The 85,069-nt window shown below is 46.6% G+C and carries 80 protein-coding genes and 1 pseudogene; 46 read left to right on the plus strand and 35 right to left on the minus strand.

Features of this window, described 5'->3' with window-relative positions; translation table 11 throughout:
- Nucleotides 1-140 precede the first annotated feature (140 nt).
- Nucleotides 141-599 carry a hypothetical protein gene (locus Q4A89_RS00490; protein WP_303182875.1) on the plus strand — a complete coding sequence of 153 codons (459 nt, stop codon included), beginning with the start codon at nucleotides 141-143 and terminating at the stop codon, nucleotides 597-599.
- Nucleotides 600-684: 85 nt separating this feature from the next.
- Here the strand turns inward: Q4A89_RS00490 and Q4A89_RS00495 are convergent, their stop codons facing one another.
- The 11 genes from Q4A89_RS00495 to Q4A89_RS00540 all read right to left on the minus strand — a co-directional run bounded on the left by Q4A89_RS00495 (nucleotide 685) and on the right by Q4A89_RS00540 (nucleotide 10,359).
- Nucleotides 685-3,003 (minus strand): carboxypeptidase-like regulatory domain-containing protein, encoded by a 2,319-nt coding sequence (locus Q4A89_RS00495; RefSeq protein WP_303182877.1) that lies wholly within the window; start codon nucleotides 3,001-3,003, stop codon nucleotides 685-687.
- Nucleotides 3,004-3,085: 82 nt separating this feature from the next.
- On the minus strand, nucleotides 3,086-3,256 hold the full coding sequence (locus Q4A89_RS00500; protein WP_303182879.1) for a class IIb bacteriocin, lactobin A/cerein 7B family: 171 nt from the start codon (nucleotides 3,254-3,256) through the stop codon (nucleotides 3,086-3,088).
- Between the two features lie 70 nt (nucleotides 3,257-3,326).
- Nucleotides 3,327-3,683 (minus strand): helix-turn-helix domain-containing protein, encoded by a 357-nt coding sequence (locus tag Q4A89_RS00505; RefSeq protein WP_303182881.1) that lies wholly within the window; start codon nucleotides 3,681-3,683, stop codon nucleotides 3,327-3,329.
- A 5-nt stretch (nucleotides 3,684-3,688) separates the two neighbouring features.
- Complete coding sequence (locus Q4A89_RS00510; protein ID WP_303182882.1) at nucleotides 3,689-4,996, minus strand: TolC family protein; 1,308 nt, start codon at nucleotides 4,994-4,996, stop codon at nucleotides 3,689-3,691.
- A complete protein-coding gene (locus Q4A89_RS00515; RefSeq protein WP_303182883.1) occupies nucleotides 4,993-7,152 on the minus strand; it encodes a peptidase domain-containing ABC transporter in 2,160 nt (719 codons plus the stop codon). The genes Q4A89_RS00510 and Q4A89_RS00515 overlap by 4 nt, the downstream gene beginning before the upstream one ends.
- 12 nt (nucleotides 7,153-7,164) lie before the next feature.
- The gene (locus tag Q4A89_RS00520; RefSeq protein ID WP_303182885.1) at nucleotides 7,165-8,322 is read right to left on the minus strand and encodes an HlyD family secretion protein; all 1,158 of its coding nucleotides are present in this window, start codon (nucleotides 8,320-8,322) and stop codon (nucleotides 7,165-7,167) included.
- Between the two features lie 336 nt (nucleotides 8,323-8,658).
- Nucleotides 8,659-8,790, minus strand: a complete 132-nt coding sequence (locus Q4A89_RS00525; protein WP_303182886.1) for a hypothetical protein — start codon at nucleotides 8,788-8,790, stop codon at nucleotides 8,659-8,661.
- A 68-nt stretch (nucleotides 8,791-8,858) separates the two neighbouring features.
- Nucleotides 8,859-9,068 carry a PLDc N-terminal domain-containing protein gene (locus Q4A89_RS11690; RefSeq protein ID WP_368389485.1) on the minus strand — a complete coding sequence of 70 codons (210 nt, stop codon included), beginning with the start codon at nucleotides 9,066-9,068 and terminating at the stop codon, nucleotides 8,859-8,861.
- An 84-nt stretch (nucleotides 9,069-9,152) separates the two neighbouring features.
- Complete coding sequence (locus tag Q4A89_RS00530; protein ID WP_303182888.1) at nucleotides 9,153-9,284, minus strand: hypothetical protein; 132 nt, start codon at nucleotides 9,282-9,284, stop codon at nucleotides 9,153-9,155.
- Between the two features lie 518 nt (nucleotides 9,285-9,802).
- Entirely contained in the window at nucleotides 9,803-9,976 is a 174-nt protein-coding gene (locus Q4A89_RS00535) for a hypothetical protein (RefSeq protein WP_303182889.1), read from the minus strand.
- A 194-nt stretch (nucleotides 9,977-10,170) separates the two neighbouring features.
- Nucleotides 10,171-10,359: a hypothetical protein gene (locus Q4A89_RS00540; RefSeq protein WP_303182891.1), complete on the minus strand. Its 189-nt coding sequence runs from the start codon at nucleotides 10,357-10,359 to the stop codon at nucleotides 10,171-10,173.
- Nucleotides 10,360-10,537: 178 nt separating this feature from the next.
- On the opposite strand from Q4A89_RS00540, the gene Q4A89_RS00545 reads away from it, so the two are divergent.
- From Q4A89_RS00545 to Q4A89_RS00560, 4 genes are all read left to right on the plus strand, one after another.
- On the plus strand, nucleotides 10,538-11,878 hold the full coding sequence (locus Q4A89_RS00545; protein WP_303182892.1) for a sensor histidine kinase KdpD: 1,341 nt from the start codon (nucleotides 10,538-10,540) through the stop codon (nucleotides 11,876-11,878).
- On the plus strand, nucleotides 11,875-12,564 hold the full coding sequence (locus Q4A89_RS00550) for a response regulator transcription factor (RefSeq protein WP_303182894.1): 690 nt from the start codon (nucleotides 11,875-11,877) through the stop codon (nucleotides 12,562-12,564). The genes Q4A89_RS00545 and Q4A89_RS00550 overlap by 4 nt, the downstream gene beginning before the upstream one ends.
- Before the next feature lie 296 nt (nucleotides 12,565-12,860).
- Nucleotides 12,861-14,501: a fumarate hydratase gene (locus Q4A89_RS00555; protein ID WP_303182895.1), complete on the plus strand. Its 1,641-nt coding sequence runs from the start codon at nucleotides 12,861-12,863 to the stop codon at nucleotides 14,499-14,501.
- Nucleotides 14,502-14,591: 90 nt separating this feature from the next.
- Nucleotides 14,592-15,236 carry a carbohydrate-binding family 9-like protein gene (locus Q4A89_RS00560; protein WP_260442325.1) on the plus strand — a complete coding sequence of 215 codons (645 nt, stop codon included), beginning with the start codon at nucleotides 14,592-14,594 and terminating at the stop codon, nucleotides 15,234-15,236.
- A gap of 237 nt (nucleotides 15,237-15,473) precedes the next feature.
- On the opposite strand, the gene Q4A89_RS00565 is transcribed toward Q4A89_RS00560, so the two are convergent.
- From Q4A89_RS00565 to Q4A89_RS00590, 6 genes are all read right to left on the minus strand, one after another.
- Nucleotides 15,474-16,061 carry an FKBP-type peptidyl-prolyl cis-trans isomerase gene (locus Q4A89_RS00565; RefSeq protein ID WP_303182898.1) on the minus strand — a complete coding sequence of 196 codons (588 nt, stop codon included), beginning with the start codon at nucleotides 16,059-16,061 and terminating at the stop codon, nucleotides 15,474-15,476.
- Between the two features lie 31 nt (nucleotides 16,062-16,092).
- Nucleotides 16,093-17,637, minus strand: coding sequence for a glycine--tRNA ligase (locus Q4A89_RS00570; RefSeq protein ID WP_303182900.1), 1,545 nt, complete (start codon nucleotides 17,635-17,637; stop codon nucleotides 16,093-16,095).
- Between the two features lie 81 nt (nucleotides 17,638-17,718).
- The gene (locus Q4A89_RS00575) at nucleotides 17,719-18,567 is read right to left on the minus strand and encodes a hypothetical protein (RefSeq protein ID WP_303182902.1); all 849 of its coding nucleotides are present in this window, start codon (nucleotides 18,565-18,567) and stop codon (nucleotides 17,719-17,721) included.
- 24 nt (nucleotides 18,568-18,591) lie between these two features.
- Entirely contained in the window at nucleotides 18,592-19,188 is a 597-nt protein-coding gene (locus Q4A89_RS00580) for a zeta toxin family protein (RefSeq protein ID WP_303182903.1), read from the minus strand.
- Nucleotides 19,189-19,197: 9 nt separating this feature from the next.
- Nucleotides 19,198-19,383, minus strand: a complete 186-nt coding sequence (locus Q4A89_RS00585; protein ID WP_303182904.1) for a hypothetical protein — start codon at nucleotides 19,381-19,383, stop codon at nucleotides 19,198-19,200.
- 54 nt (nucleotides 19,384-19,437) lie between these two features.
- Complete coding sequence (locus tag Q4A89_RS00590) at nucleotides 19,438-19,914, minus strand: CAP domain-containing protein (protein ID WP_303182905.1); 477 nt, start codon at nucleotides 19,912-19,914, stop codon at nucleotides 19,438-19,440.
- Nucleotides 19,915-20,184: 270 nt separating this feature from the next.
- Here Q4A89_RS00590 and Q4A89_RS00595 point away from each other — a divergent pair, with 270 nt between their 5' ends.
- The 6 genes from Q4A89_RS00595 to Q4A89_RS00620 are packed head-to-tail and all read left to right on the plus strand — an operon-like array spanning nucleotide 20,185 to nucleotide 26,423.
- Entirely contained in the window at nucleotides 20,185-21,354 is a 1,170-nt protein-coding gene (locus tag Q4A89_RS00595; protein WP_303182907.1) for a Gfo/Idh/MocA family protein, read from the plus strand.
- Between the two features lie 34 nt (nucleotides 21,355-21,388).
- Nucleotides 21,389-22,948: an SUMF1/EgtB/PvdO family nonheme iron enzyme gene (locus Q4A89_RS00600; RefSeq protein WP_303182909.1), complete on the plus strand. Its 1,560-nt coding sequence runs from the start codon at nucleotides 21,389-21,391 to the stop codon at nucleotides 22,946-22,948.
- Nucleotides 22,949-22,987: 39 nt separating this feature from the next.
- Complete coding sequence (locus tag Q4A89_RS00605; RefSeq protein WP_303182911.1) at nucleotides 22,988-24,385, plus strand: Gfo/Idh/MocA family protein; 1,398 nt, start codon at nucleotides 22,988-22,990, stop codon at nucleotides 24,383-24,385.
- The gene (locus Q4A89_RS00610; protein ID WP_303182913.1) at nucleotides 24,385-25,323 is read left to right on the plus strand and encodes a TIM barrel protein; all 939 of its coding nucleotides are present in this window, start codon (nucleotides 24,385-24,387) and stop codon (nucleotides 25,321-25,323) included. Before Q4A89_RS00605 ends, Q4A89_RS00610 begins: the two co-directional genes overlap by 1 nt.
- Nucleotides 25,324-25,351: 28 nt before the next feature.
- On the plus strand, nucleotides 25,352-26,230 hold the full coding sequence (locus tag Q4A89_RS00615) for a LuxR C-terminal-related transcriptional regulator (RefSeq protein WP_303182914.1): 879 nt from the start codon (nucleotides 25,352-25,354) through the stop codon (nucleotides 26,228-26,230).
- A 13-nt stretch (nucleotides 26,231-26,243) separates the two neighbouring features.
- A complete protein-coding gene (locus Q4A89_RS00620) occupies nucleotides 26,244-26,423 on the plus strand; it encodes a hypothetical protein (RefSeq protein ID WP_303182915.1) in 180 nt (59 codons plus the stop codon).
- Nucleotides 26,424-26,809: 386 nt separating this feature from the next.
- Here Q4A89_RS00620 and Q4A89_RS00625 read toward each other — a convergent pair whose 3' ends face one another.
- The gene (locus Q4A89_RS00625) at nucleotides 26,810-27,106 is read right to left on the minus strand and encodes a hypothetical protein (RefSeq protein WP_303182917.1); all 297 of its coding nucleotides are present in this window, start codon (nucleotides 27,104-27,106) and stop codon (nucleotides 26,810-26,812) included.
- A gap of 107 nt (nucleotides 27,107-27,213) precedes the next feature.
- Here Q4A89_RS00625 and Q4A89_RS00630 point away from each other — a divergent pair, with 107 nt between their 5' ends.
- The 3 genes from Q4A89_RS00630 to Q4A89_RS00640 all read left to right on the plus strand — a co-directional run bounded on the left by Q4A89_RS00630 (nucleotide 27,214) and on the right by Q4A89_RS00640 (nucleotide 33,311).
- The gene (locus Q4A89_RS00630) at nucleotides 27,214-27,954 is read left to right on the plus strand and encodes a DUF6261 family protein (RefSeq protein WP_303182918.1); all 741 of its coding nucleotides are present in this window, start codon (nucleotides 27,214-27,216) and stop codon (nucleotides 27,952-27,954) included.
- A 75-nt stretch (nucleotides 27,955-28,029) separates the two neighbouring features.
- Nucleotides 28,030-31,269 carry a TonB-dependent receptor gene (locus Q4A89_RS00635; RefSeq protein ID WP_303182919.1) on the plus strand — a complete coding sequence of 1,080 codons (3,240 nt, stop codon included), beginning with the start codon at nucleotides 28,030-28,032 and terminating at the stop codon, nucleotides 31,267-31,269.
- Between the two features lie 35 nt (nucleotides 31,270-31,304).
- Nucleotides 31,305-33,311: a RagB/SusD family nutrient uptake outer membrane protein gene (locus Q4A89_RS00640; RefSeq protein ID WP_303182920.1), complete on the plus strand. Its 2,007-nt coding sequence runs from the start codon at nucleotides 31,305-31,307 to the stop codon at nucleotides 33,309-33,311.
- Nucleotides 33,312-33,389: 78 nt separating this feature from the next.
- On the opposite strand, the gene Q4A89_RS00645 is transcribed toward Q4A89_RS00640, so the two are convergent.
- The 6 genes from Q4A89_RS00645 to Q4A89_RS00670 form a co-directional block, all read right to left on the minus strand.
- Nucleotides 33,390-34,733 carry a glucoamylase family protein gene (locus tag Q4A89_RS00645; RefSeq protein WP_303182923.1) on the minus strand — a complete coding sequence of 448 codons (1,344 nt, stop codon included), beginning with the start codon at nucleotides 34,731-34,733 and terminating at the stop codon, nucleotides 33,390-33,392.
- On the minus strand, nucleotides 34,730-35,536 hold the full coding sequence (locus Q4A89_RS00650) for a PHB depolymerase family esterase (RefSeq protein WP_303182925.1): 807 nt from the start codon (nucleotides 35,534-35,536) through the stop codon (nucleotides 34,730-34,732). The genes Q4A89_RS00645 and Q4A89_RS00650 overlap by 4 nt, the downstream gene beginning before the upstream one ends.
- Before the next feature lie 8 nt (nucleotides 35,537-35,544).
- Nucleotides 35,545-36,336 carry a LamG domain-containing protein gene (locus tag Q4A89_RS00655; RefSeq protein WP_303182927.1) on the minus strand — a complete coding sequence of 264 codons (792 nt, stop codon included), beginning with the start codon at nucleotides 36,334-36,336 and terminating at the stop codon, nucleotides 35,545-35,547.
- A 19-nt stretch (nucleotides 36,337-36,355) separates the two neighbouring features.
- Nucleotides 36,356-37,846: a RagB/SusD family nutrient uptake outer membrane protein gene (locus Q4A89_RS00660; protein ID WP_303183005.1), complete on the minus strand. Its 1,491-nt coding sequence runs from the start codon at nucleotides 37,844-37,846 to the stop codon at nucleotides 36,356-36,358.
- A gap of 62 nt (nucleotides 37,847-37,908) precedes the next feature.
- Nucleotides 37,909-40,926, minus strand: a complete 3,018-nt coding sequence (locus Q4A89_RS00665; protein ID WP_303182929.1) for a TonB-dependent receptor — start codon at nucleotides 40,924-40,926, stop codon at nucleotides 37,909-37,911.
- 196 nt (nucleotides 40,927-41,122) lie between these two features.
- Nucleotides 41,123-41,647 (minus strand): isoprenylcysteine carboxyl methyltransferase family protein, encoded by a 525-nt coding sequence (locus Q4A89_RS00670; RefSeq protein WP_303182931.1) that lies wholly within the window; start codon nucleotides 41,645-41,647, stop codon nucleotides 41,123-41,125.
- Between the two features lie 209 nt (nucleotides 41,648-41,856).
- On the opposite strand from Q4A89_RS00670, the gene Q4A89_RS00675 reads away from it, so the two are divergent.
- Nucleotides 41,857-42,990, plus strand: a complete 1,134-nt coding sequence (locus Q4A89_RS00675; protein ID WP_303182933.1) for a lactonase family protein — start codon at nucleotides 41,857-41,859, stop codon at nucleotides 42,988-42,990.
- A gap of 74 nt (nucleotides 42,991-43,064) precedes the next feature.
- Here the strand turns inward: Q4A89_RS00675 and Q4A89_RS00680 are convergent, their stop codons facing one another.
- From Q4A89_RS00680 to Q4A89_RS00715, 8 genes are all read right to left on the minus strand, one after another.
- Entirely contained in the window at nucleotides 43,065-44,453 is a 1,389-nt protein-coding gene (locus Q4A89_RS00680; protein ID WP_303182935.1) for a S9 family peptidase, read from the minus strand.
- Complete coding sequence (locus Q4A89_RS00685; RefSeq protein WP_303182937.1) at nucleotides 44,450-45,025, minus strand: hypothetical protein; 576 nt, start codon at nucleotides 45,023-45,025, stop codon at nucleotides 44,450-44,452. Before Q4A89_RS00685 ends, Q4A89_RS00680 begins: the two co-directional genes overlap by 4 nt.
- Nucleotides 45,006-45,269 carry a DUF2089 family protein gene (locus Q4A89_RS00690; RefSeq protein ID WP_303183007.1) on the minus strand — a complete coding sequence of 88 codons (264 nt, stop codon included), beginning with the start codon at nucleotides 45,267-45,269 and terminating at the stop codon, nucleotides 45,006-45,008. The genes Q4A89_RS00685 and Q4A89_RS00690 overlap by 20 nt, the downstream gene beginning before the upstream one ends.
- A 218-nt stretch (nucleotides 45,270-45,487) precedes the next feature.
- A complete protein-coding gene (locus Q4A89_RS00695) occupies nucleotides 45,488-45,937 on the minus strand; it encodes a YqaA family protein (RefSeq protein ID WP_303182939.1) in 450 nt (149 codons plus the stop codon).
- Entirely contained in the window at nucleotides 45,925-46,941 is a 1,017-nt protein-coding gene (locus Q4A89_RS00700) for a hypothetical protein (protein ID WP_303182941.1), read from the minus strand. The genes Q4A89_RS00695 and Q4A89_RS00700 overlap by 13 nt, the downstream gene beginning before the upstream one ends.
- A 12-nt stretch (nucleotides 46,942-46,953) precedes the next feature.
- On the minus strand, nucleotides 46,954-48,228 hold the full coding sequence (gene purD, locus Q4A89_RS00705; protein ID WP_303182943.1) for a phosphoribosylamine--glycine ligase: 1,275 nt from the start codon (nucleotides 48,226-48,228) through the stop codon (nucleotides 46,954-46,956).
- Between the two features lie 291 nt (nucleotides 48,229-48,519).
- The gene (locus Q4A89_RS00710) at nucleotides 48,520-49,176 is read right to left on the minus strand and encodes a MarC family protein (protein WP_303182945.1); all 657 of its coding nucleotides are present in this window, start codon (nucleotides 49,174-49,176) and stop codon (nucleotides 48,520-48,522) included.
- 37 nt (nucleotides 49,177-49,213) lie between these two features.
- Nucleotides 49,214-51,235, minus strand: a complete 2,022-nt coding sequence (locus Q4A89_RS00715) for an alpha-L-fucosidase (protein WP_303183009.1) — start codon at nucleotides 51,233-51,235, stop codon at nucleotides 49,214-49,216.
- A gap of 269 nt (nucleotides 51,236-51,504) precedes the next feature.
- Between Q4A89_RS00715 and Q4A89_RS00720 the strand changes: the two genes are divergently transcribed.
- Nucleotides 51,505-52,293 (plus strand): sugar-binding domain-containing protein, encoded by a 789-nt coding sequence (locus tag Q4A89_RS00720; protein ID WP_303182946.1) that lies wholly within the window; start codon nucleotides 51,505-51,507, stop codon nucleotides 52,291-52,293.
- A 131-nt stretch (nucleotides 52,294-52,424) separates the two neighbouring features.
- On the opposite strand, the gene Q4A89_RS00725 is transcribed toward Q4A89_RS00720, so the two are convergent.
- Together Q4A89_RS00725 and Q4A89_RS00730 are read right to left on the minus strand one after the other, a co-directional pair.
- Nucleotides 52,425-53,246, minus strand: a complete 822-nt coding sequence (locus Q4A89_RS00725) for a hypothetical protein (RefSeq protein WP_303182948.1) — start codon at nucleotides 53,244-53,246, stop codon at nucleotides 52,425-52,427.
- 262 nt (nucleotides 53,247-53,508) lie between these two features.
- The gene (locus tag Q4A89_RS00730) at nucleotides 53,509-54,246 is read right to left on the minus strand and encodes a DNA alkylation repair protein (RefSeq protein ID WP_303182949.1); all 738 of its coding nucleotides are present in this window, start codon (nucleotides 54,244-54,246) and stop codon (nucleotides 53,509-53,511) included.
- 275 nt (nucleotides 54,247-54,521) lie between these two features.
- Between Q4A89_RS00730 and Q4A89_RS00735 the strand changes: the two genes are divergently transcribed.
- Nucleotides 54,522-55,196 (plus strand): GPP34 family phosphoprotein, encoded by a 675-nt coding sequence (locus tag Q4A89_RS00735; RefSeq protein WP_303182951.1) that lies wholly within the window; start codon nucleotides 54,522-54,524, stop codon nucleotides 55,194-55,196.
- A gap of 224 nt (nucleotides 55,197-55,420) precedes the next feature.
- Nucleotides 55,421-56,266: a CPBP family intramembrane glutamic endopeptidase gene (locus Q4A89_RS00740; RefSeq protein WP_303182953.1), complete on the plus strand. Its 846-nt coding sequence runs from the start codon at nucleotides 55,421-55,423 to the stop codon at nucleotides 56,264-56,266.
- A gap of 286 nt (nucleotides 56,267-56,552) precedes the next feature.
- Here the strand turns inward: Q4A89_RS00740 and Q4A89_RS00745 are convergent, their stop codons facing one another.
- Nucleotides 56,553-57,182: a hypothetical protein gene (locus Q4A89_RS00745; RefSeq protein WP_303182955.1), complete on the minus strand. Its 630-nt coding sequence runs from the start codon at nucleotides 57,180-57,182 to the stop codon at nucleotides 56,553-56,555.
- Between the two features lie 282 nt (nucleotides 57,183-57,464).
- Here Q4A89_RS00745 and Q4A89_RS00750 point away from each other — a divergent pair, with 282 nt between their 5' ends.
- From Q4A89_RS00750 to Q4A89_RS00885, 28 genes and pseudogenes are all read left to right on the plus strand, one after another.
- On the plus strand, nucleotides 57,465-60,119 hold the full coding sequence (locus Q4A89_RS00750; protein ID WP_303182957.1) for a glycoside hydrolase family 2 TIM barrel-domain containing protein: 2,655 nt from the start codon (nucleotides 57,465-57,467) through the stop codon (nucleotides 60,117-60,119).
- A gap of 230 nt (nucleotides 60,120-60,349) precedes the next feature.
- A complete protein-coding gene (locus Q4A89_RS00755; protein ID WP_303182959.1) occupies nucleotides 60,350-63,178 on the plus strand; it encodes a TonB-dependent receptor in 2,829 nt (942 codons plus the stop codon).
- Between the two features lie 41 nt (nucleotides 63,179-63,219).
- Entirely contained in the window at nucleotides 63,220-64,821 is a 1,602-nt protein-coding gene (locus Q4A89_RS00760; protein WP_303182960.1) for a hypothetical protein, read from the plus strand.
- 37 nt (nucleotides 64,822-64,858) lie between these two features.
- Nucleotides 64,859-66,406 carry a hypothetical protein gene (locus Q4A89_RS00765; RefSeq protein WP_303182962.1) on the plus strand — a complete coding sequence of 516 codons (1,548 nt, stop codon included), beginning with the start codon at nucleotides 64,859-64,861 and terminating at the stop codon, nucleotides 66,404-66,406.
- 72 nt (nucleotides 66,407-66,478) lie between these two features.
- On the plus strand, nucleotides 66,479-67,738 hold the full coding sequence (locus tag Q4A89_RS00770) for a metallophosphoesterase family protein (RefSeq protein ID WP_303182964.1): 1,260 nt from the start codon (nucleotides 66,479-66,481) through the stop codon (nucleotides 67,736-67,738).
- 2 nt (nucleotides 67,739-67,740) lie between these two features.
- Nucleotides 67,741-69,780: an alpha-galactosidase gene (locus Q4A89_RS00775; RefSeq protein WP_303182965.1), complete on the plus strand. Its 2,040-nt coding sequence runs from the start codon at nucleotides 67,741-67,743 to the stop codon at nucleotides 69,778-69,780.
- Between the two features lie 529 nt (nucleotides 69,781-70,309).
- Entirely contained in the window at nucleotides 70,310-71,230 is a 921-nt protein-coding gene (locus Q4A89_RS00780) for a hypothetical protein (protein ID WP_303182967.1), read from the plus strand.
- Between the two features lie 79 nt (nucleotides 71,231-71,309).
- Nucleotides 71,310-71,792, plus strand: a complete 483-nt coding sequence (locus Q4A89_RS00785; RefSeq protein WP_303182968.1) for a hypothetical protein — start codon at nucleotides 71,310-71,312, stop codon at nucleotides 71,790-71,792.
- Nucleotides 71,774-71,986 (plus strand): YdeI/OmpD-associated family protein, encoded by a 213-nt coding sequence (locus Q4A89_RS00790; RefSeq protein ID WP_303182970.1) that lies wholly within the window; start codon nucleotides 71,774-71,776, stop codon nucleotides 71,984-71,986. Before Q4A89_RS00785 ends, Q4A89_RS00790 begins: the two co-directional genes overlap by 19 nt.
- 9 nt (nucleotides 71,987-71,995) lie before the next feature.
- The gene (locus Q4A89_RS00795; RefSeq protein WP_303182971.1) at nucleotides 71,996-72,511 is read left to right on the plus strand and encodes a hypothetical protein; all 516 of its coding nucleotides are present in this window, start codon (nucleotides 71,996-71,998) and stop codon (nucleotides 72,509-72,511) included.
- Between the two features lie 18 nt (nucleotides 72,512-72,529).
- Entirely contained in the window at nucleotides 72,530-72,976 is a 447-nt protein-coding gene (locus tag Q4A89_RS00800) for a GyrI-like domain-containing protein (protein WP_303182973.1), read from the plus strand.
- A 20-nt stretch (nucleotides 72,977-72,996) separates the two neighbouring features.
- A complete protein-coding gene (locus Q4A89_RS00805; protein ID WP_303182976.1) occupies nucleotides 72,997-73,566 on the plus strand; it encodes a YdeI family protein in 570 nt (189 codons plus the stop codon).
- A 44-nt stretch (nucleotides 73,567-73,610) separates the two neighbouring features.
- The gene (locus tag Q4A89_RS00810; RefSeq protein WP_303182978.1) at nucleotides 73,611-74,159 is read left to right on the plus strand and encodes a DUF1697 domain-containing protein; all 549 of its coding nucleotides are present in this window, start codon (nucleotides 73,611-73,613) and stop codon (nucleotides 74,157-74,159) included.
- 149 nt (nucleotides 74,160-74,308) lie between these two features.
- Entirely contained in the window at nucleotides 74,309-74,644 is a 336-nt protein-coding gene (locus Q4A89_RS00815; RefSeq protein WP_303182980.1) for a hypothetical protein, read from the plus strand.
- 368 nt (nucleotides 74,645-75,012) lie between these two features.
- Nucleotides 75,013-75,537 carry a TetR/AcrR family transcriptional regulator gene (locus Q4A89_RS00820; protein WP_303182982.1) on the plus strand — a complete coding sequence of 175 codons (525 nt, stop codon included), beginning with the start codon at nucleotides 75,013-75,015 and terminating at the stop codon, nucleotides 75,535-75,537.
- Between the two features lie 36 nt (nucleotides 75,538-75,573).
- A complete protein-coding gene (locus Q4A89_RS00825; protein ID WP_303182984.1) occupies nucleotides 75,574-76,623 on the plus strand; it encodes a hypothetical protein in 1,050 nt (349 codons plus the stop codon).
- Nucleotides 76,624-76,758: 135 nt separating this feature from the next.
- Nucleotides 76,759-77,598, plus strand: a complete 840-nt coding sequence (locus Q4A89_RS00830) for a CPBP family intramembrane glutamic endopeptidase (RefSeq protein ID WP_303182986.1) — start codon at nucleotides 76,759-76,761, stop codon at nucleotides 77,596-77,598.
- A gap of 48 nt (nucleotides 77,599-77,646) precedes the next feature.
- Nucleotides 77,647-78,171, plus strand: a complete 525-nt coding sequence (locus Q4A89_RS00835) for a dihydrofolate reductase family protein (RefSeq protein ID WP_303182988.1) — start codon at nucleotides 77,647-77,649, stop codon at nucleotides 78,169-78,171.
- 33 nt (nucleotides 78,172-78,204) lie between these two features.
- The gene (locus tag Q4A89_RS00840; protein ID WP_303182989.1) at nucleotides 78,205-79,185 is read left to right on the plus strand and encodes an alpha/beta hydrolase; all 981 of its coding nucleotides are present in this window, start codon (nucleotides 78,205-78,207) and stop codon (nucleotides 79,183-79,185) included.
- A gap of 274 nt (nucleotides 79,186-79,459) precedes the next feature.
- On the plus strand, nucleotides 79,460-79,843 hold the full coding sequence (locus Q4A89_RS00845) for an HU family DNA-binding protein (protein WP_095896587.1): 384 nt from the start codon (nucleotides 79,460-79,462) through the stop codon (nucleotides 79,841-79,843).
- Between the two features lie 154 nt (nucleotides 79,844-79,997).
- Entirely contained in the window at nucleotides 79,998-80,903 is a 906-nt protein-coding gene (locus tag Q4A89_RS00850) for an ABC transporter ATP-binding protein (RefSeq protein WP_303182993.1), read from the plus strand.
- A complete protein-coding gene (locus Q4A89_RS00855; protein ID WP_303182995.1) occupies nucleotides 80,900-81,691 on the plus strand; it encodes an ABC transporter permease in 792 nt (263 codons plus the stop codon). Before Q4A89_RS00850 ends, Q4A89_RS00855 begins: the two co-directional genes overlap by 4 nt.
- A 53-nt stretch (nucleotides 81,692-81,744) precedes the next feature.
- Complete coding sequence (locus Q4A89_RS00860) at nucleotides 81,745-81,966, plus strand: hypothetical protein (protein WP_303182997.1); 222 nt, start codon at nucleotides 81,745-81,747, stop codon at nucleotides 81,964-81,966.
- A gap of 29 nt (nucleotides 81,967-81,995) precedes the next feature.
- A pseudogene (locus tag Q4A89_RS00865) lies at nucleotides 81,996-82,127 on the plus strand (alpha/beta hydrolase); the annotation flags it as partial.
- A gap of 60 nt (nucleotides 82,128-82,187) precedes the next feature.
- A complete protein-coding gene (locus tag Q4A89_RS00870; protein WP_303182998.1) occupies nucleotides 82,188-83,039 on the plus strand; it encodes an SDR family oxidoreductase in 852 nt (283 codons plus the stop codon).
- A 111-nt stretch (nucleotides 83,040-83,150) separates the two neighbouring features.
- A complete protein-coding gene (locus Q4A89_RS00875) occupies nucleotides 83,151-83,825 on the plus strand; it encodes a Crp/Fnr family transcriptional regulator (RefSeq protein ID WP_303183000.1) in 675 nt (224 codons plus the stop codon).
- 75 nt (nucleotides 83,826-83,900) lie between these two features.
- Nucleotides 83,901-84,395 carry a hypothetical protein gene (locus tag Q4A89_RS00880; RefSeq protein WP_303183001.1) on the plus strand — a complete coding sequence of 165 codons (495 nt, stop codon included), beginning with the start codon at nucleotides 83,901-83,903 and terminating at the stop codon, nucleotides 84,393-84,395.
- Nucleotides 84,396-84,399: 4 nt separating this feature from the next.
- Nucleotides 84,400-84,858, plus strand: a complete 459-nt coding sequence (locus Q4A89_RS00885) for a hypothetical protein (RefSeq protein WP_303183003.1) — start codon at nucleotides 84,400-84,402, stop codon at nucleotides 84,856-84,858.
- Nucleotides 84,859-85,069: the final 211 nt, after the last annotated feature.

The raw sequence follows: 85,069 nt of genomic DNA on the forward strand, positions 1-85,069 counted from the left end.
TTTTTGAAAGGGAGCATTTTCTGAACAAGAGAGTGCTCTCTTTTTTTTGTGTGTATACCTCTCCTCCCGTATGCATACCGCGCCTTCCGGCGAGAGGTGAAAAAAAAGCGCGAGAAAGACACGAAAACATCTGCGTCCGTATGCAAGAAAATTTACATACGGGAGAAAATAAATTTCCGTACGTACGGAAATTTATTTTGATACGTATGGAAGTTTACGCGCGTCCGTATGCAAGTAAAACCGGATTGAACCCAAATTACGCGATACACGGTTCTGCGTTTACCATTAATAATGGACGAACGAATGTACGACAATGGTTACGTCAGGCTTACAGCCCTCCGACGAAATACGATGTCTTTTTCCCCAACGCTTCGCATTGGGCTGAATTATCTCGCCCTTTCAGGGCTCTTTCAGCGATCAGCGTTCAGTCCTTCGGATGTTTAGGTGTTTGTTGTTTAACATTCAACTCAACAAATAAACATTTCAACAACTCAACACCCGAAGAGCATACAAGGGCTGAAAGCCCGGATTATTTCAGCCCCATCCCGCAAGGGTGGGGTATCGACATCCGTACCTTGTTCGCAGGGCTGAAGGCCTGAATTAAACTCATGCTTATTTCTTCTATTGCGGAATCTGGGTTTATATAAGGCTGGTTCTAAAAAGCCCTTATAACATACCCCCACATCAGAAGTTGATCTTACAACCGGCATTAAGTCTGAAAGAAGCCTCGGTGCGCAGATTGTCGGGGACGTAGCCTTTTGTTTTATAATCATAGCCCAAAAAGATCGACAGACGATTCTGCTTTGTATAGCGATTATACAACAGCCGATATTCAAGTTCCTGCCCTATACGAAAACCGCTTCTGAACGTCCGGTCATAAAATCTCAGGTTAGCAGGTTGCAACCAGTAATCGATGTTGGATGTGAGATGCAGGTGTCGGTTCAATGAGACGTCGTATAGTTTATAGCCCAGCCCCCAACCCGTTTTCTCATGATTTACATACTGTCGTACGAATACGCCGTGCAATTGGCGCTTGTATGATAACCATATATTCTGCTCCATCTGTTCGCCGAAAGGAGTGCGGAGATAACCCAAACTGAACGAGCCTTGCCAATGTCTGCCGAGCGGGATTCTACTGACTCCGAAGAGTGGTAACGAGCACAAGTTAAGCCATGAAAGATAGGACGATCGCCGCAAATAACGCTGTGCTTCATCTGACAGTGCCGAGCGGGTAATGTGTGCGGAGAATGGAATCTCCGGTTCAAACAGGTACTTCACCCAACTTTTATTTACATCGACAATCAAAGGAGTTTCGGATTCATTGTGCTTTTCGACTACGATATCTTTGAGCGGTGTCCACGAAACGGAATACATCCGATTATAAAGCAGATCGAGAGAATAGTATCGGAGGTAATCGAGTAGATTGTTCCGATTGCGCGTATCGACACGTACGATTTCCTCTTCCTGCATTCGCGCTTTAACATACCGGTATTCGCTACGCACAGTATGCAAACGCATAAAATCCGTATAATCCTCTGTCTTCAAACGATCCATCTGCGAAACAGGAACACCGTAATGGTATGAACGGCCGAACGAATTAAATGCAAAAGGATGGTAGCGCATCTTTAGTTCTTTGCCAGAAAGAAGCTGCTGCTCGACAGCAATCTCTTCCCATGGGGCGATGATGGAATAATGAAGTGCGGCAGAGAGGGCTAGCCCCACATACAGATTGCCTGTTCTATGTTGGAATGTATAATTGGTAAATTGATTAATCGATGTAGCATTCCGTGCCAATAGATGCATATCGTTGGGAAACTGAGTCGATACGGACAGCGTCAGATTTGGGCTATAGAGCCTTTTATATACCGTTTCTCCGGCCTTCGATGTGGAAGCGTCACCGGATACGAGTTGTCGGGAAGCATATCCGGCCATTTTATACTGCATAGATCGGTCGGGCAAGGTTTGATTATGAGTCTTCCAGAAAACCGTATCCTCTTCGGCGAGAGGAGTCGAATGAAGAATCTCACTCTCTTCATCACGAATAAAAACTCCTTGAATATCTTCAGGGCGGAATGTCCGATTCATTTCTGTCAGCACCCATTCGGCCGAGACTTTCATATCGCCTTCCGCTCCCCGATCCATATTATACACATAAGTGGATGTTAGAAAATAAAGGCTGTCCATCTTCTTATATTGCGTAATATGTCGCTTTTGGCCATCGCTTAACTCTACACGTACAAAGGCCAAGTCGTCCGTATCGATATAAAACCGCCCGACAGTGCTCCTTCTATTTTTCGCATCTTTATTCAGTTCTACTACATACACGCTCCGGTTATCATAACTGCTGAAAGGTCCGTAAGTTAACTGATTTTTACGACTAACTTCCCGCTGATCGTTCAATACTTTCACATAGTCGAAAAGTCCCATACCGCTGATACGTCGGCGTCCTTTGTCGAAATTGAAATTGCGATTTCGAACTAAGAACGTCCGATCCTTCGCCTTTCGCCGGTACGATTTGATCTGCTCTATGGCTGCTTCTTCGGCATACAACAGCGAGTCGGTTGCCGGGTCATTTATCTTGGCACGATAAAATATGTTTGTCAGAAATTCGGTTTGCGGATAGTTTTGCGGGATTTTCTCGATCGCTTTTTGCAACAGCTCGCGAGCCGAAAGATTCGTAACGATGACTTCGTTCAGTGGTACATCGGCGGGAACTAATCGAATGGACAAAGTAAACCTGTTCTGCGCTATGGGTATGGCCTGCGTTTCGTACCCGATACACGATGCGGTCAGCGTATCGCCTGTTTCGGGCAACCGGAGCTGGAATTGCCCGTCGGAGTTCGTGACGGTTCCTCTTTTTGCCTGTTTGAAGAAAAGATTCACGTTTGGCAACGGCCGGTTATGCTCATCTACGACGCTTCCCGTAATGACCGAACGAGCTTGACCGTACAGCAAGGTCGGAATAACAAAAAAACAACACACAACATAAGACACCTTCAACATCGTAGAATCGTTTAAATGAAGGCATATTTAAGTCATAGTCGCATGACTATAAATACACCTTCAAATTGCCAACATTTAATGATCAAATATTAATATGTCCATCCAATTTACCATCCTGAAGATAATCTATTGCGGCGGCAGCGAGTATCACGACACCGACTATAACAGCAAAGAGACATCCTCCACTCACTTCTTCCATCTCTTGAGCATTAAGCTCTGCTACTCCGTAAGTAGCCAAATTAAAATTTTTCATGTTTGTTAAATTTTAAATGAATAATACTGTAAAAATACTTCTGTAATCTCCCGAATTGTGCACCATTCGTTTAATCACAACACAAAAATACATCGCTTCGGTGCAATAAAATTGCATTCGGTATTTTTTTGATAAAAAATCCTCCGGCAATCCGCTTCTGCTCTTTTTCGTCAAGGGGACAGCATTTGATTACGATCTGCAGATCAAAGTCATTAGCATAAAAATACGTACACCGTATTCTGTCATATCGTATCTCTGCACCTAAATCCCTCAGTTCGTCCAACACATTGAAAAACTGTCGGCGACAAAGATGCAGGCGTTCGGCGAATTGCTGTGGGTCTCCCGTTGCTTCGCGCTGTATCAGGCCGTGCATGCGTCTGGCTCTGTCGATGGTTTCAAATAATTGCATAATCATTCTTTTTTTCATTGTTTCTATCTGATGGCTTGGCCGGCATAAAAATCCAATATCTTTTTCCGCAAGGCAAATTCATATCTGGCCTGTGCCTGTTCGGAGCGGCTATTCGCCAGTTTCATTTTTGCTTCGTTATATTCGTATACGGTACTCTTTCCCGCTTGATATTTTTCTTTTGCATAGCGTAAAGCCTCACTGTTCGCCACGACGGAGTGGCGCGTCGACTCGTAGCGCTCGTGTGCGGAGAGCGCATCGTACCACGTCTTTTGTATTTCCTTATACAGCGTTTTCAACGCGTTGTCTGCGGCAAGACGACTATCTTCCTGCTCTTTTTGCGCTGTGCGTACGGCATTCCTGGTAGCCATTCGGTTAAATAGCGGAATACGGAGCGTGAGGTATACCGTTTGTTGCATATTGTTTTTAAACTGTGTACTTAATGGCGGATTATTTTCATGATTGTGATAATATCCGCTACTTATTTTTGCAGCCAATGCTAAGGAGGGATAATAGCCGGCTTTGGCTATGCGAATAGCGCTTCGGCTGCTCTCAACAGCTGTACGAGCGCTTTTAATCTCAGGCATAATCTGTTCCGATACGGCAAAGATTTCATCCGGAGATACGGCCAAAGGCATGAGTGTATCGAGCGCAACAGGCATAATATCGAAACCGGCGGTATCTCGCAGCTCGAGCAACTGAAGCAAATTGATCATGGAGAGGCGAAGTGTATTCGCTGCTTTGACCGAAGCCAATTCGTCATTTGCCAACTGTGCCTTGACCGTCAATACTTGCGATTCCGCTACTTTACCATGTGTAGCCAATACCCGCGTCATTTCTTCCTGTTCACGCGTCAATGCGATCTGTTCATCGGCTATCGCTACAATCTCCTTATCGAGCAAAATCTGATAATAGCACATGGTAACTTGCAACGTAATATCATTCCGTACTTTCTCTAATAATTCTCGATTTATTTTTAATTCTAACTTTTGCCGTGTGATCGAATGCTTTGTTCTAAATCCGGAGAACAGCCCCACTTCTGTGGTCAAAGAAAATGAACTTGTCTGTGAGTTGACATCCGTATACGTATTATCACGGTTCAGCGAACGCCCGAAATCAAATTGCTGTGTACCGTTCAAATTCACGTCCGGCAACCGGCTGTACTTTTCCGTCTCGACCCGAATGGCCTGCTTGTCCAACTGTACTTGTTGGCGTTTGATATCCACATTGGCATGCAGGGCTTGTTGTATGCATTCTCCTAATGTGTACGGGGCTTGGCCATACAGCAAGTTGCCTGATAGCAGAAGCAAGATAGAAAAGAGATGGTTTCTCATATCAGATTATATTGTTCGTTCCATAATTTACGATAGGTGCCGTCTTCCTGTATCAGTTCTTCATGGGTGCCATGCTGAACCACTTTTCCATCATCCAACACAACGATCGCGTCGGCATCTCTAACGGTACTCAGCCGATGGGCAATCACAATAATCGTCTTTCCTCGTTCCGCCAGGCTTTTTAGGGTCTGTTTTACAAACCTCTCCGAAACCGAATCAAGCGAAGAAGTAGCTTCATCAAATATTAAGATTTCCGGCTCTTTGTATAACGCGCGTGCAATGGCGAGACGTTGCCGTTCTCCCCCGGAAAGTGACGCTCCATGCTCACCGATATACGTCATATAATTCTGGGGTAACTTTTCAATAAACTCTTTTAAGCCTAATTGCTCGGCTAAGGTGATGATTCGTTGCATATCCGGATATAAATCTCCGAGCGCGATATTTTCAGCAATACTTCCGGCAAATAATTCGATTTGCTGAGGAACAGTGCCAACCATGCTGCGCAAACTCTCGTTTGTTACTTGTGCAATATCGAACTCTCCGATACGTATCTGTCCTTCTTGTATCGGATAGATATGCTGCATGAGTGAAATCAGCGTTGTTTTACCGGATCCGCTCTCACCGATAACGGCGGTTGTTTTTCCTTTTTCAATTGTTAAATGTAATGACTCAAAAACCTTCTTTCGAGAACCGTAACGAAAGGCTACATTCTCGAACGAAATATGACCGATCATCTCCGGTGTCAGTACGATTTTCTGACTGTTGTCGCTTTCTCTCTCTAAGTCCATAATCTGAAACAGGCGGTCTGCCGCAATCAACGCATCCTGTATGGTTTGGTTCGACGTGATCAGCGAAGAGATCGGAGACAAGACATATCCAACTAATGAATAGAACAGCATCAGGGCACCCGGAGTCAGCTCCTGATCTATTACCAACACGCTGCCTGTCCACAATACGGCAATCGTCACTCCCGTAGAAATAAATTGGATACCTCCCTGTGCCATAATAGCACCATAGATGCTACGGAACGTATTTTTCAACAAATGAACAAAACGCATTTCTGTCTTCAGGTTGGCATACTCTTCTATCCCGAAGCGTTTGATGGTCGAAATGGAGTTAATGGATTCGACCAACTGCGACTCAAGGTCAGCCGCACTTTCCATGATGCGGCGTTGATATTTACGATTCAGCCGGTTGAATCCCCAGAACACAAGCAGAAACAAAGGAGCAGACAAGAGGGTAACTACCGCAAGCTTCCATGAATACACAAACATCAGACAAGAAGTGAAGAACAAGATCATTACGTTCACGGCCAAATCGAGCGAAACATTGTTGATAAAAGTACGAATCTTAACAGCATCGTTCACTCGCGAGATGATTTCTCCTACGCGCATCGTATCGAAAAATTGCTGAGGGAGAGTCAACAGATGTTTATAATATCCGAGAATCAATGCGGCATCGATACGCTGGCCGGTCTTTAAGGCCAGAATACTCTTCATCGCACCGATAAACGTTCTCAATAAAAGGATGGCAATCATGACAACTCCCATCAGATGCAGCAGGTTCAAGTTCTTATCTACTAAAACATAATCTGTAATCTTACCGACGTAGACTGCCGTAGAGAGTCCTAAGATACTGTACACAAGAGCACCGAAAAGAGCTTGAAGCATGACGCTTTTATGTGGCATAAGCAAAGCCATGAATTGAGAAACGATGCTTTTCTTTTCGTTTCCGCGCCGGAAAGACTCTTCGGGTTCCATAATAACCAAAACCTTTGTCCACTCTTTATTGAACTCCTCACGCGTTTTTTGATGCATGCACCCATCTCCGGGATCCATATAGGTGACATGTGTTTTCGTTACTTTATACACTACGACATAATGTTGTAACTGTTCTTTGACAATGACATGGGCAATTGCCGGTTTAGGCACAATATCCAAGGCCTCCGGTAGCGCACGAACCCCTTTCGCCGATAAGCCGAGCTTATGCGCCGCTTGAGTGATTCCAAGCACATTTGTTCCCTTTTTATCTGTGAAAGCATACTGTCGGATACGGGAAACGGGAAAACGTAATCCATGGTAGGCACAAATAGATGCCAGGCAAGCCGCACCACAATCCGTTATATCATGCTGTTTAACTTTGATACCTCTTTTCATCTGTTTTTATGTTTAATTGTTAGATACTTGTTTATACTGGGCAGGATTGACCCAATCATCCATCTTTTGGTAAAGCAGATCGAACAGGGAGCGACGGGTAATCATAAAATGAGCACTGACGGTCATTCCTTTCTTTAATTTACCGGTTCGCCCGTTCTTCAGCTGCAGGTAGTCTCTGTCCATCCCGCACTTTACCTTATAGTACGAATTTCCTCCGCTATCGGTCATAAAGTCGGATGATATCTCGCGAACCGTTCCACTGACCGTGCCCCATTCGTTATAATTGAATGATTCGATTTGTACAATTACCGGCATACCTAAACTCAAGTAACCGATATTTCTTGGTGTCACATACACTTCGAAATACAGCGTAGAGTCCGGACTTATCACGGCAAGGGATTCTCCGGCCCGTATGCTGCTGCCGCGATAGATAGCGGAGAACTGATCTAATGTTCCGCTGACCGGACTTTTAACAAAATACATATCTTTATCTTTGATTTCTTGCTTTAGAGAAGTATACATTTCGTTATGCGAGTTGCGGAGTGCGTTTAAATTTGCTTGCCATGTACTCATTTGATTTTCTATGAGCGAGGCCAACTCGTTCTGTTGACTTTTGTAGCGATAGTAATACGTATCGTATTCTTCTTCGGCAATGACTTTCTTTTCAAACAAAGCTTTATTGCGGAGATATTCTTTTTCCGCCTGATCCAACGAGGTCTCTAATTCTTTCTTTCGTTTGATATAATAATGGTATTCCTGTTTGCATACAGGGGATTGAAAAGAAGAAGGAGACACTCCTCTTGCCAAATAGGTCAGATCGCTTAGTTGTTCGGCATAATCGTTCAGGCGGTTCGATTGATATGCAATCTTATAATCCGAACTGTTTGTGCGGAATCGCAAAAGAATGTCGCCCTTTTTCACTTGTTCGCCCTCACGGACGTAGACCGAATCGACTAATTCCGTTACAGGCGACTTGATCTCCGTTTTCTCCGCAACAGGCCGGATGATACCCAGTCCCTGTACCGATATATCCACATAAATAAACGGCAGAGAAACCAACGCCACCGTCACAGCCGCCAATACGACCCAGTAAATTTTTTGAGACGTTGTCGTATGCTTATAGATATACGTCTCAATACTATTCTCAATAAACTCGTTCGATAACAACATAGCTTCTGTCTTTAAATTCTTGCGACAAAAGTATACTACGAACAACTGAAGCTATGTTATCATCATGTTATTTTTACGTTAACAAAGCAGAGGCTCCTCACAACCGATATCGATAAAGCAAAAAGAGGATATACCAAGGTATTACCTTTTGGCATATCCTCTTAAATTCTATAAGAATAAGAAAAATTAAAGGCGATGAGTAGATGTTAAAGAACAAATTAACACATCAAGCTCCACCCTCATTCTCCAAGCAACGCAACGCTGCCGTTTTTCTTCTTATGACACCGCTTCTTGTTATTAAATATTCATACGTCTTTACCGGTTATCATATACCGATTATAACATATTCATGCAAAAATCCATGCCGGCTTTAAATGCGTCGATGCTCTCGGACAAGTTCCGGATGATATCGTACAACACCCATATACCAAGGGTGATTAAGGCTGTTTTCCAAATTGTTTTTTTCATGTCCTAAATTGATGTTTTATTTCTTTGGTTTGTAAAAGAGCAACTTGCAAAACAATGTTTTGTAAAAACTAAACGGAGCATTTTCGTCTTAAGTGACGATTCTTTATTGCATAATATATCGATACCCCTAATAATGGTAGAAGAAGAATAAGGCATACCATAACTACCTTATATTGTATACTACGCTTTTTTTCATAACGCAGCAAGTCATAAATTGCCAAACAGTCCGCTGCAATAATTAACGATAATACAATGGGATTAAATAATTGTCTTTCCATTACTGTTCTGTTTTAATAATTAATTCGGTTGAAGAACATGAAGCCAAAGAATTCAATTACTCTTGAGAATAGCATTCAATGCGCTTACCCAGCAGCCAAAGCTTGTCCGAATTGGTATGCTATTTCGCCGGCCACATAAATGATAATGGACAGGCAGAATAAAATCACCAATGCCTTATCTGCATTCGTCTCTTTTTTAAAAATACACCGTTTCATAAGTCTCTTTTTATTGTTAATATTTATTGTTGCAAAATTAAATAGAAAATTTCAATTATCCAATTGTCCGAAAAGGCGATAAGTGACCGGAGAGGTAAATCGGTCCCTCTCCAGTCAAAAACATCACTTCCTGTCTTGCCGAATAACCCCTGAAATCAGTGGATAAGTGCAACACTTTCACAAAATAAAAATCAGAGTCAAATAAGCATGCTTAAAATCAACAGGATCAGCGAACATGCCAACAATGCATATTTTATTTTTTTATTCTTGCATCGTATAGCCAATACAAGAGCGCATGAGGCAATAGCTATAAATAACATCTCTTATGAGTTTATCACGTATGATATCCAGAAACCAGCTCCCGCCACAGGACAGAGAAATGTGAGAGTATTCCCAATTAACATTGTTTTCCGGGATATGCCACCATTAATGTCTAGAATTTCACTTTCTTCTAATTCTATACACTTCCAGTCTTCAAAATTAATCATCTTCTTCATAGTTTTCTTCCTTTATGGCTATTAACGATTTCTCCTGTCTGCTTCAGCACAATCCTTCCCCATCTGATATCCTATGGTAAATAGGGCAGCACACACAGCAATTACTTCAATAATCAGTCCGCCATTGACTTCCGTCATTTCACTCTCACTCATCACTTCCACTGCGTAAGTGGATTCATTCAAATTGTTTTTCATCTTTTTTTGTTTTAAAAATTAATATAGTTATCTTTCATTCTCACAATCCCGCCATTTCACTCTTCATTTATTTATAGCCGGCAAAAAATAAAACCAAAGAGTTCAATCGTGCTTGACCGGAGAAATCCATTTCCAAATTCATACCGCAAAGGTAACGTTGCTTTTTTCGCTCCTGTGTTAACGCTACGTTATCTTTACGTTAATTTTTCAGGAATATAAATTCTGACAATATCTCCATTTACAATAACATATTCCCAGTCTCCTCCTTCAATCATCTCCATCTCACGGTTGGTCAGATCGGTCAGACACCCATTCAGTACTTGCGCCGTCGCATTCTTTTTTGCGAAACCTCTTCTACATACATTAAATACATTCTTTTTCATATCGATCCATTTTTAATTGTTTTTGATACGGCAAAGATACGGCCTTCGAAACTCATGCTATGTTAACGTTGCGTTATCTAAGGTTATCCGTAGGTTAATTTTTTCTGCCCGGAAATTTGTTCGATTAAAAAAAGTTTCATACCTTTGTACCATTCATTAGAATTAATGGCATGGTATCATGAATACAAGGAAGCCTAAAATTGTAACTGCTGCGTCGTTGTTTGTATTGTTCTGTCTGCAAGCAATGTGGTCGGTCTATACGTACCACATGCAGTATAGCCAGTTGGAAGAAAGATGCAATGTGGTCTTTGCGGCTTCTATGTTCAGAGATATTATGAGACGCACAAAGGGAACGATTCCCGAAGGAGCGAGGATTGTTGCAGGTAAGGTGAGTGAAGATGGAAAAGATGATTATGTTCCTTTTCAGGAAGCTCTTATCGAATATAATGCCCCCGTTTCACTGACACAGTTCGATTCGATTTACCAAACTTTTCTGGCCTCCGAAAATATCCATACAAAAACGATTATCGACAAAATCAACCTGCGTACGGGTGAAGTATTGGAGAGCACCGACTCCGCGTTTCGCGCATGGTGGGGCACGGTCGAGACGGAGCCTGCGCTCCTTCGCAGAGATAGCACCGAAGCCCTTCGCGCCATTATCGTTTCGCCTCACAAAAATGTGTTCAGTCGGTTGGGGCTTCTTTTCATCGGCTCGTTAGTTTCCATGTTTTTTGTGGGGTGGGGTATCGCTTATCAGGTCAAAATTATCCTTCTTCAAAATCGGATTGCCGAGTTGCGTAAAAACTTCTCGAACGCGATGGTGCATGATATGAAAACACCGCTCAACACGATCCTGATGGGAGTGAAAATTCTGGGTAGCGGTAAGATCGACCACGATACGGAGAAGAAAAAGAAACATTTCGACATCATAGAAGACAAATGTCATCATCTGCTTTCGTTGAGCGATAAAGTTATGACACTTGCGAAAATAGAAGAAGACAAACTGATCCTCGACCGTGCCGAAGTGCCTTTGAAACCGTTGGTCGACGAGCTGGTCCGTCACCTCTCGATCCGTACGGACAAACAGATTACGTTCGAGATGCATTGTCCGGAAACGGAGCAGGTCTATGCCGATCCGATGCATTTGCGCGAAATCATCAGCAACCTGATTGATAATGCCGTCAAATATTCCGGTGCCTCGGTGCACATCAACCTGTCGTGCCAGACCACTCCGAACGAGACCAGAATCAGCGTTTCGGACAACGGATTCGGTATCCCGCTAAAAGACCAGGCGCTGATTTTCGAAAAATTCGAACGCGCCTCGGCCGCCAACAAACGCTCGCTGCGCGGAGGACCGACGGGCTTCGGACTGGGACTGACCTACGTGCAGCAAGTCATGCAGGCACACGGCGGAAGCGTAGAAGTAGAGAGCATCGAAGGACAAGGCAGTGTATTTACGCTGATCTTCCCCCTCCTGGTGCAAGAAATATCCTTTCAATTAATCCCTGAAATGACATGATTAAACTTTTATTCGTTGAAGACGATGCCCAACTGCTCTACATGGTGCGCAGCGGGCTGGAAGACTTGATTGGCGGTTACGAAATCCTCACGGCCGTGAACGGCAAAGAAGGCTTTCAACAATGGAAAGAGCAGATGCCGGACATCATCGTCTCCGATATTGAAATGCCCGTGATGAACGGCTTCGAAATGGTTTCGAAAATTCGCCAGACAGACGGCCGGACACCGATTATTTTTGCGACAGGACTCCTTTCGCCCAAAGATTTAATACACGGCTATCAGGTCGGCGTCAATAACTATATCAAGAAACCGTATACCTCCGAAGAAATTGACGCACACATCAAGGCATTGCTCAGGACACGGAACAGCGAACAGGCCAAAGATACCACGTCGCAGTTTACGTTAGGCGGCTTCCGGTTCGACGCATCGAAGTCGGAACTGCATGACAAGAACGGAAAAACGATTTCGCTCGGCCCGCGCGAAACACAGATATTGCAACTCCTGTGTGAACACCGGAACGAAACCGTCAGACGCAAAGCCATTCTCGAACGATTCTGGCCGGAAGCCGATTATTTCACCTCGCGCAGCCTGGACGTGTTCATCGCACAGTTGCGAAAGCGCTTCGCCGGAGACGACGGCGTTTCCCTCGTAACCGTGCGAGGTGTCGGACTCAAGTTGACCTACTGACGGCAAGCGAAAGCATGACAAAATGTCCGATTCTACCCCGTTGTTGTACAACAATGACCTTTAAACAGGAGTTTTTGACCCGTTGTTGTGCAACAATGGCAGTTAAATAGCGTGTTTGACCCTGTTGTTGTACAACAACGAGGTTTTTCGCCCCTAAATCACCGGAGAAACGACGGCAAGATGTCAACGGCCGAAAATATCGCGGTTAACCGCTCTCCATTCTCAATCTTATATGTATCTTTGTGGGCAGGAAATTTATTGATGTCGATGTAACGTAAAAATCAGAGCATAAAATTATGGCAACAACACCTGAATTTAAGTATCAGCCGCCGTTCCCGCTGGGAGAAGACACGACGGAATATTATCTGCTGACGAAAGACCATATTTCGGTCAGCGAGTTTGAAGGACATCCGATCCTCAAAATCGAGCCCGAAGCCTTGACCCTTTTGGCCAATCAGGCTTTTCGCGATGTATCGTTTCTCTTGCGGCGCGAGCACAACGAGCAGGTCGCTAAAATCTTGACCGATCCCGAGGCGAGCGATAACGACAAGTTCGTTGCCCTGACCTTCCTGCGCAATGCCGAGGTGTCGTGTAAAGGACAACTCCCGCTTTGTCAGGATACGGGAACAGCCATCATCCACGGCGAAAAAGGGCAGCAGGTATGGACGGGCTTTTGCGACGAAGAAGCGCTCTCGAAAGGCGTCTTCAAGACGTATACGGAAGAAAACCTCCGTTATTCGCAGAATGCTCCCCTCACCATGTACGACGAAGTGAATACGAAATGCAACCTGCCTGCGCAAATCGATATCGAAGCCACCGAAGGGATGGAATATCATTTCCTCTGCGTCACCAAAGGAGGAGGTTCGGCGAATAAGACCTATTTGTATCAGGAGACGAAAGCCTTGCTGAATCCGGACACGCTCGTACCTTTCCTCGTCGAAAAGATGAAGACGCTCGGTACGGCTGCCTGTCCGCCTTACCATATCGCGTTCGTCATCGGCGGAACATCGGCCGAAAAGAACCTCCTGACCGTCAAACTGGCTTCGACGCATTACTACGACAATCTCCCGACAACGGGCAACGAAGGCGGGCGCGCCTTCCGCGACATTGAGCTGGAGAAGAAAGTCCTCGAAGAAGCGTACAAATTCGGTCTCGGCGCGCAGTTCGGCGGGAAATATTTCGCTCACGATATTCGCATCATCCGTTTGCCGCGTCACGGCGCGTCGTGCCCCGTGGGAATGGGTGTTTCGTGCTCGGCCGACCGCAACATCAAGGCCAAGATTAATAAAGACGGCATCTGGATCGAGAAACTCGACGATAATCCCGGGCGGCTTATCCCCGAGTCGCTGCGTCAAGCCGGCGAAGGTAACGCGGTGAAGATCGACCTGAACCGCCCCATGCCCGAAATCCTCGAACAGCTCGATAAATACCCCGTTTCGACTCGCCTGTCGCTCTCCGGCACCATCATTGTCGGGCGAGATATCGCGCACGCGAAGCTCAAAGAACGTATCGACAAGGGAGAAGGGCTGCCGCAGTACATTAAAGACCATCCGATCTATTATGCCGGGCCGGCGAAGACGCCCAAGGGCATGTCGTCCGGTTCGTTCGGCCCGACGACGGCCGGACGTATGGACTCGTACGTCGATCTTTTCCAGTCTCACGGCGGAAGCATGGTGATGATCGCCAAAGGAAACCGCAGTCAGCAAGTGACCGACGCCTGCAAGAAATACGGCGGCTTCTACCTCGGCAGCATCGGCGGACCGGCTGCCGTGCTCGCGCTCGAAAGCATCAAGAAGGTCGAATGCCTCGAATATCCCGAACTCGGCATGGAAGCGATCTGGAGAATCGAAGTCGAAGATTTCCCGGCGTTTATTCTCGTCGATAATAAAGGCAATGATTTCTTCAAGCAATTGAAACCTTCTTGCGCCTGCAAATAACAAACATTTAACAAGAGAGGGAGTGGGTCTGCGTTCGCGCGTCATTCCCTCTTTTTTCATATGATAACACACATCTCACGAAACTACATCATGATGAAAACATTGAAAGTGCCGTATTGCCCCGAATTGGACGGCATGGATTTGAAGAGCGCAACGGCTGCGATGGAAACAATCGCCTTACGCCAAAGCATCGACACGATCAATTGGCCCGAATTTCCGTACAAACCGATCGTGGCGTTCGATATCGCACGTGGCGACAAAGAATTGTATCTCCATTACTTCGTACGCGGTCTATCGCTCCGGGCTGTAGCCGGTCAGGACGGCCAACACGTACATCCCGACAGCTGCGTCGAGTTTTTTGTGCGTCGTAATGACGACTCACTCTATACGAATTTCGAATTTAACTGTATCGGCACGTGTCTGGCAGCACGCGGAGCAGGACGCCATGGTCGCACCCCGTTCACCGATAACGAATACCGCAAGATACGCCGTTATACGACCGTAGAAAGGCAGACCTTTGAAGAAAAGAAAGGAATCTATGCGTGGGAGGTGACGGTCGCTATTCCCTTTGATTTGATGGGCCTTGACGCTTCATATTTGCCGCAAAATATGCGGGCAAACTTCTACAAATGCGCCGACAGTACGGAAAACCCGCATTTCGTGACATGGAGCCCGATAGATCTACCGTCGCCGGACTATCATTGTCCCGAACACTTCGGGGAGTTGCGCTTTTAGCCACCAATTACACGATACACTGTTCGGCGTTTGCCATTATTTAATTGTCAATTGTCAATGGTTAATTTTCATACCGGGTACATGGTTCGGCGGGTATCACGCTTTCCCCCTTTGAAGGGGGGGTAGGGGGGATGTTTACCGGCCAACAACTCAACAAATAAGCATTTCAACAACTCAACGCCCGCAGGGCATACAAGGGCTGAAAGCCCGAATTCAATGTGAGGTGAAGCGAAATTCCTACTGGATGACTTCCACGACTTCGATTTCGAAGACCAGTGTCGAATAAGCCGGAATAAGATGGAGCGGAGCGGAACCGATTGTCAAGGCCGACGCTCTACTCTTTCCTCCGCCTAACTGATAGGGGACCCAGATCTCCCATTTATCGCCTTGCGTCATCTTCTGCAAAGCAGCCTGTATCCCTTTAAGTGAAACGGTGAGGCCATTTTTTTTCGAAACGAGCTCGGACACCTTTAGCTCTGCCGGTATACCATCTTCCGCGAGCCATTTCTGAAATACCATGCCTTTTGTGATACCATACTCCTTCGAGTCGGCCGCAAACCACCCTTTCGAATACACCGTCGCAGTGCTGGTGTAAAAAATTTGCTTTGTGCCGGTTCCTTTTTTAAGAACTCTGTAATATATACTCCCTTCGTTGCCGGGCGACTTGAACTCGGCATACGCCGGATTATTTTTAACCGCATTGAACGCTTGCTCATTGGCGAGCTTCCATACCTGATCGGTCTTATCATCGTCCTTTTTGTCACAGCTTACCGCGGCGAACAGCACCGCAAATACCGTGATCAGACAGAAAACGTTTTTCTTCATTTTTCGTGTGTGTATCCGTTAGTTTCTATGCTTACTTCAAACCTTCGAGCAGACTGCGCATGCTCACCTTGTCCGAGATGATTTCGTGTAGTTTCGCGATCGGAACCCGTTCCTGCTGCATCGTGTCGCGGAAACGGATGGTGACCGTGTCGTCTTTCATCGTGTCGTAGTCGACCGTGATACAGTACGGCGTACCGATCGCGTCCTGACGACGGTAACGCTTGCCGATGGAGTCTTTTTCGTCGTACTGGCAACGGAAATCGAAACGCAGCATGTGCAGAATTTCCTCGGCTTTTTCCGACAGTCCGTCCTTACGCACCAGCGGCAGTACAGCCAGCTTGACCGGCGCGAGTGCGGGCGGCAGCTTCAGCACGACGCGCGACTCTCCGCCTTCGAGCGTCTCTTCCTGATAGGCTCCCGCCATGATGCTCAGGAATAACCGATCGACTCCGATCGACGTTTCGATCACGTACGGCGTATAGCTCTGGTTCAGTTCGGCATCGAAATATTGGATCTTCTTCCCGGAGAATTTCTCGTGCTGTGACAAGTCGAAATCGGTACGGCTGTGAATCCCTTCCACTTCCTTAAAGCCGAACGGCATTTCAAATTCGACGTCGGTAGCGGCATTCGCATAATGCGCCAGTTTATCGTGGTCGTGAAAGCGGTATTTATGATCGCCCATACCGAGGTTACGGTGCCATTTCATACGCATCTCTTTCCACTGTTCGAACCATTTCAATTCTTCGCCCGGACGAACGAAGAACTGCATCTCCATCTGTTCGAACTCGCGCATGCGGAAGATGAACTGTCGCGCTACGATCTCGTTGCGGAACGCTTTCCCGATCTGCGCAATGCCGAACGGTATTTTCATCCGTCCCGTCTTCTGCACGTTAAGGTAGTTGACAAAGATCCCCTGCGCCGTTTCGGGGCGGAGGTAAACTTTCATGGCACCGTCGGCCGTAGAGCCCATCTCGGTGGCGAACATCAGGTTGAACTGGCGCACTTCGGTCCAGTTGCGGGTGCCCGACACGGGGCATACGATTTCGCAGTCGAGAATGATCTGCCGCAGCTCAGCGAGGTCGTTGGCGTTCATCGCTTGGGCAAAGCGTGTATGTACGGCATCGCGCTTGGCTTGGTTCTCCAGCACACGCGGGTTCGTAGAACGGAACTGCTGTTCGTCGAAAGCTTCGCCGAATCTCTTGGCCGCCTTTTCGACTTCCTTGTCGATTTTTTCATCAAGCTTGGCCAAATAGTCTTCGATCAGCACATCGGCGCGATAACGCTTCTTGCTGTCCTTGTTATCAATCAGCGGATCGTTGAATGCATCGACATGACCGGAAGCCTTCCAGATGGTCGGATGCATAAAAATCGCGGAATCGATCCCGACGATATTCTCATGGAGCAGCACCATGCTGTCCCACCAGTATTTTTTGAGGTTGTTTTTCAGCTCCACACCATACTGACCGTAATCATATACAGCGCCTAATCCGTCGTAAATATCCGACGAGGGAAATACGAACCCGTACTCTTTGCAATGCGAAATCAGTTTCTTAAATACATCTTCCTGTTGTGCCATAACACCTGTTTTATACCATTTTTTCTAAAAGGAGACAAAGGTAAAGATTTATTGAGAATTGGCAACCGGCGCGCGGCTTTTTTAATCCTTTTTCAGCATTTCGCCGCTGCCGAGCTTCTGATCGATGTACGTGATTTTCTTCATCGATTTTTCTTTCTCCCTGCGCATATTTTCAAGGTCGCTCAGAATGATGGCCAGCTCGAACGTTGCACGGATGGCTTTCTTGTCTTCGTTGCTTAACATGAGAGAGAAAGGCTTCCCGCCGGTATATTCGGCCTTAACACGCGCCTTATCATCAAGTCCGCAGACAAACTTGACCGCATCGATTCCGTTTTCAGCTTTATACGTGACAATTTCGGTCGTATTGCCCAAATCCTTGAAACGGTAGTTGACTCCACCGTCGTAAGGAACGGAGGCCGTCTCGGCGTATGTTCCGTCAGCAAGGCAGAACTTCAGTCCCGTGTGGTTGAGCGGCGCTCGTCCGAAGTAAACGCTGGCCAGATACAGTTCACCTTTTTCATCGACCCCGCAGCGGATATAGCTCCGTTCCACATTCCGCTCGACGGTCTTTTGCTTCCATACATAATGTCCCACGTCCTCGTATGCCGTATCCTTTTCGAGCACAAAGTTTTTCTTCATCGCTTCGGCTTCTTCCGCACGAATCGGTATCATGCTGTCGCAAAAAGCGATGTTACGCTCACTCTCGCCGCGCTCGACAAGACGCATCAGCGTCAGCGACTCTTTCAGCACAGCCACTTCCTCGGGATAACGCATTCGAAGCGAATCGATCGCATTCTTGGCCGCAGCGAATTGCCGGTCTTCATACAACGCCCGAGCACGTTCCAAATCAGCTCTTGCTTCTTTTTCCTTCCCGCATGCGGAGAGGAAAAGCATGCATCCGCAAAGGAAGATCATATACTTTTTCATCATCAGGTTTTTTATATTATTCGTTTGTCATTTTATGAATGATTCTGCCCATTCCGGCAAATCAGTTATGTATTTTTTTAGTAAAACTCCATCTACCGTTCGATATAATAGTTTGGGCGGTTCATTTTCTACGGAATTATCATATATATAAGCCCTGTCTACAATTGCTATCGCTACTGCTGCATTGATTAATGATTTGTAGTATCGAGTAATGATTTTTGATATGGGTACTTCATGTCCTCCTGTTAAATAACGCTTTGCAACACGTTGAACATTGATTGTCGGATCTTGAGTGCAGATATAAAAGAAACGGATGAAGAAGCCTGCTTCTTTTGCCTTTTTTACAAATTCCAATTTCTCGTCTGAAGAAAAAACGGTTTCAAAAACAAAGTCACGCCCTTCACTCAGACACTTATACCGAAGGTCTGTGGCATCTTGCGCTGCTTTTATAATAGATTCGTGCGAATTCCAATCCCCATAAACTTCTTGGGCAATATTATCAGGATTGATATATAGACTTCCTTCCGACCATTCATTCTTCAATAATTGGGTCGTTGTCGACGTTTTGCCAGCTCCATTGGGACCGGCAACAATGCAAAGAACCGGCCTTTTCAATTCAGTCATATTACATGCTTAGCGGGTTATTCTTCGCTTTAATTCAGTTACTTGTCGAGAAACATCTTTCATCCGTGCCTCCAGCACAGCATCTACCATACGTGACTCTTCTTGAACCGCTTTACCTACTTCTTCCATCAACTTGTCGAGCAATTCGTCTGTCGGATCCTCTTTTGAATTTAAACGATATGTTCTAAGTGTCATAATTATATCCCTTTTCGGCATAAAGATAGATAATTTTCGGCATCAACAAGCCACCTACTTCTCGATAAACAATTGCACCCAGTAGAAAGTTCCCTTTTCGCGATGGCATCCCACTCCGATATGCGTAAATTGTCCGTTCATGATGTTTTCTTTGTGTCCCTTCGAATTCATCCAGCCTTTCATCACATTCTCGGGCGACGCATATCCTTTGGCAATATTCTCACCCGCAGATGCAAATTTCGTCGTGATAACGGTAAAACACGAATTGCCGTCAGGGCGGGTATGGGAAAATTCGGACACGATTTCTTTGGCGCGCACATCGCTGTCAACCATCAGCGAAGTCTCAATTTTCAGCGTTTTCAGCCCTGCGGCTTTCCGCTCTTTATTGACAAGCGCTACGACTTTTTTTTCGTATTCTGTGAGCGAAACCGATGGATGTTCTTCATCATCATCAACAGGACTTTCTTTAGCACACCCCGTCAGCAGCATAATCCATCCGCAAAGAAAAAGTAATATTATTTTTTTCATCATTTGTTGCATAAAGTGAGCCGCAAAGGTAATGTTTCTTTCCCGAATACAGATGACCCGCTTTTCTTTGACTTTGGTCTAAATTCCATTCCCGAATACGAACAAGCGTACCGGACTGATCCCAGCGAAAAAGGTGCATTCTGGCGGTTCGATCGTTATGATTAGGCCTCTCTCTGCTGATAGAACGAATGTTGATTTGGCGATTTAGGGAAAAAGCACTACTTTTATCCGCCAAATCGATAATTTTTATTGGACTGAAGATATATTTTTCGCATGAGAAACAGAAAGCTACGTATGGGCATGATCGGAGGTGGAGCGAATGCATTTATTGGCGCCATCCACCGTTCTGCCGCTCTTATGGACAATGAGATTGAGCTGGTTTGCGGATGCTTCAGTCGCAATAAAGACATTTCGCACCAATCGGGACGTTCTCTTTACTTGCCGGACGACCGCATATACGGAAACTATCGCGAGATGATCACACAGGAGGCACTGCTTCCCGAAGGAGAACGGATGGATTTCGTCTCGATCGTTACACCAAACAAAGATCACTACGAACCGGCCGCTATGGCGCTTGACGCGGGATTCGATGTCGTACTCGACAAACCGATGACGTTTTCGCTTGAGGAAGCCCGCTCTTTACAACAGAAGGTCGAAGAAACCGGACGCCTTCTCGCGTTGACACATACATACGCCGGTTATCCTGCCGTTAAGGAGGCTAAAGCGCGTATCGCGCGGGGAGACTTGGGAAAGATACGGCGTGTGTACGTGGAATATGTTCAGGGCTGGCTGACGGAACGTATCGAACTTCTGGGAAATAATAACGCCGTCTGGCGGACTGATCCGCAGCAGTCCGGTAAGGCCGGATGTATCGGCGACATTGGTACGCATGCGTGGCATCTGAGCGAATATATCACCGGTCTGCGCGTAACCGAATTGTGTGCCGAGCTGAAAACATTTGCGACGGGACGACAGCTCGACGATGATGGTGCCGCTTTTCTGCATTATGACAACGGGGCTACGGGCGTTCTTATCGCGACACAGATCGCCGCCGGCGAAGAAAATAACATCACCGTACGGGTTTACGGCGAAAAAGGAGGCCTCGAATGGCGCCAGATGGAGCCCAATACGCTATACGCCAAATGGCCGGATCGACCGACGGAAGAAATACGCGTCGGGAACGGTTTTACGGGACTAAGTGACGTTACCCGTTGGAATACGCGTACACCGGGCGGACATCCCGAAGGATATATCGAAGCTTTTGCGAATATTTACCGCAATTTCGCACGTACCCTTCGTGCACGTGCCGCAGGCGAAACACCGCAGCCAGAATGGTTGGACTTCCCGACCGTCTACGATGGACTGCGCGGTATGCAGTTTATCGAAACGATGGTCACTTCAGCACGCAACAACGACCGCAAATGGCAACCGTGGATCGATTAACAACAAAACAAACATAACGGACGATTGAAACAATATGAGAACGAGTTACCGGTCGAGAAGAGACGAAAAAAAGAAAAAGAAATGGCCCCTGTTTCTGTTCGGCTTTATCGTCGGCATGGCCTTTTTCATGTCCCTCTATGAAGTATCCGTCTACTATTCGACGGACGAAGCCTGCATGAGTTGCCACGTCCATCCGCACGCGGAAGAAACATGGAAATTATCGTCGCACGTAAACAACGGGAGCGGCGTCACCGTTCATTGCGTCGACTGCCACTTGCCTCCGAAGAATCAGACATGGAATCATTATTCGGCCAAGATACAGCTTGGCGTACGCGATTTGTGGGGGTATCTGACCAAAGACTCGTTCGACTGGGAAATGAAGTCGCAGCTCGAACATGCCGTAAAATACATCCCGAACGAGTCGTGTAAAGAATGTCATAAGAATCTGTTTCCCGCAGGTATCACGGACGCGGGAATCACCGCGCACCTCTACTACGAAGAAAACGAGAAAAAACTGAATTTGCAATGTATCAGTTGCCACCTCAACGCCGGACATTACAACCCGAACTACAAGCACGGACAGATGACCGGTATTCCGGGAGTCTCTGCCACGGCTTCAGGCCCGCCGTTCGATTCGGCAACGGTCGTGACTTCTTTCACCGATTTCACGGAACAGATTCCGGGCACTCCGGTCTCGTTCAAGATGATTGCCATCCCCGGTGGTACGTTCAAGATGGGCAGCCCCGATAAAGAAGACTTCCGCCGGGACGATGAGTCGCCGGTGCGAAACGTGACCGTCAGCCCTTTCTTTATGGCCGAGGTCGAAGTCACTTGGGACCAATATTGGGCTTTTTACGCGGCTACGCTCAGCGAAGGACGCACGCCGCCCGAAACGATCTACGCCAACAATACCCGCGCGGACATCGACGTGGACGGCGTTTCCGGCCCGACACCGCCGTTCGGATTTCCGGATCAGGGCTGGGGAGGAGGTACGCGTCCGGCCATTACGATGACGCACTATGCTGCCGAGACGTTCTGCCAGTGGCTTTCCCTCAAGACCGGTAAGAAATATCGCCTGCCGACCGAAGCCGAATGGGAATACGCGGCTCGCGGAGGCACAAAAACGCCCTATTTCTTCGCAGGAAGACCGAAAGATTATTCGGATGAAGGCATCATCCGTAAATTTATCAGCGCCAAAACCGAACCTATCGGCGAATTTATTATCTACGGCAAAAATGCGAAGAACAAGACGCAGGAGCCCGACAAGGTTAAAGCGAACCCGTTCGGGCTGAAAAATATGCTCGGCAACGTGATGGAATACTGTGCCGACAAATACGACCCGCAGGCATATGCCAAAGGGGCTTCGACCGTTACCGATCCGTTGGTGACCGAAGGCGAAGAATGGGTGGTACGCGGCGGTAATTATACGAGCGATGCGGCCGATGTGCGCTGTGCCGCCCGCAGCCATACGCGCCACGACGACTGGCTGAAAACAGACCCGCAACAGCCCAAGAGCATCTGGTGGTATTCCGACATCCGGGGGATTGGTTTCCGTGTGGTTTGCGAGCCGGACTCGTCGTTGAAAGCGAAATAATCAGGAACTAAAAAACAGTACATTTAACTCAAATTTGTCATGACAAAAAAAAGCAGTATCAGTAGAAGGTCATTCCTCAAAAGCTCGGCCCTTGCGGGCGCAGCCGGAATGGTCGGTACGGGGGGAACTGCCACCCTGCTTTCCTCGTGTGGAGGAGGCGCAAGCAGTAACGAGAACGCGAATGCGGCCAACAAGCCGCTGAAAGAACCGGGAACATATTATGTGCCCGAATTGCCCGATATGGCGGCCGACGGTAAAGAGTTGAAGGCCGGTATCATCGGATGTGGCGGACGCGGCAGCGGTGCAGCGATGAATTTCCTCGCCGCGGCGAACGGTGTAACGATTGTGGCGCTGGCCGACACGTTTCAGGACAGGGTCGACAGTCTGGCCCAGAAACTGAAAGACGAGAAGAATATCGACATTCCTGCCGATAAGCGCTTCGTCGGGTTAGATGCCTACAAGCAGGTTATCGACAGCGATGTAGACGTGGTGATCGTTGCTACGCCGCCGAACTTTCGCCCGGCCCAATTCCAGTATGCGGTAGAAAAGAATAAACATTGCTTCCTCGAAAAACCGATCTGCGTCGACGCGGTAGGTTACCGCACCATCATGGCTACGGCCAAGCAGGCGCAGGCCAAGAATCTATGCGTAATCACCGGCACGCAGCGTCACCATCAGCGGAGTTATATCGCATCGTACCAGCAGATCATGAACGGTGCGATCGGCGAGATCACGGGCGGAACGGTCTATTGGAATCAGAACATGTTATGGTACCGGGAACGTCAGACTGGATGGAGCGACTGCGAATGGATGATTCGCGACTGGGTGAACTGGAAATGGCTCTCCGGCGATCATATCGTCGAGCAGCATGTACATAACATCGACGTGTTTACATGGTTTTCGGGACTGAAACCGGTAAAAGCCGTCGGCTTCGGATCGCGTCAGCGCCGGATCACGGGCGACCAGTACGATAATTTCAGCATCGACTTCACGATGGAGAACGGTATCCATCTGCACAGTATGTGCCGCCAGATAGACGGTTGCGCGAATAACGTCAGCGAGTTTATTCAGGGAACGAAAGGTTCGTGGAACAGCGCGAACATGGAAATCAAAGACCTTGCCGGCAATGTGATCTGGAAGTATGATTTTGACGCCGAAAAGGCATCGTTCAAACAGAACGACCCCTATACGCTCGAGCATGTGAACTGGATCAATACGATTCGCGCCGGCAAATCGATCGATCAGGCTTCGGAAACCGCCGTATCGAACATGGCCGCCATCATGGGACGCGAATCGGCTTACACGGGCGAAGAAACGACATGGGAAGCCATGACCGCCTCCGCACTCGACTATATGCCGGCCGACCTGAATCTGGGCAACATGGATATGAAACCGTTCGTGGTACCCGTACCCGGTAAACCGTTAGAGAAAAAGTGATGTGTATCGACCGACGAAATTTTCTAAAGGCCTCTTTAGGCAGCGCGGCATTGGCAACGATGGCCGCCTGCTCCGGAGGCGCGACGACGGGCGCAGAGACAAAAGCGTGCTGCAAGGACGGAGACGACACGAAGAAAGACGTGAAGCTGAACCTCTCGTTTCAGGAGTGGACGCTGGGCGATCTTGAGCTGAAGGCCAAGCTCGACGTGATGGAAAAGCTCGGTGTGACCGGCCTCGAAGTGGGAGGCAAAGGGTTGGCCGCGCGGAAGGACGAGTTGAAAAAAGCGCTCGAAGGGCGTAATGTCAAAATCAGTGCAATATGCGCGGGCTTCGACGGATTTATGCTTTCGGAAGAAGAATCCGTGCGTAACCTGTGTCGTGACACGATGCGCGAGATTATTGCCGCGGCAGGCGAGTTGGGTTCGACCGGCGTCATCATCGTACCGGCGTTCAACGCGCAACAGCCGGCCATGCCGCATACGCAGGAGACGCGCGATTTCCTTTGCCGATGGTTCGACGAACTCGGCACGTTTGCCGCCGAACACCGGACGACGGTTATCTTCGAACCGCTCAATCGGAAGGAAGCCTTCTACCTCCGTCAGGTAGCCGACGCCGCCTCGATCTGTCGCGACATCGACAATCCGGGCGTGCGTTGCATGGGCGACTTCTGGCACATGACGTGGGAAGAGACGTCCGACATGGGCGCTTTTCTTTCGGCCGGATCGTTGCTTCAACACGTACATATCGCCAGCCGCAAGCGTCGCCTGATGCCGGGCGAAGACGGAGAGGCAGACCGCTACGTCGACGGTTTCCGCGCCCTCAAGATGCTCGGCTACGATCAATACGTGAGCTTTGAATGCGGCTGTCAGAACGACGACCGCGTAGCTACGGCTACGGCAGCCGTTGAATTGCTTCGCAAGCAATGGGACGAAGCGTAATCATATATATAATGTATAGCGAAAACGGATGTCGTTAGTATATGCCAATATGAGAATGAGCGAGGTGGTGAGCGAGCATCTCTCGCTCATTCCGGTTATCAACCGCTTCGGCATACGGCTGGGAGTGGGCGATGAAACCGTCATGGCGCTTTGCGAAGCAAACGAAATCGATACCGACTTTTTCCTCACCATCGTCAACACGTTTATCAACGAAGACTATTTTCCGGAGAAAAAGCTGCAAAGCTTTCACCTCAATCAGATTATCGATTATCTGAAGCAAACGAACCGGTATTATCTGCAATACCAGTTGCCCAATATCGAGCGTCACCTGCAAATTTTTATTCATACGTCGGGCGGGAGCAATGCCTCGCTGCAACTGTTGGGCAATATCTTCGCCTCGTTCAAAGAGAAATTATGCAGTCGTATTCAGACCGACGAACGAGAGTGGTTCCCGCGTTTGCTTTCGCTCGGCGAAAAAGAGCAAAACAGGAGGAGCATGCGCGCCCGGACATCGCCCGAGACGGATGAAATGATCGAAGCCATGATGGACGATATGCGGAACATCATGATCAAGCATCTGACGGGAACGTACGACGAAAACCTTGGGTATGCCGTGCTGTTCACCATCGATGCTTTGGGACGCGACATCCGTCAGCACAACCGCATCCGCAGTCGAATCCTGCTGCCGATGGTCGACGACAACGGCCATCTCTCGAACCGCGAGAAAGAAGTACTCAAGCTCATCGTCAGCGGATATACGAACAAGGAGATTGCCGCGCGCCTCTTCGTCAGCCTCAACACCATCCTGACACACCGCAAGAACATCACCGCCAAGCTCGGTATCAAGACGATTCCGGGACTTACGTTCTATGCCATCACGCATAAAATCATCACCGAAGTCAAATAACCGATCACATCACATGGCACGTCGCAAAATCACGAACACGCAGGCCGTCTGCATCATCCTCCTCTGGGGATTTCTGGTATATATGCTGCTGACATCGGCCAAGACGATCGATTTTATGACCGTCTTTTCGATTGTCGCTTCGGGCGTCATCGTCTTTGTACCCCTCTACAAAAACCGAAGGAGACAGCCATAGTTCGCCCTCCCTTCCGATGATACTTCGCCTCATTGCACATCCTGTTTTTTTACAACTTTTGCCGCTTTCTCTCTAAAAAGTGTTATATAACATAGAATAATCTTATCCTTTATCGGCAGAATGGCGTTATCTTTGCGCTCTCAACACACTAAAAAGGGAAATGAATTTTAATACGTTTAATTTGTGCTGGCCGGCAGCATCGAAACATCGTTTTCATGTATGTCTATCCCCCCTTTCTGTCTTGTTAATAAATTTTAACGGGGGGGGTATTTAGCGTATTATCAGTCGTATAAGAATCAATCCCGCAGCTGCTTTCTTTTTCCCGACGAAATTTTCATAGCCTTTCGCAGTATCCGGCGCATGGCCGGCGTGCTTGCTTGGCCTTTTCATACCATTACCGCATCTTGCTCCGGGCGGATGAGAAATATTTTCTTCTCGGCCGGGCATGACCATACCATGCGCGAAGACGTTCCGATTCGCCGGGAGATGTCCGTAGAATCTACGATGATTTCCCGTCGCGGCGGGCGATTCCCGTACGGTCTATTATCTTTTCCCGGCATGGCGGGCGACTCCCGTAGAACCGATGATCTTTTCCCGTCGCGGCAGAACATCTCCGTAAGGTCTATGATAACTTCCCGTCGCGGCGGGCGATTCCCGTATGGTCTATTATCTTTTCCCGGCATGGCGGGCGATTCCCGTAGAACTTATGCTTCTTTCCTGCCGCACGGGAGAAAGCCTCTGTCACGCTGCTACGATCATTTCATTATTCAACCTCTAAAATACCAATCTTATGTTACGTGTCAATTACAGTGAATTATCGACTAAGGTATTAGGAAACTTGTCGAACCGTACGATCGAAGTGATCTCGCCGGCCTATGCGAGCGGAGTACTGCAACACAATCCGTTAGTAGACGTGTTGATCGCCACGAATAAATCGTATCAGGCCATCGTCATTAAAAATACGTACAGCGGGCTGGGTAACCCGGTGGCACAGGCGGATCTGGTGCGCGACAAGGTGTACCGGAATCTCCGGCGTATGCTGCAAGGTATGGCCGGATTCAACGATAAGCCCAAAGGAAAAGCGGCCGCAGCGCTGCTGACGGTCTTCGAAGAAACGGGCGACATCTACGGCCTTTCGTATGCCGATGAGAATGTGGTAATGCAAACGCTGATTAACCGTCTCGACGAGGCAGGCAATCAGGTGCATCTTGCTACGGCCATGGTTATGGACGAATACAGCATGCTCAAGCAGGCACAAGGCTCCTTCGAGGCCATCAGTGCCGAACAGACGGACGCCAACTCGGCGTTGCGGCAGAAACAGTCTGCCTCCGGTGCGCGCCGCGCGCTGCATCAGGCTTTGCGCGACATATTCTCGCTCGTCTCGGCCATGAAGAACGTGGCAGGCTGGGAAGACTTGTATCACGATCTGAACGAACTGATCAAAGAAGCGCGCCAAAGCAACCGGAAACCCTCGAAAGGAGAATCCGAACCTCCGGCTGCATCCGGAGACGGGCTTCCGGAAAACGAATGAATATTTTGTACGTTTTCAACCTGAAATGGAGAATCGACTAAATAGAAACAATTGTATAACGAATCATTAAAAAACATGAGAAGAAAAAAACTTTTTGGAGCGAGAGGCTTGCTTACACTGTTGCTGTGTATCTCAGCGCTTTCGCTTTCGGCACAGACGATCACGGTGCGAGGTACCGTGACGGATGAGAGCCGTGAACCGGTTATCGGAGGAACAGTTATTGTAAAAGGACAACCTTCGAAAGGAACGATTACAGACATTGACGGTAATTATGTATTAAATGACGTCCCGGCCGATGGGATATTGACCTTCAGTTATGTGGGACTCCAATCGCAGGATGTCCGTGTGAATGCACGTACGACGATTGATGTCTTGATGCAAAGCGATACGAAACATCTGGACGAAGTCGTGGTCATTGGTTTCGGAACGCAGAAGAAAGTCAATTTGACAGGGGCTGTATCTACCGTTGATACGAAAGAATTGGCATCACGTCCTGTAGCTAACGTCAGCCAGGCATTGCAGGGTGTTGTTCCGGGTTTAAACATTTCCGTCCCTATTGGAGGAGGAGAATTGGATAATGCCCTTAAAATAAACATTAGAGGCTCCGGGTCCATTGGCGATGGAAGTGAAGCAAAACCTTTGGTGTTAATTGATGGCATGGAAGGTAATATTAATGCACTCAACCCGCAAGACATCGAAAGTATCTCGGTGCTGAAAGATGCGGCTTCGTCTGTTGTATATGGTTCTCGTGCTCCCTTTGGTGTGATTCTTATCACAACGAAAAGTGGGAAAGAAGGGCGTACAAGGATCAACTACAACAATAACTTCCGTTTCTCGGACCCCATTCGTATGCCCAAGATGATGGACTCTTATTCGTTTGCCGAATATTTTAATAGCGCATCTGAAAATGGCGGAGGAACCCCGATTTTTACCGATGAAGTTATAGATCGTATCAAAGCTTATCAGGCTGGAACACTAACCAAACCCTTTGTTCCTTCAAAAGATGGGGCTACATGGGATATGTATTCGAATGCAAATGGGAATAATGACTGGTTTGCCGAACATTATCGCTCTTGGGCTCCGTCGCAAGAACATAATCTGAGTGTTAGTGGAGGGAACCAAAAGATTAATTATATCCTGAGCGCGAACCTTATGGATCAAAGAGGACTGTTGCGTCATTCGAACGATAAGCTGAAACGTTATTCTATAACAGCAAAAATAAACTCTCAATTATCGCAATATATTCAGTTGGGGTATACTGCCCGTTGGGTACGTACAGATTATGATAAAGCCTACTACCAGAATGCATTGCTGTTTCACAACATTGCACGCCGTTGGCCGACAATGAATGCAAAAGATGAAAACGGCCATTATATTGAGCATTCCGAAATTATTCAACAACGCGAAGGCGGTCGTGATAATATGGTTAAGGACTTCTTAACACATCAATTCTCTATGGTGGTTGAACCAATAAAGAACTGGAAAATCACAGCCGAGGCAAATATGCGTACGGAAAATATGGAACGTAAGTATGCCGTTTTACCTATATTTTTCTATGGTACAAAAAATAATCCCATACCAATGAAATTCGACGAAGGACATGGCCCGGGCATTACCGAATATGGCAAACAAGTAGACCGTCGAGATTTCTATACAACGAACATTTTTACCGACTATTTCTTTGAAACGGATAAAGGACATTTCTTTAAAGCAATGGCCGGATTCAATATGGAATTAAACAAATACAGTTCGCTCTATGGCACCAAACAAGGACTGATAACAGGTACATTGCCTTCCCTGTCCACCGCTACACAAAACATGAAAACAGGAGGTATCGACAATAATGAATTAAGCGATTGGGCTACTGCTGGCTTCTTTGGGCGCTTGAACTACAATTATAAGGAACGCTATCTGTTAGAGTTTAACTTGCGTTATGACGGCTCGTCACGCTTCCTAAGAGACCAGCGCTGGATCTTATTGCCTGCCTTTTCAGCAGGATGGAATATTGCCAGAGAAGACTTTTGGAAAGATTATATGGATCAGCTGAGTACATTGAAACTAAGAGGATCATGGGGTGAATTAGGAAATCAAAATACAACAAATCTTTATCCTTTTTATCCGTCACTCACGATTAAAACAGAAGGTTCAAATTGGCTAATCAATAATAAAAAACCTAATACGGTAGAAATGCCCGGTTTGGTAAGTACATTCCTCACATGGGAAAGAATTCGTTCGTGGAATGTCGGATTGGATTTTGCAGCTTTAAATAATCGGCTTACCGGTTCATTCGACTGGTTTAATCGTACCACACTTGACATGGTAGGCCCAGCCCCGCTATTACCTTATATTCTCGGAACGGATGTGCCGAAAATGAATAATGCTGATATGAGATCATACGGATTTGAGCTTGAGATCGGATGGAGAGACCGTATAAGGGATTTTGCATATGGTGTAAAAGCCGTACTGTCCGATGCCCAGCAGGAAATCATGCGCTATCCGAACGATACAAAGAAAATAGATACTTGGTATGAAGGCAAAAAGGTTGGAGAAATCTGGGGATATACTACTGTCGGTATTGCCAAAACACAGGCAGAAATGGACGCCCATCTGTCATCCATGTCGAAAGACAAACAAAATGCGTTAGGCGGCAACTGGGCAGCAGGAGATATCATGTATGCCGATCTAAATGGAGATGGCTCGGTGAATGGAGGAGCCGGTATACTCGGTGATACAGGAGACAGAACGATCATCGGCAACTCTACACCGCGCTATAATATCGGGATAAATATGGATATGCAATGGAAGAATTTTGATTTCAGTATGTTCTGGCAAGGAGTGATGAAACGGGATGTAGAAGTCGGTGGACCGTATTTTTGGGGGGCCAGTGGCGGACAATGGCAATCGGCCGGTTTCACGGAGCACTGGGACTTCTTCCGTCCCGAAGGACATCGCTTAGGTGCGAATTTGAATGCTTACTATCCACGTCCTATCTTCAACACCCATGCTGGAAGGAATCAACATACACAGACACGCTATTTGCAGAATGGTGCATATCTCCGATTAAAAAACATTCAATTAGGTTATACCTTGACGGATCGTTGCGCTTTAATGAAAAATATAGGCGTTGAATCTGTTCGTTTCTACGTATCAGCCGACAATATACTCACTTTTACAAAGCTGACTAAAATATTCGATCCAGAAACAGTAGAAGGCCGGACATGGTGGGATACCAGTCGGCCGTCTGAATTGGGAAATAACGGTAAAATTTATCCGTTGTCAAAAGTTATTTCTTTTGGTTTTAACGTTAATTTCTAATCACATTCCCGTTTAACATTAAAAATGAAAATCATATGAGAATTTTAAAGAATTGCAAATTTTATGCTTTTGTCTTTCTATTGGTAACATGCTTCGGATGTAACGATTTTCTGGATCGTGAGCCTTTAGATAAAATAACGGATCAGTATTATTTTAATTCTGCATCGGACTTAGAAGCGTATGTGATCAACCTATATGATGAATTCCCTAACATTCGTGACCAATGGAATTTAGGGCCAGCTATTACTGGAGACGATCATTCGGACAATCAGGCAAAGACAAATGCTGAGCAAAAATATTGGGTCATAGACTTCTGGAAAGTACCAGAAAATGAAAATCGTAACAATAGTGAAAAAGAATGGAATTTTTTCAGCATCCGTAAATTGAACTATTTTTTTGAACATGTGTTGCCTAAAAAAGAAGCAAAACAGCTTACAGGAGATGAATCCGAAGTAAATCATTATATTGGAGAGGCTTATTTTCTGAGGGCATATGTCTATTTTAAACGCCTAAAAAATTTCGGAGATTTTCCGATTGTTACAAAAGTATTAGAAGACAAGAAGGAATATCTTGTAGCAATGAGTAAACGAAGCCCGAGAAACGAGGTTGCCCGTTTTATATTAAAAGATTTGGATGAGGCCATCAATCTACTATCGGATAATCCTCCGGGGAGCAAAAACAGGATCACCCGAAATGCCGCATTATTGTTTAAATCGCGTGTTGCCCTTTTTGAAGCGACTTTTGAAACGTATCATAAAGGGACACCTCGTATTCCTGGCTCTCCAGCATGGCCGGGCGCGACAAAAGATTATCACAAAGGATATACCGTTGATATTGAAAAGGAAATATCCTTCTTTATCGATGAAGCCTTAAAAGCATCTAAAGAGGTGGCAGATAAGATTACTCTGACCCCGAATAACAAAGTATTGAATCCTGTTTTCGGGCAGAAGACAGGGTGGAATCCTTACTTCGAAATGTTTGCGCAGGATGATCTGTCTGGCGTTAGTGAGGTGATTATGTGGCGTCAATTCAATAATGCATTGAGTAACACTCATCGGACAAGTACTTATATTTTTTCCGGAGGAAATCTTGGTTTCACTCGCAATTATATTGAGACATTTCTGATGGAAAACGGATTACCGATATACGCAAATGGATCAGGATATACTGGTGATGCCACAATCGAACAGACTTTGCATAATCGTGATTATCGTATGCAGCTTTTTGTAGTGGCCGAAAATACGCGTAGGGATGTGATGATAAAAGATGACTCACCATTGGCTTATTTTGGTTTGCCGTATATTTTGGAAAAAGCCGAAAACAGAATACCTACAGGGTATCATGTGCGTAAAGGTCTTACATATGAAGCCAGTAGTACAGCAGGCGGCCATCAACAACAAACAACAGGGTTTATTGTTTTCAGAGGTGTTGAAGCATATCTGAATTATATCGAAGCATCTTGCTTAAAAAATAATGGCTTGAGTATTGACGGAACAGCTCAGCAGTATTGGAAGGCAATACGCGAACGAGCAGGGATAGATTCCGATTTTAATAAAACAATAGCTGCAACCGATTTAGATAAAGAAAAAGACTGGGCTGTGTACTCAGGAGAAAATAAGGTGTCAAGTCTCATGTATAATATTCGTCGCGAGAGACGCTGTGAATTTATCGCAGAGGGGATGAGATGGGATGACTTGAAAAGATGGCGTGCTTTGGATATGGTAAAGAACTACATCATTGAAGGATTTAATCTCTGGGATGAGCAAGCAGCTAAATACAAGAGCATAATAGAACCGGGCACAGCAGGTAAAACTCCAAATGTATCGGCAAAGTCTGCTTCGAAATATATACGTCCTTATCAGATTATAAAAGAGAATAATAATCTTTATAATGGTTATACTTGGTCTAAGGCAAACTATCTGCTCCCTATACGAATAGAGAATATTCGCATTACAGCAGCAAATCCGTCGGACTTATCTACATCTCCAATTTATCAAAATCCTTATTGGCCTCTTGAACCAAACAAAGGAGCCTTGGAATAAGTGAGAATTTTGTACGAAAAAAAGAGGGTGTGCTAAACGGCATTCCCTCTTTTTCTTTACAAAAAAATCAATAAGCTACTATTCAAAACCCAACTTCTTCAATCCCTCGCGTATTTCGGGAGCGTTCATAAATAAACGCCAGAGTAATCCCGTACGATGATTTTCAATCATCGGGGCGATCGTCAACTGGTCGATAGCCAAATAGCGCTTCGGATACCAGCCATGACCGATGCTGAATGCATCGTAAAAACCATATGTCCCCCAGATGCTGTCGCCAAGGACAAAGTAGAAATGGCGCAGAGCCTTCATCGATTCGTCGGGAGTGTAAGGAAAGCTCGACAACGCCGCCGTAGGCGTGATGACGCCCGGATCATTCTGCATCGGTCTGTGCGCCGTGTAGCCGTCGACCGTGTAGCTGGCCGTCAGTCCCCAGCAGTTCTCGCCGTATCCTTTATGCCCTTGCGGGTTCTGGACACAGTAGGCATAATTGATCAGCGCCTGATTACGGTTCACCTCGCCATAGTCTGCATACGCGTCTTTCAGCCCCATCGGGCTCAAGCCGATGTAAGAATAATGTGCCCAGAAGAGAGGCCCTCCGTAGCCTTCGGCACCGTTATGCTTCACCCGCAACGGCAGCCCGTAAGCGACAGCCTCGCTGCGAATACCGCCGCTACGTGCCCATCCGTTATGGTAGGCCGAAGCCGAAATGGGATGCGTGGGCGACGAAGCCGCAAGAATATACGTGATCAAACATTCGTTATACCCTTCGAGCGGGAAGTTCATTTGCCATTCGTATGTAGGACTCCAGTGCCAGTACAACACATCCTTTCCGTTCAGATACCAGTCCCACTCCATCCCACGCCAAAGAGTATCGATCTTTTGCGCCAGCGCACGTTCCGAAGCGTTTCCTTCCTTGAAATATTCGCGAACGCACAGGAGTCCCTGCATCAGGAAGGCACTTTCGACGAGGTCGCCCCCATCATCTTTCGTACTGAACGGTTTTACCTTGCCGGTCTTGCCGTGTATCCAATGCGGCCAGACTCCGTGAAACCGGTCGGCACGCGCCAGATAATCGACAATACGATGAAGTCGGCTCACGCACGTATCGCGCGGAATAAATCCCCGCTCAACGGCTACCAGCAGTCCGGCGAGTCCGAAGCCGCTTCCGCCCGTGGTCACCACGTCGGCATCGTTTTGCGGATAGACTCCGTCCATGTGGATACGTTCCGGAGCCAAACCTGATGTCGGCTCGGCACCGTCCCACATATAATTCAAGTGCGTTCGCTGAATGTAATCGAGGAACGCGTCGTCGTCGGCAAAGGTCAGCAGACGTTGCTCAGCCGGGGGCGTCTCTTTCTGCGGCTTTTTATCGCATCCGGCTGTCAGGCAAAGACACAGAAAGGTTGCGGCGATCGCTCTCATAAGCCTCCTCCGTCCGGTTTTCGTTGTCCGAACAGCCACGAGAGATAATCGGGCTGCCTGAACGCCGGGTACCAACTGCCATGATCAACGCCCGGAAACTCGAAATATTCTACCTCGATGCCGGCCTTCTTCATCGTCAGATACGCTTCGCGCGAAAACTCTACAGGTACGACCGAGTCGGAATCACCGTGGTAGATGCGGAACTTCGTCGGTGTAACCAGCTGTTCAAGCCGTCCGGTATGCACACCTCCGCAGATGGGGATCGCGGCAGCAAAGAGATCGGGGTAACGGCAGACAAGGTCGAACGTGCCCATGCCGCCCATCGACAGTCCCATCACATAAACACGACGGGGATCAATGGGGTATTCCGCCATCGTCCGGTCAAGCAACTCCTTTACCAATGCAAGCGGTCGTGAGATTTCCGCATCGGCCGGAAACGGATTGCCGTCTTTGAAACCGTTGGGGCGTAGCGGCGTAGGCCAGTAACGATCTTCCGGACATTGCGGGAACAACACGAAGGCGGGGTATTGTGTTCGGTAAACGGGATTGGTAAAAAGCATGCCTCCGTGAAATAGTTGTTTCTCGTTGTCCGAGCCACGTTCACCCGCACCGTGCAGAAACAGTACCAACGGATACGTCTTGCCTTCGGCTACGTTTTCAGGTTTCAGACTGCGATAGAGCAGCGAGTCGCCACTCTTCGATACATACACGTCGCTCTCATACTGAGGAAATTTCTTCTGAGCGAAAATCCACTGCATGCCGCAAACACAGCATAACAGCAGGATGCAGATTCGTTGTTTCATATCATGCGTTATTTATTCATGAACTGTTTGATTTCGGCACTACTCAACGCTTTGTTGTAAATGCGTAGCTCGTCGATGAGGCTGTGATCCGAGAGGTGATTCCACTCGTTGAAGCGCGGTGAGCCCGAACCGATAGATATCAGGTCACAACCGTTCCAACTGATGCGGGTCAGGTTTGCGGCTGCCACTTCTTCACCGTCGAGGTAAAGGAAAGCCTTCCCCTCGGTCAGCACCAGCGCCACGTACTTCCATCCGCTCGCCTCCGGATCGAGGTCGGCTTTTGCACCACCGTCCAGCCAGCTGTCGGCTGTTCCGTTTCCTACATTGGCCTTGATGCGCTGCTTGACACCGGCTTTCTCACGGAAGATGCGGAAGCCGGCTGTACGGTTATTCTGCTTGTCGGCGGGCTTACCTTCCGTCTTGGGACCCAGCACGAGCAGACCGGCACGGTCGGACACAGGATTGAGCTTGTACCAGAATGCGAACGTCATCGCGGAGCCTAACGGTGCGGCCAGATTGGCTACGTCGAATGTGAGATAGCTGTCTTTCGCTCCGGCATAAGCCTTGCCTCTTTTTCCGTTGGCCAGCGTGGGCGCCCCTGTCGGCGAAGCCTCAAAAAGACTTTGGTATTCCTCGAAATCCTTGTCGAACGACAGGTAGAATATCTGTCCGTCGGCGCCGAGCGGAGGAGGTGTAGGCTGCTGCGGATAGTCGAACGGCGGGTCTTGTCCCAAGTCTTGAAAACACGACGTCAGCAACAAACCGGCTAACGCGATTGCAATATAAATTGTCCTTTTCATGATGTTTGTTTTTTATCGGTTAGTAATTCGGATTCTGTTTGAGTACTCCATTCGATTTGTCGACTTCAGCTTGCGGCAAAGGCAACAGCGCGTGCTTGTCCTGATAATTCGTTTTGCCGGCTGCATGCAACACCTCGAGAGCAACGCCCCAACGCACAAGGTCGTAGAAACGGTCGAACTCCATGCCCAACTCTACCCGACGTTCGTGGCGGATGGCTTTACGCATCTCGGCCGGATCGGTCGTCGTCACTTTCGGCAGAACGGCAGCATTCCCGCCCCGGGCACGGGCGCGTACCATTTCGAGATATTCCATCGCTTCGCCCGTCTTGCCCGTCTCATTGGCTGCTTCGGCCGCCATAAGTACAACGTCGGCATAACGAATCAGGCGGATATTATACCAGTGCCCGCTCTTTGTGTAAGTGGCACGCATCGTCGGATCGGTGTATGCTTTCTTATTATAATATTTATTGACGACGGAAGCATTGGCAACAGGCCGCTCGCCCCAAGGCTTGTTGGGCTCAATCGTATTCGGGTCTTCACCGGTTTTGACGAAGTAGAGCAAGGTCTCGTTCTTGCGCGGATCGCCCTCTTCGAACGCGTCGGCCAACGACTGAGTCGGCGTATGCCATCCCCATCCCAGATTCCATTCGCCGGCGCCACGCACGCCCTGCACCTGTGCAAACTGACTGCCAATTTCGTTCGAGCCCGGTTGTGATGGGGTCGCCGTACATTGCAACTCGAAGACAGATTCGCTGCTGTTCTCGCCCGATTCACGGAATATCTTATCGTACGGCGTATTCAGGTTATACAGTCCCGACTTGATTACTTCCGTCGATACCGCGTACATATTCGCCCAATCGTTACGTTGCATGTAGGTTTTTGCATGAAGTGACCGTGCGGCACCCCACGTCAGGCGACCGGTATAAACGGCCGGCCACGTTTTGGGGAGATGCGCTTCGGCAGCCGTCAGGTCGGCATCGATCAAAGCATAGATTTCTGCCGCGGGCGACTTCGGGATGTTCGCGTCTTCGGCCTTGTTCACCTTAAAATCAATTTTGGGTACGTCGCCAAAGGCACGCACCAGATTGAAGAAGGCGAAGGCCCGGAAGAAATGGGCTTCCGACTTGTTGATGCGGTCACCATCCGACAGGGAACCTTGCTCCTTCTCGCTCTGCTCGATGTCGGCAATAACTTTATTGGCTAAGATTATCAGTTCGTAGTTTCCTGTCCAGTAGCCGGCAATCAGCCCGTTTGTTGCAATGTACTCAAAGTCGTCGTACATCTTGCCATGTGCCGCGCCGTCGGAGGCCGTACTGCCTTTTTCGGCATCTTCGGAACGGAAACAATGCACCGCGAGCGCCGTTGTTCCGCCCGTTACGTTAAACCCGCGCATCTTGGCGTACAAGGTAAAGACATCGGATTGAAACGATCCGCCGCCGCTTTCATCGCCCTGTATCCATTCTCCCTGCGGACGCTGGTCTAACAAATCGGAGCATCCGATCGTCAGCATCGCAAGACCTGTTGCGAGTATTCCTATGATATTTCTGATAGAATGATTCATAATCGATGTATTTAGAAAGTTACGTTAAATCCGAAAGTATAAATAACCGGCATGGGATACGTTCCTCTGTCGATACTCGACTCCAAGGCCGAGCCTTTCATCTCGGGCGTGTATCCTGTGTTGCGCCGCCATGTTTTCAGGTTCTGGACGTTCGCGTACAGTCGCAGCGACTTCAGATGCAACTTGCTCAACAGCGCCGGATTGAGTTTGTATCCGAGCTGAACGTTCCGTATGCGGAAGAAACTGCCGTCTTCGATGAAATAGTTCGAGTTTAGCAGATTCAATGCCCTCGATGGGTTCAGCACCGGCTCCCAGTTCGAGGTACCTTCACCGTGCCAGCGGTTCATCCGTGAGGTGAGGTAGTTCAACTGAGCATACGTCGGGTCGTCCCAGGTTCGGTAGATTTCGTTGCCATAGACTCCCATCATGTCGACGCCCAGATCGAAGTTCCGATATTCGAGGTTGACATTAAAACCGTATGTAAGGTCGGGCGTTGGGTTGCCGATCATCGTGCGGTCATCCTGCGTGATCACGCCGTCGCCGTTGACATCCTTAAATTTCAGGTCGCCGGGTGCCGGACTGCCGACTTTGTTCGGGAAATACCGTTTCACGTCTTCTTTGTTCTGATATACGCCGATGACCTGATAACCGTAGAAATGCGCCACAGGATACCCTTCCATCGAACGCGAAATGCCTTTCGGTCCTTCAAAGATGGCATCTTCGGGGCCACGTCCGAGCGAAAGCACCTGATTGTCGATCGTCGTCAGGTTTCCTGATAGCGTGTACTTCAGCCCGCTTTCCCCGATCTTATCCGACCACGAAACCGAAAGCTCCAGACCCCGGTTACGGATTTCACCGAGATTTTCGAGCGAATTCTTCGCCCCGGAGAAACCCGACAGTAAAACAATGATGTCTTTCGTCACCTTGTTATAATATACCGGCTCTATACGCAACCGATTCCCGAAGAGGGCAACCTCAAGGCCTGATTCCCATGCGTGCGTTTTCTCCCACGACAGATTACGGGGCAGATACCTCAATGAATAACCGGCAATGATGTTGTCGCCGAAGACAGCACTACCCGAGTTCTCCAGTCGAGGATACGTAGGATAATGGAAGCCTCCGGTATTCTGACTTCCCAGCACGCCCCACGAGCCTTTCAGTTTCAGGTAATCGATCATCGACTGATTTTTCATAAATGCCTCTTCCGAAACGACCCAGCCTGCACCGAGCGAATAGAAATTCTCCCACGTATTGCCTACCGAGCGGAATACCGAAGCGCCGTCGCGACGATAGGACGCATTGAGCAAATACTTGTTCTGATAACTGTATAACGCCCGCAGGAGGTACGACATGGTGAAACGGCGGTGTTGTGCTCCTCTGTTCGACGAGGCTTTCGCATCGATCGAGGAAATCCACCATTTATCCTTGTCATCGTCGGGAATCGAAAAGATGATATCGTTAAGATGTTGCTCTCTTCCCGCTCCCAGCAGCGAAAATTCGGTATAATTCGTCGTTAGTCCGGCCATCGCCGTCAAACTGTGTCCGCCCGACGACACGTCGTAAGTCAGAATATAGTCGCTCTGCGCTACGGTACGTGTCGATTTATTCTGCGACACCGATTCGCGGTCGGTCAGATTTTCTTTACCTGCGACATCGGGATTGTACACATAAATAATCGGACTGAAGCTTCGCTCCTCCCCTACGGCATAATCCAACGAGAAGGTGGTTTTAAATTTCAGATTCTTGAGGATGTCCACCTCTCCGTAAATGTTTCCGGCCACGCGATTATTGACTCCCACAGAATGGCCGGCGCGCGTTTCCACGTCGATCATCGGGTTCCACACCTGCGCTCGTTGAAAATCAGGAAGCGTATGCAGGAGACCGGTCTTCTCGTGATAGACCGGAGCAATCGGTGCAGCCCGGATGGCTCCCGATACGCCTTTGGCATCGGAAGGCCATGTACGCGAACCGTTCACCTGAAAGCCGAAGCGCAAATAATCAGTCACCTGATAATCGCTGTTCAGGTTGGCCGTTACCTTAGAGTATTTTTCATGCAGAATGTTGCCTTCTTCCGAAGTGTAGCCGAGACCTAAGTAGAAACGATTCTTCTCGCTGGAGCCGGTAATGCTCACATTGTGGTTCGTCATAAAACCCTGCTGAAAGATCACATCCTGCCAATCCGTATCGGCATTCCATTTCGCGTAGTCGTATGCGCCAAGCCCCTGATTAACGCGCTGTTCATCATATAGCTCGCGAAACTGAGCGGCGTTCGTCATCGACATCCGGTCGGCTACGCTTCTGAATCCGAGCGACGAATTCACATTCACAACCGTCTGCCCCGATTTGGCGCGTTTCGTGTTTACGATAATCACCCCGTTGGCACCGCGGACCCCAAAAATCGCGAGCGATGAAGGATCTTTCAAGACCTCCATCGACTCAATGTCGGCAGGGTTCAAATAATTGATGTTGTCCGAAAACAAACCATCCACGACATACAACGGCGCATATCCGTTGATCGAGTTCGTACCGCGGATACGAATCTCCGGATCCTGTCCGGCATGTCCCGCATTAACAACCTGTACCCCCGCAAGCTTTCCTTGTATGGAAGCCAATGGGTTGGTTGACGGACGATCGGCAAACTCGGCGGCTTTGATGCTGACGATCGACCCGGTAAGGTCACGTTTTTTGGCGCTTCCGTAACCGATAACCACAACTTCATCCAATACCTGCTGATCCTCCGACATCATCACATCAATACGCGAGCGTCCGTTGACGGCCTGCTCTACCGTCGTCATACCGATGTAACTGAATACCAACGTTGCCTGAGCCGGAACGTCGGATAACGTGTACGAACCGTCGAGCCCGCTCACGGTCCCATTTGTCGTACCTTTTACCAGAATGCTGACGCCGATAGCGGGTTCGCCGGTGGCTTGCTCCGTCACAACACCCGATACGGTAATTTGTTGCTGGGCAAAGAGCCACAACGGCATCAGCAGAAAACTAAAAACAAGTAGCGATTTACATTTCATGGGTATTCTCTTTTTAATGTTACTGCAAAAAAACATTTTTCACAAAAGAACCGAAAAATCTTTCGCCACCCAAAAAATAAACTGCTGCAACGTTACGCTATGCTATAAAGCACATGCTTTAACCGTACTGTATTACTACGGCCAAACATCTTATCTGTTTTTATTTCAGAAAGATTACAGAAGGATTACAACCGTATCAATGGTCGACTGAATCCCACATTCCTTTCATGGCTTTTTCTTCCTGCCGGATACGTATGGCAAGAAAACAACCGTAAACCGGCAAACCGATCATCATCGTGTACCAGGCGTTACAAAGCAAGCCGACACCGATCAGCTCGGGAATAATATTCAGAAAATAATTCGGATGTCGTACCACGCGGAAAAGAAAACTTTTCTCGATACGTTGATTCGGCACTATGTACACCTTTACGGTCCACACATCACGGAGTTTATAAATCACATAAAACAACATGATATACGAAAACGCCATCAAGGCCGTTCCCCAAACCGAATAATGATTGAACCCGATTCCCGATCGATACGATTCGTAAAGTGCAGAGAAATAATATACAACATGTACAAGCGTAAGCATAAGTGAATTGAGAGCGCCGTGCTGTATGGCTCCCTGTTGGATAATCCGTTTTTCGTTACGGATAGAATACGATAATGAAACAAGCCGAAGTGCAAAAAAGAATGCGAATGTAATAATGATGTACAACATAATATAATTAACGTTTTTAGTTGATTCAGATTTCAGAAGAACGTTGTCTCTCTCATTCGGACTGCGAAAGTAACGATAATTTCGGGATTTCGCAATGATATGCGGCCTTTGGTGAAGCGATCATCTGAATCCATGGCATCACAAAAGAGGTATGGCAGTACAAGAAACGACACATTTTATCGTTTGAATAAAAAAACAAAACATATCGGATGAAATTTTTTACCTTCTTATGGATGTGCCCGTTGATTGTTGCTTGCTCCGGGAAAAAGAAAGACGTGGAGCAACTGAGCCCCGAAGAGACCCTTTATTTGTTCGTCGGGACATATACCTCTCCCGGAGAAAGCCGCGGAATCTATGTGTATCGTTTTGACGAAACGACTGGAACAGCCGACTCCGTTAGCATGGCAGAAGTATCGAATCCATCGTTTCTGACTCTCAACGCAGATCTGACACGCATCTATGCCGTAAGTGAAAACGGCACTGACGACAGCTACGTACATGCTTTTTCTTTCGATCCCGCGGCAGGTATGCTTAAGCTTCTCAACTCGCAGAAAGCAGGCGGAAGCTCCCCTTGCTATATCGAGCTCGATCCGATGGAGCAGCGGGTCGTAACGGCGAACTACGGCGGAGGAAGCATTTCCGTCTTTGCGACCCATACAGACGGTAGCCTACAACCTCTCTCTCAGCTCCTTTCTTTCAAGGGGGAAGGGGTTGATCCGGAGCGTCAAAAACAACCGCACTTGCATTCGGTACGCTTTTCATCCGACGGTCGTTATTTGTTTGCGTCGGACTTAGGTACGGATCACCTCTATCGATACCAGGTATCACCCGACTCAATACCGTTCGATAAAAGCTCTGTAAAAACGTTCCAAACTCCTGCCGGGACAGGTCCGCGTCACTTCGATTTCCACCCCAATGGGCAATATCTGTATCTACTTGGAGAATTGTCGGGTCAGGTAATCGTATATCATGATCACAAGGGAGATATGGAGGCGAAGCAATTGATCGTATCCGATAGCATCGGAGCACGTGGGAGCGCCCATATCAAGATATCCCCCGATGGACAGCATCTCTATGCTTCGAACCGGTTACAGGGAGACGGCATCGCGATCTTCTCCGTTTCTCCGACAGATGGAACGCTTACCAAAGCAGGCTACCAACCTACCGGAAAGCATCCGCGTCATTTCGCGATCACTCCGGACGGACGTTATCTGCTCGTAGCCTGCCGTGACGAACACAAAATACATGTTTTCCGACGTAATCCGGAAAATGGTCTGTTAACCGATACACATCAAGATATTCTCGTGCATCGACCGGTGTGTCTCCAATTCGGAGCAAGATAGTTTGCGCTGGGGCTATTCCGTATTCTAAAAAAGAGATTGTAGAAGGCGAACAGATTGCCTTCTACAATCTCTTTTTACTTCCGTTCCTTGATCCACGCCACGATGACTTCGAGTGCCGAAGGGGCAAAGGTCTGTTCGATTGTAGCATATTCATTGAGGGCACCGGTCGTGCACTCCTGAAAAAGATGATTTAACCCGGGGAGTTCGCGAACGGTTAAATCGGTATTTCCTCCCTCCTCCAAAGCTTTCCGGATAGCAGACAAATTGGATTGCGCGGCAACTTGCGTATCTTTCGTGCCATTGAGTGCCAGCACGGGACAGGTTACTTTTCGGAGTGTCGGGGCGGGATCATAGCGCAGGAAGTATTGCATCCACGGGGAGAGCATTCGTTTTGCGTTGAATTGGATAATTGGATTTTTTTCCTCCGGAGACGATCCCGGCAGAATGGCTTGCAGGGATTGCCTCATACAGGCTGTCAGACTATCCAACACATAGTCCTGATCACTGGATGTAAGAATTAATTCATATATCCTTTCCGCAATCCGATTGTTTATCTTACGTGCGCTGTCCGGTACACCCGACGCTTTAGCCATATCTTCGACCTGTGTTTTCATTAATTCATGGCCGGGCACACCTACTCCGGCAAGCATCACGATAAACGCCACGCGTCTGTTCCTCGCCGCGACCATCGGAGCGATGATGCCTCCTTCGCTGTGGCCGATCAATCCTATCCGAAGAGAATCTACCTCATGACGAGTCCTCAAGTATTCGATGGCCGCTTCGGCATCATTGGAAAAATCCGACGAGGTAGCCGTAGCGAAACGGCCGCCGGATTGCGCCGTGCCGCGGTCGTCATACCGCAGCACTCCGATACCGTTTCGGGTCAGGTAATCGGCTATCACCAGAAAGGGTTTATGTCCCATCAACTCTTCGTCACGGTTCTGGGGGCCACTGCCCGAGATCAAGACGACAACAGGAAACTCCCCTTCTTTCGCAGGCAACGTTAACGTACCGGCCAGCGTAATGTTATCAGTCGAGTTGACGAACGTGACCTCTTCGGAATGATAGGGAAAAGGAGGAGAAGGCTCTTGCGGGCGTTTGACCAAGTCTCCGGATGTATCGTCTCGGACCATATCAAGCTGCATCTTCATTCCCACCTGCGAGAAGAAGCCTTTCAGTGTATCATTCTCCAATACGGCATCATAAGAAGCTCCTATGCTTCGCGTAACGATACGCAACGCTGGAGGGTTGAATGTAACCGTATCACACGGAATGCCTTTCGCGTCCTGATCGGGGCTGTCGAGCGTAGCAGACAATCCCTGCTCGCTTTGCTGAATGTGAAACACGAGGCGCAGCTTGATATTTCCCAGGGAGATACTTCCGGTCCATCGTCCGGTAATTTCCTGCGCGGAGAGCATGCCCGTTATGAACATCGCCACCATACATAAGATCATTTTTTTCATAGAAAAAAGTGTATTAACGTTTTAGATAGAATTTCGGCAATAATCAGCCCGACCATAAAGCCGGTAATCAATTTTGCTCCTTTACCTCCGGTAGAGACTTTCAATCCGTTATACATGAGTGCAACGAACCAGACAAGAACCGGAATGGATAAGACGGAGAAAATAATGACCGTCGGGTGGGCGAGCAACACGGCAGGATTCGCTTTGAGCGTGGACGCATCGGGCATCGACACGCCCAGACTGAAGAGCGCCATCAGCAGAAAAGGAGCTCGCGCAAGTGTCATCGTCCCAGCGATATCCACAAAGCGAACGTCCCGCGCGATCACGAAGCCAGTTATCGCCATCACCACCACAAGCGATAACCAGTCTATGGCCAGCAATAGGAAGGCGTTCTGGAACGAAAGTACGCTGACCAGATGCGCATCAAGCACGCCGTCGAACGCCAAAGCCCCGCATTTACCGATAACACCCGTTAGCGCCATCACGATCAAGCCTATACCCAACGCCTGCCATCCGGCAATTCGCGTAAAAGGATTCCATAACAAAGACCATTTATTTTTCATACGATTCAAGTTTTTCAATGATTTCGTTCAACATATTCCGTACCGTCGGATAGCTCAACTTCATCCGTGCCGCCATTTCTTTCAGACTGCCACTGCTTTTTATAAAATCGAGAATAAACTGCCGATCGGCCTCGGTGAGACGCGCCAAAACCGGCAACGCATACAGTCCGATGACTTCGGTGCCGCAGCTTTCGCACAGCAAGGCTTTTACTTTGAGATGCGCATGACAACTCGGACAAGAAACGGGTAACATCATTTGTTTTTCTTTACGATCTATTTTGCAAAAATATCAATTATCTTGAATAAAACAAAGTGCATGCTGAACAAAATTAATTTTTCATTCAATAATACACCCTCAACACGAAATTATGCGAATAAAATCTTATTTTTGCCACACTAAGGAAGTGCTTCCCTTTTCGAGCAGGCGCTTTTTCAACGGTGAATTCGTGTTTTAGTGTTTTGCAAGGACGGTTAAATCGCTCCCTGTACTTTATATACCAGCTCCATCCATACCCAATAGCGGATGGCTTTGCCGAGAAACATCCAGAAAGCTACCCACCACACGTTGGCACGCAGAAAGCCGAGCGCCACGGCAATAAAATCGCCGATGCCGGGCACAAAAACGAAAAATGCTGTCCATGAGCCTTTCCCGCTGATCCAATCTTGCACTTTAAGCAGCTTGTCGATATTGAGCCGGAGGTATTTCTTGATCCATTCGACTTTCCCTACCTTCCCGATCCAGTAGCATGTCATTCCGCCCAGAAAATTTCCCATTGTAGCAGCGACCATGCAAGGTAGATACGAGGCGCCCCCTAAAAGTACGCCTGTAAGCACCACCTCTGAACTGAAGGGGAGAATGGTAGCGGCCAGAAACGAAGCGATGAATACGCCGATGTATCCGTAGTCGATCAGAAAGTCCATAAACGAACGAGCAGTAAGAGTACGAGAAAAATGACAATCAGAATATAGAACAAATACGTCAGCAGGTTGCGCCGGTCTGAGAAGAAATAGGCAATCAGCATGGATGAGGGCACATAGAAGAGGCACAGGAAATCGACCGAATGTTCTTCGTAAAGGCCGAGGGGCACCAGCGAATAAAACGCGAAGACAATCAGAAAGGAAAGGTATTGCCTCGTGCGTATCGTATGCTCGAATTCATGCAATAAGATATAGATATAAGTAATGATAGTCAGGCAGACAACACAGATCGAACTGAGCCATTCGATCCGTAGCGGATCGCGCAGAAAAACCGGATTCATCGTAGTCAGCTGCTCTTTCAGCACGATGAAAAAGGTATAATCATGTTTCCAAAGACACCAGACAAAGATAAACCCGAATGTCGTGAGGATACCCAACACGGACGTCTGCAAGTTTTGCAATGTTAGGGAATGGAGGCGGTACATCCCGAACCAGAAAAGCGGTACCATCCAGAGCATAAGCGGCCAGATGAGGCAGCCCAGGCTCAAGTAGACGGACATGTTGAAGATACGCCCTGTCCGTTCGGGACTTTGGTATGAGCGAAAAAGCTCAACTAACGCCGCCAACAGGAAGAAGAGTGCCAGAGAAGCGGGACGCAGGGGAAAAGTATCCGGATTCGTGCTGACGAAGAGAAGAAAAAAGAGAAAAGGCAACTGCGTTTTACCGCGTACAATGACAAACGAAAAATTGATGCGTTGTATGATAAAGGCGAGTACACCCATCAAAAAGCATCCGATCAGGTAGGTAAAACGTTTGTCCGGCAAGATGGAACAAACCGCCTTCCACACGGGCGAAGAACCCGAATCACAGACCACCGGATAGCCGGCCGAGCACTGATACCCTACCGCCCAACATACCAGACAAATGAGTACGGTAAAGATAAGGTTGGGCACGCTCGACAGGTTGATCCGTTTTCTGCCCCGAAACACGGCGGATTCTCGTCCCATATCCGGTGATGTTTACAGGTCGAACCCAATGTCGCGACGGTAGTACTTCTTTTCGAAGCCGATGGCTTCCGCTCCGGCAAACGATTTCTTCAATGCCTCCTCCTTCGTGTCCCCGTATGAGCTGACGGCAACGACACGTCCGCCCGATGTAACGATTGTTCCGTCTTTCCGCGTCGTTCCGGCATGAAAGACGATGCGGTCGGGAGTATCGATCGCCTCAAGCCCGCTGATGACTTTCCCTTTCTCATACGCTTCGGGATACCCGCCGCTGACGAGCATCACGGTAACGGCCGCACGCTCATCTTCGATTAGTTCGCATGTGGCCAGCCTGCCTTGAGCTACCCCTTCGAGCAGTTCGACCAGGTCGCTCTTGATACGCAGCATCACGACTTCCGTTTCGGGGTCGCCCATGCGACAGTTGTATTCGATCACCATCGGCTCGCCTTTCACGTTGATCAATCCGAGGAAGATAAATCCTTTATAGTCGATGCCTTCGGCACGCAGCCCGTCAACAGTGGGGCGGATAATGCACTCTTCGACCTTTTGCATAAAAGCAGCGTCGGCAAACGGAACGGGCGATACAGCACCCATACCACCGGTGTTCAGGCCGGTATTTCCTTCGCCAATCCGTTTATAATCTTTCGCCACGGGCAGGATTTTGTAATCGTTGCCATCGGTCAGGACAAACACCGAGCATTCGATCCCGTCGAGAAACTCCTCAATAACGACGGTGCGGCTCGCCTCACCGAACATGCCTTCCAGCATTTGGCGCAGTTCTTTCCGTGCATCGTCGAGCGAATTGACGATCAGCACGCCCTTTCCGGCTGCGAGTCCGTCAGCTTTCAACACGTAAGGAGGCGAGAGTGTTTCGAGAAAAGCCTCGCCGGCTGCCAGCTCTTCGGCGGTAATGCTTCGGTAACGGGCGGTAGGAATGCCATGCCGCATCATAAATGCCTTGGCAAAATCTTTACTTCCTTCCAGCTGCGCGCCCTCACGACTCGGCCCGATCACCGGGATGGCAGCCAACGACTCGTCATCGCGAAAATAGTCATAAATCCCTGCTACCAACGGGTCTTCCGGCCCAACGACGACCATCTCGACCCCATTCTTCAGCACAAAATCTTTGATTCCTGCAAAATCATTCGCACGCAGGTCCACGTTCGTTCCCACAGAAGCAGTCCCCGCGTTGCCGGGGGCAATATAAAGCTGTCCCACTTTCGAACTTTGAGCCATTTTCCAGGCCAACGCATGCTCGCGCCCTCCCGAGCCTAAAAGCAATATCTTCATTGTTTTCATTGTTTATTCATTTATGTTCTTTTGCCTCCCGATATCTCTCTCCTACTGCACAGAGTCGTCAGACGGCGACCTTAATAACAGGCAAATTTTCGAGGAGGCATCATGCCCCCTGATATTTCCCGCAAATATATGGAATTATTGTTGTCTTATAAAAGCATTTGTCGGATTAAAAATAAATGGGAAGAAAAACAACAGCCCCTCCTTGAATAAGGAGAGGCTTTATGATAAAAGATGAAGATGTTTTAACACCCCTTCACCATATTGTGAACCGTATCTATCTCTTTAAGGAAGAGTAAGCGAGCCTTCCTTTAAGATATCGACCAGAATCGGTTGGGCCCCGCTCACGAAGCATTCGACGGCAATCACCATCAGAATCAAGCCCATCAGACGCATCATAACGTTATTCCCTGTTTCCCCGAGCACTTTAACAAGACGAGTCGAAGCGCTTAGCATAAAAAAAGCAAAGAGATAAATCAATGCCACCACACCGATTAATACACCTTTCATCTCGATGGTGTGCGCGTCCTGCATCAGAACGATGGCATTGGCAATGGCTCCCGGCCCGCAGAGCATCGGGATGCCGAGTGGCGTAATCGAAATGTCGTTGGCGTACGTTTTGATCTCCTCATCTTTCAGGCGGAGCGAAGTGTATCGCGCCTGCAACATATCAAATCCGATTTTGAAGATGATCACTCCTCCGGCGATGCGAAAGCCATTCGTCGAAATTCCGAAGAATTTGAATAAGAACTGTCCGGAAAAGATGAAGACCATCAACGTGAGAAAGGCGACGATGGTAGCGCGGCGCACAATGGCACGGCGTTCCTTCTCGGTCATACCGTTTGTCATGGTCAGAAAGACAGGCATCGTACCTAACGGATTTGTTAAGGTAAAGAACGACGTAAAACACAGTAACGCAAAGGGCAAAAGTCCTGTATCCATTTATTTCTTGTTGTTTGTGCTTGTGAAAAACTGTTTTTTATTCTGTAATAAGCGAGAAGCCTCCGATTTTGAGCGGCGGATTGCTAACTACACTCTTTGCCGTAATACGCAGCGTCTTTCCTTGCACCGGCTGTGCAAACCGGACTTCCTGCATGACGGGATTGTTTCGGATATTGGAGAACTCGCCTTTCGCCACTTCTTTCCCATCGACAAAAACCTGATAAAAAGCGATGTGACCATCGGCATAACGCTGTTGATTCGGTAGATAACGGAATCCTGCGATCGGAGCATTCTCTTTCAAGACGATCGTCAACGAGTTCTCAGTCTTGGGCAACGTATAAAGCGTATTCCCATCGCCATCAAAAAGAGCTGTCATCTTTTCGTCCGTCATCTCGTATGACGAGGCCGGGATATCCAGCTCGGCCGTAGTAACCGGACTCCATTTATCAAATGTCGCATCATAGCAAGCTGCTTTGATCCGCCCCTTCTGCGCAAACGTAAAAGGCGCCTCATAACGCGTCGATTCCAGCGAAGGATTCGAACCGTCAGTCGTGTAGTAGATGACGGAATTCTTATCGCCCGAGAGCATCTTTACCTCATCTTTCTCGTTACGAACGATGCGCGGCTCAACCATCAGCGCCGGCGCCAAAAATGCTTCCACATTATTGATACAAAGCGGACCACGGGCATCGAGGAAGCGTATCCGGAACTGTTTGGCGGTAACGGTCTGGAAACGAACGATCCGTTTGTAGCCGACCGTTGTCGTAGAGTCATACGCCTCGACAGGGCTCCATTGGCCTTCCTGCTCAGCCTCGATGACAAAGGAGCGGACACGTTGTCCGAGCGGGATATATTCCTGAATCAGAAAACGGTTCAGCGCCGTCGGCTCGGAGAAAGAGAACGTCATATCACCGCTTACTTCACCATCGGCCGTTGCCCAATAAGTATCCCAATTGTCGTCAAGCACATACTTGGCAGCGTATTGGCTCCCCCGCTCAGCCGAGGCTTTAACCGTAGCTCGGGCAAGCAGATTTTCTTTCAAATCGTTGCGAATCGTTTCGGCCCATTCCATCACCCTTGCGGAATCGCATGGATGAATCGTCCCGCGCAGAGAGATCGGGAAGTTCAGGATAAGGTTCGCGTTATGCCCGATACTGCGATAATAATAATCGACCATCTGCGAGAGCGTACGTACCTGATGATCTTCGCTGGCATGATAGAACCATCCCGGACGTATCGACACATCGACTTCGCCGCCGAGCCATTTCGTTCCGTTTTCATCGCCCCACTGACTTTGTTTGTAGTGATAGTTATGCTCCGGCTCTGTTCCGAAGATGCTCCATTGCGTGTCGCCCGCCCATCCGCTCTCGTTGCCGATCCAGCGAATGTCAGGCACCGTACCTCCGAAAATCATCGCATCGGGATGTTTCTCTTTGATGATTTCGCGTGCCTTCTCGTAGTTGTAATAAGTCGAAGCGTTGATCGAGCGTTTTTCGTTCGCGCCACCATACCAGCCGTCTCCGCCGTTCGCCCCGTCGAACCAGAATTCGAAAAGCGGTCCATAGTTCGATGACAATTCACGTATCTGGTTATGATACGTCTCCACGTATCCGGAACGGCCGTATTCGGCGTGATTTCGATCCCACGGCGAGAGGTAAACCCCCAATTTCAGGTCGTATTTCTTACACGCTTCGGAAAGGTCACGCACCACATCGCCTTTGCCGTCTTTCCATGGCGAATTTTTCACGCTGTATTCCGTTGTCTCCGTCGGCCAGAGGCAGAAACCGTCATGGTGTTTCGTCGTAATGACAACCCCTCTGAATCCGGCGGCTTTGATGATGCGCGCCCACTGGTCGCAATCGAGATTCTCCGGGTTGAATGTCGATGCAGGCGTATCGCCGTACCCCCATTCAAGGTCGTTGAACGTATTTAACCCGAAATGTACAAACGCATACATTTCCGTTTTATGCCAAGCCACCTGTTCGGGTGTAGGAACGGGCATGACGGGTGCCGGAGCTTCCGTAACACCATTATTACACGCACACCATGTCGCTGTCATGCAACCGAAGACAAGAAGTTTTTTTAGATTCATCGCTATATTTGTTGATCATGATTAATTCTTCCACAAAGATATGACTTTTTTTGAAAGATACATTTTTACCTTCACAAAATCAAACAGGTTCCGGATATTGGAGCGTAAAAAATAGAGAGAAGCCTCCTTCTTCCTCATTTCATGTGAAAATGTAACATAATCTCTCTTTTTCGTAACATCGAAACAAGCGACTGTTGAATGGATCATCTAATTTCGCATCAAAAAACAGATTGGATATGATACGTCGTGCATTGCTTCTTTTGGTTTTGGTGTATTGTTTGCCGGATGTGGCGTCGCCTGCAGGTCAATCGGCCGACGGGGGGCGCTCCCAAATCTCGTTCAACTCCGGGTGGCTCTTTTCGAAGAATGAAGCCGACGCCGCCTTGCCGGATAGAGCGACGGCCGGATGGCAAGCCGTACAGCTTCCTCATACCTGGAACGATAAGGATGTGCTCGCCGACGGGCAGAGAGGATACTATCGCGGCGTCGGCTGGTATAAGAAACGATTTCGCCTTGTCCCTGAGAAGGGAAAAAGGTATTTTCTTCGGTTCGAAGGGGTGAATCAAACGGCCGAAGTGTTTGTAAACGGGAAACCGGCCGGAGAACATACGGGTGGTTACACTGCTTTCAACGTCGATTTAACGCCTTTCCTCGAGGCATCGGGCGAACAGTACATTGCCGTAAAAGCGGACAACAGCCATCGGGATGACGTGCCGCCCCTGTCCGCCGATTTCACTTTCTTCGGCGGTATATACCGGCCGGTACATCTGATCACCACGGGCGAGCAGCATTTTAGCATGTCGGATTACGGAGGCCCCGGAATTTATATCACCACTCCCCGGGTAACGTCTCACAGCACCGACGTATCTATCGCGTACCACCTGCAAAATCGCAGCGAAGCGCCCCAAGCTCTGACGCTCGAGACCGTCGTCCGGAAAGACGTTCGTCTGTATTGTATCGGCGTTTATTGGTCGTTCAGATATTTTACTCAGAATGTTTTATTTGCCGACACAAAATTGTGTTAGGCAAAAGCCGGAAAGCCTCTTTTTATTATTTTTTTTAATTGTATAATAAGTCGGATTTCTTTTTGAAGCCTGTTTTTCCTTTCTTCCGATTAAATGACTGAAAAAAACGAGCTTCCGTTGTTGGATAACACTTACTCCTTCAGTCGTTTTAGCAGAACATGTTGCATGGCATTGTAGAAAAGAGCAGTAGATAAATGGCCCGTATTCCAAATTTCCACTTCCATATCTCCGTAGGCAGGTGCGTGCTCGTGGAGTGGTAAAAACACATCGTAGCGAGCCATGACCGGAAACGCATTGGGGGATTGATTTTCTTGCCATTGAGCAGAGAAATTCAAGTGCTGTGTAATGATTCTGTTCCGTTGAATCTCCTTTTCCGTTGCATTTTTCTTTGGGAAAATAAAAAACTTCTCGTGAGCTACCGTTCCTACTATCGGGACGTAAAAATCGGCCGAATTATACGTTACCCGGTGCCTGTTTGCTATCACGGCTCCCAGGCTGAAGCCGCCAATTTCAATGCTCCGTACTCCTTTTTGTCGTAAGGTACGGAGCAGCATTTCGGTCAATTTCACACTTGTTGCCATCGTTGCCATAAAGGTCGATAGGGTCGCCGTTCCCTGTTTCAACGCCCCTTTTTCCTTGTGAAAAGGAGTTCGGACCACGATCAGGTTTGTCCCCAAATCGTTGAGTTTTTCTTTTTTGAAGATGTTGGAAAAAATCCCATAAAAGGGATATTCCGATGCTCCGTGATGGAAAATAAGGGTGTTGGAAGTGTCCGAATGCCATTTGTGTACTAAGAATGCGGGGTCTAAAATGCCTGCTTTGGTAGAAGCCTTCACCTCGTACAATCCTTCGCTGTGCCAGTCGGGAATTTCCAAGTTTATGTCCTCTACGTGCTCGGTGAAATCGGCCGTTCCCACTCCATCGGGAAAATAAACCGGTTCGGAATACGCCATTCGATCTACTAAAAAAGATAAATTAAAAGCCGGAATTTCTTTTTTATTCGCAGCATCCGATGCTTGTATGAATGTTTTACTTGTTTTTTCGTAAGACGGATTCCGGAAAAGCCATAAAAGCCCGATTGCTAAGCAACCGACAATTGACAACAAGAGCAAAAAGATCATTTTTTTGGTTTTCATTTTTTTGTAAGTCCTAAATTTTTAAGCAAAGTTAGCGCAGGAAGTCAAGCCCGGACAGGAACAAAGAGGCAAGGACAACTCATTGTATCTTTCGTGTGGCTCTTTTTATAATCCATTGGGTATGTGTATTGTCGGAAGATTTCCAACGCCCGATCAGAGGCTGTACCGCTTCTCGATTCACTTTAAGCCAGTCGGTGAGGTGGTTGGAAACCGATTTTTTCACGAAGAGTATTTCGTCTTCTTTTAACAGCTCCAAGATCCGGAAAACGGGCGCGGGATTTTCTATAAACGTATCCAGTTTACTGGCCCAGGGCAACTTCGGACGAAGCCCTTCGCTGGCCAATCTGCGCAAATGGAAATTGGGCGATTTCACCCATTTTTCGATGATTCTGAGCGAGTCTTCGGGATATTTTCGGATGTAGGGCCGAACGGCGTACTCGCCCGTATTTCTTTTGGTTATCTCTTCGATGGCTTGCATCGAAAGCTCGAAATGCTCGATGCCGTATTCCTGCACAAATTTGCCGATGGGCAAAATCCAATAATAATGGGTAAACATCCCCGTTTCGTTGGGATTTTCCTCGCCCAAAACAGCCATCAGAACAGGCAAAGCCTTCTCGTAATCCGCCGGAAGATAATTTCTTAGCAGCTCGGCAAGGGTAGCCACGCGTTGGGTGTAACTTTGTCCAACGGTTTTGCTGTCGGTGTCTTGTATAAAGCGGTCTGCCTCAAACTCAGGATAGACGGTGCCGATTTTTTCGGCTAATAACTCGGCGAGACCGGCCCCAAACTGTTCGGTAATGCTGTAATTGCTTCCCATTTTTTCGGTTTTTGAGGCAAAAGTAATTTATTTTTTTGAGAGGGAAGGGGGAGAGGATTGTATTATCTTTTCCGGATGGGATGCTTGGAGATATTGGTTGTTTGAATGGTGGTTTCTTAACTTCTTTTATATGGTTTTGGATATTGGATTGTATTTGTGGAATTAAGCTGATTTTCTTTTAACTAAGAGGTATGTAAATAAAAAGATATATGAAGAATATGTGGAAAATAAACAAAATGTGTATATTTGCCCTTGTATGGCATAAATAAACGACCATGAAACAAAATACAGCGGAACGATTTCTGATTTTAATTCAGCATCCTGAAAAATCAAGATTTTTAGTTTCAGATCAAGTTAGAAATGTTGGTTTAATAGGGGCAATTTTACTTGACTTATCACTTGAAGGCACAATTAATATAGAAGCAGGGAAATTGATACTTAAATCGACAGAAACGAAATTATCAATAGTGCATAAGAAGGTACTTAAGCAATTTGAAAAGTCCACAAAAACAAGAAAAATAAAAACGTGGATTTCAAGATTATTAAAGCATAGTAGGAGATATCAAAAAGAGATACTGTTGGTGCTTGAAAGAAAAGGATACCTAAAAATAGAGCCAAGAAAGTTCTTGTTTTTCAGCTATTATAAAACACGTTTGACCAATACTGCAGTTAGAGAGCAAATTATTAATGAGGTTAGAGATGTAATTTTTTATGCGAAACAAATAGATCATGATAGATCAATGATTCTAGGCTTAATCGACGCGTGCAAAATGTATAAAGTCATAGGTAGAGATAGAAGAGAATTAAAAATTTGTAAGACAAAATTGCGAGAGATCATTCAAGCCGACTTGATATCCCAAGGAGTTGACAAGGTGATTAAAGAAATGAACGCGGCTATTCTTGCAGCTGTAGTTGCATCGACTGTGGCTGCTACGTCAACTTCAAATTAATTGAGATTTAATAATATATGCTACAGAAAGCATCTATGAAATATTACACCGATTGAAGATGAATAATTTATATCATAAGGCATAGAGTGTTTACTATGTGGTTTTCAGAGCGATTGGCAAGTTCGTCGATAGTTGGCAAGAGCAGAAACGTTGGACGGTAAGTGAGCAAGAACTCCCATACGGCCAATGCTTTCATCGTTGTGTGTTACCAAAAAATAAAACAAATGATAGAGTCGACAACAAAAAGTTATCCGAGCGTATCTCAAAGCTTTGGGATTACAGGAATCCTAATTTTAGGAGTAGTATTGTTTAGTCCTGTGGATTTACTATTAAACAAATTTATCGGAAAAGAGGCTTCAGTGCTAATCTATTATCTTTTATCCATTGGAGTGCCTTTCTGGATAGTGCATTTAATTAGAAAAAGAAAGACCAATTGTCATACGTTTAATTTGACAATTAAAAATAAGCGAATAATCCCGTTTATAGTTATAGGAACAATAGCACTGCTTATGGGAATAGTCGGACCAATTACGAGTCTAATACCAACTCCGGAAAGTTTAAAAAAAATACTTATGGGTCTTGTAAGCCAGACAGGAATTTTTACTTTCATTTTAATGGTCATTGCTGCTCCAGTTTTCGAGGAATTAATATTTCGAGGAATAATCTTAGATGGGTTATTAAAAAGATATTCTCCAACAAAGTCTATTCTGGTTTCTAGTTTGCTTTTTGGATTGGTGCACTTGAATCCTTGGCAATTTGTAACCGGATTCATAATAGGATTTTTTTCAGGATGGGTTTATTACAGAACCAGAAGTTTATCGTTTTCTATTATAATACATGCAGCAGCCAATCTGAGTGGATTTTTGATGAGATTTTTTATAGATGTCGACTCATACATGAATGCAAGCATGGTGGATATGTATGGTGGATTGATAAACTTGATATTCGTAATTTTAGGCTCGGTATTAATTATGGCTGCCTGTGTCTATTTCTTACATAAGGAATTTGAAAGACTAAACCCAAATTCCGAAATAGAAAAAAGAGAAAAGAATCAGCAAATTTGCATCTGATAAATCTCATATTTTTTTAATGTATCGAATGGGGGAATTCTCAAGAAAGGCAGCAGAATGATTCCTTGTTTTTCTGTATGCGGCAAGACCCAGTTCACATAGCATAGAACATTCCATTAACGCACTGATGAGAAAATAGTAACACCCAGCACATGGTATAGTCCATGCGGGTTTTAACGGTTTGCTAGTGTTTGTGCCTTATAAGAAAGTCTGAGACAAACTGATAGTCGAGATTCTTTTAATGTTCTCTGATAACAAAGAAAATATATGTATTAAGGGTGTTAAGTTATTGCACATCAAACATCTTTTCAATCTGCGAAGATAAAGATACTTGCGTGTATTTTTTAGATTTATGATAAAGATAGATGTTCAGATCGTTCTTAAATTGAGGATTTAGAATCCCGTCTTTGTAATCTTGTTGAATCATTTTTTTATTGTTAAACACGGTATTAACAATATGTTCGACTACTAAATCACTTAATTCAGTATAGGGCTTGTTTGAATTTGCAATTAAAAATTTTTCGACTTCCTGCTTCATGAAGATCAGCGTGTTGTTATCTTTTGGGCAATCGCCTAATGGGAGTAGCATTAACTCAAAATAAACGGGACATTGATCGATAGCCTGATACGTGAAATTCTTTAAATACTCTTTTAATATTTTCTTATTAGACGAATTTGGATATTTATGTCTCAATTCACTCATTAATTCCTTCACTTTGTCTTGGTTCTCTATTCTCACTTTGTTCCCAAGTTGGATTAGTTCTGTTTGGATTCTCTCTGGAGGTAGCTTTTTAATCTTTTCCGGATGAATCTCATGACATAGCTTATCAACAAGATAAGTATATTGATCCGACTGAGCGGAACCGATGTATGGGGTCAGAATTAGAGTGGTTAAAATCAAAAATTTACCTTTCATATACTACATTCTTTTTATTTTGTCTAACTCATAAAGATACGTAATCCTATCATCGATATCTCTCTAAAAGAGCTAATTTAAGCGATGACTTACATGCGCAAAGATACATTTTTACCTTCACAAAATCAAACAGGTTCCGGATATTGGAGCGTAAAAAATAGAGAGAAGCCTCCTTCTTCCTCATTTCATGTGAAAATGTAACATAATCTCTCTTTTTCGTAACATCGAAACAAGCGACTGTTGAATGGATCATCTAATTTCGCATCAAAAAACAGATTGGATATGATACGTCGTGCATTGCTTCTTTTGGTTTTGGTGTATTGTTTGCCGGATGTGGCGTCGCCTGCAGGTCAATCGGCCGACGGGGGGCGCTCCCAAATCTCGTTCAACTCCGGGTGGCTCTTTTCGAAGAATGAAGCCGACGCCGCCTTGCCGGATAGAGCGACGGCCGGATGGCAAGCCGTACAGCTTCCTCATACCTGGAACGATAAGGATGTGCTCGCCGACGGGCAGAGAGGATACTATCGCGGCGTCGGCTGGTATAAGAAACGATTTCGCCTTGTCCCTGAGAAGGGAAAAAGGTATTTTCTTCGGTTCGAAGGGGTGAATCAAACGGCCGAAGTGTTTGTAAACGGGAAACCGGCCGGAGAACATACGGGTGGTTACACTGCTTTCAACGTCGATTTAACGCCTTTCCTCGAGGCGTCGGGAGAGCAGTACATCGCCGTAAAAGCGGACAACAGCCATCGGGATGACGTGCCGCCCCTGTCGGCCGACTTCACCTTCTTCGGTGGTATATACCGGCCGGTACATCTGATCACCACGGGCGAACAGCATTTCAGCATGTCGGACTACGGAGGTCCCGGAATCTATATCACCACTCCCCGGGTAACGCCTCACAACGCCGATGTAACCATCGCGTACCACCTGCAAAATCGGAGCGACGTGCCTCAAGCTCTGACGCTCGAGACCGTTGTCCGGAAAGACATCGCCTCCGCTTTGGCGACGGAAACCACCGCCGTAACGATTCCTGCCTTTGGCGATACGGTTGTGACGGTAACCTGTTCGGACGTGCGGAATTTCGATCTGTGGAGTCCCGATCATCCGGCGATGTATTACGTGGAGAGCCAGCTGATACAAGCGGGCAAACGAGTCGACAATCTGTCGCAGCCGCTCGGATTCAGAACGTTTCGTTTCGATCCGGAAAAAGGCTTTTTCATCAATGGAAAAAACATCAAACTGATGGGCGCCAACCGCCATCAGGACAGGATACCCTACGGCAATGCGTTGGGCAACGATATGCACCGGCAGGATCTGCGTCTGCTCAAAGAGATGGGGGGCAACTTTTTGCGCAATGCGCATTATCCGCAGGCTACGGAAGTGCTGGATCAGGCCGACCGGCTGGGATTTGCCGTATGGGAGGAGATACCTCTCGTAAACGAGGTAACCCTCAGCCCGAAACACGCCGAGAACGCGGCCGTGATGCTCAAAGAGATGATCAAGCAGCATTACAACCACCCTTCGGTGGTGATCTGGGCCTATATGAACGAGATCTATTGGGCGCACCGGTTTAAGCCGCAAGAGGAGATTGCCGGAAGGAACCGGGCGACGCTCGAACTGGCACGACATCTCGAAGACGTTGCGCGGGAGCTCGATCCACATCGGTATACGGCCATGGCAATGCACAATTATCCCGCCTACGAGGAGACCGGATTGGGGGATATCCCGATGATTGCCGGATGGAATCTGTATCACGGTTGGTATTACGGCAAATACGAAGATTTTGGGACGTTTATGGACGAACAGCGGCGCAAATATCCGAAGCGCATTCATTTGATCAGCGAATACGGGGCAGGTTCCGATGTGCGGCTGTATTCCGAAAAACCGGAGAAGTTCGATTTCACCATCGAAGAGCAGATCCGTTTCACCCGTTCCATCACTACGCAAATCCTCGACCGGCCTTATATTGCCGGAGGCGCGCTGTGGAATCTGATCGATTTCAGTTCCGAAAGAAGGGTGGACGCTACTTCCCACATCAACAACAAAGGGTTGGCAACGGCCGACAGAAAACCCAAAGACGCCTATTTTCTGATGCAGGCGTTGCTGTCGGAAAAGCCGGTAGCACGATTGGGATATCCTTTCCGCAACCGGTGGATACACGCCGCAACTTCGCCATTCGATACACTGGTGCCTGTGCGGATGCACGCATTCTCGAATCAAAAGAGCTTGTCGCTGTATGTAGACAACCGTCTCTTCGGAGAAGCGGAGGTAAAAAACGGAATGGCCGAGTGGGAGATGAAGCTCGCTCCGGGGAAGCATCTGTTGTCTCTCGCACCGAACAGTCCGAATACGCCGCAGAAGCAAATCGAGGCTCGGCTGATTCCGTTCCGTCCGGATGGAATGGCGTCGGAGTTGGCAATGAATGTCGGGGCCAATTACGCCTTTATCGATACCCGCACAGACCTCTACTGGCTTCCCGAACGGACGTACGAAAAGGGCAGTTGGGGCGTTGTGGGCGGAGAGCCGCTTTACGTAGGGGGCAAAGTGGGTACTAAGGAAGATATCCTCGCTGTGGACGAAGAAGACCCTCTCTACCAGACGATGCGTGTAAACCCGGAAGGATTCGGAGCCGACGTGCCTGACGGAACGTACGAGATCGAGCTGTTGATGGTCGACTACGTGAAAAAATCGCGGCGCTTTGCCGACGAGGACAAAGAGATTGCCTACGAGCCGGGGCGGAGAGTCTTCGGCATATCGGTCAACGGAACGACGATTCTCCCCGAAATCGATCTGGGCGGCAGCTACGGTTTGAATGTGCCGTGCAGGATCACCTTCAGATATACGGCAACAGATAACGCCGGATTATCGATCCGATTTCACCCCGTCAGCGGGGAGCCTGTTTTGAGCGCCGTTCGCATTCGTGCCATTGGATTTTAGCGTTCTGTGGACTGTATCGGCGGTTGTGTAACATAATTCCTCTTTTTGGTAACCGTATAAATGATGGATATTGGTAAATTAAGATTAACTTCGCAAAACAAATCATGAAGAGGGCGCGCATAGAGATATTATTGGGGATTCGGGTTTAAGATGAACATACGGTATGGTTAGATGACAAACGGTTAGATACTTTTATTTTCTAAAAAGACAATCATTGAAAAACAAAACAAATGAAAAGACTCTTACTTTTTATAGTTACGACCTTCTGCTTGCTCGTTGCGGGGATGTCGGCACAAGCGCAAACCTATGAGATACAAGGGACAATTATCGATGCCGACACGCAGGAACCTCTTCCCGGAGCAGCGGTGTACGATCAGGCCAATTACAACGGCACGGCCACCGATTTGGAGGGGCATTTCCGTTTGACCGGCCTGAAGAGCGGAAAAACCGTGCTTACCTTTTCCTATCTGGGATACAAGACCGAAGAAAAAACCGTAAACATGCCTGCCGACCATCATCAGGTGATGAGGATTCGTTTGTCGCCGGCAGACAAGGTGCTGGCCGAAGTCATAGTCGTGGGGAGCTTCGAAGGTCAGCAGCGGGCGCTCAACCAGCAACGGGCTGCGGACAACATCAAGAACGTCGTTTCGGCCGACCTCATCGGAAAGTTTCCCGATAAAAATGTGGCGGAGGCGTTGCAGCGATTGCCCGGGATCAACATTGCCCGCGACAAAGGCGAAGGTTCCACCGTCTCCATACGCGGTACGCCGCAGCATTTCACCAACATCAGCATCAACGGTGAGCAACTCGCGTCGGTACAGCAGAGCGGGACGAGAACCGAATCGCTCGATCTGATTCCGGCAGACCAGCTCGGTTCCATCGAGATCACCAAAGCATTGACGGCCGATATGGACGGCGATGCGGTGGGCGGAAACATCAACCTGAGAACCCCGACCGCACGATCGGACAAGCTCCGCGTCAAGGGAGACCTCGGGATGGGATTCAACGACCTCTCCGGGAAACTGAACTACATCGGCAAACTGCAACTCAGCCGGCGCTTCTTCCCCGACGCGAACACTTCGCAGGGACGTTTCGGCGTGCTGGTCAGCGGAAGTTATTACGGGAACAACAACTCCGAAGACCGGATGGATGCTTCCTGGTCGGGCATCAAGAAACCGGTCGAGATGGTGAACGAACGTCTCATCATGCCGGAAGATTTTCAGTTCCGGAAGACGGAGAACAAACGTACACGTGTGGGCACGACCGTTACGCTCGACTACAAGGTGAAACATCACGAAATCGTCTTCAACTACATGTACAATTACCGGAAAGACGACGACGTGCGCAACCGCCTGCGATTCGATTTCAACAGAAGCGGGTCGGAATGGATTACGCACGACAGCCTGAGACGCGGAAGAATCCGCCGCGACATAAATCTCTGGAAAGAGATCAAGTCGAACCACAACTTCAACCTCGAAGGGACCCACCGGTTTGGCCGCTGGACGCTCGATTGGGGTACGTTCTATACCGTTTCGAAGCGAGACCATACCAGTACCCGGGGAGATTTCGCGCGCAACGATGTAACCATCGTAGCCGACAATCCGCGGGGGGTATTGGCCGAGGTGCCTCAGTTCAGGCCGATCGTTCCGTTGAATATCAAAAATCCGCTGTTGTTCGATAATTTCAGGAGGTACGAAGAAGATATGGGAACGACCGACGCCTCGAACCTCGTGGGGAAATTCAATCTTCAGAAAAACTACATGCTGAAAGATTACGCAGGCGTCTTTAAATTCGGAGGAAAGGTGCGGAGCGTAACGAACGATAAGTTCCGAAATAACCGGGTGCTTTCTTTCTTCGATCCGAATCAGGAAGTAAATCTGGCCGAAGCCTTTGCGCACGTTGCCGGAAACACCGAGCCGAAGGAGTTTCTGAACGGAAGGTATGCGTTCGGCCCCAGAGTGGATAAAGAAAAGTTTACCCGTTATATGGCTGCGCACCGGCGATTGCTTACCGAGTCGGACGACTCGTGGGATGCCGAGCGGCTGTCGAAGAACGATACCTACAACGCTAAGGAGAACGTATACGCCGCCTATCTGATCAACCGCATTCAGATAAAAAAGATTCTGTTGATTACCGGAGTGCGGTACGAGTACAACGATGTAAATTACAGTGCGTTCGATGTGAAGCGGTCGGGTACGAAGATCGTAGCGACTCCCATCAGCGGCGGAACGAACTACGGCTTTCTGCTGCCGAGCGTGCACGTCAAGTACAGCCTCGATGAGCTCACCAATTTCCGGTTCGCCTATACCCATTCTTACGCCAAACCCAACTTCGTGGATATCGTGCCGTTTATCAATTACGACGCCGATGCGGCGCGGCTGTTTATCGGGAACACCAACCTGAAACCTTCGCTGTCGAACAACATCGACCTGATGTTCGAGAAGTACAACCGCAGCGGCGGAGTCGTTTCCGCCGGACTGTTCTACAAGAACATGAACCGTTTTCAGTTCACGAGAATCATTCCTTCGCTCATCGAAGACTATCCAGGCTTCCCTCAAACGGCCGGATTCGAGTTCCGTCAGGAGCAGAACGGCGAAAGAGCGACGGTCTACGGTTTCGAGTTTAATTTTATGCGCAAGCTCAATTTCCTCCCCGGAGCGATGAAAGGTTTAAGCGCCTACCTCAATTATACCTTCACCGGAAGCGATGCCAGCACGCAGGACCGGAGCAACATGCGGCTGCCGGGACAGGCCATGCATACCGGAAACGCCTCGCTCTCGTGGGACTATAAAGGGTTCAGCAGCAAGGCCAGCCTCAATTACAACGGCTCGTACATCCATTCGGTGGCCAGCAACGAGAACGACGATATTATTCAGGACGACCGGTTTCAGCTGGATCTGAATCTCTCGCAGCAGATTACGAAGAAGATCAGCCTCTATGCCGAATTTGTGAACATCACGAACTCGCCCGCCCGTCAGTATCAGGGAAACAACCGTCAGATCTCGCGCCTGGCCTATTTCGGCTGGTGGACGCGGTTCGGTATCACTTACAGACTTTAATCCCCATGGTTGCAAAAGAAAAACATAAAAAAACAGAGAACATGAAATTCAAATTGCTATTCTTTTTTTCGATGGTTGGGCTGATGCTTGCAGGATGCGAGAGGGAGCAGGAGATCGAGCTTCCCGAAGCAACGGTAGTCGTTGAAAATTACGACGGAAACGCTATGGTTCAAGAGCCTGGGGGCGAGGTGGAACTAAGCGTCGTCTCCCAGTCGTTGGCCGGAATAAAGAAGCTCGAAGTGCTCGCCAACGAGTCGGTTATAGAGACGCTGGAGACCGAGGAACTGTTCACGCACCGATACGGCTACACCTACCGTGTGGCGAAGGACGCTCAAACGGGCGATGAAGTCAGGCTCGTTTTCAGAATGGAAGACCGGAGAGGACGAGCCGTTTCTTCTCCCGCGGTAATCATACGAGTGGACGAGCCGTTCAGGATCGTCGATTTTGTCCGGGGCGGACATACATTTCGGAAAATTTACGGAAGAATCAACAAAGACCTTATCCTCACGAAAAAAGAGAAATGGATGGTCGACAGCATTGTGAGTGTCGATCAAGGGGCGACGCTCACGATCGAGCCGGGCACGACGGTCTATTTCCGCACGTTCTCGAACAACGACAAGCTCAGCCTGCTTTCCGTCATGCGGGGAGGTAAAATCACAGCCGAAGGCACACGTTCCGAACCGATTGTTTTCACTAGCGATAAAACGCTTTCGGGAAATCCCGCCCGTGGCGACTGGGGCGGCGTATCGATTCACGGGAATGCTCCTACGAACGCCGGGAAAACGGTGCTGCGCGACGGATTCAGGTACGGAGGCACGCACGTTTCGGACAATTCGGGACGCTTGCGATTCGTCCGGATCGAATACGCCGGAAAGAAACAGTATCACGCCTTGCAGCTGTTCGGAGTGGGAAGCGGCACGAAGCTCGAATATGTTCAGGTGTTCGAATGCTATAACAACGCCTTTCGGGTACGGGGCGGAAGAGTCTCTTTAAAATACATCTCCGGCATCCAGCATGGCGGTTACGGCATCTGGGCTGACGAAGGGTGGCAGGGTAACGGTCAGTTCTGGCTGTTCCAAACCGGCATCAAGGCCACGCTTATCCCCGTCAATTACTGGAATCAGGCGCGCAGCATCGAATTCAGGAACGACGACTCGTTCTACGAAAAAGAACCGCGCACCACGTTTAAGCTCAGCAACATTACGCTTGTCGGCAACGGGTATGACGAAGGAACGGATCACGGCACGCGGCGCGGCATAAGAATCCGAACGGGGGCGCAGGGGATTCTGCATAACGCCATTGTTACGCAGTTTCCGAGCGACGCCGTGCGTGTGGAAGACCTCCCCATCGAATCGCTGGGAAGCAGCATGCTGATCGACAACATGCGTTCTTACGACAACTTTGCCAACTGGGAACAGGAGGCAAAAGACTATTTTTTTAAAAGCAATCGCTACAATCTGAAAGAGACGCCCGTCGGCGGCATCTCCATCAATAATTTTACGGGAATCGAATCTGTTTCCTACAATCCTACGGCCATGAGCGGCTGGTTTACGAGCGCCCCCTATATCGGCGCGGTAGACCCGGAGAACGACTGGACGGCCGGCGGGTCGTGGTTCAGGAACAAGGACGGTTCCTTCAGATAACCGAGATGAATTTATTAACGATTAAACAGTACGTACAATGAGACCAAAAAGACATGAATGGATAATGGCTGCACTGTTTCTGGCGGCGATTATCGGCGGCACATCCTGCAAAGACGACAAGCCTCAGCTCGCTATGCCCAAGATAGCGATAACGGGCGCTGATTCCATCGATCTGGCACCGGGAGAAACGGTAAAGATTTCTCTGGCTCTCGAGGGAGACGGAGGAGCCAAATCGGTGGTTGTTACGAAGAACGGAGGATTCCTCAAGGAGTTCCCGGTACATCCTACGGCAACACAGTTCGTATATACGACCGAGGCGTTGCCTAATGGGCTGAAAGAAGGAGAGGTACTTCGATACGGCTTTATCCTCAGCAACACCAACGACGTCGACAGCAAAGAGATTCCGTTCGTAATCAAAACGGCTCTTTACCCGAAAATCACCGTCGGTGAAACTCAGCTGTACAGCTTGAATATCGGAACCGAGGGCATTGTACCCTCGGGGAGCGAAATCACCCTGATCAAAAAACGGAACTATTTTGTACCTCATGCGCTGACCTTCGAGGCCGGATCGAAGCTGAAAATCGAAGAGGGCGTACACGTGTACATGAATGCGAAAGCTGCGTCACCCGTCAAGATCGAGATTCAGGGCGAGGCGGATATCGTCGGCACGGCTTCGGCGCCCGTCGTATTCACCAGCTCCAAAACGCTGACACCCGCGGATCCGGCCAAAAGCGGAGACTGGTCGGAGTTCCGGTTGAGCGGTTCGGAGTCCGCTTCCTCGAACGGGAAAGTGAGCTATGTGCGGATAGAGTATGCCGGCGAACGTGCTTTTCGGCTTGCAAACGTAAGCGAAGCGACTCAAATCGACCATGTGCAGGTATACCGGTCGTCCGGTGAAGGCGTCATGATTACCGACGGAAAAGCCCGGTTGAAATACATCGTAGCCACCGATTGCGAAGGCGGATCGTACCGGTTGGGCGACAAATACGCCGGAAAGATGCAGTTCCTTATCTCCGTCAATTCGGAATATTTCAAAGAAAACGACGATTTCACCATCCGTGAAGAGGCCTCGCCTGTGGTATCGAACGTTACGCTGTTGGGCCCCGGTGCCGAGACAAAAAAGAATACGCACGGCATGCGGATGAGAGGCAGTTCCGCTTCGAAAGTGTACAACTCGATTATTGCCGAATTCCCTCGAAGAGGCATCAGAGCCGTCGAAGAAGTAAAAATAACCGATCTCAACGGATCGGCGGTATTTGCCTATTCCTATGTCTTCAACGTGCCCAAAGACCCGTATCGAGATTTGGCCAAAGCGTTTGCAGGTACCTTTAACGCCGACGGAACCATAGCCTCCAATCCGTTCCATAATAACGCGACCAAGCTGGAAGGAGGGAATTATACGCTCAAAGCCGTCGGAGGAATCGGTGTCAAAGACTTTGTCCCCGATGCCGAGCCGAAGAGTACCTTCGATCCCGTATCGTTAGACGCATTCTTTTCGGCCGCCGCATTTGCGGGAGCTGTGAAGAACGCTGCGGAGGACTGGACAAAAGGCTGGGTGAAAAATCCCGATGGAACGATCAGATAAAAGAACGACGTCCGGCAGATACTTGTTTCTTCACAAAAGAGCAGGTATCTGCCCGACGAAAGACAAGAAAAAATGAAAACAAATCATCTCTTTTTTATCCTCTTACTTCTGGCGGGAAGCTGCCGGTTGACGGCACAAGAGGTATCGCCCGAATTACAGGCCAAATGGGATAAGGAAAGTTCCGAACCTAAGACGCCTCTGTTGCGCTATGCTCCGTCGTCGCTGCCCGACCGGATCACGCTCGTGCCTTTGTCGGACGAGGCGAAGGAGATCGCCGTTACGTGGAGAACCGATACCACCGTGAAAAGCGGAACGGTAGAAATCATCCCCGGCGACTCGATCACCTTTCCCAAAGATCGGCGCGAACGGATAGAGAGCACGGTCAGCGTCGTTCGATACAAAGATTACCCGATGCACTACCACAAGGCGGTTCTCCGCAACCTGATCCCCGGCAACATCTATAAATACAGAGTGGGAAACTCCCCGCAGTGGAGCGCCTGGCATACGTACAGACATCAACATTTCACCGATACGATAGGCTTGCTTTATTTCGGCGATACGCAAAACGGCATCTACAATCATGCGGCAAAGATTTACAAACAGGCCATCCGAAGATTCAACCGGGCAAAGCTCGCGGTATACATCGGCGACCTCATCAATCATGCCAACAACGATTACGAATGGACCGAATGGCATACGGCGGCCGACGATGTGAATACCTCCATGCCTGTGATCGCCACACCGGGCAACCACGAATATCTGAAAGACTTGAACGGCCGGAAAGTACAGCTATCCGCCTATTGGACGTCTACTTTCCCGTTCCCCTACACGTGGGATGCGGGCCCGTTCTACCTCGATTTCGGCTTTGTCCGTTTTATCGTGTTAAATTCGAACGAAAAACTCGACGAACAGGGGCGATGGCTCGACTCGGTATTAAGCAAGACTACACACGATTGGACGGTACTTGTGTGGCACCATCCCGTATTTTCGGGAGCCCGGAACCGCAATAACAAAGGGCTGCAAGAGAACTGGCTGCCGGTGATTGAGAAGTATCGCGACAAGATCGGATTAGTCTTGCAAGGGCATGACCATACCTATGCGCGGGGCGGGTTGCCCGAACGCAACAAAAGCCGCACCAACCCTTCGCATCCCGTATTTACCGTTACGGTAACCGGAAATAAATATTACAATCTGGAGACGCAGCCGTGGATGGACGTCGCCGTTCCCAACGTCAGTTCGTATCAATACATCGAAATCACACGAGATAAGATCGTGTATAAAGCGTACAGCGAGACCGATCACCTGTTGGACGAATTTGAAATCCGGAAATGAGTATGTGGGCCGGAAAGCACCTTCTCACGCTTGTTGTCTGTTACATCGTTCTGCCTTTAACCCTCACGGCACAACCTGATCGGCCGTTTACGTGGCTCGATGAAAAGACCCTTTGTGTAATCGACGGCGTAAGCGAGCAGGTCTATCTCTGGGAGAAAGGAACGCTGCGGCTTTTATGGGCAAGGCCCTTGTCGCGGACGGCGAGCGACCTGTTTCCCGCGACTTCCTCCGACAGGAGCGGCGACGGTGAAAGCCCCGCCGCCACATCGTGGGACATCATCCGGTCGGAGGCGACCGAAAGGCGTTCGGCTTATACGCGGATAAACCTGCACGCCGCTTTCAAGGAGTACGAACTGACGCGCAGCCTGTGCGTCTACGACGATTGCCCCGGCATCGAATGGCGGCTTTCCTTGAAAGGGAAAAACAGCCTGTTCCCGGCTGCCTCTTCGGCCGATTCCGAACCGGTCGAGAATCCCGAACGCTTGCAAGGCGACCGGCCGCATTACTTTTTCATGCCTTTCTCTGTGCCGCATTTTGGCGTGCGGGTCGTCTCTTTCCGCGAAGCGACCGACCACCATACCAACATCGTCCGGTCGAGCAGAGAGCTTCCCTACCGCAAACCTCAATATTACAGAGGGTCGATTCTGCTCGCCAACCGCAACGGGCGAAGCGATGAGGTGCATCTGGCCGTAAAGATGGCGCCGTTGCAGGAGGCGCAGTCCGCTTACGCCGGCTTCGACTTCAGCACCGATTTCACAGGCTTCAAGGTGCATTCGCCCGGATTCGACTTTCCCGACGGGTGCGATACCTGCCGGCAAGAGGCATATCCTCTGTTCTCGATCATGTATGCCGCCGGCGAAGAGGAAGCGCTCGATAGGTACAAAAAATACGAGCTGGCGGTTCACAAATACCTCCCTCATCGCGACAATACATTGACCATGAACACTTGGGGCGACCGAAACAAGGACAGCCGCATCAACGAATCGTTTATCCTCAACGAGTTGGAGGCGGCTGCTGCACTCGGCATTACCCATTATCAGATCGACGACGGATGGCAGCAAGGTCTGTCGAAAAACTCGGCCGAAAAAAACAATCTTCTATGGGACGACTGGCAGGCGTCCGACTGGGAGGTAAACAGTACCCGATTCCCGCATGGACTGAGCAAGGTGAAGGAGAAAGCCGACTCCCTCGGCATATCGCTCGGGCTCTGGTTCAACCCGTCCAAGAACAACCGGTATGCCGCGTGGGAGCGCGACCGGAATATCCTGCTCGACTTGCACCGCAAGCACGGGGTGTCCTGGATAAAAATCGACGGAGTGGAAATCGGAGATCGCCTGTCGGAGAGCCGTGTGCATCGAATGCTGCGCGAAGCTCAGGCGGAGAGCGACAATCGTTTGCAGTTCAATATGGATGTAACGGCGGGAAAGCGGGGAGGCTTCTTCTACTTTCATCGTTTCGGAAACATCTTTCTCGAAAACCGGTATACCGACTGGGGAAACTATTATCCCCACTTGACCCTGCGAAACATCTGGTCTTTGGCTAACTATGTTCCCGTGCAACGGATTCAGGTGGAATGGCTCAATAAATGGCGCAACGCGAACCGGTATCCGCCGGATGACCCCCTGAAACCGACAGAGGTACCTTTCGACTATCTCTTTGCCGTTACCATGATGGGGCAACCGCTCGCTTGGATGGAAGCGACAAGCCTGCCCGCCGAAGCCTTTAAGATCTCTCGACTGATTCGTCTCTGGCAGTCGGAAAGAGGACGGATGCAGGAGGGTGTTATCCGTCCGGTAGGGGAAGAGCCTGACGGATACAGTTTCCCCGGCTTTGTGAGTACTTCCGGTCATCGGATTTACGTGCTTTTATTCCGGGAACACACGCCGCTACCGGAAGGGAAGTACGACGTATCGCCCGCCGATATCGGAGGAAAGCGTTTTGTGAAGCTGGCCGGTGAAGGCGAAGTTATTCACGTTGAAAAGGATACGGTGCGAGTGAACTATCCCAAACCGTTCGCCTTCATATGGGGCTATTTCGAGTGATAAGGACATGCTTTTATGAGTGTTCGAGGATAAAAAAGGTCGCATTCATCAGCTGAATCGATATTTTCTCCTTATTTAATTTAGAACATTGCCGGTTCGGAAAAACACACTACTTTTGCATCTATAATGCACGTTATATTGCAATTGTTATAGAATGGATTTATGCCAAAATCAACAATCATAACGAATGCAGACCTTATGTGTGTCTTTGGGGAGTGGCATGGAGGTGAGTAAAAGGGGGGGTAAAAGAGATCGTTATGATAAACGAATTGATAATTACAATTACAAAAAAATACAGAGGATTTCAAAGGTTTACTTTGGACATACGAAGATGCTTTTGATTGGGAAGATTTTCAAATGCCTGAGGAGAGTTATCTTGGAAAAATTATCCGAGAAGGAACATTGTATCATTTTGATTGCAAGGCAAAATGACGAAGTTATCGGTGGACTTACAGCGTAGCTATTGCACAACTTTTAGATATTTTCGTCAGAATGAGTTGTGTATCAGGTCTAAAAAAACAAATGAACGATGAAACAAATCATCTTGCTTTCAGCTAATCACAACGATTATCACCTCGGTTTTGAAGTGCAATCGCCTGAGCCCAAATTCTTTTCGTGGGACGCTACTTATGAGGAAGTCATCGATTCGCCCTTGGTGGAATGGGACAGCCCCTTCGATTTGGATTACGAGGTTTATGAATACTATTATTTCAAATATCCGGTGCGTGTGGGCAATCTGCTTTTTTCAAAACTTGAATTTCGCATACACAACCTTCAGCGTAGTGATATCGCCGTGCAAGAGTACTATGCCTACGGTGAAAAAGGAGTCCTCGAATTTGATTTTTGGCAAGTTCATCATCAATTGGAAAAGCATTTACCCCTTGATGAAAGCTACAAAGCTTACGGGAACCTCTATTCTTGGTTTCGGAAAGATGAGATTTCCTTTCATATCATCTATTATGGAGAACCGCAACATCAATATGTGTTTTGTAATATTATCAATACGCGTGATTATTGGGAGTTAGTCACCCCAATTGAAAACGAAAACAATATGCAACTCGCTGATTCTATTTTATTTCCAAAAGAACATATCGGAATTACTACGAACTACCAAGAAAACGAAGCTGTAAAACGCCGTCCGCCCCTGCTTACTGAAAAATTCGGCGACCAAGCCATTTTGTGGCGAGACGAAGTAAACAACGAAATCGGAGTAAGTGCGGGCAAATTTTCCAATATTTTTCCGCTATCAGGCATTAAAAAAGTGGACATCGACCGAATGCTTCCTGCCAAAGGCAGTGGTGCCGATACCTTGCGGGTGTATTACGAAAACGAAGAATACCCAAAAGAAATCCTCAGTACCAAAGAGTATGATTTGGATAAATATTTACCCCAATTGGAAAAATTTTTCGGCATGCGCATGGAGGTTACAGGGTTTTATTATAATTGTTAAATCTTAGAAAAAGAGATATCCTATCCTCACAAGTTGATGTGTGTATGGAAAGAATAGAGAATTTTAAAATAGGGAAATAATGGAAAAAATCCACATTTCTTACAACGGCAAACAAGTAACGGCATATCGGCTGAGGATAGCCTCGCATATTGGTATGGATGTAGAAAGAGCTTGGGAACTCTTAAAGACCAGCGCTTTATTGAAATTTATCACCAAAGGGAAAGTAACATTCAAACCCATCGGCGGGAAATTCCCAGAGCTTTGGACTCAGGGAAGCACCGTAAAAACCAAGATGCTGCTCTACGGCTGGTTGCCCTTTGGCGGAGTGCATACGCTGTATTTTGAACGTATCGACGAGCAGCAAAAAGTACTTGCCACCCAAGAATCCGATGCCGTTTGCAAGGTTTGGAACCATAGCATTTTTATTGAAAAGGCCGAAAATAATAGCATTCGTTATACAGACGAAATCATTATTTATGCGGGAATATTTTCCAAAATAGTCGCCCTATGGGCAAAGCAATTTTACATTTACCGGCAAAAGCGATGGAAAAAAATCAAATAAACGATAGTATTGATGTAGAAAATTTCCTGAAAACAACCCCCAAGGCGTATGCGGTGTTTCAAAAACTGAGTCCGTCTCACAAAAACGAGTACCTCAAATGGATAACCGAAGCCAAAAAACAGGAAACCAAAGAAAGGCGTTTCGAAAAAATGCTCGAAATGTTGCTGGAAAAAACAAACAAAGAAACGAGATAACAAAAAAACATGAAACATACCACAAAACTTTGGTTGTATTTTATCATCACCATGGCGGTGTATTTACTGATGGTTTTCATCACCATCCCCACACTGAACCGTCTTGCCAATGGGCTGGATATTATTGATGTCGTTCCGTTTTACGATGGCGAATATGTGGTGCGTCTTTTGGAGTATTTGGAAACCGAAGGGAGAAATTATTACCTGTACAGGCAATTACCTATTGATATGCTATATCCGTTATTGTACGCCTTTACCTATGGGAAAATTTTAAGGCATTTCACGCAGAAACTCAACCTGCAAAAGCTGAGTTTCGTGGCGTTCTTACCCGTAGTGGCGGCAGTTTTTGATTATTTGGAAAATATCGGGATCGGCATATCGCTTTACCGCTTTCCGTCGCTTTCGGATACAATTTTATCGGCACTGCCTTTTTTCAGTCTGCTAAAAACTCTTTTTGTGGGGCTCTATCTGTTGGCATTTTTCGGATTGGGAATTATGGTTTTGGTAAAAAGAAGGAAAGTATAAAGTTTAGAAACAAATAGTATGACAAACGAATTTAAAATCATCGGGATAGCGGTACGAACGACCAATGCCAACGGACAGGCCGCAACAGATTTGGGCAAACTTTGGGGGCAATTTATGAGCGAAGCCATTTCAAACATTCCGAACGCCATTTCGGAAGAAATTATCGCGATGTACACCGATTACGAAATTGATTATCAGGGGGATTATACCGCGATTATCGGAAAGAAAGTCGGTTCGTTAGATGAAATTCCAAACGGAATGATCGGGCGAGAATTTCCTGCTGCGAAGTTTCAGAAGTTCATTGCCAAAGGGGAAATGCCGAATGCCGTTGTAGAAACTTGGAAAGCCATTTGGCAACAAGATGCAACACTTCATCGTGCCTACCAGTACGATTTTGAAGTGTACGGCGAAAAATCCCAAAACGGTAACCAATCCGAAGTGGATATTTTTATCAGCGTAAAATAAATAACGATAAATATGCAAAAATGCCCACAACAGAATCTATAAAATACTTTGAAACTCGTGAAGTGTGGCGTAAGTGGTTGGAAACTAATTTTGAAACCGCTGCCGAAGTGTGGTTTGTTCACCCGAAAAAAACTTCTGACCGAAAAGCCGTTTCCTACAACGATGCTGTGGAAGAAGCCCTTTGTTTCGGTTGGATTGACAGCACGGTAAAATCGTTAAACGAAACGGAACGAATACAGCGTTTTACACCTCGTAAACTGAGAAGTCCGTATTCGCAACCCAACAAAGAAAGATTGAAGTGGCTTTTTGAAAACGAAAAAATACATCCGACGCTCTTATCAGAGGTTCAAAAAGTATTATCGGAACCTTTTGTGTTTCCTGATGATATTTTGGATAAACTCAAAGCGGATAAGACCATATGGCAAAATTTCAATCATTTTTCAGATGCCTATCAGCGGATCCGTATTGCCTATATTGATGCTGCCAGAAAACGCCCTGAAGAATTTGAAAAACGCCTGAACAACTTTATGATGAAAACCAAAGAGAATAAAAAAAATGCCGGATTTGGAGGAATTGAAAAATATTATTAAAATCATTTTTACGCAGTGAAAGTTATAAAGTAAACAACGAAGAAATGAACACCTACATCGTCCTTTTGCGTGGTGTAACGCCCAGCGGAAAAAACAAAATTCCGAGTATGGCTTTTCTGAAAGAGATTTTAGAAAAAGGCGGCTTTGTGAATGTAAAAACCTATATCCAAAGCGGAAATGTGGTCTTGCAAACGCATGGTTCTTCTGTGGAAGTGAGTGGGAAGGTACACCAACTCATCAAGGAAAACATTGGAGCAGAACTTCCCGTGATGGTGAAAACCGCTGAGGAAATCAAACAGGTCTTGAGCAAAAATCCGTTTACGGAAAACCACGATATTAAGCGTGTTTTCTTTACGCTTTTTAATGATGAACTACCGCTACCATTGGCAAGTGAACTCAAAAGGCAGGATTTCGGAGAAGAAAAATTTGACTTTACCCCTCAGGCGATGTATATGTACATTCCTACCAATGCCAGCAGAAGCAAATTGAGTAATAATTTTTTAGAAAAGAAACTGAAAATCATCGCTACCACTCGTAATTTCAACACATTGAGTAAGTTGATAACAATGGCAACGGAAGTAGCGAATTTATAAAGTAAAAAATCAAAAACTATGAATTTTATTTTCAACAAATTTACAGACAAAGATTTTGAACCTTATGATAGTAAGAGGTAGTATCTCCTACAATAACAGAGAGGTAAAAACATATCGGTTGATTATTACTTCACACACACATACTGTTATTGGTGTGGAAAAGTCTGGAAACTCATAAAAACCAGCGCCTTATTGGAATTTATCGCCAAAGGGAAAGTAAAATTCAAACCTATCAGCGGAAAATTTCCAGAGGTTGGGACGCTGGGAAGCCCGTGAAAACGAAAATGTTTCTTTACGGCTGCTTGCCCTTTGGCGAGGTGCATACACTGTACTTTGAGCGTATCGATGAGCGGCAAAAAGTACTTGCCACCAAAGAACCCGATGCCGTTTGTAAAGCTTGGAATCATAGCATTTTCATCGAAAAGACAGAAAATAATAGCATTCTGCTCTTGAAGGTATTAAGAGTTGGTGTTCTGGGGTTTTGAAACCTTTTGGGAAAAGAGTTTCGTTACGGTTAGAATGTACGCCGTGAATAAACAAGATTGTTTCTCCTCTCGTCCAAACATATAGTTGCCCTCATATTCCTAAGTTCGCCTGCAACATCCAAATAAACAGGGCGAACTTATATTGCACTGGATTTCAATCAGTTGATTGTTAAATTTATTTCCTTACAAAGTTACAAAAAATCGTATATCGTCAGTAATAATCATACCTACGGGGATAAAAAAGCTAACATCGGTTGGTTGAACCGATATTTTCTCCTTTTTTAATTTAGAACATTGCCGGTTCGGAAAAATACACTACTTTTGCGTCCATAACACATGTTATATTACAATTGTTATAGAATGGGATTATGCCAAAATCAACAATAATAACGCAGGAAGTGATCATCGAAACCGCTTTCGAGATGGTGCGTAAAGAAGGTTTTGCGGTGCTTTCTGCCCGAAACATTGCCAAACAAATCGGTTGTTCCACGCAGCCCATTTATTGGACATACAAAAATATGGACGACCTCAAAGCCGAAGTCTGTCAAAAAGCACTTTCTTACCTTCAAAATGTAATGCTCGGTTACTCAAAAACGGGCAATCCCTTTTGGGATTTGGGACTGGGGTATGTGCGGATGGCTCATACTGAGCCGGCACTATTCAAAGCAGTTTATATCGACAATGTTATGAATGTAAAGCTTACCGATATTTTCCCCGAAAATCAGGAAATCGTGGAATTGATGAAAAGCTCGGAAGAATACCGACAACTATCCGAAGAGGAAGCAAAGAACAGCATTGCCAAATCGTGGATGTTGGTACACGGAATCGCCTCGCTCGTAGCTACGGGCATGTTTGCGTATGATGAAGAGAAGATTTTGGAGATATTGAAATAATGAAATTAAGACAATTATATTTTTAAGGATATTGAAATGAAAGAAAACTTACTGAAGATATACGAATATATGCGTGACAAAGACTTAGGTAATGTAAACGTATACAACGCTTATGGTCAATGGATTGGTGATGTAGTTTTTTTGTATATGCCCTTCCAATTTGTGGATTATGACGTAGCGGAAGATTATGATTATAGAGAGGAAATCGGACTGACTAACAGCATTTTTCATAAGATGGGGCTTAAAAGTCTTAGTCCCGAACAGTTGCAAGATATTCGTGAAGGACGTGGATTTATGATCATGCAATTGCTGTTTAAAACCCACAAGAACAATAAATCAACGAAAAGTCATAACGTTTCGTTTGCGATGATTTTGTACGATAATGGACATTTTGGCTATATGCACTGTAACGACGTTGATACGGAATCTACATACAAGCAAACGATGATTGACAGCGAGCCTTTTATTTATGAATTTGCCAGCAAAACCGAAAAATTTCATTTTGACCAAATGCTTAAATTCACGGAGGAAGTCTGCAAAGAACTTGAAATTGAGACTCAACATAATAAAGGTGTCTTTGAGAAGGAAAATATGCCCGACGAGGAAGCCTTTGATGAATTGGTACATCTGTTGAATTATAATAACCACTTGACAAACAGTGATATTTTCGAACTAAAAACCGATTGGAAAAATATCAATCACAATCGCCAAGCCTTTGCCGAAAGACTCATCAATGAGGGTGTCTGGTACAAAGAAGATTTGGAGTATCTTGATGATTATCAAACAGACTACCTGCTATATTGGGCATTTGTCGAAAAATTGGATGTCTTTAAAGACGATTGGAAGTTTGACGTAAAAGAGTTGTGTCGGTTTATTTCCAATAAAGTCGGAGAGCCTTTTAAAATGACTTTCAGGGAAGTGGGCAACAATTGGGAGCTTGTCCGAGAAAAACTGGAACTCCACACCGAGTACACCTTGCTTGACCTTGCCAGTGGAAATGACGATTGCAATCTAATCGTAGTGAAAAAAGATGACAAATACGTTATTTATGCTCTTGCCGAACAATTGGGCGTGCCGGTGGTGTAGCAGTTTTGTAAAAAATGGTCGCAGTGGGAATGTTTGTGTACGATGAAGAAAAAATTTGGGATATTTTAAAGTAACATCATTTCTACACCTAAAATGAAATTTCATTCAAAAAAAACAATGTAAACCTTTAACAATATGAACACCAAATCAAAAACTTTTAGAAATGTCGCCCTGTTCAGCCTTGTAGCTGTTGTTTGCGGTTGGGTGGGCGTTGGGGTGGATAAGCTACTTGGGCAACCTTCCAATTTGGAATCGCTTGGGGCGTTGATTTTTATCGCCTCACCGCTTTTGTGTATGATTTTGCTTCGCTTTTTCGGTGGCGATGGCTGGAAAGACCTTCCACTCAAACCGAATTTAAAGCAAAATGCTCGTTGGTATTTGTTTGCCTTTGCGGTGTATCCAATGGTGATAGGCATAACGCTATTTATTGGAAATATGCTGGGTTGGGTAGATGTGAGCAAGTTTAGTTTTTCGGCGTATTTGCCTGTTTTTGCGGTCGCTTTTTTGCCCGAATTTATCAAAAATATCTTTGAAGAATCGGTTTGGCGAGGCTATCTCACCCTAAAAATGGAGCAACTTACCAAAAACGAATGGTTGATTTATCTGGTGGTAGCGTTGGTGTGGCAAATCTGGCATTTGCCGTACTATTTGATACTCTTGGACGATGTTTATGTTGCAAAATTTTTCCCTTATGGTGGACTTTGGCTTTTTATTTATGGCTTTGTGGTAGTCGGTATTTGGACGATTATGTACACTGAAGTTTTCTTCCTTTCGAGTTCACTGTGGGTGGTCATTTTAATGCACACAATGGAAGATGCTCTCAATCCGCTAATTTCCGAAGGATTCGCAACAATTCCACCCGACAAAACGCTACTCATTTCGCCAACATTTGGGGCAGTTGCATTATTGATATATCTGTGTATCGGATTGTATTTGAGAAAAATACGAAAAGCGAAATTCTGTCAAACCGATTGATTTTATGGTTACATCAAAAACAGAAATAACCAATATACAATATAATATATGAGTAAAGTAATTCTGTATATCTCAATGAGTTTGGACGGGTATATCGCCAAGCCCAATGACGATTTAAGTTTCTTATCCATCGTGGAAAAAGAAGGAGAAGATTATGGTTTTGAGCGTTTTATATCAACGGTGGATACGCTGATTATCGGACGAAAAACATACGACTGGGTAATGAATGCGGTAGGGGAATTTCCGCATAAGGAAAAAACGGTTTATGTACTGACGAAAACCGAAAGACCTTCCGCAGGGAACATTCATTTTTATACGGGAGATATATCGCTGCTCATCGGCAAATTGAAAAAAGAAAGTCGCCAAAACATCTATTGCGACGGCGGGGCTCAAATCGTGAATGAACTTTTGAAGGGCGATTTATTGGACGAACTCATCATTTCCGTCATTCCGATATTGGTGGGCAACGGCACAAAATTGTTTAACGACAACAGACCCGAACAGCCACTAAAACTCATCAGCGTAACCCCTTACGACACAGGACTTGTGCAATTGCATTACAAAAGAATATAATACATAAATTAAAATCATTAATATTTCAACAATATGAACACAAACAAAAAAATGCACTCCGGTGCTGACTGTTGGGACAAAATTTTCCCGAAAAGCGATAAAGTAGAACATAAAAAAGTAACGTTCAGAAACCGTTACGGCATAACTCTTGTCGGCGATTTGTATTTTCCGAAAAACAGCGAAGGCAAGAAACTTGCAGCTCTTGCCGTTTGCGGTGGATTCGGAGCGGTAAAGGAGCAAGCCTCCGGATTTTACGCCCAGATGATGGCGGAAAGAGGTTTTGTAACCTTGGCTTTTGACCCTTCTTATACAGGCGAAAGCGGTGGCGAACCTCGCAATGTAGCCTCACCCGACATCAATACCGAAGACTTTTCGGCTGCGGTCGATTGCTTGGGGCTTCAACCCTTTGTGGACAGAGAAAAAATAGGGCTTATTGGCATCTGCGGTTGGGGCGGATTTGCCCTGAACGCTACGGCTATCGACACGCGAATAAAGGCGGTGGCGACGATGGTAATGTACGATATGTCTCGCGTCTTTAGCAAAGGATATTTCGACAGTAACACACCCGAAATGCGTCTAGAAATGAAGCGTTCGCTCAATGCGCTTCGTTGGACGGATGCCGAAACGGGAATGCCTGCTCCTGGCTATCCGATGCCAGACGCTCCTTCCGATAAAGTTCCTCAGTTCCTGAACGATTATATTGAGTTTTATAAAACTCCGAGAGGTTTCCACGAGCGTTCGGTTTCCAATCAGGTTTGGACAGCCACTACACTGCTTTCGTTTCTAAATTTTCCATTGCTGTCGTATGCTCACGAAATAGATGTCCCGACCCTTATCGTTGCGGGAGAAAACGCTCATTCCCGCTATATGAGCGAAGATGCCTACCAATCCGTAGGAAGCAAAAACAAGGAGTTGTTTATTGTTCCCAACGCCAAGCACACCGACTTTTACGACAATCAGGCAGGAGTGATTCCGTTTGATAAATTGGAAACGTTTTTTAAGGAGAATTTGTAAGAAATTCAGAATTCAAAAAGATATGATTATCAATGGAGTGGACACAAAATTTGGGTTCACTCTGTTGATGATTTATTTAGAGGTAGGCTTGTATTTGAGGAAGATACGGAAAAAGAAAAATTATTTACTTCATAATCAATAAAATTGTAAAACTAAAAATCAACGATACAAACACAAATGAACAAAATAATATAACAAAACAACAAAGTCATAAAAAAACGTTACCTTTGTAGCAGTTTTAAAACAAATCGTTTCATTTAAAATTTTTATTGTTATGCCTATAAAGTATAAAGTAATTCAGCGGGTACAGCCTGGCGTAAGCGGCGGAGGCGACAAAAAGTATTATGCCACCAACACTATTTCGGGCGAAAAAACATTGGTTGACCTCACCAAAGAAATCGAAAAGATAAGTACGGTAAGCGGTGCCGACATTCGTGCCGTTCTGTACGCTTTGGTCGATGTGATGCAGAGTTCGTTAGCCGACGGCAATGCGGTTCGTTTGGGCGAACTCGGGAGCCTGCGCGTGAGTATCAGTAGCGACGGTAAAACCTCCGAAAAAGAAGTTACCACAGCAAGCATCAGAGGCGCCAAAGTGCTTTTCACACCCGGCAAAGACCTCAAAAAAATGCTCGATACGTTGGAATTCCAAAAAGAATAGTTAGGTTTTCTCAAAAACGTAGCTATGTTTTTTCGGAAATGTAGTTGCGTTTTTTGGAGAACATCGTTACGTAAATACGCAATTTATTGCGTATCCATTACAAAAAAACACGCAAATTATAGTGTATCTATCATATAAAAAAACAACAAGCACGATGGAAGTTATACAAACCAACTCACTGAGCAAACGCTTTGGGGCAACCCTTGCGGTAAACAATATTTCCATTCACGTCAAACAAGGTGAAATTTATGGTTTTCTGGGGCTTAACGGCGCCGGTAAAACCACCCTAATCCGTATGTTGTTGGGGATGATTAAACCCGATAGCGGAACGATTTCGCTTTTCGGAAAACCAATAACTTCGAAATCTCAAAACCGGAACGACATCGGTTATTTGGTCGAAACGCCTTATTCGTATCCCAATCTCTCAGTTTACGAAAATTTAAAAGTGATAGGCAAATTGCGTCATTTGACCGACAAAAACGCCATCGAAAATATTATCGAAAAATTAAAACTCACAAAATACAAAAACACCCCTGCCCAAGCATTATCACTCGGAAATCAACAGCGGTTAGGACTTGCCAAAGCACTGGTACACGAACCAAAACTATTAATTTTAGACGAACCCATTAACGGATTAGACCCCGAAGGCATTGTGCAAGTGCGCAACCTCTTAATTGAGCTTGCCCAAAAAGGTTCTACCATTTTTCTTTCCAGTCATATACTGGGCGAAATCTCGAAACTTGCTCATCGCATCGGCATTATTCACGAAGGAAAACTTATTAAAGAACTGACAACAGACGAATTATCAAACCAAATCATCAAAAAAATTTTGGTACAAACAACCGATAATCAAAAAGCACTTCATTGCCTGCAAAACTCAAATTATTCGGCTGTACAAACCAATACTGACGAAATAGAAATTTCAAGTCCGCAAGCCGTTGCGCATCCCGAACACATTTCAAAACTACTGACGGAATGCGGACTTCCTCCAAAACAAATCTTTTTATTTACGGAAGATTTGGAAATGTTTTTCCTACGAACCATTAACAATCACAAATGATGAAACAACTCATACAAGCCATTGAAGCAGAATTGATAAAAGTAAAACGCGCAAAAATCCTTTGGGCTACGTTCATTGCATTTGGAATAGCACCCGTTATGGGAGCTGTTTTTATTTTTGTTATGCAAAACGGCGATATGTCGGCAAAAGCAAGTGCCTTGATTGTCAAAGCCGAAGCGATGAATCTTCAAGCAAATTGGGAATCGTATATCGGTATTCTTACGCAAGCCGTAGGTATTGGCGGGGTTTTGCTGTTCGGATTTGTAATCGGTTGGATTTTTGGTCGTGAATATTCGGATAAAACGGCAAAAGATTTATTGGCACTCCCCACCTCGCGAACAACCATTTTAAACGCAAAATTTATGGTTTGTTTTTTTTGGTGTTTATTACTCGTTCTGTCCAATTTATTACTTGCCTTTGTTTTCGGTATGCTTTTGCAACTTCCTTTGACAAGCACAAACACATTGGCACAACTGCTAATCGATTACTTCGTTACCACTTTTTTAGCTGTTTTAGTGAGTGTTCCGATTGCTTTTTTTGCACTTTGGGGGAAGGGCTATCTGGCTCCACTGGGCTTTGTTATGCTGACGTTAGTCTTTTCACAAATAATTGCCGTAACGGGTTATGGGGCTTATTTTCCGTGGGCAGTACCAGGGCTTTACAGTGGTGTAGCAATCCAATACAAATTATCACTCAATAATTTGAGCTACGCCATTTTACTGCTGACAAGTATCACAGGATATATTGCCACAATCGTCTATTGGAATTATACAGACCAAAACCAATAAACTAAAAAAAATGATAATCAATAAAATGAACACCAAATCAAAAACTTTCAGAAGTGATTCCCTATTTAGCTTGGTGGCAGTTGATTGAGGTTTGGTTGGTCGTTTTGATGCACACGATGGAAGATGCCCTCAATCCGCTAATTTCCGAAGGCTTTGCCGTTGTCTCGCCCGACAAAACCCTACTCATTTCACCAACTTTCGGACTCATTCCGCTACTGATTTATCTGGCAATAGGATTGTATTTAAGGAAGATACGGAAAATCAAGAATAAATGAATTAATTGTAAAACTCAAATTTCAACAATATGAATACAAACAAAAAAATGCCTGCTGGAACTACCTGCTGGGACAAAATTTTCCCGAAAAGCGATAAAGTAGCACATAAAAAAGTATCGTTCAAAAACCGCTACGGAATCACCCTTGTCGGCGATTTATATTTTTTGAAAAAATTATAAATTTGCGAACACTTAAAAATAGCAACACTCATGAATAAAAATATGAAAGATAAAGTTTTAGTAGCAGGTGCGACAGGATATTTAGGAAAATACATCACCAAAGAATTGCTATCGAAGGGCTTCAAAACGAAAATAATCGTCAGAAATCCACAGAAAATAGCTTTCCTCGATAGTAACTTCAGCATAGAAAAGGCGGAAGTTACTTGTCCTGAGACGCTACAAGGACTTTTTGACGATGTTCGGGTGGTGATAAGTTGTATCGGGATTACGCGACAAAAAGACCATTTGACTTATATGGATGTCGATTTCCGAGCCAATGCGAACCTTATTGATGAAGCGAAAAAGAGCGGCGTGGAAAAGTTCATTTACATATCGGTTTTCAACGGAGAAAAGCTGCGTAATCTGAAAATTTGCGAGGCGAAGGAGAAGCTCGGTGAGTATTTGAAAGCGTCGGGATTGGCGTACTGCATCGTGCGCCCTACGGCATTTTTTTCGGATATGGGAGATTTTCTGAAAATGGCGAAAATGGGCAAGCTGTATCTTTTCGGCGACGGAAATTTCAAACTCAATCCGATACACGGTGAGGATTTGGCAAAGGTTGTCGTTGAGGCTATCGAACAAGATTCTAAAGAGATAAGCGTAGGTGGCTGTCAAGTGTTTACGCAAAATGAAATTGGCGAATTGGCGCTTAGAGCCTGTGGGAATTCGATAAAAATTATCCACCTCCCCGATTGGATACGGAAGTTTATTCTTTGGAGCGTGCGAACCTTTACCGGTTCGAAATTTTACGGCCCCATAGAGTTTTTCCTCTCGGCAATGGCGATGGATATGCAAGCGCCCGCCTATGAAAAGAGCAAACATCGATTAGAGCAGTTTTTTAAAGAAAATTCATAATAAGTATGCTCATAAAAAGAGTAGCATCTCCCGCAGAGACGCAATTCATTGCGCCTCTACAGGCGCTCCTACCAGAAAAATGTTACTTCTATCAAGCAGCAAAATCTAAATTTGAAAACACAGCTAACGCGTGTTGCGAACCTTACGCTTCCTTTTGTATCCTATCTTTTGCCGAAAAAGCTTAATTTTGCAAATTATTATAACTTTGCGGAAAAACAATACAAAATGGAAGCACTTCTCAACGCCATACAGAATTACGTTCCTCTTTCTTTGAAAGAGAGAGAATTGATAAAAGGATTGTTCTCTGAAATATCGGTACCCAAAAACACTCATATTTTAAAAGCAGATAACATTTGCAAGTATCTCTATTTCATAAAAGAAGGATTATTTCGCCAATATATTGATGAACAAACGGTACATTTCAACTACGAAAATTCATTTATGTGCGACCTTGTGAGCTTATCCACGCAAACACCTTCGTTGAAATCATTCGAAGCATTGGAAGATAGTGTTTTATACAAAATCTCATATACAGATTTGCATAACCTTTGCCAAAAAGTACAATACGGAGAACGATTTAACCGACTGCTCGTAGAGGAGGCTTTTCACAAAACGATTTTATATATTTACGACCTACATAAGCAAACACCTACCCAGCGGTACAAAACTTTTTTACAGCAATTTAAGGAATTAAACCAGCGAATACCGCAGTATTATATTGCCTCTTACCTGGGAATTACGCCTCAATCGCTTAGCCGTATTCGCAGGAAAATATTTTCTGAATAGATAATCATTTATTAACCAAAGGTAATTGTCAGTTGTTTTCGTTGTTATAATTTTGCCTGAAAAAGAAATTGTAAAATGAAAACAAAAAATAACATTTTTGTCGCTGTCTCTCTGTTTTTTATAACGGTAGGATTTGCATTGAGTTTGGGAAGCATTGCTTCTTTTATAGCAATGAATATTATCGCCACGAAACCTCTTTTGCCTGATGATTTTGTGGTTTGGCAACGGCATTTCATCACTCCTATTATGAATTATGCAAGCATTCCAGGAATCGTTCTTTTCTTATGTGGAAATGGCTTATTTCTTTTTCAAAAAACAATTCGGAAAACAGATGTTACTTTGTTTCTTCTCTCAGCAGTTGTATTTGTTAATGGAATGTTTTTTATTGTTCCGACGGCTCATAAAGCCAATGTTTTTGCCGATAACCAGATTTATTTAGCACAACATTGGGATACTTTTTTGGAACAAAAAACAATAGAAGATAGTCTGGGAGGAGCGAATTTGTTATTGTTGTTGTCTTATCTTTTTGTTTTTATTTATTTGATAATCAAAGATAAATTAAAAATATAATACGATGATACGAAATTACTTTTACCTAATTGTAGGACTTGTGTGCTTATTATCGGCGGTTACTCACACACTAAACGGATTAGAAACGGCTATTGCTTCTCTGAATCATTCAACAATGGATGCTCATAATAAAGTTGTGTTCACTTATGTGTGGCATATCATTGGGGTTGAGAATGTCGTTTTTGGGGTTGCCTTGCTCATTATGGCTTTCCATAAGGAGAGGACGGGAGGAAAATACATTGCTTGGTTTATCATCGCAATACTCGTGCTACGTTGGCTAACCATACTGTTTTTTTCTTTGCTCAATAATGTTGAAGAGATAGCAACTCTAATCCCCGAAACGATTGTAATATGGATAGTTATCGTATTGCTATGGTTCGGAATAAAGATAAATAATAAACAATTAACTCAAAACCATAAAAAAACGGCACAATCGAAAAACAACATTGCCTCTCATAGTTAAAATCAAAAAAAACAGCATCACAGCCTACGATATATAAATAAGGAGCAAAGTAATTTGTTCCTTATTTTGTGAAATCTTGAAAAGCATAGAAATGTTTGTACCTTCCTCTAAAACGTATTTTGTGAGTTTGCTTAGATTGCTGCTCAATCCCTCCCAAATTCGGTTGTTTGGGTGACTATAAGACACGACTGTTGGCTCCGTGACGGTCGGT

Origin of the sequence: Tannerella sp. (assembly GCF_030528505.1) — a bacterium.
GTDB lineage: Bacteria > Bacteroidota > Bacteroidia > Bacteroidales > Tannerellaceae > Tannerella.

Coding starts and splice junctions, on each gene's coding strand:
- Q4A89_RS00835 (WP_303182988.1), top strand. CDS start 77,647: ATGAGTAAAGTAATTCTGTATATCTCAATGAGTTTGGACGGGTATATC.
- Q4A89_RS00630 (WP_303182918.1), top strand. CDS start 27,214: ATGTTACGTGTCAATTACAGTGAATTATCGACTAAGGTATTAGGAAAC.
- Q4A89_RS00595 (WP_303182907.1), top strand. CDS start 20,185: ATGAGAAACAGAAAGCTACGTATGGGCATGATCGGAGGTGGAGCGAAT.
- Q4A89_RS00525 (WP_303182886.1), bottom strand. CDS start 8,790: ATGAAAAAAACAATTTGGAAAACAGCCTTAATCACCCTTGGTATATGG.
- Q4A89_RS00625 (WP_303182917.1), bottom strand. CDS start 27,106: ATGCCGGGAAAAGATAATAGACCATACGGGAATCGCCCGCCGCGACGG.
- Q4A89_RS00565 (WP_303182898.1), bottom strand. CDS start 16,061: ATGAAGAAAAACGTTTTCTGTCTGATCACGGTATTTGCGGTGCTGTTC.
- Q4A89_RS00795 (WP_303182971.1), top strand. CDS start 71,996: ATGAAACATACCACAAAACTTTGGTTGTATTTTATCATCACCATGGCG.
- Q4A89_RS00755 (WP_303182959.1), top strand. CDS start 60,350: ATGAAAAGACTCTTACTTTTTATAGTTACGACCTTCTGCTTGCTCGTT.
- Q4A89_RS00870 (WP_303182998.1), top strand. CDS start 82,188: ATGAAAGATAAAGTTTTAGTAGCAGGTGCGACAGGATATTTAGGAAAA.
- Q4A89_RS00570 (WP_303182900.1), bottom strand. CDS start 17,637: ATGGCACAACAGGAAGATGTATTTAAGAAACTGATTTCGCATTGCAAA.
- Q4A89_RS00770 (WP_303182964.1), top strand. CDS start 66,479: ATGAAAACAAATCATCTCTTTTTTATCCTCTTACTTCTGGCGGGAAGC.
- Q4A89_RS00780 (WP_303182967.1), top strand. CDS start 70,310: ATGAAACAAATCATCTTGCTTTCAGCTAATCACAACGATTATCACCTC.
- Q4A89_RS00775 (WP_303182965.1), top strand. CDS start 67,741: ATGTGGGCCGGAAAGCACCTTCTCACGCTTGTTGTCTGTTACATCGTT.
- Q4A89_RS00850 (WP_303182993.1), top strand. CDS start 79,998: ATGGAAGTTATACAAACCAACTCACTGAGCAAACGCTTTGGGGCAACC.
- Q4A89_RS00530 (WP_303182888.1), bottom strand. CDS start 9,284: ATGAAACGGTGTATTTTTAAAAAAGAGACGAATGCAGATAAGGCATTG.
- Q4A89_RS00885 (WP_303183003.1), top strand. CDS start 84,400: ATGATACGAAATTACTTTTACCTAATTGTAGGACTTGTGTGCTTATTA.
- Q4A89_RS00845 (WP_095896587.1), top strand. CDS start 79,460: ATGCCTATAAAGTATAAAGTAATTCAGCGGGTACAGCCTGGCGTAAGC.
- Q4A89_RS00810 (WP_303182978.1), top strand. CDS start 73,611: ATGAACACCTACATCGTCCTTTTGCGTGGTGTAACGCCCAGCGGAAAA.
- Q4A89_RS00665 (WP_303182929.1), bottom strand. CDS start 40,926: ATGAAATGTAAATCGCTACTTGTTTTTAGTTTTCTGCTGATGCCGTTG.
- Q4A89_RS00675 (WP_303182933.1), top strand. CDS start 41,857: ATGAAATTTTTTACCTTCTTATGGATGTGCCCGTTGATTGTTGCTTGC.
- Q4A89_RS00600 (WP_303182909.1), top strand. CDS start 21,389: ATGAGAACGAGTTACCGGTCGAGAAGAGACGAAAAAAAGAAAAAGAAA.
- Q4A89_RS00555 (WP_303182895.1), top strand. CDS start 12,861: ATGGCAACAACACCTGAATTTAAGTATCAGCCGCCGTTCCCGCTGGGA.
- Q4A89_RS00535 (WP_303182889.1), bottom strand. CDS start 9,976: ATGAAAAACAATTTGAATGAATCCACTTACGCAGTGGAAGTGATGAGT.
- Q4A89_RS00695 (WP_303182939.1), bottom strand. CDS start 45,937: ATGGACTTTCTGATCGACTACGGATACATCGGCGTATTCATCGCTTCG.
- Q4A89_RS00830 (WP_303182986.1), top strand. CDS start 76,759: ATGAACACCAAATCAAAAACTTTTAGAAATGTCGCCCTGTTCAGCCTT.
- Q4A89_RS00800 (WP_303182973.1), top strand. CDS start 72,530: ATGACAAACGAATTTAAAATCATCGGGATAGCGGTACGAACGACCAAT.
- Q4A89_RS00650 (WP_303182925.1), bottom strand. CDS start 35,536: ATGAAACAACGAATCTGCATCCTGCTGTTATGCTGTGTTTGCGGCATG.
- Q4A89_RS00805 (WP_303182976.1), top strand. CDS start 72,997: ATGCCCACAACAGAATCTATAAAATACTTTGAAACTCGTGAAGTGTGG.
- Q4A89_RS00855 (WP_303182995.1), top strand. CDS start 80,900: ATGATGAAACAACTCATACAAGCCATTGAAGCAGAATTGATAAAAGTA.
- Q4A89_RS00635 (WP_303182919.1), top strand. CDS start 28,030: ATGAGAAGAAAAAAACTTTTTGGAGCGAGAGGCTTGCTTACACTGTTG.
- Q4A89_RS00715 (WP_303183009.1), bottom strand. CDS start 51,235: ATGACAGCGACATGGTGTGCGTGTAATAATGGTGTTACGGAAGCTCCG.
- Q4A89_RS00610 (WP_303182913.1), top strand. CDS start 24,385: ATGTGTATCGACCGACGAAATTTTCTAAAGGCCTCTTTAGGCAGCGCG.
- Q4A89_RS00560 (WP_260442325.1), top strand. CDS start 14,592: ATGATGAAAACATTGAAAGTGCCGTATTGCCCCGAATTGGACGGCATG.
- Q4A89_RS00510 (WP_303182882.1), bottom strand. CDS start 4,996: ATGAGAAACCATCTCTTTTCTATCTTGCTTCTGCTATCAGGCAACTTG.
- Q4A89_RS00615 (WP_303182914.1), top strand. CDS start 25,352: ATGTCGTTAGTATATGCCAATATGAGAATGAGCGAGGTGGTGAGCGAG.
- Q4A89_RS00550 (WP_303182894.1), top strand. CDS start 11,875: ATGATTAAACTTTTATTCGTTGAAGACGATGCCCAACTGCTCTACATG.
- Q4A89_RS00820 (WP_303182982.1), top strand. CDS start 75,013: ATGCCAAAATCAACAATAATAACGCAGGAAGTGATCATCGAAACCGCT.
- Q4A89_RS00580 (WP_303182903.1), bottom strand. CDS start 19,188: ATGACTGAATTGAAAAGGCCGGTTCTTTGCATTGTTGCCGGTCCCAAT.
- Q4A89_RS00720 (WP_303182946.1), top strand. CDS start 51,505: ATGATACGTCGTGCATTGCTTCTTTTGGTTTTGGTGTATTGTTTGCCG.
- Q4A89_RS00655 (WP_303182927.1), bottom strand. CDS start 36,336: ATGAAAAGGACAATTTATATTGCAATCGCGTTAGCCGGTTTGTTGCTG.
- Q4A89_RS00680 (WP_303182935.1), bottom strand. CDS start 44,453: ATGAAAAAAATGATCTTATGTATGGTGGCGATGTTCATAACGGGCATG.
- Q4A89_RS00670 (WP_303182931.1), bottom strand. CDS start 41,647: ATGTTGTACATCATTATTACATTCGCATTCTTTTTTGCACTTCGGCTT.
- Q4A89_RS00660 (WP_303183005.1), bottom strand. CDS start 37,846: ATGCTGACGATCGGATGCTCCGATTTGTTAGACCAGCGTCCGCAGGGA.
- Q4A89_RS00710 (WP_303182945.1), bottom strand. CDS start 49,176: ATGGATACAGGACTTTTGCCCTTTGCGTTACTGTGTTTTACGTCGTTC.
- Q4A89_RS00840 (WP_303182989.1), top strand. CDS start 78,205: ATGAACACAAACAAAAAAATGCACTCCGGTGCTGACTGTTGGGACAAA.
- Q4A89_RS00490 (WP_303182875.1), top strand. CDS start 141: ATGCAAGAAAATTTACATACGGGAGAAAATAAATTTCCGTACGTACGG.
- Q4A89_RS00620 (WP_303182915.1), top strand. CDS start 26,244: ATGGCACGTCGCAAAATCACGAACACGCAGGCCGTCTGCATCATCCTC.
- Q4A89_RS00505 (WP_303182881.1), bottom strand. CDS start 3,683: ATGAAAAAAAGAATGATTATGCAATTATTTGAAACCATCGACAGAGCC.
- Q4A89_RS00605 (WP_303182911.1), top strand. CDS start 22,988: ATGACAAAAAAAAGCAGTATCAGTAGAAGGTCATTCCTCAAAAGCTCG.
- Q4A89_RS00690 (WP_303183007.1), bottom strand. CDS start 45,269: ATGTTACCCGTTTCTTGTCCGAGTTGTCATGCGCATCTCAAAGTAAAA.
- Q4A89_RS00765 (WP_303182962.1), top strand. CDS start 64,859: ATGAGACCAAAAAGACATGAATGGATAATGGCTGCACTGTTTCTGGCG.
- Q4A89_RS00645 (WP_303182923.1), bottom strand. CDS start 34,733: ATGAGAGCGATCGCCGCAACCTTTCTGTGTCTTTGCCTGACAGCCGGA.
- Q4A89_RS00700 (WP_303182941.1), bottom strand. CDS start 46,941: ATGGGACGAGAATCCGCCGTGTTTCGGGGCAGAAAACGGATCAACCTG.
- Q4A89_RS00725 (WP_303182948.1), bottom strand. CDS start 53,246: ATGGCGTATTCCGAACCGGTTTATTTTCCCGATGGAGTGGGAACGGCC.
- Q4A89_RS00790 (WP_303182970.1), top strand. CDS start 71,774: ATGGAAAAAAATCAAATAAACGATAGTATTGATGTAGAAAATTTCCTG.
- Q4A89_RS00500 (WP_303182879.1), bottom strand. CDS start 3,256: ATGAAAAATTTTAATTTGGCTACTTACGGAGTAGCAGAGCTTAATGCT.
- Q4A89_RS00590 (WP_303182905.1), bottom strand. CDS start 19,914: ATGATGAAAAAAATAATATTACTTTTTCTTTGCGGATGGATTATGCTG.
- Q4A89_RS00735 (WP_303182951.1), top strand. CDS start 54,522: ATGAAACAAAATACAGCGGAACGATTTCTGATTTTAATTCAGCATCCT.
- Q4A89_RS00740 (WP_303182953.1), top strand. CDS start 55,421: ATGATAGAGTCGACAACAAAAAGTTATCCGAGCGTATCTCAAAGCTTT.
- Q4A89_RS00515 (WP_303182883.1), bottom strand. CDS start 7,152: ATGAAAAGAGGTATCAAAGTTAAACAGCATGATATAACGGATTGTGGT.
- Q4A89_RS00585 (WP_303182904.1), bottom strand. CDS start 19,383: ATGACACTTAGAACATATCGTTTAAATTCAAAAGAGGATCCGACAGAC.
- Q4A89_RS00745 (WP_303182955.1), bottom strand. CDS start 57,182: ATGAAAGGTAAATTTTTGATTTTAACCACTCTAATTCTGACCCCATAC.
- Q4A89_RS00785 (WP_303182968.1), top strand. CDS start 71,310: ATGGAAAAAATCCACATTTCTTACAACGGCAAACAAGTAACGGCATAT.
- Q4A89_RS00495 (WP_303182877.1), bottom strand. CDS start 3,003: ATGTTGAAGGTGTCTTATGTTGTGTGTTGTTTTTTTGTTATTCCGACC.
- Q4A89_RS00575 (WP_303182902.1), bottom strand. CDS start 18,567: ATGATGAAAAAGTATATGATCTTCCTTTGCGGATGCATGCTTTTCCTC.
- Q4A89_RS00640 (WP_303182920.1), top strand. CDS start 31,305: ATGAGAATTTTAAAGAATTGCAAATTTTATGCTTTTGTCTTTCTATTG.
- Q4A89_RS00520 (WP_303182885.1), bottom strand. CDS start 8,322: ATGTTGTTATCGAACGAGTTTATTGAGAATAGTATTGAGACGTATATC.
- Q4A89_RS11690 (WP_368389485.1), bottom strand. CDS start 9,068: ATGGAAAGACAATTATTTAATCCCATTGTATTATCGTTAATTATTGCA.
- Q4A89_RS00545 (WP_303182892.1), top strand. CDS start 10,538: ATGAATACAAGGAAGCCTAAAATTGTAACTGCTGCGTCGTTGTTTGTA.
- Q4A89_RS00730 (WP_303182949.1), bottom strand. CDS start 54,246: ATGGGAAGCAATTACAGCATTACCGAACAGTTTGGGGCCGGTCTCGCC.
- Q4A89_RS00760 (WP_303182960.1), top strand. CDS start 63,220: ATGAAATTCAAATTGCTATTCTTTTTTTCGATGGTTGGGCTGATGCTT.
- Q4A89_RS00825 (WP_303182984.1), top strand. CDS start 75,574: ATGAAAGAAAACTTACTGAAGATATACGAATATATGCGTGACAAAGAC.
- purD (WP_303182943.1), bottom strand. CDS start 48,228: ATGAAGATATTGCTTTTAGGCTCGGGAGGGCGCGAGCATGCGTTGGCC.
- Q4A89_RS00540 (WP_303182891.1), bottom strand. CDS start 10,359: ATGAAAAAGAATGTATTTAATGTATGTAGAAGAGGTTTCGCAAAAAAG.
- Q4A89_RS00750 (WP_303182957.1), top strand. CDS start 57,465: ATGATACGTCGTGCATTGCTTCTTTTGGTTTTGGTGTATTGTTTGCCG.
- Q4A89_RS00880 (WP_303183001.1), top strand. CDS start 83,901: ATGAAAACAAAAAATAACATTTTTGTCGCTGTCTCTCTGTTTTTTATA.